The sequence below is a fragment of the Streptomyces sp. NPDC048461 genome, from assembly GCF_055587105.1.
The window spans coordinates 356,326-470,257 of sequence record NZ_JBVJGW010000002.1 but is presented as its reverse complement, the minus strand read 5'-3'; the positions used below and the strand labels follow the sequence as shown (position 1 = coordinate 470,257).

The following is a 113,932-nucleotide window of genomic DNA, read 5'->3' as shown; positions in this document are numbered from 1 at the left end:
GTTCAAGGGCCGGGGCATCCTGCGCACCATCTTCCTGGTGCCGTACGCGCTGCCCGTCTACGCCGCGGTCATCACCTGGGCCTTCATGTTCCAGCGCGACAACGGCCTGGTGAACCACGTCATCCACGACCAGCTCGGGCTCACCGACAGCCCGCCGTTCTGGCTCATCGGCGAAAACAGCTTCATCACCCTGCTGGTCGTCTCCGTCTGGAAGGGCTGGCCCTTCGCCTTCCTCATCATGATGGCCGGCCTGCAGAACATCCCGCGCGAGATCTACGAGGCCGCGGCCCTGGACGGGGCGGGCGTCTGGCAGCAGATCCGCCGCATCACGCTCCCCTCGCTGCGCCCGGTCAACCAGGTCCTGATCCTGGTGCTGTTCCTGTGGACGTTCAACGACTTCAACACGCCGTTCGTCCTGTTCGGGAAATCGGCGCCGGCTGCGGCCGACCTCATCTCCATCCACATCTACCAGTCCTCCTTCCAGACCTGGAACTTCGGTACCGGTTCCGCGATGTCCGTCCTGCTGCTGCTGTTCCTGCTCGTGGTGACGGGCGTCTACCTGCTGTTCACCTCCCGAGGAAGGAGCGCCACCGATGCCTGAGCACAGTCGGGTGGTGCAGTCCCGGTCGCCGATGGCGCCCCCCAAGTCGTTCCTCGTGAGCCGTCTGGTGTTCCTGACGCTCCTCACCGGCTTCGTCCTGCTGCCGGTGTACGTCATGATCTCCAGCTCGCTGAAGCCGCTGCAGGACGTGTCGGGGAAGTTCCAGTGGATCCCCTCGGGCCTGACCGTCCAGCCCTACTTCGACATCTGGAAGACCGTCCCCCTCGGCGACTACTTCATGAACTCGCTGATCGTGGCCGGGGCGGCGACCGTCTTCTCCGTCGTCATCGCGATCTTCGCGGCCTACGCCGTCAGCCGCTACTCCTTCCGCGGCAAGCGCCTCTTCACCGTCACGGTGCTGTCGACGCAGATGTTCCCGGGCATCCTGTTCCTGCTGCCGCTGTTCCTCATCTACGTCAACATCGGCAACGTCACCGGGATCGCGCTCTTCGGCTCACGCATCGGCCTGATCGTCACCTACCTGACGTTCTCCCTGCCGTTCTCGATCTGGATGCTGATCGGCTACTTCGACTCGGTCCCCAGGGACCTCGACGAAGCCGCCAAGGTCGACGGCTGCGGTCCGCTCGGCGCCCTCTTCCGCGTCATCGTGCCCGCCGCGATCCCCGGCATCGTCGCCGTCGGCGTCTACGCCTTCATGACGGCCTGGGGCGAAGTGCTGTTCGCCTCGGTCATGACCAACGACGCCACCCGCACCCTCGCGGTGGGCCTGCAGGGCTACTCGACCCAGAACGACGTGTACTGGAACCAGGTCATGGCCGCCTCGCTCGTCGTGAGCCTGCCCGTCGTCGGCGGCTTCCTCCTCCTCCAGCGCTACCTCGTCACCGGGCTGACCGCCGGCGCCGTCAAGTAGCACCGCCCTCCATTGCTCTTCGAAAGGTTCGCTGTGTCCGATTCCATAGACCTCGGCGCCTTCCCCCAGGACTTCGCCTGGGGCACGGCCACCTCCGCCTACCAGATCGAGGGAGCCGTCAAGGAGGACGGCCGCGGCCCCTCCATCTGGGACACGTTCTCCCACACCCCCGGCAAGGTCGACAACGGCGACACCGGTGACGAGGCCTGCGACCACTACCACCGCTGGCCGCAGGACATCTCCCTCATGAAGGAGCTCGGCACCGACGCCTACCGCATGTCGATCGCCTGGCCCCGCATCGTCCCCGACGGCTCCGGGCCGGTCAACGCCCGCGGCCTCGACTTCTACGACAAGGTGATCGACGGGCTCCTGGAAGCCGGCATCACCCCCTCGGTGACGCTCTACCACTGGGACCTCCCCCAGGCCCTGCAGGACCGCGGCGGCTGGACCGTCCGCGAGACCGCCGAACACCTCGCCGCCTACACCTCCGCCGTCGCCGAACGGCTCGGCGACCGCGTCACCCAGTGGGCCACCCTGAACGAACCGCTCTGCTCCGGGTGGATCGGCCACCTCGAAGGACGCATGGCCCCCGGTCTGACCGACCTGACCGCCGCCGTCCGCGCCTCCTACCACCTCCTGCTGGGCCACGGCCTGGCCACCCAGGCCCTCCGTGCCGCAGCACCCGGCGCGCAGATCGGCCTCGTCACCAACCACTCCACGGTGGTGCCCGCCACGGACCACCCCGAGGACGTCGCCGCCGCGGCCCGCATGGACGGACACACCAACCGCTGGTGGCTCGACCCCGTATACGGTCGCGGTTTCCCCGCCGACATGCGGGCCCTGTACGGCGTGGAGCTGCCCGAGCGCCCCGGCGACCTCGACACGATCGCCGCCCCCCTCGACTGGCACGGCCTCAACTACTACTTCCCCGCCACCGTCGCCGACGACCCCACCGGCCCGGTCCCCTTCGCCCGCGAAGTCCGCCTCCCGGACGTACCGCGCACCGGCCTGGACTGGCAGATCGACGCGGGCGGCATCGAGTCCCTGCTGCTGCGCCTCACCAACGACTACGGCGTGCGCAAGCTCTACGTCACGGAGAACGGCTCCGCGTTCCCCGACACCGTCGGCCCCGACGGGGCGGTCGACGACCCCGAGCGCACGGCCTACCTCGAACAGCACCTGGCCGCCTGCGCCCGCGCCGTCCGCCAGGGCGCACCGCTGGCCGGCTACTACGCCTGGTCCCTGCTGGACAACTTCGAGTGGGCGTACGGCTACGACAAGCGCTTCGGCCTCGTCCACGTCGACTACGCCACCCAGCAGCGCACCGTGAAGACCAGCGGCCGCCGCTACGCGGACCTCGTCCGCAGCCACCGCCGGCTCCACGCGTAACCGGCGGGCGCCCCCGGCTCCGGGACATCGGGCAGGGAGACTCCGGGCATCGGGGCCTGCCCGTGGCGCACGCCGGGCGTGCGGTACCGGGCGGGCTCCTCGCGTCGCCGGGCGAGCGGGTCAGGCCGAGTCGCGCAGCACCAGTTCGGCCTCGAAGACGATCGAGGCGGGTTCCGTGCGGGTGCCCTGGATGTGTTCCGCCAAGAGGCGCGCCATCTCCGCGGCCATCTTCTCGACGGGCTGGCGAACCGTGGTCAACGCGGGGCGGCACGTCGCGGCGACGCTGGAGTCGTCGAAGCCGATGACGGCGACGTCCTCGGGCACCCGCTTGCCCTGCTCGCGCAGCACCTGGCAAGCACCCTGGGCCATCAGGTCGTTCGCGGCGAACACTCCGTCCACGTCGGGATGCTCGATCAGCAGCCTGGTCATGGCCGCCGCGCCGCTGTCCACCGTGAAGGTTCCCTCGGCCACCGGAACCTCGCCCGTCCCCGCCGAGGCCAGAGCCGCGCGGAACCCGTCGAGCCGGTCCTTGGCCGCCGGGATCGACTGGGGCGCGGAGATCGTCGCGATCCGCCGGCAGCCGCGGGCCAGCAGGTGTTCGGCGGCCAGCCGGCTTCCGTCGGCGTGGTCGAGGTCGACGTGGCTGACCGCCTGCCCGGAATCCGGACGGGCGAAGAGCACCACGGGGATCCGTGCGGCGAGGAGCATCCCGGGCAGGGGGTCGCCTGCCTGGATCGACACCACCAGCGCGCCGTCGGCGGCGCCCTGGCCCAGGTAGTCCACCGCCTGTTCCCTGGCGACCTCGGACTCGGCGACCAGGATGACCGGGTGCATGCCGTGCGACCGCAGGTACCCGACGGCCCCGCTGACCACCCGTCCGAAGAACGGGTCGGCGAAGACGCGCGAGGCGAAGGTGTCCCCGGCGCCGGAGATGATCAACGCAACGGTTTCCGTCCGCCGGGTCACCAGCGACCGGGCTGCCCGGTTCGGCCTGTACCCCGTCTGCTCGACCGCGTGACGGACGAGCTCCTGGATGTCGGGATCCACGTTGCGGGTCCCGTTGACCACGCGCGACACCGTTGCCCGGGACACCCCCGCCGTGCGCGCCACGTCCTCCAGCGTCGGGCCCCGTCTGCTGCTCATGCCCAGAACCCTAACGTGCCGCCCCGTCGCCGCGGCCCGGCCCTTCAGGACGCCGCGGCCGAGCCGCGCCCCGCGCCGGGCCCCGCGGCCGGGTGACCGCCGTACGGGGTCACCGGGCGACCCTCCGCAGCACTTGCCCGTTCCCCGAAATCCCGCTGTGTACAGCCGAGGTGACGGGTTGTGAGAGAGGTGCGCAGGGAGAACGCTCGGGCTCCGGGCGAATCCGCCGCGTGAGCCCCGCGCGCCCACCCCCTCCCACCTCGGAACTTAATGAAAGACGAAAGAAAAGCGCGACAAGGCCCTTGACCGGTCGATCGCGTGACGGGCAAGGTCTGGAGAGCGCTCTCCCGTTTCAGGTTCGTTAAAGGAGCACCCATGCCTACTGGCATACCCGCCGATGCGTCGCCGAGCAGGCGACGTCCCGTTTCCCCCCGGAGGGGGCTCGCCGGGGCGGTCACGACCGCGCTCGTCGGCACTCTGCTCGCGCTGGCCCCGTCGGCCCCGGCCGCCTCGGCCGAGGCGCCGCTGGTTTCGCAGGGGAAGCCGGTGACGGCTTCCAGTCAGGAGCACTACGGCACTCCTGCGGCCGGCGCCGTCGACGGCGACAACGGCTCGCGCTGGTCCAGCGCCGCCTCCGACGCCCAGTGGCTCCAGGTCGACCTCGGCGCCGCGACCGAGCTGAGCAAGGTCGTCCTGCAGTGGGAGGCCGCCTACGCCAAGGCCTACCGGATCGAACTGTCGGTCAACGGCACCGACTGGTCCACGGCCCACTCCACGACCACCGGCGCCGGCGGCACCGAGACCGTGGCCGTCTCCGGGACCGCCCGCTACGTCCGCATGCAGGGCGTCACCCGGGCCACCGGCTACGGCTACTCGCTCTGGGAGTTCAAGGTGTTCGGCAGCACGGGAGGCGGCGACGGGGGCCCGACCCTGCCGGGCGGCGGTGACCTGGGTCCCAACGTGCACGTCATCGACCCGGCCACGCCCGGTATCCAGGACAAGCTGGACCAGGTGTTCCGCGAGCAGGAGTCGGCGCAGTTCGGCAGCGGCCGGCACGCCTTCCTCCTCAAGCCGGGCACCTACAACAACATCAACGCCCAGATCGGCTTCTACACCCAGATCGCCGGCCTCGGCCTGCGTCCGGGCGACACCACCATCAACGGTGACGTGACGGTCGATGCGGGCTGGTTCAACGGCAACGCGACGCAGAACTTCTGGCGCGGTGCGGAGGGTCTGACCGTGAACCCGGTCAGCGGCACCAACCGGTGGGCGGTCTCCCAGGCGTCCTCCTTCCGTCGCATGCACGTCAAGGGCGCGCTCAACCTGGCCCCGAACGGCTACGGCTGGGCCAGCGGTGGTTACATCGCCGACTCCAAGGTCGACGGCCAGGTCGGCAACTACTCGCAGCAGCAGTGGTACACCCGGGACAGCTCCATCGGCGGCTGGTCCAACAGCGTGTGGAACCAGACCTTCTCCGGCGTCGAGGGCGCTCCGGCCAACGCGTTCCCCGAGCCCCGCTACACCACGCTCGACACCACGCCCGTCTCCCGCGAGAAGCCCTACCTCTACCTCGACGGCAACGAGTACAAGGTGTTCGCCCCGGCCAAGCGCACCAACGCCCGCGGAACCAGCTGGGCCAACGGCACCCCGCAGGGCGAATCCGTCCCGCTCAGCCGGTTCTACGTGGTCAAGCCCGGCACCACCGCCGCCACGATCAACCAGGCGCTGGCCCAGGGCCTGAACCTGTTGTTCACGCCCGGTGTCTACCACGTCGACCGGACCATCGACGTGAACCGCGCGAACACCATCGTGCTCGGCCTCGGCCTCGCCACGATCATCCCGGACAACGGGGTGACCGCGATGAAGGTCGCCGACGTCGACGGCGTCCGTCTCGCCGGCTTCCTGATCGACGCCGGACCGGTCAACTCGCCGACCCTGCTGGAGCTCGGACCGCAGAACTCCTCCGCCGACCACGCCGCCAATCCCACCACCGTGCAGGACGTCTACATCCGCGTCGGTGGCGCCGGCGCGGGCAAGGCGACGACCAGCATGGTCGTGAACAGCGACGACACCATCGTCGATCACACGTGGGTGTGGCGCGCCGACCACGGGGAGGGCGTGGGCTGGGAGACCAACCGCGCCGACTACGGGGTGCGGGTGAACGGGGACGACGTCCTGGCGACGGGCCTGTTCGTCGAGCACTTCAACAAGTACGACGTGGAGTGGTTCGGCGAGCGCGGAAAGACGGTCTTCTACCAGAACGAGAAGGCGTACGACGCGCCCAACCAGGCGGCCATCCAGAACGGCAGCACCCGTGGATACGCCGCCTACCGGGTGGACGACTCCGTCAACACCCACGAAGCCTGGGGCCTGGGCTCCTACAGCAACTACAACGTCGATCCGACGATCATCCAGGACCACGGGTTCAAGGCTCCCGTGAAGCCGGGGGTCACGTTCCACAGCCTCCTGACGGTGTCGCTCGGGGGCAACGGCCACTACGCGCACGTCATCAACGAAACCGGGGCGTCCACGGTCCCGGCCGGCACCTCGACGGTTCCCTCGACGGTCGTCTCCTTCCCCTGAGCCGCCGTCCCTCCCCACCGGCTCCGGTGACCCACCGGAGCCGGGCCGCACTCCCCGGGCCCGGTTTCCGCCCTGCCGCCGCGGCCCGGGGGTACCACCGCTCGACCGGCCTCCGCTGACCCGACGGAGGCGAGCTCTCCCCCTGGGCCGGGTGAACCGGTCTCCCCGCCCCGGCCCAGGGGGCCCGAGCCCACACCGACCGGCCCTGCGTTCCCGGCCGGGGCGAGGCCCGAGCACCTGGCAGGGCCGTGCCCGATGACACACGGAGCGCCGTCGCGCGGGCGCGGCGCCCCACGGGAGAGCTGGTCAATCCCCACCGCCCTTGACACCAGGAGCCGCAATGTTCCCCCATCCCCCCTCCACCGGCACCCCACCCCGCCGCCGCACGCGCGGCGCGGCCGCCCTCGTCACCCTGGGCGCGCTCTTCGCGTCGTCGCTCACCCTGGCCACCGCCCCCACCGCGGGCGCCGCCGAAACGCTGCTCTCCCAGGGGAAGACGGCCACCGCCTCTTCGAGCGAGGGCGAGGCCTATTCCGCGGCCGCCGCGTTCGACGGGAACCTCACCGGCACCCGCTGGGCCAGCCAGTGGCGCGACGCCGAATGGATCCAGGTCGACCTCGGCGCGAGCCGCAACCTCAGCCGTGTCGTCCTCACGTGGGAGGGCGCCTTCGGCAAGAACTACGAGATCCAGGTCTCGGACGACGGGACGAACTGGCGCACCGCCAAAGCCGTCACCGGCAGCGACGGCGGCACCGACGAGATCGCCGTATCCGGCAGCGGCCGCTACGTACGGATGAACGGCCTGGTCCGCTCCGGCGGCTACGGCTACTCCCTCTGGGAGTTCCAGGTCTACGGCGCCACCTCGGTCGAACCCCCGACCGGGGGCGCGGTGCGCGTGTCGGGTTCCCAGGGCAACTGGCAGCTGACCGTCGGCGGACAGCCCTACACCGTCAAGGGCCTGACGTGGGGTCCGTCCTTCGCGGACGCCCCGAAGTACATGCCCGACGTGAAGTCCATGGGCGTCAACACCATCCGCACCTGGGGCACCGACGCGTCGAGCAAGCCCCTGCTCGACACGGCCGCGGCGAACGGCGTACGGGTGATCAACGGGTTCTGGCTGCAGCCCGGCGGCGGCCCCGGCTCCGGCGGCTGCGTCAACTACGTGACCGACACCGCGTACAAGAGCACCATGCTGACCGAGTTCGCGAAGTGGGTGGACACCTACAAGTCGCACCCGGCCACGCTCATGTGGAACGTCGGCAACGAATCCGTCCTCGGCCTGCAGAACTGCTACGGCGGCACCGAGCTGGAGGCGCAGCGCAACGCCTACACCTCGTTCGTCAACGACGTGGCCAAGAAGATCCACACCATCGACCCGGACCACCCGGTCACCTCGACCGACGCCTGGACGGGAGCGTGGCCGTACTACAAGCGCAACGCCCCGGACCTCGACCTGTATTCGATGAACTCCTACGGAGACATCTGCGGGGTCAGGCAGGACTGGGTGGACGGCGGCTACAACAAGCCCTACATCATCACCGAGACGGGCCCGGCCGGAGAGTGGGAGGTGCCGAACGACGCCAACGGCATCCCCGACCAGAAGACCGACGTCCAGACCGCCGAGGGGTACACCACCGCCTGGAACTGCATCACCGGCCACCAGGGCGTCGCCCTGGGCGCCACGATGTTCCACTACGGCACCGAGCACGACTTCGGCGGCATCTGGTTCAACCTGCTGCCCGACGGTCTCAAGCGGCTCTCGTACTACGCGGTGAAGAAGGCCTACACCGGGTCGACCGCGGGCGACAACACCCCGCCGGTCATTGCCAACATGGTCGTCGACAAGGCCTCCAACGCGCCGGCCGGCGGCGAGTTCACCGTCCGCGCCAACGTCAGCGACCCGCAGAACGACCCGCTGACCTACAAGATCTTCCTCAGCGGCAACTACGCGAACGGCGACAAGCGCCTGGTCGAGGCGCAGTGGCGCGCGACGGGCAACGGGACGTTCGCGGTCACCGCGCCGGAGAAGCTCGGCGTCTGGAAGGTGTACGTCCAGGCCGAGGACGGCCGCGGCAACGCGGGCATCGAGACCAAGTCCGTCAAGGTCGTCGCGCCGCCCGTGAGCGGCACCAACATCGCCCTGAACAGGCCCGCCACGGCTTCCTCCGCGCAGGCCTCCTACGGCGACTGCCCCTGCCCCGCCGGCAACGCCACCGACGGCAACACCGCTACCCGCTGGGCCAGCGACTGGAGCGACCCGCAGTGGATCAGCGTCGACCTCGGAGCCTCCAAGGCGATCCGCACGCTGCAGCTGGTGTGGGACCCCGCCTACGCCAGGTCCTACGAGGTGCAGCTCTCCGACGACGGCGCCAACTGGCGCACCGTCCACACCACCACGACCGGCAACGGTGACATCGACACGATCAGCCTGTCGGCGACCGCCCGCCACGTGCGGCTGAACCTGACCGCGCGCGGCACCGGCTGGGGCTACTCCCTGCACGAGCTCGGCGTCTACAGCTGACCTCGTGACGGGCGCGACCCCGACCGGTTCCGCCCGCCCTTGAGGGGCTGCCACCCCATGACTCTCCGGCCGCCCGGCGGCGGCCGGAGAACGGGTGGCGGGAAACGAGCCGCTTCCCGCCACCCGCCACCCGAACGGCTGCCCCACACCACCGCCACAAGAACGGCAGGAGACTTCCATGATCGAAAGTCCCAAACGGCTCTCCGCGCTCCTCGTCGCCGCCGCACTCGTCGCCAGCCTCCTGGGCGTCGGCGCGATCGCCAACGCTGCGGATCCCGGCAGTTCGGCCCCCTCCTCGTCCGCCGCGTCACACAGCGGGCACACCATGGCCGCCTCCCTCCAGGCGTCGGGTGACGACGCCGACGGGGACGGGTACATCCCGGCGGTCCCGCAGGTCACCGGCGTCACGCCGTCCGACCGGACGCCGCCGCCCGCCTACCACCACGAGTTCCAGGCGAGCTGCTCGGCCACGCACACCGCGCCGGACGACCCGATCGTCTACCCGGGCCAGCCCGGCAGGTCCCACGACCACACGTTCATGGGCAACACCTCCACCAACGCGAACAGCACCACCGCTTCGCTCTACGGAGGCGCGACCGCCTGCAAGGCCCCCGCCGACGCCTCCGCGTACTGGATGCCCTCGCTGTACAAGGGTGACCAGAAGATCCTGCCCGTCGGACCGCAGGTGATCTACTACAAGGCCGGCGTCACCGACTACACCAGCGTGCGCCCCTTCCCGAAGGGGCTGCGGTTCGTCGTCGGCAACCCGATGCAGACCGCTCAGCAGTTCCGCGCGCACAAGGGCTTCGTCGAGGGCTGGGAGTGCGGCGAGAGCTTCTTCAACACCGACTTCCCGGCGAGCTGCCCGAACCGACAGGACGTCCAGCTCAACCTCCGCTTCCAGGCACCCAGCTGCTGGGACGGCAAGTACCTCGACACCCCCGACCACCAGAGCCACATGTCGTACACGGTCGTCAAGCCCGGAACCAACGACAACATGTGCCCGGCTTCCCACCCGGTCGCTCTGCCGATGATCGAGTTCAAGATGGCCTGGCCGGTCAACGGCGACATGAGCCAGGTCCGCCTCGCCAGCGGACGCGGCTACTCCTTCCACTACGACTTCTTCAACGCCTGGGAGGAGCGCACCCTCAAGGCCCTCGTCGACCACTGCATCGTCGGCGGCCTGCAGTGCGACCCGCGCGGCTTCGACCTGTACCGCCCCGAACGCGGCACGGTGCTGAACTCGGAGTACCGGCTGCCCTGACCCGGCCGGCCCTCCGTACCGGCCCGGCCGCCCCGTCTGAACGACGGGGCGGCCGGGCCTTTTCTTCCGGCAAAGGATTGGACCTCAAAGGGACTTGACGCTGGATGCGACACCGACCAAAGCTTGGGAGAGCGCTCTCCCGCGCGGGTGAGGAGCGGATCAGGTGAATGGGGTGGGGATGAGCGGGGACATGCTCGAACGACTGCTGGAGAAGCTGGACCTCGTACAGAAGGTGAGGCTGCTGTCCGGAGCCACGACGTGGCGGACGGCCGGCGAACCGGCCGTCGGACTGCGCGAGATGGTGACCTCCGACGGACCCGCCGGAGTGCGGGGAGAGGCCTGGGACGAGCGGCGCACCTCGGCGCTGCTTCCCTCCGCCTCCGCGATCGGCGCACTGTGGGACGAGGGTCTGGCCGAGGAGCTGGGGGGTCTGCTCGCTTCCGAAGCGGTCCGCAGGGGCGTGGACGTGCTCCTGGCGCCCACGCTCAACCTGCACCGGACTCCCCTGGGCGGCCGGCACTTCGAGTGCTTCTCGGAGGACCCCGTGCTGACGGGCCGTACGGGCGCGGCGCTGGTCCGGGGCGTCCAGGCGGCCGGGGTAGCGGCCACGGCCAAGCACTTCGTGGCCAACGACTCCGAGACGGGGCGCATGCACGTGGACGTGCGCGCTTCCGAGCGGGTGCTGCGCGAGGTGTACCTGGCACCGTTCGAGGCCGCTGTCGAAGCGGGCGTGTGGGTGGTGATGGCGGGCTACAACGGCGTGAACGGCACCACCATGACCGCCAGTCCACTGCTCGCCGAACCGCTCAAGGGCGAATGGGGCTTCGACGGGGTGGTGGTCTCCGACTGGGGAGCCCTGCGTGCGGCCGTGGAACCGGCGCTCGCCGCACTCGACCTGGCCATGCCGGGGCCGCAGGGCCCGTGGGAGGAGTCCCTCGTCCAGGCCGTGAAGGACGGCCGGGTCCCCGAGGAGGCCATCGACGAGAAGGTGCGGCGCCTGCTCCGGCTGGCCGGACGCGTGGGGGCAATCGGATCGAACCGGGTCCCGCGGACCCCGGCGTTCGGGGCGCAGGAGACGCGGACGCTGCTGCGCCGGACCGTGGCCGCGGGATCCGTCCTGCTGAGCAACCACGGCGTGCTCCCGCTCGCGCCGTCCTCCTTGACCAAGGTCGCCGTCGTCGGCGCGCACGCCGACTCCCCCCGGGTGCAGGGCGGCGGCAGCGCGGGCGTCTTCCCCTCACGCGTGGTCACCCCCCTCGAAGGCATCCGCGCCCGGCTCGACGGCCTGGCCGAGGTGGTGCACGTACCGGGCCCGGGGCTGGGCGTTCCCCCGGCGCCGCTCGGCACCCGCTGGTGCAGCGACCCGCGGTCGGGGGAGCCGGGCGTGCTGCTGCGCCTGCTGGACGAAGCGGGCCGGGAGCTCCACGCGGAGCACCGGCTGTCGGGCACACAGCTCGAACCGCCCGTGGGTCCGTCCGCACGGACCGTGGAGATCAGCGCGCTCATCCACCCTCCGACGACGGGGGAATGGACCTTCGGCATCGCCGGCTTCGGCCTCATGAGTCTCGCTCTCGGCGGCCGGACCGTATGGGACGGCGCGTTCCCGTGCACCACCGACGACCCGGCCGTCGTCCATGTGAACCCGCCCCTCCACACGGTGCGGGCGGCCGTGGACACGACGGAGCCCGTCCTCCTGACGGCACGGCGTGAACTGGTCCCGGGAGCCGGGCGCGCCACGATCGTCGCGGCGGCTCCGCCGGAGCCGGAGGCGGCGGCCGCGCTCGCCGAAGCGGTACGGGCCGCCCGTGACGCGGACGCCGTGATCGTGGTCGTCGGCACCACCGAGCACACCGAGACCGAAGGCCACGACCGCGGCGACCTGGCCCTGGGCGGACACCAGGACGCGCTGGTCCGCGCCGTGGCTGCCGTCAACCGGCGGACGGTCGCCGTGGTCAACAGCGGCGGACCGGTCGAACTGCCCTGGCGCGACGCGGTGGGTGCGGTCCTGCTCACCTGGTTCCCCGGACAGGAGGCCGGATCCGGGCTCGCCGACGTCCTGTTCGGAGACGCCGAGCCCGGCGGCCGTCTCCCCACCACCTGGGCGGCCGCCCTGCCCGACGCTCCCGTCACCCACGCACGGCCCGTCGGCGGCCGGCTCGCCTACGACGACGGCATCCACATCGGACACCGGGGCTGGCTCCTCTCCGGCAGGAAACCCGCCTACTGGTTCGGGCACGGCCTCGGCTACACCAGCTGGGAGTACGAGACGGTCCAGGCCCCGGACGAAGCGGTGGAAGGCTCACCGTTCACGGTCCGCGTCCGGGTACGCAACACGGGCGGCCGGCCCGGCCGTGAGGTCGTGCAGGTGTACCTCGCCCGCCCGGACTCCGCCGTCGAGCGGCCCGTCCGCTGGTTCGCCGGCTACGCCGCGGCACACGCGGAACCCGGCGCTTCGGTGACCGCCGTCGTGGAGGTCCCGGCGCACGCGCTGCGGTACTGGTCCGAAGCCGAGGGGACCTGGATCACGGAACCCGGGACCTACCAGATCATGGTGGGCCGCTCGGCCGACGACCTGGTGTGGAGAGGCGTCCTGCCCCTTCGGGGAGCGAGCGGCACGAGGACGGGGAGGACGGGTGGCCGCCGCCCGACCCTGCCACTGCCGAGCTGACTCTCCCGCCCGCCCCGGGGCCGGCCTCCCGGCCGGCTCCGTGGGGCCGGGCACGAGGTCGACCTTCCCCGGGTCGGCCTTCAGATATACAAGCAGCTTGGCCCTCTTCGGGGGGACAAGACAGGCGTAGTTCAGCATCCGCCGGTAGGCCGTGTAGGTCTGGTTCGAGACCTTGGTGAGGCCCTCGCATAGCCCGAGCAGAGTGTCGTCGACCGCTGCGGCCAGCTCCGCCATGGCCCCGGCTCCTGGCGCAGCTCGCTGCGCCTTAGCGGTGCCCTGTATCCGGCTCCCGGCCAGGGAGCAGATGCCGCTGTCGCGTGCGACCACGGCATGAGCGGGCACCCCCGCTTGCGTGGATGGTCCTCGTCACGTGCTGGCCCGGGCCGTAGCTCCGCACTCCTGTTCGCGCATGCCACACGGGGATGGTCCGGTCGGCGCACCTACTACTTCGTGTGCGCGCGGAGATGGTCCCCTGTCCGCTCTGGGCAGTCCGCGGCGCGCTATCGCCCAATTGTGAACCTCCAGGTCCGAGGGCGGCTTGCTCCAGTCACGTCGCTCGACCGTGATGATCGGACATCTTGCGTGGGGCAAGCGTCATATCTTCGCCAATGCTCATGCCGGTCGCCAGCGCCCGGGCGGAACGCGGGTTCGACGGTGGCACCGTCCGGGAGCCCGCACGAACGAGTGCGAATCCGCCGATCCCTGCGGAAGCGGAGGATCTGCAAGATTCCAGACCTGACAGAAGGCCCTTGGTGAGCCCAGCGACACGCTGAGCCGGAACGGCCCTCTTGACATCTCACGCACCGAATTAACCGCACACACGTCCGTATTGCCGGGCTACGGTCACCCCTTCCGACCACAGAAGGGACCAACGCAGTGCGCCAATGCTCCAGCAGCGCAACCGTGTTACGAGTTGCAACCGCTCTCGCTGCCACACTCGCCGCCGTCGTGGGATCGATGGCAGCAACCCCTGCCCAAGCCAACGCTGCAATCCACGGCGCCTCGATCAGCAGGCCGCTGACACCCGACCGCGACACGGCCCGGACGCCGGAACCGAAGCCCGAGAGCAGCTCCGCGTCGCTGGCGGCCACTAGCCATGACACGTGCTCGACGCCCACGTCCGAGGGCCGCCACAGCTGCGTCGAGATCACGACCAAGGACGAGCCGTCCAATGGCGCGCTGCGGCGTTCGCCCAGTATCGCCGCCGGCGTCACGCCGCCGCAGTGGTGCGACGAGGCCAACAACCAGGTGTGGGGCACCCGCACCCAGGCCTGCATCTGGCAGACGGTCACCTACACCACCTACCGGGTCACCAACGGCCAGCGGACGACGACCGGGCAAGCCAACCTCATCGTGATGCAATACAACTACACCGACACCGGTCAGGGACGCTACGCGCACCAGATCGACACGTCGATGTACAGCGGCTGGGGAGACGCGACGAAAGGGACGATCGACGGGCAGGCAACGCTCTCAGGTCCCTGTACTCGCAACAGCGCCACCTTCCCGGCCAAGCCCCTCTCGCCCGTCAACAGCTGGAACACCGGCGAGTCCTTCTTCGACAGCTCGCTCGCGGGTCCCGCGACGAAGAGCAAGTGCAAGACACAGTGGTACCTCACTTTCAACAACGCCGGCTATGACCCAGCCGTCGTCGAATACTCGATGAACGAGGTCCGCTGCGACAACGCCACCGTCGGCCGGGCATCGGATGCGTCATCCCGTGGGCTGCATCCAACCTCGTCTACACCCGCACTGCCACTCCCGAGCTCGCCGACCACGTGTCCAAGGCCCAGTCCAGCGGGCTGCCGTCACGGCTGACCCGGACCGAGGACCAGAGCGTCATCGACTCCAACCGCAACAAGGCATGCGGGTCCGCGCCGAGCATCCCCGGCAAGTCCTGCGACGAGTACCCGATTGCGTCCTCGCAGCAGGGGCTGCACGCCGGAGGCGTACGGCGAACCCACCCGGGCTGCGGGTTCACCGGCGTTCCGGCGGGGACAGACCCTCTCGGCGTCAGCGTCTGCATGATCGCTGTAGCGGACAACAACTCTCAGGGCGGCACCAACACACAGTTCTTCCGCCGCGAGCGCGTCCTACAGGACGACCCCTTCAACGGGGTCGTCCAGTAGATGGCACTCTGTCGCCAGCCCACCCGGGGGTGTGGCCGTTGCGTGGCGACCGAGCCGGTGATTACCTCGCCTGGCGGCAGCTGCGCCGTACGACATGAGGAGCGGTGATGACGTACCACCAGGCCCCAGTCTTCATCAACGAGGGCATCTTCGGAATCTTCGACGGCGGAGAGGTGCCCATCGAGAGCGCGGACTGGTCCGGGAGCTTGATCGCCCCCATGTCGGCAGGGGCCATCGTGCGCACCGGGATCAATACCGGCAACGTGCAGGTAGAGGCGTCCACAGGTGGCTCGCCAGACGTGTCGGGTCAATGGGAGGAGATGGCAACGGTGCCGGTTTGGTCCCCTACCGGCAGCCTGCGGATCGAGTCGGTCATCAGCGGGCCGCATCCAGATCTTCCAATCCTGTCGACATCCGGCCCGGGATGGTACGAGCTGGAAGTCAAGGCCCGCGGCCGACAGCAGGACCCAGATGCTTCTGTCCTCGAATCCGCTGAGGCGTACAGGGTGTCCCTTCGGCCTGCTCCCGAGCGGGGGACCCCGGCGCCTGCCAGCACATCGGCTCTGCCTGACTCCGACGAAGAGGCCAGGCGGCGGCGGCTGCTTCAAGGGTGACGGGAGCCGAAAAGATGGCCTCTCTCAGAGGGGCGCGACACCACCATTCCTCATCACGGCCGTTGAGCCTACGCCCGGGCTCCGACCAGTTCCCGGGACGGGCTCACCGGTCGCTGCTCCCCGCGCCCGGGGATGGTCCCGCTCGGGCGATCGTCTGGTTTCACACCCGCCGACTCGAAGTCCGTGCGGAGGAACCTGCTCGACACTCCTCTTCGGGCGTCCGCACGGGGGCATCGGCAACCTGTTGCGGGGCCGACCTCTTGGTCGGCCCCGCGCCCCTCGCGAGAGTCAGACGAACGACGGGATGATGGCGGAGCCGTACGCGTCGATCGTCGCTTCCCGGGCGTCGTGCATGTCGTACACCGCGAACTGGTCGACGCCCAGGTCCCGCAGGGTCCGCAGCTTCTCGACGTGCGCCTCGGCCGGGCCGAGCAGGCAGAACCGGTCGACGATCTCGTCCGGGACGAAGTCGGCGGACGGGTTCCCGGCGCGGCCGTGGTGGCTGTAGTCGTACCCCTGGCGGGACTTGACGTACTCGGTCAGCTCCTCCGGGACCATAGAGGAGTGCTCCCCGTACCGGGAGACCAGGTCGGCGACGTGGTTGCCGACCATCCCGCCGAACCAGCGGCACTGGTCCCGGGCGTGCGCGAGCGCCTCCGGCGAGTCGTCCGCGGTCACGTACGCGGGCGCCGCCACGCAGATCGTGATCGCGTCCGGGTCCCGGCCGGCCTCAACGGCCGCCTCCCGGACGGACTTGATCATCCACTCGGTGAGGTAGGGGTCGGCGAGCTGGAGGATGAACCCGTCGGCCTTCTGTCCGGCGAGCGCGAGGGCCTTGGGTCCGTACGCGGCCATCCAGACGGGCAGCTTCCCGTCCTTGATCCACGGGATCCGCAGCGGCTTGCCGTCCACCTCCGCCTCGCGCCCCTCGGCGAGGTCGCGGATGACGTCGATGGCCGCGCCGAGGCGGGCCAGGGTGTTGGGGGCCCGGCCGGCCACCCGCATGGCCGAGTCGCCGCGGCCGATGCCGCAGACGGTGCGGTTGCCGTACATGTCGTTGAGGGTGGCGAAGGTGGAGGCGGTGACCTCCCAGGTGCGGGTGCCCGGGTTGGTGACCATCGGGCCGACGTGCAGCTTCTGCGTGTTGGCCAGGATCTGGCTGTAGATGACGAACGGTTCCTGCCACAGGACCGCCGAGTCGAAGGTCCAGCCGTAGCGGAAGCCGTTGCGCTCGGCGCGCTTCATGAGGCTGACGACCGCCGAGGCGGGCGGATCGGTTTGCAGGACGAGGCCGAAGTCCATGGGGCGGCTCCTTGCCGGCTTACAGGTACTGACAGGTGGAGCGGGGGATGAAGGCACCGTGCCCGGCACGCCCGGTGTACTCGCCTCGGTCGATGACGAGTTCCCCGCGGGAGAGCACGGTGTCGACGCGTCCGGTGATCCGCTTGCCCTCGTACGCCGAGTAGTCCACGTTCATGTGGTGCGTCTCGGCGGAGATGACCTGCTCGGCGTGCGGATCGTAGAGGACGATGTCGGCGTCGCTGCCCGGCGCGATCGTGCCCTTCTGCGGGTAGAGGCCGAACATCCGGGCCGGGGTCGCACACGCGATCTCGATCCAGCGGCGGCGGCTGATGTGCCCGTCCAGGACCGCCTGGTGGAGGAGGTCCATGCGGTTCTCCACCCCCGGCAGCCCGTTGGGGATCTTCGAGAAGTCCCCCCGTCCCAGCTCCTTCTGGCCCCGGAAGCAGAACGGGCAGTGGTCGGTGGAGACCACCTGGAGGTCGTTCGTCCGCAGTCCCCGCCACAGCGCCGCCTGGTGCTCGCGCGGGCGCAGTGGGGTGGAGCAGACGTACTTCGCTCCCTCGAAGTCGGGCTCCTCCAGGTTGTCCGTGGACAGGAAGAGGTACTGCGGACAGGTTTCGCCGAAGACCGGCAGGCCCTTGTCGCGGGCCGCCGCCAGTTCCGCGACCGCTTCCTCCGCCGAGACGTGCACCACGTACAGCGGTGCGCCCGCGACCCGGGCCAGCTGGATCGCCCGGTGGGTGGCCTCGGCTTCGAGGAGCACCCTGCGGACCTCGCCGTGGTGGCGGGGGTCGGTCTCGCCGCGGGCCAGGGCCTGTTCGACGAGGACGTCGATGGCGATGCCGTTCTCGGCGTGCATCATGATCAGCCCGCCGTTGGAGGCGCCGCGCTGCATGGCCCGCAGGATCTGGCCGTCGTCGCTGTAGAAGACCCCGGGATAGGCCATGAACAGCTTGAAGGAGGTGACGCCCTCGCCGACGAGGTGGTCCATCTCCTTCAGGGTGCCCTCGTTGACGTCCGAGAGGATCATGTGGAAGGCGTAGTCGATCGCGCAGTTGCCGTCCGCCTTGGCGTACCAGGTGTCGAGGCCCTCGCGCAGGGCGTGGCCCGGGGTCTGCACGGCGAAGTCCACGATGGTGGTGGTGCCGCCCCAGGCTGCGGCCCGGGTGCCGGTCTCGAAGGTGTCCGAGGCCGCGGTGCCGCCGAAGGGGAGTTCCATGTGGGTGTGGGCGTCGACGCCGCCCGGGATGACGTACTTCCCGGTCGCGTCGATCACGCGGTCGGCCGTCCAGGCCTCGGCGGCCGCCGAGGCGTGCGCGGCCAGGGCCGCCACGCGGCCGTCCTCGACGAGGACGTCCGCGTGCAGTTCGTCGGAGGCGGTGACGACCAGGCCGCCGCGGATCAGGGTGCGGATGCTCATGGGTGTCCCCCTACTGGACGCTGCGCAAGGCCTGTTCGAGGATGTCCGCGCCCTCTTCCGCCTCGGCGACGGTGAGGGAGAGCGGCGGCGCGATGCGCAGCACGCTGGTGTTGTACCCGCCGCCCTTGCCGAGCAGCAGGCCGCGTTCGCGGGCAGCCTCCAGGACCGCCGCGGCCGCTTCGGGGTCGGCCTGGTCGGTGCCGGGCTTCGTCAGCTCCAGGCCGGCCATGAGGCCCCGGCCGCGGACCTCGCGCACGGCGGGCACGGCGGCGGCGACGGCGCGCAGCCGTTCCAGGAGCAGGCCGCCGACGCGGCGGGCGTTGCCCTGGAGGTCGTGTTCCTGGAGGTACGCGAGGTTGGCGACGCCGGCCGCCATGGTGACCGGCGAGCCGCCGAAGGTGGAGATGGAGTTGGAGTCGAGGCAGTTCATCACCTCGGCGCGGGCGACGACTCCGCCGATGGACATGCCGTTGCCGATGCCCTTGGCGAAGGTGAGGATGTCCGGCGGGCCGTTCTGGGCGTGTGCCTGCCAGCCCCAGAAGTGGTCGCCCGTACGCCCCCAGCCGGTCTGCACCTCGTCGCTGATCCAGAGGATCCCGTGCCGGTCGAGGACCTCGCGGAACGCCCCGTACAGGCCGTCGGGCGGCGAGGTGAACCCGCCGACGCCCTGGATGGGCTCGGCGATGAGCGCGGCCACTCCCCCGCGCGCCTGGCCCAGTACGTCTTCCAGGTCGGCGACGGCGGCCGCGGTGAACTCGGCGTCCGGCAGGGCCGCGAACGGGCCGCGACTGCGGACGGCGCCGTGCACGTAGTACGTCTGGAGCGGCGAGAGGCTGGTCGGGGACCAGCCGCGGTTGCCGGTGATGGAGACGGTGGAGAACGACCGGCCGTGGTAGCTGTTGCGCATCGCCAGGATCTGGTTGGACCGGCGGTACGTGCTGGCGAGCAGCAGGGCGGTGTCGTTGGCCTCGGTGCCCGAGGTGGTGAAGAAGACCCGGGCATCGGGGATCCCGGAGAGGGCGGTGATGCGCTCGGCCAGCTCGATCATCGGCCGGTTGAGGTAGAGGGTGGAGGAGTGGATGATCCTCCCGGCCTGCTCGGCGACGGCCTTGGTGACCTCGGGCAGGGCGTGGGCGGTCATCGTGGTGAGGATGCCGCCGAAGAAGTCGAGGTAGCGGTTGCCGTCGGCGTCCCAGACGTGGCGGCCCTCGCCGTGGGTGAGCTCGATGGGGCGGTCGTAGTAGAGCGCGAGCCAGTCGGGCAGGACGGTGCGGTGGCGGCTGTGCAGGGGGATCGGGTTGGTCACGGCTGTACGAGCCCTCCGTAGGCGTCGGGGCGGCGGTCGCGGTAGAACGCCCACTGGGTGCGGACCTCTTCGATGAGGCCGAAGTCGAGGTCGCGGACGAGGAGTTCCTCCTCCTTGTCGCTGGCGGGCTCGCCGACGAACTGGCCGCGCGGGTCGACGAAGTAGCTGGTGCCGTAGAAGTCGTTGTCGCCGTACTCCTCCTGGCCGACGCGGTTGATCGCGGCGATGAAGTACTCGTTGGCGACGGCGGAGGCGGGCTGTTCCAGCTGCCACAGGTACGCGGAGAGGCCGCGCGAGGTGGCGGACGGGTTGAAGACGAGCTGCGCTCCGGCCAGGCCCAGCGCCCGCCATCCCTCGGGGAAGTGGCGGTCGTAGCAGATGTAGACCCCGACCCGGCCGACGGCCGTGTCGAAGACGGGCCAGCCGAGGTTGCCCGGGCGGAAGTAGTACTTCTCCCAGAAGCCCTTGACCTGGGGGATGTGGTGCTTGCGGTACTTGCCGAGGTAGCTGCCGTCGGCGTCGATGACGGCGGCGGTGTTGTAGTAGAAGCCCTCGGATTCCAGCTCGAAGACCGGGACCACGATCACCATGCCGGTTTCGCGGGCGAGGTCCTGCATGCGGCGGACGGTGGGGCCGTCGGGGACGGCCTCCGCCCAGCGGTAGTGCTCGGGCTCCTGGACCTGACAGAAGTAGGGGGCGTTGAAGACCTCCTGAAATCCGATGATCTTCGCGCCCTGGGCCGCGGCCCGGCGGGCGTGCGCCTCGTGCTTGGCGATCATCGACTCGGTGTCTCCGGTCCAGGTGGCCTGGACCAGCGCGGCGCGGACGACTTGGGCCATGAGCTGCTCCTCGCGACGGGAACTGACGTCGACTTCCACGGCTCTACGCACGTAGACGCAGTGCGTAGGGAGTAGAACGTAGGCCGCGCCACAGCGTGGGGCAAGAGCGCCGTGCGCGGTTGGAGTAGTCGATCAAGATACGTCGCGCCGCAGTCGTTTCCGGTCACCCGGCGGCCGATATGAGCCGCTCGGCCCGCACGCGCCGGCTACACCGGGGCGATGCCGGCGACCCGCAGCGCGTGCGCCAGGTCCCTGCGGCGGGTCCCGGACAGCGACGCGGCGGCCCGGAGCAGGCGCGGGGCGAACCACTGCGGGGCGCGCCGCGCGAGGGCGGCGGCCTCCTCGGCCGTACGGACCCGTACGAACGCGTCCAGCAGTGCCTCGGCCTCCCGGCCCCGCCCGGCCGCGTCGAGCGCGAGGGCGGCGTCGGCGATCTCGGCGGCGGGCCGGGCCACCCCCTGGCGCAGCAGCCGGTCGCGGTCGGCCTCGCGCCCTGCCCCGCCCAGGGCGGCGGCGAGCTCGGCGAGCCGCTCGGGCGGCAGCGAGGCGGCGGCCTCCCACAGCAGGGTGGCCCAGTCCGCCGCGAGCCCGGCGCGGCCCAGCTCCAGGGCCAGCCCGGGCAGCCGGTCGGCGGGCCACGCGGCCGCTTCGCAGAGCAGGGCGTGCGCCTCGCCGGTACGGCCCTGGGCGCGCAGCGCGAGCAGGTCCCCGACGAGGGCCCGCGTGGACCGGCCCGGGGCGGGGTCCGCGACCGACCCCCGCGCACGGCCGTCGGGGCCGTACGGCGCGGCGGTCGGCGGGGCGGCGGACGCCGTCGGGCCCGCCGGCGCGGACGGCGGTACGGGGGCGGACGCCGCCCCCCGGCGTGCGGAGGCGGGCCGGCCGAACCGGGCGCCCCGCGGGGCGGGCGGCGCCTCCGGGGCCGGACCGGCCATCGGGTCCGGAGCGCTCTGCCGGCCGGGACCGGCCACGGTGGCGGGGGCGTCGGGGTGGCCGGGCGGCGGGGTGAAGGCCGGGGCCTCGAAGGCCGCCGCACCCGCGTACCGGGCTCCCCCGGACGTGCGCGCACCCCGCAGCCAGCGCCCCTCGGCCCGCCCGACCGGCGGAGCCGCCGCAACCGGCTCCGCGGCGGCGGGCGGTGCGGCGGCGGGCGGTGCTCCGACACGGGCCGCTCCGGCGGGGGCTCCGACAGCCGCGGCTCCGGTGGCCGCTCCCCCGGCCGGCGCCGCTTCCCGCTGCCGCGGCACCCCCGCCAGGGGGTCGCCGTACGGTGCCGGGGGCGCCGGGGGCAGGGCCGCGAGCCGGTCGCGCAGATCCTCGTACCGGGAGGCCGCGCGGGCCGCGTCGTCCCGGGTCCAGGAGAGCTCCCGGCCCAGCGCGTCGGCCTCCGCCCGGTCGGCGGCGCGGCCGAGCCGGCCGGTCAGGTCGTGCAACGCCCGCTCGGCGTCGGCGCACTGACCGGACGCGGCGGCCAGCAGGGTCCGCAGTTCCTCCGCCCCGCCGGGCAGCCGGTCCCAGGCCGCGACGGCCGCCGCCCGCAGCCGGCCCGCGTATACGGTCTCGCGGGCCGCCGCCTCCTCGCCGCGGACACCGGCCAGGTCCCGCAGCAGCGACTCCACCACGTCCCACGGCGGGATCGCGGCCCCGTCCACGCAGGCCCGCACGCCTTCCGGATCGCGGCGCAGGAACTCCCCGTACCAGCCCGCCCCGGCATCCAGCCGCTGCGTCAATTCTCGTACGTACTCGGCGAGTTGCCCGATCACACGTGCAGTCGCGGTCTCCATGCCCGCATTGGATCCCACCCGTGTTACGGGCGGGCTACGGGAGTCTCAAAGCTTGACGGCGATCCCGGTGTGCGGCCGCTTCCCCCGGCGCCACACCGTGGCGGGAACGTCCACCGCCCAGAACTGCCAGGTGTACTTGCGCGACATCATCTTCCGCACCCGCCGCATTCCGGCGTCGTCCAGCAGCCGGGCCTCACCCTCCAGGACGGGGGCACCTTCGACGATGCGTCCGCGCACGTCACAGGGGGCGACCTTGACCCGGCCGTTGTTGCGGATCCGCTTGACCTTCCACGTGTCGGTGCGCGTCCACACGCACAGCTCTCCGCCGTCGACCACCGCCCACACGGGCGTGGCGACGGGGGTGCCGTCCTTGCGGAAGGTCGTGAGGCTGATGTAGCGGGCCCGGCCGAGCTCTTCGAGGTTCATACCGCGACCTTAGGCGGCCACCCCCTGCGCGCACCCCGGTGCGGAGCACTCGTCCGGCAGGAATCCGGCACGAATCCGGTACGAATCCGGTGCGAATCCAGGGGGTACGGCGACGACACCCCCTAGACCGGTACGGGCACCAGGGCGCTGCGGCGCAGGACCTCGTCGAGGGAGAGCCCGAGGACGCCCGCGAGGGCGGCCACGGTGAAGAAGGCGGGAGTGGGGGCCCGGCCGGTCTCGATCTTGCGGAGGGTCTCGGCCGAGAGGCCGGCGCCCGCCGCGATCTCGACCATGCTGCGCGTGCCGCGGGCCTCGCGCAGCAGTGCGCCGAGACGCTCGCCGCGCTCGCGCTCTTCGGGGGTGAGGGGGGTTCGGACCATGCCCCCATCCTACCCGCCGACCCAACAGTTATCCCGTTACAGTTATACCGGTATAGTTATTGGCATGGTGGAACTGAAGACAGACAAGTCGATCGACGAGATGCGCGCCGCCGGCCGCGTCGTGGCCCACGCCCTGACGGCCGTACGGGAGGCCGCGCGCGTCGGCGTCTCCCTCCTCGACCTGGACCGGGTGGCCCGCGGGGTGCTCGGGGAGGCGGGCGCGAGCTCCCCCTTCCTCGGCTACCGGCCGAGCTTCGCGCCCGTGCCCTTCCCCGCGGTGATCTGCGCCTCGGTCAACGACGCGATCGTGCACGGCATCCCCGGTGACTACCGGCTCCGTGACGGGGACCTGGTCAGCATCGACTGCGGGGCGGAGCTCGGCGGCTGGTGCGGGGACTCGGCGATCAGCTTCACCGTCGGCCGGGCCCGCCCCGACGACCTGCGGCTGATCGCGACCGCCGAGGCGGCCCTCGCGGCGGGCATCGCCGCCGCCGTGCCCGGCAACCGGATCGGGGACATCGCCCACGCCGTCGGCAGCATCTGCCGCGCCGCCGGGTACGGCATCCCGGACGGCTTCGGGGGCCACGGCATCGGCCGCACCATGCACGAGGACCCGGGCGTGCCCAACGAGGGCCCGCCGGGGCGCGGCATGAAGCTGCGCCCCGGCATGGTGCTCGCCATCGAGCCGATGCTGACCGCGGGCGGGGTCGACGACTACACGTGCGACGGCGACGGCTGGACCCTGCGGACCGTCGACGGCAGCCGCGCCGCGCACGCGGAGCACACGGTGGCGATCACCGCCGACGGCCCGAGGGTCCTCACCGCCCTCTGAGGCCGGCTCGCCCGCGCGGCGTACCCGGCGGTGCTACGGCCTCCCGTGCGGGTGGACCACCATCGCCGAGCCTCCGCCCCGCCGGCTGGTCTCCGCGGCCGCCAGCCAGCGGCCGTCCGGCAGGCGCTGGACACCGGTGGCGGCGCCGATCTCCGGGTTCTGCCGGAACGCCTGGCCGATCGCCTCCAGTTCCGCGCGGAGCGGGCTGTTCCACAGGCCCGGCTCCAGCTCGGTGGTGGTCTGGTTGCGCTGGCTGGCGCGCGGCGCGGCGATCGCGTCCACCAGCGGCAGACCCCGGTCGAGGTGGCCGGTCAGGGTCTGCAGGACGGTGGTGATGATGGTGGCCCCGCCCGGCGAGCCCACCGCGAGCACGGGACGGCCGTCCTCCAGGACGATGGTCGGCGACATGGACGAGCGCGGCCGCTTGCCGGGGCCCGGCAGGTTCGGGTCCGGGACGCCGGGGGCCGCCGGAGCGAAGGAGAAGTCGGTCAGCTCGTTGTTGAGCAGGAAACCGCGGCCCGGGACGGTGATGGCGCTGCCCCCGGTGGACTCGATGGTCAGCGTGTAGGAGACCACGTTGCCCCAGCGGTCGGCGACCGTCAGGTGGGTGGTGTTCTCCCCCTCGTAGGTGGTCGGCGCCGCCTGCCCGCCACCGCCGCAGGCCGCCGGCCTGCGCGGGTCGCCGGGGGCCAGCGGGCTGGTCAGCGTACGGTCCGGCCTGATCAGGCAGCCGCGCGAGTCGGCGAACCGCTGCGAGAGCAGTTCCCGGGTGGGTACGTCCTCGGCGGCCGGGTCGCCGACCCAGCGGCCGCGGTCGGCGAAGGAGATCCGCGAGGCCTCGATGAAGCGGTGCAGGTACTGGCTTTCCGAGAGCTTCGAGAGGTCCGTGCGCTCCAGGATGTTCAGCGCCTCGCCGACGGTGGTCCCGCCGGAGGAGGACGGCGCCATGCCGTACACGTCCAGGCCCCGGTAGCTCACCTTCGTCGGCGCCTGCCGCTTGGTCGCGTACGCCTTCAGGTCCCGGGCCGTCAGGTCGCCCGCGCGCACGTTCCGGGTGGCGGCCGGGTCCACCGGGGGCTTGCGCACGGCCCGGACGATGTCCTCGGCGATCGGGCCGCGGTAGAGCGCGCCGGTTCCCTTGCGGGCGAGTTCGGCGTACGTCGCGGCCAGGTCGGGGTTCTTGAAGGTGGAGCCGACCACGGGCAGCGCGCCGCCGGGCAGGAACAGCTTCGCGGTGGCCGGGAAGTCCTTGAACCGGTCCTGGTTGAGCTCCGTCTGGGCACGGAAGGTGGCGTCCACGGTGAAGCCGTCGCGCGCCAGCTTCTCCGCGGGCCGCAGGAGCTGGCCGAGCGGACGGCTGCCCCAGCTGTCCAGGGCGCTCTTCCACGTGGCGGGGGTGCCGGGCACGCCGATGCCGAGGCCGCTGGTCTGGCCCTCGGCGAACGGGATGGGAGCGCCGTTCTCCTGGAAGAGCGCCGCGGTGGCGCTCGCCGGGGCGGTCTCGCGGCCGTCGATCGTCTGCACCCGGCGGGACTTCGCGTCGTAGTGGACGAAGTAACCGCCTCCGCCGATGCCCGCCGAGTAGGGCTCGGTGACGCCGAGTGCGGCCGCGGTGGCGACCGCCGCGTCCACGGCGTTGCCGCCGGAGCGCAGGACGGCGATGCCCACGGCGGAGGCCTCCGCGTCGACGCTGGCGACGGCCCCGCCGTAGCCGGCGGCGACCGGGACCTTGGCCGGGGTCCCCCCGGAGGCGGCGGACGGCGGGGCCGCGGCGCCCATGGACACCAGGGCTCCGGCGAGGGCGACGAGGGCTAACTGACGAGCGGCGGGGCGGCGCATCCGTACCTCCAGTCGACGGCCTGTCAGGACGTGTCCAGGCCTGGGCTGCGCACTCTAACTTCACCGCACCCCCCGCGTCAGGAACACCCGCCCCGGGCTACCATCCGCCGCATGGACGACGACGTGCGCAACATCGTGCTCGGGGTGGTGGCCACCGCGATCAGCGGAGGGTTCGGCTGGTTCTCCCGGACCTACCTGTGGCGTCGCGCCCTGCGCCGCAAGCAGGCCTTCTTCGGACTGCCCACCGGGTCGGACTGCCTGTTCGTGGTCAACCGGCAGATGGGCGGCACCGATTCGTCGCTGCACCGGAACGACGCCTTCGCCCTGCTGGAGATATCCGCGCTGATCAAGGACTGCGGGGCGAACGTCCAGATCGTCACGCACGACGCCGCCCGCCAGGGCTTCGGCGAGCGGGCCGAGTTCTGCGTCGGCGGGCCCGTCTCCAACGCCCGTACGACGGCGCACCTCGACTCCATGCTCCCGGGGGTGCGCGTCGACACCTCCACGCAGGCCGGACCCGACCGGGGCGCCCTGCACGTCGGCGGGGAGACGTACCGCTGGGAGAAGGGCCGGTCCGAGTACGTGCTGCTGGCCCGGCTGACGACCGGGCAGGGCTCCCGGCCGGTGTTCCTGCTGTCGGGGCAGACGGCCAACAGCAACCAGGCGGCGGCCCGTTACCTGGCGAAGCACCACCGGGACCTCGCGCGCGCCCACGGCGGCAGTTCCTTCTGCCTCATGCTGAAGGTCGTCAACTCCGACGCCTACGGGCCGGACGTGACCGAACTCGTGGCGGACGTCACCGGGGCGGCCCGGACACCCGCAGCGGCAGCCGTGTGATCCCGTTGATGAAGTTGGACACCAACCGCCGCGGTGTTCCCGCCAGTTCGGGCGCCGGGAGTCCGGCGGCGCGCCATTCCTCGTGCAGGATCCGCAGCTGGAGCCGGGCGAAGTGGGCGCCCAGGCAGACGTGCGGGCCGTCGCCGAAGGAGACGTGCGGGTTGGGCGCACGGCCCGGGTCCAGCCGTCCGGGGTCCGCGAAGACGCGCTCGTCGTGGTTGGCCGAGGCGTGGAAGACCACCACCTTGTCGCCGGCGGCGATCGGCCGGCCGGCGAGTTCCGTGTCCCGGGTGGCGGTGCGGCGGAAGCTGAGCACCGGCGGGTGGACGCGCAGGAGTTCGTCCACGGCCCGGTCCACCGGGACCAGGCCGTCGGCGAGCCGCCGGTAGGCGTCGCGGTCGCCGGCCAGGGCGAGCAGTCCGCCGGGGGCGGCGCTGCGCACGGTGTCGTTGCCCGCGACGGTGAGCAGGAAGAAGAACATCTCCAGCTCGGCCGGGTCCAGTCCGGCCAGGGCCAGGCTCGTCATCACGTCGTCGCCGGGCCGGCGGCGCTTGTCCGCGGCCAGCTCGCGGGCGTACGCGAACATCTCGCCGAGCAGGGCCGGTGAGCGCGGGTCGCGCGGCCTGCCGTCGGCGCCGAGCAGGGGCGCGGGAGCGTCCTCGGGGTCCTGGTAGCCGATGACCCGCACGGTCCAGTCCAGCAGCAGGCCCCGGTCGGCGGCGGGCACGCCCAGCAGGTCGGTGAGGTTGAGCAGGGCGTACTCGTCGGTGACGGTGCGGACCAGGTCGGCGCTCCCGTCCACGGCCCCGTCGCGGGCCGCGCGCAGCAGCGTACGGGCCCGGCCGCGGACCCGTACCGCGAAGGCGTCCACCCGGGCGGGGGTGAAGGCCCGGGAGACGAGCCGGCGCAGCCGGCCGTGTTCCCCCGCGTCCTTGCCGGGGTCCTGGTTGAGCATGGTGCGGCGCAGGAACGGCAGGTCGGCGGGGTCGGGATCGCGGATCTGGGTGGCACCCAGCCAGGAGGAGTACGTCCGGTGGTCGCGCAGCACACGGACGACGTCGGCGTGCCGGGTGACGGCCCAGAAGCCGGGGCCGGCCGGCCAGCCCGCGATCTCCGGCTCCGGCTGCCAGGCCACGGGGTGGTGGTCGCGCAGCAGCCGGTAGCGGTCGTGCGGGACGCCCCCGGCGTAGATCCGGGGATCGAAGACGTCGGGGACGCCGGGGACGCCGCCGGCCTCGGGGACGTCGGGAGCCTCGTGGTCCATGGGGCCACCGTGGCGTGGGCGGCCGCCGCCCGCAAGGGGGCGGCGGCGTGTTCGGCGGCCGGGGCGTCCGGAGGCAGGCGTGTTCGGCGGTGGGTGTGGCCGGCGGTAGGCGTGTTCGGCAGCCGGCGCGCTCAGCGGTCGGCGCGCTCAGCGCCCAGCGGTCGGCGCGCCCAGCGGTCGGCGCGCCCAGCGGTCGGCGCGCTCAGCGCCCGACGTCGCAGCGCGAGGCGAAGACGACGGCGCCCGGACTCATCAGGGACACCGTCACCACGGACGTCTCGCTCCTCGCGACGGAGACCACCGTGCAGACCAGCTGGCGCATCGCGAGTTCGGGGAGGTCCGCGGCCGGGAACGGGACCCGGACCTCCACGGAGTCGCGGGAGGTGAACGCGACGCTGACGGCCCCGGCGTCCTTGCCGTCCAGGACCGGCAGCCGGGTGCCGAGACCCGCGGCCCGCTCCTGCGGGCCCGGCCCGTACAGCAGCCGCAGCACGGTACCGAGCGCGGAGGCCGGCGGGGAGTCGACCTGCGGCGACGGGACGAGCTTGTCGTCCGGCGTGACGAAGTAGACGACGCCGGCGCGCTCGGGCGAGTTGATGACCACGTTGGCGGCCGCTCCGCTCTCGATCACCCCGGTGGGCTTGATGCCGCACCCGGCCAGCACGAGCAGCGGTCCGAGCAGGGCGGCCGCGGCGCGCGCCGCGTGCGGGATCCCGGTCATGCCCCGGCCTCCAAGGGCAGGTCGAGGGTGAACACGGCGCCCCGGTCGGGGCCGTTGTCGGCGCGCAGGGTGCCGCCGTGCAGACGGGCGTTCTCCAGGGAGATGGCGAGGCCGAGGCCGCTGCCCGCGGAGCGGGTGCGGGCGGAGTCGGCCTTGAAGAACCGGTCGAAGATCCGCGGCAGCACCTCGGGGGCGATGCCGGGTCCGCTGTCGGCCACCTCGACCAGCAGCCGCGTGCCACCCGGCCGCGGCCGGGTGGTGACGGTGACCGAGACCGGCGCGCCGCCGTGCTTCAGGGCGTTGCCGACGAGGTTGGCGAGGACCACGTCGAAGCGGCGCGGGTCCAGACGCGCACGGACCCCGGCCGGCAGCGCGGTGGTGACCCGCGCGTCGTCCCAGTGGCGGCGTTCCAGGGTCTTGGTGACGGCGACCGCGATGTCCACGTCGTCGAGGTTCAGTTCGGCGGCGCGGGCGTCGAAGCGGGAGATCTCCATCAGGTCCTCGACCAGGACGGCCAGCTTGCCGGTCTCCGCGCTGACCAGCCGCAGCGCCTTCGCGGTGTCGGCGTCCAGGTGTTCGGCGCCCTCGTCGAGGACCTCGGTGACGGCGAGCATCCCGGCGAGCGGGGTGCGCAGCTCGTGCGAGACGTCGGAGGCGAAGCGGCGCGCCCTGACCTCGGCCTCCCGCAGTTCGCTCACCGACTCCTCCAGGGCGCGGGCGGTCTCGTTGAAGGTGCGGGCCAGGCCGGCGAGCTCGTCGGAGCCCCTGACCTCGATCCGGGTGTCGAGGCGGCCCCGGCCGAGGCGCTCGGCGGCCCGGCGCATGTCGCGCACCGGGCGCAGCACGCCGCGCGCGGCGAGCAGCGCGGGGACGACGGCGATGGCGAGGCCGGGGATCGCGCCCTGCTTCGCGGCGTCGACCATGGCGTCGACGGTCTCCCGCTCGGTGGTCAGCGGCATCACCGCGTAGAAGACCAGGCCGGTGGGCTCGCGCAGCCCCTTGTGGGTGAAGACGGCCGGCATGGCGATGGTGAGGTACGGCGCCCCGTTCTCCTCGATCCGCTGGAACGCGGCGTGCGGGGTGGCGCCGACCTGCCGGCGGAGCTGTGCGGTGACCACGTCGGAGGTGACCGACGTGGTGTTGGAGACGGCGTACAGGTCCCCGTACTCGGCGAAGATCCCCCACGGGTGCGGTTTGCCGCGCTTGGCGAGGTCGGTGACGACGGCCTGGAGGGTGTCCTGGTCCATGGGGACCCGGAAGGCCCGGGAGTCGATCTGGTCGCGCAGGGTGCTGACGGCCGTGTCCTGGCTCTGCGTGAGGATCGCGTTGCGCGCCTTCTGGTAGGTGAGGGCGGCCGTGCCGACCGCGCTGATCGCGGCGACCAGCAGGAAGGCCGCGATCAGCCGGGTCCGCAGGCCCAGCGGGGCTGTGCGTCGCACGCGGGCCGCCTAGAGCGGGCCGAAGCGGTAGCCGAAGCCCCGCACGGTCTGTATGTAGCGGGGCGCGGCGTCGGGGTCCTCCACCTTGTGGCGCAGGCGGCGGACGCAGGCGTCCACGAGCCGGGCGTCGGCGTGGTAGCTGTGGTCCCACACGTACTCCAGGAGCTGCTGCCGGGAGAAGACCTGCTCGGGCGAGGCCGACAGGTGCAGCAGGAGCTTGAGCTCGCTGGGGGCCAGGGGGACCCGCTCGCCGTTCTTGGCGACGGTGAGGCCGGCGCGGTCGACGGCCAGTTCGCCGTGCTGCTCGACCTCGGGCCGCACTCCGACCGGGTCGCTGAGGCGGCGGAGCACGGCCCGTACGCGGGCCTCGATGACCTCGGTGCGGGCGGGTTTGACGATGTAGTCGTCGGCGCCGGCCTCCAGGCCGATGACGATGTCGAAGTCGTCTCCGCGCGCGGTCAGCATGATGATCGGGACCTCGCTGGTCTCGCGGATCCGGCGGCAGACCTGGACGCCGTTCATCCCGGGCAGCATCAGGTCGAGCAGGACGAGCTCGGGGTGGAAGGCCCCCATCAGGGCGAGCCCCTCCTCGCCGGTCTCGGCGGCGCTCACCTCGTGGCCGCGGCGGCGCAGGCCGAGGCCCACGCCCTCCCGTACGGAGGGGTCGTCCTCGATCAGCAGTACGCGTGGCATCCGCTCAGTATCCCAAGGTGGTTCATGGCCTTCCTCCCGCTAACGGCCGGTCTTGCGCCGCAGGGAGTCCAGCAGGTCGGTGATCTCCGTCAGGCGCAGCGGCCGGGCGAGTAGGACGACGACGAGCGCCAGCACGGCGGTTCCCGCCCCCACCGCGGCGAAGTCGCCGAACCGGTCGGCGGCGCGGGCGGCCGCGTGCGCGGCGGCGGCCGCCGGGAGGCAGGCGGCCAGGAGCCGCAGGTGGGTCCGTACGGCGCTCGCGCGGCGCGCGGTACGGGTGCCGGTGCGCGGACCGAGGCGGCGGGCGAGGGTGCGCGCGGTGACGGCGGCCCCCGCCGCGAAGGCCACGGAGGAGGCGGCGGCCATGCCGGTGACCGCCCAGCGCGGGGGCAGCAGGAAGTACGCGGACGCCGACAGCGCGGCGTTCAGTCCGGCGACGACCAGGTTCAGGAAGAACGGGGTCCGGGTGTCGGAGAGGGCGTAGAACCCGCGGGACAGGACGTACTGCGCGGAGAAGGCGACCAGGCCGGGCGCGAAGGCGACGAGGATCCCCGCCATGACCTCGATGTCGGCGCCGCCGGTGCGGCCGTACTCGAAGACGCTGCCCATCACCCAGGGGGCGAGGGCCGCGAAGAGGGCGGCGGCGGGCACGACGAGGGCGGCGCTGGAACGCAGGGCGTACGACACGTCCCTGCGGACGGCGGCGAGGTCGCCGTCCGCGGCGGCGGTGCTCATCCGGGGCATCAGCGCGGTGACGAGGGAGACGGTGATGATGCCCTGGGGGACGATCCACAGCTGGTAGGCGTTGCTGTAGGCGGTGTAGCCTGCGCCCCCGGCCAGCCCGGCCTCCACGGCCCGCGCCCCGGTGGTGGTGGACAGGCGGGTGACGACCCAGTAGGCGATCTGGTTGGTGAGGACGAGCATGACCAGCCAGCCGGCGTTGCGCAGCGGCCGGCCGAGGCCGCTGCCGCGCCAGTCGAAGCGGGGACGCCAGCGGAAGCGGGCGGCGCGCAGCGACGGGACCAGGGCGAGGGCCTGGATCACGATGCCGGCGGTGGTGCCGAGGCCGAGCAGCCGGGTCTCGTCGGCGGTGAGTCCGTTCGCCGAGCCGTGGGAGACGTACAGGAAGAGCCCGAAGACGCCGATGATGACGAGGTTGTTGAGGACCGGGGTCCACATCATCGCGCCGAACCGGCCGCGGGCGTTCAGCACCTGGCCGAGCAGTGTGAAGAGCCCGTAGAAGAGGATCTGCGGCAGGCAGTACCGGGCGAGGGCCACCGTCGTGCTCGCCTGGGCGCCGTCGTAGCCGGTGTACGCGGCGACGATCTGCGGGGCGGCGAGGACGGCGGCCGCGGTGAGCAGGACGAGGGCCGCGGTGCAGGCGGTCAGCAGCCGGTCGGTGTAGGCGGCGCCGCCGTCGCGGTGCTCCTTGGCGGCGCGGACCAGTTCGGGGACGAAGACGGCGTTCAGGGCGCCGCCGACGAGGAGCATGTAGATGATGTTCGGCACCGTGTTGGCGACCGCGTATCCGTCGCCGAGCAGGCCGGTGCCGAGGGCCGCGACGACGACGGCGGAGCGGACGAACCCGGTGGCGCGGGAGACGATCGACCCGGCCGCCATGAGCGCACCGCTGCGCAGCACGGAGGCCTTGGCGGGAGCGGGGGCGGCCCCCGCCCCGGCCGCATCGGGCGCGGGCAGGACGGGCACGGCCGCGGGCACCGGCACCGACTCGGCCACGGACGCGGACGCCGCTGCGGCGGCGGGTTCGGGCTGGGCCGCGGGGGCGGCCGTGGAGCCGTTCCTCACCGGCGGGCCAGGTACGCCTGGAAGGCTTTGTGGAGCGCCGCGTTGGCGTATCCGTCCATCGGGGTCTCCCACTCTCCGAGCGTCTCGACTACCTTTCCGCCGGTGCCGAGCTTCCAGCGCAGCAGCCCGAAAGAACGTTCGTCGGGGTCAAGGGTGGAGGGTACCCCGCGCATGTCGTACTCGTCGGCGCCGAGGTCCTGGGCGTCGCACATCATCCGCCACTGGAGGGCGTTGCTGGGGCGGACCTCGCGGCGGTGGTCGGCGGAGGCGCCGGTCTGGTACCAGACCCGGCCGCCGGTCACGATCATCGTGTGGGCGGCGAGGACCTCGCCCTGGTGGACGCCGAGGTAGAGCCGCATGCGGCCGGGCTCCTCGGCGTTGAGGGCAGCGTACTGCTGCTCGTAGTAGGAGAGGGAGCGGCCGAGGCGGAAGCCGTCGCGCTCCTCGGTGATCCGCAGCAGCCGGTAGAACTCGGGCAGGTCGGCCGCGGTGCCGAGGACGGTCTGCACGCCCGCCTTCCGCGCCTTGCGCACGTTGCGCCGCCACTCCTGGTTCAGGCCCGCCCACAGGTCGTCCCGGGTGCGGCCCGCGAGCGGCACCCGGAAGACGTGGCGGGGCTGGGCGTCGCCGTCGTCCTCGCCGCCGCAGCGCTTCCAGCCGCGGGTGCGCAGCCGGTCGGCGAGCGCCGCGCCGACCGGGTCGACCTCGGTGGCGAGCAGGTCGGACAGCTGCCGGCCGGGCCCGGTACCGGACTTGACGGCGGCCGCGTCCCAGCTGCGGTAGGCGGGGGTGGGGCCGATGCGGACGGCGAAGGCGCCGGCCGCCCTGAGGTGGCGCAGGAGCGGGGCGAGCCAGCGGTCCACGCGCGGGTCCGACCAGTCGGCGACGGGACCCTCGGGAAGGTAGGCGAAGTATTTCCGGGTGCCGGGGAATTGACGGTAGAGGACCAGTGCGGCCCCCTCGACCTCACCGTTCGGGTAGTGCCATCCGACCCTTTCCGATCGCCAAAGGTCCTTCACCCGCGCCCAGGAGGGGTACTGGAGGAAACTGGCCTGCCGGTTCCGGGAGAGGAAGCCCTGGTATTCGGCGACGGACAGCGTGCACACCTCGGGTTCTCCGTCCCGGACCGCCGCTCCCTCCGGGCGCCGCCCCCGTCGCTGGTGCTGCTGGGCTGTGTTCACGAGCAGTGCGCACACGGCAGTCGTCCTTCCTGTACGTCCGGGCGTGGATGCACAGGACTCTCACAGCCGGTCGTGACCGGAGCGCGCGGCGATTGTGACCGGATGATGACCGTTCTGCTGCGGTGCACGTCACAACCGAAAAGCGGGGATTTTCCGGGGAATGCGCAACCTAGAGTCCTCGTGTTCGCTCTTTCTTTGCGAACGATGATTACTTCGGAGGGGAATTCGTTGAGCCGCACCAGCCGCACCGCCCTGTCCCGCCGCCGGGTCCGCAACGCCGCCGCCGCGGGCACCGCGCTCCTGGCCGCCACCCTGACCGCGTGCGGGGGCGGGGGCGACGCGGGCGCCGGGGGCGGCAAGGCGGAGCTGAAGCCCAAGCCGGACATGGCCGTCTCGGTGAACCTCACGGGCGATCAGGTCAAGGCCGGCGAGCCGGTCACGGTGACGCTCGCCGAGGGCAAGCTGGCCCTGGTGAAGGTCACCGACGGCAAGAACGGGGAGCTGCCCGGGAAGATATCCGACGACGGCCGCACCTGGACCTCCGAGCGCAACGCCTCGCCCGGCACGGACTACAAGGTGGAGGCGCAGAACACGGACAGCCAGAGCGCGTCCACCCAGTTCAAGACCTCCCCCGCCGACAAGGTGAACAAGGTCTCGATCAACATCCCCAAGGGCAGCACGGTCGGCGTCGCGATGCCGGTCTCGCTCGTCTTCGACAACCCGGTCGCGAACAAGGCCGAGGTGGAGAAGCAGCTGAAGGTCACCGCGTCGGACGACGCCGAGGGGTCCTGGGGCTGGTTCAAGGACTACTCGGGCAAGGACCGGGTGGACTGGCGGCCGAAGGAGTACTGGAAGTCCGGCACCGGCGTGAAGGTCGACATGAACCTGAACGGCGTGGACTCCGGCAAGGGCGGCGGGCTCTTCGCCCGTGACTACACCACCGAGTTCACGATAGGCAAGGACCGCCGGATGGAGGTCAGCCTCGACTCCCGGAAGATGAAGGTGACCGAGGAGGGCCAGGTGGTCGAGACGATCCCGGTGTCGGCCGGCACTCCGGGCGGGCAGAAGGCCTCCTGGTCCGGGAAGATGGTGCTGATGTCGAAGGAGGGCACCATCCGGATGGACTCCCAGACGGTGGGCCTGGGCGACTCCTACGACAAGATGGTCGACTACTCGATGCGGCTGACCTGGTCCGGCATGTACGCGCACGCCGCCCCGTGGAACGCCGGCAACTTCGGCCGGGCCAACACCAGTTCCGGGTGCGTGGGCATGAGCGACTCCGACGCCAAGGGCTTCTACGCGAGGGTCCAGGTCGGCGACCCCTTCGAGGTGGTCGGCAGCGGCTCCAAGGGCAACGCGGAGATCGGCAACGGCTACGGCGAGTGGAACCTGTCGTGGGACGACTGGAAGGCCAAGAGCGCACTGTCCGGCGGCGCCCGGAACGGCTGACCCCTCCGGCGGTCCCGTCACTGACTCTCGTTCAATTGTTACAACCACGTAACTTACCGACGGGTTACCTCCGGTAATCCCTCCCCGTTACCGTCGGGTCACTTTCACCACCCGGCGTACGCGAGGAGCGATTGATGGAACGCACCACCACCGCCGCGGCGGTGGCAGCCCTGCTGGCGGCAGCCGCCCTGGGCCTGGCCCCCCACCAGGCCCAGGCAGCCCCCGCACCTGTCACCGCCGTCACCTCGAACGTCTCGGACGCCTCGTCGGAACTGCGGTTCCACGACATCCCCGGCTCCGGCGGCATCACCCTGAAGGGCAACGTCTTCACCCCGGCCGGCGCCGAGCAGGGCCGGAAGTACCCGCTGATCGTGCTGCCCACCAGCTGGGGCCTGCCCCAGATCGAATACATCGCCCAGGCCAAGAAGCTCGCCGACTCCGGCTACGTCGTGGTCAGTTACACCTCGCGCGGCTTCTGGCTCTCCGGCGGCGAGATCGAGGTGGCCGGCCCGCCGGACGTCGCCGACGTGTCCGCCGTCATCGACTGGGCCCTCGCCCGCACCCCCGCCGACGCGGACCGCATCGGCCTCGGCGGGGTCTCGTACGGCGCGGGCATCAGCCTGCTGGCCTCCGCGCACGACCCCCGGATCAAGGCCGTCGTCGCGATGAGCGGCTGGGCCGACCTCGTGGCCTCCATCTACTCCGGCCGCACACAGCACCTCCAGGCCGCCGGGCTGCTCGGCGTCGCCGGCAACCTCACCGGCCGTCCCGGTCCCGAACTCCAGTCGATCCTGAGCGACTTCCTCGGCTCCCGGCTCGACCGCGAGCAGCAGATGATCGACTGGGGCAAGAAGCGCTCGGCGGCCTTCGAGGTCGACCGGATCAACGCCAACGCCCCCGCGATCATGATGGGGAACGCCTGGGGCGACACCATCTTCCCGCCCAACCAGTACGCCGACTTCTTCGAGAAGCTGACCGGCCCCAAGCGCCTGGAGTTCCGCCCCGGCGACCACGCCACCGCCGAACTCACCGGTCTGCTCGGCCTGCCCAACGACACCTGGACCAGCGCCCACCGCTGGTTCGACCGCTACCTGAAGGGCGAGCGCAACGGCGTCGACACCGAGGCCCCGGTCCAGCTCAAGTCCCGCAGCACCGGCGGCTACGAGGGCTACCCCGACTGGAAGTCGGTCGGCACGGCGGGCACCGAGCGCATCGCGCTCTCCGACAGCGAGCACGTCTTCGCGAACGTCGACTCCGGGGCCAACGGCGGCGTCGTCCTGCTCTCCAACCTCCTCGACCAGTTCCTCAAGACCCCGCCGGTCGCCTCGATCCCCCTGCTCCCCCGCTCCTTCGCCGCCGTGTGGGAGTCCCCGCGCTACGACCGGGACCGCCGCATCCGCGGCGACGTCCGCCTCCACACCACCGTCACGCCCACCAAGGGCGACGGCACCTTCGTCGCGTACCTCTACGACGTCGGCCCGCTCGGCCTCGGCAAGCTCGTCAGCAACGCGCCGTACACCTTCCACGGCAAGACCCCGGGACAGGCCTTCGGCGTGGACCTGGAGCTCTACTCGACCGCCTACGACGTGCCCGCCGGACACCGGCTCGCGCTCGTCGTCGACACCGTCGACCCCCTGTACATCGAGCACAACCCCACCGGCGCGCAGCTGACCTTCTCCTCGCCGCGCACCGATCCGTCGTACGTCTCGGTGCCGCTGCGCGAGCAGTGATCCACGGCTGCTGCCGGGCGGGGTGTGGCTCTTGGGGGTTACACCGTTCCCGGCAGCATCGCCGCGGGATCGGCCGGGGCCTCGCCGGCCCCCTGGGTCTGCGGGTTGCGGCGCTGGCGGCGCGCCACCCAGGTGGCGAACCAGGACAGCAGCATGCACATGCCGATGTAGATCGGCGAGATGATCATCACGACGGGGATGAAGGGCAGGTCGTAGTCGAGGTTGGACGCGATCAGCTTGCCCGCGTGGAGGAACTCCTCATAGGTGATCAGGTAGCCGAGGGAGGTGTCCTTCAGCGCCACGACCAGCTGGCTGATGATCGTCGGCAGCATGGCCCGCACCGCCTGGGGGGCGAGGACGTAGGACATCACCTGGGTCTTGCGCATGCCCAGCGCGTACGCCGCCTCGCGCTGCCCCCGCTCCACCGCGTTGACGCCCGTGCGGAACACCTCGGCGAGCACCGAGCCGTTGTAGAGCGTCAGTCCCGCCACCAGGGCGGGCAGCGGCTGGACCTTCAGCGCGACGAAGATGAAGAAGATCATCACCAGCACCGGCATGGCCCGGAAGAACTCCACGCACAGGGTCGCCAGCCAGCGCACCGGCCGGTGGACCGAGAGCCGCCCGGTGGCGAGCACCGCACCCAGCAGCAGCGAGAGCACCGAGGCGTAGGCGAACGCCTTGAGCGTGTTCCCCAGGCCCCTGAGCAGCAGCTCCTGGATGCCCTCGTACGTGAAGGGGCTCCACTTGGCGGCGGTGAACTGCTCGGTGTCGAAGAGCAGGTAGAGGAGCCATCCGACGAGGAGCAGGATCAGCACCGTGGAGCCGATCCCGTAGTAGAGGTGGCGGCGCCGGGTCCGGGGGCCCGGGATGTCGTAGAGGGCGGTGGACTCCAGGTCGCCGTGGAGCGCGTGCGCGGTCATCGGGCCACTCCGTAGCGCTTCTCCAGCACGTGGAAGAGCGCGCTGATGGACAGGGTGATGATCAGGTACCCCACGGCGATCCAGACGAAGGTCCAGATGATGCTGTAGCCCAGCTCGTTGAGGGTCTTGTACGTGCCCAGCAGCTCGGTGACGCTGAAGGCGCCGGCGATCGCGGAGTTCTTGGCGAGCGCGATCAGGGTGGAGCCGATGGGCGGGATGACGGAACGGAAGGCCTGCGGGAGCACCACCGTGCTCAGGGTCTGGCCGAAGGACATGCCGAGGCTGCGGGCGGCCTCGCCCTGGCCCTTGGGCACGGTGTTGATGCCGGAGCGCAGCACCTCGCAGATGAAGGCGGAGGTGTAGCAGCCCAGGGCGAGGACGGCGAACACCTGGAAGGGCAGGACCAGGCCGAAGCGCGGCAGCCCGAGCAGGACCGCGAAGAACAGCAGGGTGAGCGGGGTGTTGCGCAGGATGGTGACCCAGACCGTGCCGAAGACCCGGAAGGAGCCGACGGGCGCGACCCTGAAGGAGGCCATCAGGAAGCCGAGGACCAGGGCGAGCAGGGAGGCGTAGACGGTCAGCTCGACCGTGCCGAGGAACCCCTTTCCGTAGAGCGCGAAGTTGTCGGTGAGTACGTTCATGGCGGTGGCCCTCTCGCTCAGCTCGCCGGGTAGCGGTCGATGGCGGGAGGCTGCGGAGCGGGCTCGCCGGACAGGCCGAGCGTGGCCTCGTAGGCCTTCTTCCAGTTGCCGTTCTTCTCCTGCGCCTCCAGCGCGTCGTCCAGGGCGAAGCGCAGGGCGTTGTCGCTGCGCGGGACGCCGATGCCGTAGGGCTCCCGGGAGAAGGGCTTGCCGACCACCTTGAGCTCGTCGGGGACCTTGGCCGCGTAGCCGAGGAGGATGGAGTCGTCGGTGGAGACGGCGTCGACCTGGTAGGTCAGCAGGTTGTCCACGCAGACGGAGTAGGTGTCGTAGGCGACGAGGACCGCCTCGGGGTACTCCTTCTGGAGCCGCTGGTAGGGGGTGGAGCCGGCGGCCGAGCAGACCTTCTTGCCCGCGAGGTCCTCGGGGCCGTCGATGTCCTTCTCGTCCTTGCGGACCAGCAGGGACTGGCCGGCCATGTAGTAGGGGCCGGCGAAGCCGACCTGCTTCTTGCGGTTGTCGTTGATCGTGTAGGTGCCGACGTAGTAGTCGATCTGGCCGTTCTGCAGGGCCGTCTCGCGGTTGGCGGAGGCGATCGTCTTGAACTCGATCGTCTTGGGGTCGAAGCCGAGGGAGGCCGACATCATCTTGGCGATCTCGATGTCGAAGCCGGAGTACAGACCGCTCGCGGGGTCCTTCTCCCCCATGTACGGCTGGTCCTCCTTGGCGCCGACGACGAGGTGGCCGCGCTTCCTGGCCCGCTCCCAGGTGCGGGAGTCGGGGAGCCGGAAGCCGGTGTCGACGGTGTAGACGGGCAGGTCCTCGGGCTGCGGCCCCTTGACCGGGGGGCTGCCGGACTTGCCGCAGCCGGCCGCGGCGGCGAGGACGAGCAGGGCGACGAGGAGGGCACGGGTACGGATCATCGCGCGCCCCTCAGTGCTTCAGGATCTTGGAGAGGAAGTCCTTGGCCCGGTCGCTCTCGGGGGCGGTGAAGAACTCCTCCGGGGTCCGGTCCTCGACGATCCTGCCGTCGGCCATGAACACGACGCGGTTGGCGGCGGAGCGGGCGAAGCCCATCTCGTGGGTGACCACGACCATGGTCATGCCCTCGCTCGCCAGCTGTTGCATGACCTCCAGCACCTCGTTGATCATCTCCGGGTCGAGCGCGGAGGTGGGTTCGTCGAAGAGCAGGGCCTTGGGGCTCATGGCGAGGGCGCGGGCGATGGCGACGCGCTGCTGCTGGCCGCCGGACAGCTGGGCGGGGTACTTGGGGGCCTGGTCGGCGAGGCCGACCCGCTCCAGGAGCTCCCGGGAGCGCTTGTCCGCCTCGTCCCGCTTGCGGCCGCGCACCTTCATCTGCGCGAGGGAGACGTTGGCGAGGACGGTCTTGTGCGCGAAGAGGTTGAAGGACTGGAAGACCATCCCGACCTCGGCGCGCAGCTGCGCCAGTTCCTTGCCCTCGGCCGGCAGCGGCCTGCCGTCGAGCGTGATCGTTCCCGACTCGATCGTCTCCAGCCGGTTGATCGCCCGGCACAGGGTCGATTTGCCGGATCCGGAAGGGCCGATGACCACCACCACCTCCCCGCGGCCGACGGTGAGGTTGATGTCTTGGAGTACGTGCAACTCTCCGAAGTGCTTGTTCACGTCCCGCAGCTCGATCAACGGATCGACGGCCATGCGCTGCCCTGCCCACTTGTCGGTGTCGAGGTCAGCGCAAACTATCCAGCCCGGGAAGGGCACTTCCCCTCGACACGCCTAAAGGGGGCATAAAGCTACATCTACGTGTGATCAGCCCTCGGAAGCCTCGGCATGGGCCTGGCTCAGTTCGGGGGAACCGGTCATCGCCCAGGACACCCCGGACTCGATCACGTTCAGCTCCCGGCCCGACGCCAGCCGGATCACCGGCTGGCCGTTCGGCCACACCTGCCAGGCCGCCCCGGGGACCGAGCGGACGATCACCGTGCCGAGGTAGAAGCCCGCGTCGTTGCCGAGCCACGGCACCGCCTCGGGGTCCCGCCGCCAGCGCGGCATCAGCTGGTCGAGGGCCTCCAACGAGGCCGTGCTGCCGTCGAGTTCGAGTCCGGCCGCCCTCGCCTGGACCCGCAGCATCTCGCATTCCGAGAACAACTCGGCGATGCCGTCGGGATCGTCCGCGAGGGCGGCGGCGAGCCCCGCACCCCGTTCCGTTTCATGTCGGTTCAGCCAGTTGTCCAGGAAAGGGATGTTCATACCACCCAGACTCGCACCAGGATCCGCCCCTGGCCACAGGGCGCGCCTGGGCCGTTCCGTTCGGGCCTACCGCTCCGGGTCCAGGTCCACGACGACCGGCGCGTGGTCGGACGCCCCCTTGCCCTTGCGCTCCTCGCGGTCGACGTAGGCGTCGGTGACGGCCTTGGTGAAGGCCTCGTTCCCGTACACCAGGTCGATGCGCATGCCCCTGTTCTTCGGGAAGGCGAGCATCCGGTAGTCCCAGAAGGTGTACGGGCGGTCGTACTTGAGCGCGCGCGGGAACACGTCGGAGAGCCCGGCGTCGCGCAGCGCCTGAAGGGCGGCGCGCTCGGCGGGGGTGACGTGCGTGGCGCCCTCGAAGACGGCCGGGTCGTAGACGTCCTCGTCGGTCGGGGCCACGTTGAAGTCGCCGAGCACCGCGAAGGGGCGGGCGCCGGCCGCGTCGTCCGCGACGGCCGCGGCCAGGGAGCGGAACCAGCCGAGCTTGTAGCCGTAGTGGTCGTGCTCGACCTCGCGGCCGTTGGGCACGTACACCGACCAGACGCGGACCCCGCCGCAGGTGGCGGAGATCGCGCGGGGCTCCTGGACGCCCTCGTAGTCGGGCCCGCCGGGCAGCCCGAGGACCACGTCCTCCAGGCCGACCCGGGAGAGCAGGGCCACGCCGTTCCACCGGCCGGTGGCGTTGACGGCCGACTCGTAGCCCAGCTCGCGCAGCTCGGCGTGCGGGAACTGCTCCGCGGAGCACTTGGTCTCCTGGATGCACAGGACGTCGGTGCCCGAGCTCTCCAGCCAGGCGAGCAGGCGCGGCAGCCGGGCGGTGATGGAGTTGACGTTGAACGTGGCGATACGCATGCCCGCCAACCTATCGCCTGGCACCGACAGTCACAGTTCGGTGGTGTCTCCGGCGGTGAGTCGGCCGTGGTCGGCGCCGCCCAGGGCTGCCAGGGCGCCGTCGTAGATCGGCCGGGCGATGTCGGAGAGGTACGCGTCGTGGATGTCGACGGCCCGGCGGGGCTTGACCTCGCGGACGTAGTCGATCACCTCGGCGATCTTGTTCCACGGGGCGTGCACCGGCAGCATCAGGGTGTCCACGGGCGTCCCGGGCACGGTCAGGGCGTCGCCGGGGTGGAAGAGCGAACCGTCCACGAGGAAGCCGACGTTCGTGATCCGCGGAATGTCCGGGTGGATCACGGCGTGCAGCTCGCCGTGCACCTGGACGTCGAATCCGGCCGCGGTGAAGGCGTCCCCGTGGCCCACCGTGTGCACCCGGCCCGGGTAGGCCGGTGCCAGCCTCTCGGCGACGCTGCGCAGGGTCCACAGCCGCGCCGCCGGGTTCGTGTCGAGGACGGCCCGCAGCCGGCCCTCCTCGAAGTGGTCGGGGTGCTCGTGCGTGACCAGCAGGGCGTCGGCGCCCCGGCCCGCGTCCGGTTCGCTGAAGGCGCCGGGGTCGATGACGAGCCTGCGCCCGTCCTTCTCCAGCTCGACGCAGGAGTGCAGCCGCTTGGTGAGCTTCATGGGGCAAGGCTAGACGGCTCGGCCCGCGGCGTGCGGCGTGCGGCGTGCGGCGTGCGGGGTCAGGGGGTGGTGGCGGAGACCACGTACACCTTGGCGATGCGCGGGTCGGTGGCGTCGACGGTGATGTCCCGGGTGGGGCGCGGGTCGTCCTGTTCGAGGGTGGTGCCGAGCCACTCCGCGTGGGTCTTCCAGTTCCATCCCGCGACCTCGGTGTCGTGGGGCGAGATGGCGACGCCGGGGGTCAGTTCCGCGCGGCTGGTGCCGACGGAGGCCAGGAAGGCGTCCAGGTCGGCCGGGGTGACCGCGAACTGGGTGTACAGCCGGCTGGTGCGCCAGTTGTTCGTCTCCAGGAAGCCGACCCGCCAGGCCTTGTCCGGGATCGGCACCTCGTAGAGGCTGCGCTGCACCTTGGAGGGCCAGCCGGGGCGGACCTTCGTCGCGCCGACCTTGGCGGCCTTGTCGCGGCCGCTCTGGCGGCTCTGCTGGGCCGAGACGGCGAGGTAGCCGGCGGGGACGCCGACCAGCAGCAGGATGATGATCGCGGTGACCCAGCGGCGCCGTACGACGTGCCGGCGGTCCTCCGCGGGCGGCGGTACGGAGTCCCCGTCGGGTGCGGAGGCCTGGTGGGGCAGGGTGGGCGGCGGTGTCACTGCGGGTCCTGGTCCTCGGGGCCGGCGGCGTCGCGCCGGCCGAGCTGTGCGTAGCGCTCGTACCGCTCGACGCGGCGGCGCGTGGCGCGGCGGAAGCGCCGGGCGACGAGCCGGGAGAGGTCGGCGGCGCCGACCATGCCGGCCTCGGGGCCGAGCTGGGCCTTGGCGATGCGGGCCTCGGGCCGGTAGCCGCGCCCGGTCAGGTGGCGGCGGAAGGCGTCCCGGGCCGGGCCGATCAGCAGGTCGTCGGCGGCGCTGACGCCGCCGCCGATGACGAAGCAGGAGGGGTCGAGGGCGGCGGCGAGGTTGGCGATGCCGACGCCGAGCCACTGGCCGATGTCCTGGAGCAGTTCGACGCACATGGCATCGCCCTCGCGGGCCAGCTCGGTGATGAGCGGTCCGGTGATCTCCGCGACGTTGCCGCCGACCCGGGCGATGATGTTGTGGGCCACCGGCGAGTCGGCGGCGGCGAGCTCGCGGGCCTCGCGGACCAGGGCGTTGCCGGAGCTGTACTGCTCCCAGCAGCCCCGGTTGCCGCAGGGGCAGCGGTGTCCGCCGGGGACGACCTGCATGTGGCCGAACTCCCCCGCGACCCCGTACCGGCCGCGCTTGACCTGGCCGCCTTCGAGGATGGCCCCGCCGATGCCGGTGCCGAGGGTGATCATGACGAGGTGGTCCTCGCCGCGGCCGGCGCCGAAGCGCCATTCGGCCCAGGCGGCGGTGTTGGCATCGTTGTCCACCATGACCGGGACCGCGAGCCGGGACTGCAGCGCGTCGCGCAGCGGCTCGTCGCGCCAGGCCAGGTGGGGTGCGAACAGGACGCGGGAGCGGTCGGCGTCGACCCAGCCGGCCGCCCCGATGCCCACGGCGTGCACGTCGTGCCGGTCGGAGAGGTCCAGGACCAGTTCGACGATGGTGTCCTCGACGACCTTGGCGCTCTTGGACTTGTCGGGGGTCTCCGCGCGGATCTTCTCCAGGATGATGCCGTCGGCGTCGACGACGCCGGCCATCACCTTGGTGCCGCCGATGTCGATGCCGACGGTCGGTACGCGCGGGGCGGTCAGGTGCGACCGGCGCTCACGGGTCCCGATGGTCCGCAGGACGGTGCCCCGCGCCGAGCCCCGGTGGGCGAGCGTGAAGTCCCGGTACGTGCTCATCGAGTCGTGCCGTCCCTCATGGTGCGGTGGTGCCGGACGGGGTGTCCGGGCCTGGTGGAGTGCCGGGTGGCGTGCTGTCCGAGCCTGATTCTGCCACCCGCTCCAGCTCGTGGCTCAGTTCGTCGAGCTCGGAACCGCCCGCCATCTGCCGGGTCAGCTCGTCCAGGGTGATCGAGTCGCGGGTGTGGCTGCCCGCCATGGTGCCGCGCTTGAGGAGGACGAAACGGTCCCCGACCAGGTACGCGTGGTGCGGGTTGTGGGTGATCAGGACCACGCCGAGGCCCGCGTCGCGGGCGGCGGCGACGTATTTGAGGACGACGCCGGACTGCTTGACGCCGAGCGCGGCGGTGGGCTCGTCCAGGACGAGGACCTTGGCGCCGAAGTACACGGCGCGGGCGATGGCCACGCACTGCCGCTCGCCGCCGGACAGGGTGCCGATGGGCTGGTCCACGTCGCGCAGGTCGATGCCCATGCGCAGCAGCTCGGTGCGGGTGGTGCGGCGCATGAGGTCCACGTCGAGGCGGCGCAGCGGGCCGCGGCCCCGGGTCGGCTCGGAGCCGAGGAAGAAGTTGCGCCAGACGGGCATGAGCGGGACGACGGCCAGGTCCTGGTAGACGGTGGCGATGCCGTGGTCGAGGGCCGCGCGCGGGTTGGCCAGGACGGTCTCCTCGCCCTCGATCTCGAAGGAGCCGGCGTCGTGCCGGTGCAGTCCCGCGATGATCTTGATGAGGGTGGACTTGCCGGCGCCGTTGTCGCCCAGGACGCAGGTGATCTCGCCGGCGGAGACCTCCAGGGAGACGCCCTGGAGGGCGCGGATGTTGCCGTAGTACTTGCTGACGTCGGTCAGCTTCACCAGCGCGGGTGCGGGGCCGGTCGCCTCGGTCATGGTCACTTCGCCTCCGCCCGCTTGCGGACCCATGCGTTGAGCAGCGTCGCGAGCAGCAGCATCGCGCCGAGGAAGAACTTGAACCAGTCCGGGTTCCACTGGGCGTAGACGATGCCGTTGCTGGTCATGCCGAAGATGAAGGCGCCGACGGCCGAGCCGATGGCGGAGCCGTAGCCGCCGGTCATCAGGCAGCCGCCGATCACCGCCGCGATGATGTAGAGGAACTCGTTGCCGACGCCTTCGCCCGACTGGACCACGTCGAACGAGAAGAGGATGTGCTGGCCGGAGATCCAGGCGCAGAGGCCGACCCCCATGTAGAGGCCGATGCGGGTCTTGACCACCGGCACGCCGGTCGCGCGGGCCGCGTCGGCCCCGCCGCCCACGGCGAAGATCCAGTTCCCGGCGCGGGTCCGCAGCAGGATCCAGGTGGCCACCGCGACCAGGGCGAACCACCACAGGATGGTGACCTTGAGGGTGACCGAGCCGATGGTCCACTGCGAGGCGAAGAGCGCGCGGGCGGAGGCGAAGCCCTCCATGTCGGCGATGGACTTCGTGGAGACCGAGCCGCTGATCAGCTTGGTGAAGCCGAGGTTCAGCCCGGTCAGCATCAGGAAGGTGCCGAGCGTGATGATGAAGCTCGGCAGCTTGGTGCGGGTCAGCATGAAGCCGTTGAAGAAGCCGATGGCGAGGGTGACGGCGAGGGACACCAGGACGCCGACCCAGACGTTGGCCGTCATCTGGTAGCTGAACATCGAGCTGAACAGCGCCGAGGTGGTGACCATGACACCGGCGGACAGGTCGAACTCCCCGCCGATCATCAGCATCGCCACCGGGACGGCCATGATCCCGATCGTGGAGGCCGAGTACAGGACCGTGCTCAGGCTGGAGGCCCGCAGGAAGCTGTCGGCGGCGAAGGAGAAGAACACGAAGACCGCGGCTGCGCCGACCACCGCGCCCAGCTCCGGGCGGCCGAGCAGCCTGCGCAGCAGGGAGCTCGGCGCGAGCCGTTCGTCCGCGGGGGGTGCGGCGGCGCTCATCGGCTGCCCCGCTTGATGTACTCCTCCAGCGCGGACGCCTCGGCGCCGGTGACGATCTGCGGTCCGGTGAGGACCGGGCGGCCGCCGCCGAGCACGTTCGCGTTGTAGCGGTAGAGCCAGAGCAGGTCGATCGCCTCGTAGCCCTGGAGGTAGGGCTGCTGGTCGACGGCGAAGCCGAGCGCCCCGGACTTCAGGTCGCGGGCGACGGAGGCGTTGAGGTCGAAGGTGTCCACCTCGGCCTCGCTGCCCGCCGCCTCCTTCGCCTTGACGGCGGTGGGCGCGAAGGGGGCGCCGAGGGTGACGATCGCGTCGACGGACGGGTCGGCCTGGAGCTTGGCCTGGAGGGCCGCCTGGACGGAGGGCATGTTGGTGCCCTCGACGTACAGGTTCTCCATCGTGCCGCCGAAGGTCTTCTTCGCTCCGGCGCAGCGCTGCTCGTGGCCCACGTTGCCCTGCTCGTGCAGGACGCAGACGGCCTTCTTGCGGCCGCGCTTGGTCAGCTCGGCGCCGACCGCCTCGCCGGCGATCTCCTCGTCCTGGCCGATGTGGGTGAGCGCCCCGTACGCGGCGGACTGGGCGGAGCCGGAGTTCACGGTGATCACCGGGATGCCGGCCTTGACGGCCTTGGCGATGACGTCCTTGAGGGCCTCGGGCTTCGCGAGGCTGACGACGATGCCGTCCACCTTCTGGTCGATCGCGTTCTGCACGAATTGCGCCTGCTGCTGGGCCTGGTCGTCGTGGGCGTAGACGAAGTTGATGTTGTCCTTCGCCGCGGCTTCCTTGGCACCCTTCTGGACGATGTCCCAGAAGGTGTCGCCGTCGCCGGCGTGGGTCACCATCGCGAAGGTCCAGCGCGGGGTGGAGACGGCGGGACGGCCCGCCTCGGCGGCCCTGGCCCGCTCCTCGGCGCGCTTGCCGCCCGTACTGCTGCATCCCGCGAGGGAGGCTCCCAGCACCGCCGCGAGCACGGCGCCCACGACGCGCACCCCTGTCCGAACCCTAGCCACGTCGCCGTGCCCTTCCCTCGTCCGGGTCGTCCGTCATCATTCGGTCATTCCGGTTCCAGCCGCCCAGTATCCGCCACAGTGGACCATGCGGGGTCATCGGGGCATGCGCGGGCAGATTGACAGGTCCCCCGTACGGGGTCAGGTTGAGTGCATGCGCATCGGGCTCATCGGGACGGGCCGGATCGGCTCGTTCCACGCGGCGGCACTGGCCCGCCGCCCGGACGCGGGCTCGCTCCTGCTCGCCGACGCCGATCCCGCGCGGGCGGCGCGCCTCGCCGACCGGCTCGGGGCCACCGCCGCGCCCTCGGTCGAGCAGGTCTTCACCTGGGGCGTCGACGCGGTGGTGGTGGCCTGCGCCACCGAGGGCCACGCGGAGCTGGTCGTACGGGCCGTACGGGGCGGCCTGCCGGTGTTCTGCGAGAAGCCGGTCGCCCCCGACCTGGCCCGCAGCCTGGCGGTGGTGCGCGAGGTGACCGCGCTCGGCGGGGTGCTCCAGACGGGTTTCATGCGCCGCTTCGACGCGGGCTACCGCACGGCCCGGGACCTGGTCCGCTCGGGCGCCCTGGGGCGGCTGCACACCGTACGGACGACCACGGCCGACGCGGAGCCGCCGGAGGCCGCGTACCTGGCGACCTCCGGCGGGCTGTACCGGGACTGCCTGGTGCACGACTTCGACATGGTCCGCTGGGTGACCGGGCGGGAGGTGACCGAGGTGTACGCGGCGGGCTCCGACGCCGGCCCGGCCCGGTTCCGCGAGACGGGTGACGTCGACACGGCGGCGGCGGTGCTCACGCTGGACGACGGGACGCTCGTGGCGGCGACCGGCACCCGGTGCAACGGCGCCGGGTACGACGTGCGGATGGAGCTGGCCGGGGAGCGGGACCAGGTCTCCGTCGGGCTGGACGACCGGACGCCGATCGCGTCGACCGAACCGCACGGGCCGCCCGCGGCGAGCAAGCCGTGGACCGGGTTCCTGGAGCGGTTCGGCCCGGCGTACGAGGAGGAGCTGGCCGCCTTCGTCCGGCTGGACCGCGGCGAGGGGCCCAATCCGTGCGACGGCCGCGAGGCGCTGGCCGCGCTGCGGGTGGCGGAGGCGTGCGAGGTGTCGCGCCGCGAGCGGCGCCGGGTCCGGCTGGAGGAGCTCCCGGACCTGTGATCGGGTGGCTCCCGGCGGCGGCATGCCCGCCAGCGTACGGGCGCCGCACGCCGGCGGCGGGTCATGATCCGGCCAACGTTCACCCGGCCGCGCGACGCCCCCAGGCGGTCCCGGCCAGGACGAGGGCGACGCCGGCGAACCCGAGCGGGCCGAGGTGCTCGCCCCCGATGGCGATGCCGGCCGCGGCCGCCCACAGGGGCTCGGTGCCGAGCAGCAGGCTGACGCGGGACGGGGAGGTGCGGCGTACGGCCCACATCTGCACGAAGAACGCGAAGAGGGTGCAGAAGACGGAGAGGAACACCAGGCCCGCCCACTCGGCGGCCCCGAAGTCGGCGGCGGCCGCCCAGGGGGTGGCCCCGGTGCCGGGGAGCGCGGCGAGCAGGGCGAAGACGAGGACCGCGCCGCCCAGCTGGACGGTGGTCAGGGAGAGCGAGTCGGCGTCCTGGACGGCCTTGATCCGGGCCATCAGCAGCACGTGCAGGGTCCGGGCGAGGGCGGCGCCCAGGATCAGCAGGTCGCCGAGGCCCGGCCCGGTGAAGCCGGCGCCCTGGGTCAGCAGCACGACGCCGGTCACGGAGACGGCGGCGGCGCCGAGGAAGGCGGCCGACGGGCGGACGCGGCGCACGGCGGCCTCCGCGAGCGGGGTGAAGATCATGGTGAGGCTGATGATCAGCCCGGCGTTGGTGGCGGAGGTGTGGACGACCCCGTACGTCTCCAGCAGGAAGATCCCGCCCAGCACGAGGCCCAGCAGCCCGGCCCCTCGCCACTGGGCGGGGGTCAGCGCCCGCAGCCGCCGCCGGCCGGCGAGGACCAGGACGGGCAGCACGAGCGCGAAGCGGAGCACCAGTACGGCGATCACGGTGTGCGCGGTGGTGATCCCCTTGGCGGCGAGGTAGCTGCCGCCCCACACGACGGCCACGGCCAGGACGGGCAGGTCCGCGGTCCAGCGCGTGCGGTGCGGGGCGTCCGGTGCGACGGCGGCGGGTGCCGGGGTGGGGGCGGGCGGGGCCACGGTCACGGGCTGTCTCCAACGGCAAGGGGCGGGTGGAGACTTCGGCGGCTCGCACGGGTGCGCGGCCACGCTACCGGAGCCGGTGGTGGCGGGCGACCGGTTTGCGGGCCGGCCGCGGGGGCGGGGGGTGTGGCCGGGGGCGGTGCGGCCCGGGAGGGCGGCCGCGGGGCGCGGCGGGCGGGGCGCGGCGGGCGGGGCGCGGCCGCCCCCGGCCGCCTCAGGTCACTCCCCCATCGTGCCGAAGGCCGCGCGGCCCGTGGGGCGGTACGTGTGGATGGCCGTACCGCCGGGGGTGACGCGGGAGTGGGTGACCTCGCAGGCCGTGGGGAGGCCGCCCGTCGGGAACAGCCGGCGGCCGGAGCCGAGGAACACCGGGAAGACGAGCAGGTTCAGCTCCTCGACGAGGTCGCGGGCCAGCAGCCACTGGGCCAGCGCGCCGCTGCCGTGCACCTGGAGTTCCCCCTCGGTCGCGTCCTTCGCCCGAACGACCTCGCTCTGCAGGTGTTCCCCGTCGATGACCGTGGTCCCGGCCCAGGCCGGTTCCTTCAGGGTGGTGGAGGCCACGTATTTCGGCAGGCCGTTGAGGGGGCCGGCGATCGGGTCCGCGGGGTCGGTCTGCTGCGGCCAGTAGCCCGCGAAGATCTCGTACGTCCGGCGCCCGAGCAGGAAGGCGCCGGCCCGGTCGAAGACCTCGGCCATGAACTCCCCCAGGCCCTCGTCGGCGAACGGCACGACCCAGCCGCCGTAGTCGAAGCCGCCGCTGCGGTCCTCGTCCGGCCCGCCCGGGGCCTGCATCACCCCGTCGAGGGTCAGGAAGGTGGTGAGGGTCAGCTTGCCCATGGCTCTGCGCTCCCGGCTCGGTGGTGCTGGTGGCTTCTCGGTGGCCGACCGCCTATCGGCGGCCCCCGCTCCGTTCAGCCTTCCCGCGATCCCGGATCCGATCGCTACGGCGCGCGTGAACGCGACGTCCGATTCCCGCCAGCGCCCGCACCCCGGCTGCCATTTCATTGAAGACGCAACCACTTGAGGGCGACCGAGGGAGAACACCGTGAACGGCAAAGTGGCACTGGTGACGGGCGGCAGCCGGGGCATAGGCGCCGCGACGGCGCTGCGGCTCGCCGAGGACGGCGCGGACGTCGCCTTCACCTACCGGGCGGACGAGGAGCACGCGGCCGCGGTGCTGAAGGGGATCGAGGCGACCGGCCGCCGCGGGCTGGCGGTCCGGTCCGACGCGGGCGACCCGCAGGCGCCCGCCGCGGCGGTGGAGCGGACCGTACGGGAGCTCGGCCGGCTCGACGTGCTCGTCAACAACGCGGGGGTCGGCGTGCTCGGCCCCCTGGAGCAGCTGACGGAGGCCGACGTGGACCAGGTCCTGGCGGTCAACGTCCGGGGCGTCTACCTGACCACGCGGGCCGCGGCCCCGAGGCTCGGCGAGGGCGGCCGGATCCTCACCATCGGCAGCTGCATGGCCCAGCGGGTGCCCGGACCGGGCGGCACCCTCTACACGATGAGCAAGTCGGCGCTGACCGGGCTGACCAAGGCGCTGGCCCGGGAGCTGGGCGGGCGCGGGATCACCGCGAACATCGTCCACCCGGGTCCGGTGGACACGGACATGAACCCGGCGGACGGGCCGTACGCCGCTTCGCAGGCCGCGCTGACGGCCCTCGGCCGCTTCGGCACCCCCCGGGAGGTGGCGGCCGTGGTGTCGTTCCTGGCGGGACCGGACGCCGCGTACGTCACGGGCGCCGAGTTCTCGGTCGACGGCGGGCACGCGGCGTAGCCCGGCCCGCGGCTCGCCGGCCCGCGCCCCTCCGACGCGCCGACGCGCCGACGCGCCGACGCGCCGGAGGGGCGCACCGCCGGGCGGTGCGCCCCTCCGGGCCGTGTGCGCCCCGGGGGTGTCGGCCCCCGGGGCGGTCGCGGGGCGGGAGGCGTCAGCCCCCCAGCTCCTGGTGGCGCGCGGCGTGCGCGGCGGCGCCACCCTCCGTCAGCGAGCCGTACAGGCGCAGCCGGGAGAAGCCGCCGTCCGGGAAGATGTCGATCCGGACGTGCGTGCCGACCGCCGGGGCGTCCAGCACGAAGCGGTGGTTGGTGTCGGGCTGCAGGCGGGTGCGCGGCAGGAACTCGGCCCACTCGCCGTCCTCGCCGGTCTTGACGGACAGCGAGGCCCAGCCGGCCGAGTTGCCCTTGAGGTACGCGGTGTCGATCTCGACGGCGCGGATCTCGGACTCGGCGGCGAGCTGGTAGCGGATCCAGTCGTTGCCGTTGTCGCGGCGGCGGGCGGTCTCCCAGCCGTCGTCCATCTTGCGGGAGCGGCCCGGGTTGATGGTGTTGGTGGGCGGCGAGTAGAAGCGGTTGGACGCGTCCTCGACGGAGCCGCCGTTCTCCAGCGCGACGACGTCGAACGTGCCCAGCGCGGCGAGCCACTTCGGGTCGGTGCGGACCTCGCCGTGGACGCGCAGGCGGGCGATGCCGCCGTCGGGGTGCTGGTTGACGCGCAGGTGCGTGAAGCGCTGCTCGACGTTCACCTCGAAGCCGTTGGCCGCGTGGCCGCCGACCGGGGTGCGCTCGACGAGGGTCGTCCACTTCACGTCGTCGGAGAGGAGCTCCTGTGCGGTCGGGGAGCCCGCGACCGAGGCGCCCTGGACCGATACGGCCTGCGGCATGTTGCCGCGGAAGTGGGCGGTGTCGACGATGATGCCGCGGATGACGCCGGGGGCGCCGAGGCGGACGAGCGCCCAGTCGTGGTCCTCGGCGGTGGGCCAGGGCTGGGTGGCGGAGACGCCGCGGCGGCGGCGGGTCTCCCAGCCGTCCATGACCTTGCCCTTGTGGCCGAAGTCCTCGGGGTCGAAGTGCGCGGCCTCGGAGATCAGCAGGTTCTCGCGCTGGGCGAAGAACTCGTCGTTGGCCTCGATGACACCGGCGCCCAGCTCACGGGCGGCGAGGTTCGCGTACTGGGTGAACGGGAAGTCCGCGGTGCGGTAGTCCGCGTACGGGTCGCCGCCTCCGTACGGGTTCGCGTTGCCGGTGAAAGTAGGAATCGCCACTGTCAGTTCTGCCTTTCGAGGAGGAGGCCCGTGGGCTCGGTCGGGGTGCCGTGGTCCGCGATCCGCGTGCCGCGCAGCCAGGTCGACTTCACGACGCCGTGCAGGGTCTTGCCCGCGTACGCCGTGATCCGGTTGCGGTGGTGCAGTTCCGCGGGATCCACGGTGAAGGTCTCTTCGGGTGCCAGGACGGCGAAGTCGGCGTCGCGGCCGGCTTCGATCGCGCCCTTCTGTGCCAGGCCGGCGAGGGCGGCCGGGGCGGCGGACATCCAGCGCACGACGTCCTCCAGGGAGCGGCCGCGGCCGCGCGCCTCGGTCCAGATCGCCGGGAGGCCCAGCTGGAGGGAGGAGATGCCGCCCCACGCGGTGGCGAAGTCGCCGGTCTTCAGGTCCGCGGTGGAGGGCGAGTGGTCGGAGACGATGCAGTCGATGGTGCCGTCGGCGAGCGCGTCCCACAGGAGGTCCTGGTTGGCGGCCTCGCGGATGGGCGGGCAGCACTTGAACTCGGTTGCGCCGTCGGGGACTTCCTCGGCCGTCAGGGTGAGGAAGTGCGGGCAGGACTCGACGGTGATCCGGACGCCCTCGGCCTTGGCCGCGGCGATCAGCGGCAGCGCGTCGCTGGACGACAGGTGCAGCACGTGGACGCGGGCGTTCAGCCGCTTGGCCTGGTCGATCAGGTTCTGGATCGCGGTGTTCTCGGCGTCCCGGGGGCGGGAGGCGAGGAAGTCCGCGTACTTCGGGCCCGGGTTCTGCGGGGCCGACTCCAGGTGGTGCGGGTCCTCGGCGTGCACGATCAGCAGGCCGCCGAAGCCGGTGATCTCGGCGAGGGAGGTGGCCAGCTGCTCCTGGTCGAGCTCGGGGAACTCCTCGACGCCGGAGGGCGACAGGAAGCACTTGAAGCCGTAGACCCCCGCGTCGTGCAGCGGGCGCAGGTCCTTGACGTTCGACGGCAGGGCGCCGCCCCAGAAGCCGACGTCCACGTGCGCCTTGGCGCGGGCCACCTCCTGCTTGACGCGGAGGTTGTCCACCGTGGTGGTGGGCGGCAGGGAGTTGAGCGGCATGTCGAGGATCGTGGTGATGCCGCCGGCAGCGGCGGCGCGGGTGGCCGTCCAGAAGCCCTCCCACTCGGTGCGGCCGGGGTCGTTCACGTGGACGTGGGTGTCGACCAGGCCGGGAAGCAGGACGTCGTCGCCGAAGTCCTCCAGCCGGGCTCCGGCCGGTACCTCGGCGTCGTGTGCGAGCACCGCCGTGATCTTCCCGCCGGCGACGGCCACCGAGGCGGCGCGCGTCCCCTCGGGGGTGATGACGCGCGTCGAGCGCAGTACCAGTTCCACAGCCACGTCGGACACCGGAACCTCCCCATCTACTTCCACAGAGCGAAATTCAACGTTCTGTTGACGGAGTCTTCACGGCGATCCCTGACCAGTCAAGAGCGCCCGGACGGACCACTGACCCACCAGGACCGCAATTGGATGTTTCCACAGGATGGAATTAAGATTTCGCGATACAGAATGTAGCTACCACCACCGGGAGCGGGCCGGTAACGTCCCGAGGACGTCCGCCACCAGGACAAACCGCCTCTGACCGGCGGGGAAGGCGGCTCCCCTGGCCTAGGGCCGACGCCGACCGACCGGTAGGCTGCTTGCTTGCCTGCCAGCACCGAAAGGACCGCGCCCGTGCCGACGTCCAGCGCCAGCACCACCGACGCTTCCGCGAAGCCCGCCGCCGCCAGCGGTGGCGTCCAGTCCCTTGAGCGCGCCTTCGATCTGCTCGAACGCATGGCCGACGCCGGGGGCGAGGTCGGCCTCAGCGAGCTCTCCGCCGCCAGCGGTCTGCCCCTGCCCACCATCCACCGGCTGATGCGCACCCTGGTGGCGTGCGGTTACGTCCGCCAGCAGCCCAACCGGCGGTACTCGCTCGGCCCCCGCCTGATCCGCCTCGGCGAGTCCGCGTCGCGGCTGCTGGGGACCTGGGCGCGGCCCTACCTCGCCCGCCTGGTCGAGGAGACCGGCGAGACCGCGAACATGGCGCTGCTCGACGGCGACGAGATCGTCTACGTCGCCCAGGTGCCGTCCAAGCACTCCATGCGCATGTTCACCGAGGTGGGCCGCCGCGTGCTGCCGCACTCCACCGGCGTGGGCAAGGCCCTCCTCGCCTACACCCCCGCCGACGAGGTCCGCGCCCTGCTGGCCCGCACCGGGATGCCGGCCGCGACCGAGAAGACCATCACCACGCCCGAGGGCTTCCTGGAGGCGCTGGAGCAGGTCCGCAAGGTGGGCTACGCGGTCGACGACAACGAGCAGGAGATAGGAGTCCGCTGCCTGGCGGTCTCGGTGCCGAACTCGCCGACCGCCGCCGCGATCTCCATCTCCGGCCCGGCCGGCCGGGTGACCGAGGCGCTGACCGAGTCGATCGTGCCGATCCTGCAGGGCATCGCCGCCGAGCTGTCGGTGGCCCTGTCCACGCAGAACCCGCCCGCCTGACCTCCGTACGGCGTACGGAAAGGCCCCGGCCCCCTCCGATGGGGGCCGGGGCCTTTCCGTGCGCCCGGCGTCGGCAGGTCCGGCGCCCGTACGGCCCTGCGCCCGTACGCCCCGTGCGCCGGCGCGCCCGTACGCCGGTTCAGCGGGCCGCGGTCGGGGCCGGGCTCTGCGCGAGGCGGCCGTCGGCCATCGTGGCCGTACGGTCCATCCGGTCCAGGTGGGCGTGGTCGTGGGTGACCAGCACGGTCGCGGTGGAGCGCTCCCGGGTGAGGTTCACGAGCAGGTCGAGCACGGCCGCACCGCGCTCGTGGTCCAGGGCGCTGGTCGGCTCGTCGACCAGCAGCACCGAGGGCTCGTTCATCAGGGCCCGGGCGATGTTGACGCGCTGGCGCTGGCCTCCGGACAGCTGGTGGGGCCGCTTGCCGGCCTTGTCGGCCAGGCCCACCGCGTCGAGCAGCTCCAGGGCCCGGCGGCGCGTCCGGGCGGCGGGCCGGCCCGACAGGTGGGTCATCACCTGGAGCTGTTCGGCGGCGGTGAGCGAGGCCAGCAGGTTGGGCTGCTGGAAGACGATGCCGATCTCCTCGCGGCGCAGCGCGGACTTCTCGGCGGCGCTCAGCCGCGCGGTGTCACGGCCCGCGACGACCACCCGGCCCGCCTCCGGGGTGACCAGCGTGGCGGCAACCGCCAGCAGGCTGGACTTGCCAGAGCCCGAGGGGCCTATGACGGCCGTCAGCGTGCCGGCCGGCACGTCCAGGGTGACCGCGTCCAGGGCGGTGAGCCGCCCGTCGCCGTCGGGGTAGGTGAGCGTGACGTCGTGCACGAGCAGGGTCATCGGACGCTCCCGAGGGCGGTCAGCGGGTCTACGGCGGTGATCCGCCGGATGGACAGGGCGGCGCCCAGGGCGCCGAGCGCGATCATGATCGCGGCGGGGACCAGCACGGTGGCCGCGTCGAGCACGAAGGGCACGTCACCGCCGCTGATCAGCGCACCGAGGCCGGCGGCGAGGGCCGTGCCGAGCCCCGTGCCGGCCACGAGCATGACCACGGCCTGACCGAGGGCGTCCTTGAGGAGGTAGGGCGTCGAGGCACCGAGTGCCTTCAGCACGGCGATGTCACCGCTGCGCTGGATCGTCCACACGGTGAAGAAGGCGCCTATGACGAGGGCGGAGATGGCGAAGAGGAAGCCGCGCATCAGCTGGAGCGAGCCGTTCTCCGAGCTGTACGAGCCGATGGCGCCCAGCGCGTCGTCGACGCCCTGCGTCCGGGTCCCGGCCGCCGCGTCGGCGGCGGCGGTGACGGCGCCGGGCGCGTCCAGGGCGATGACGGTGGCGAGCGTGTCGAGGGAGGTGCCCGGGTTGCCGACGCGCTGCCAGTCGTTCAGGTCCATCCAGACGACCGGGGTGTGGCTGAAGGCCGCGGTGCCGGAGACGGCCGCGACGGTCAGTTCGAGCTGGCCGATCCTGAGCCTCCCCCCGGCGGCGAGGCCGCCGAGCTCCTTCGCGGCCTTCTGCGTCAGCACCACCTGCCCCTGGGTGAGGCCGGAGCCCCGGGGGGCGAGCCGGCCGCCCGGCTCGACGCCGAACACGGAGACGGCGGCGGTGCGCTCACCCGAGACGGCGTTGGTGGTGCGGATGCCGACCGGTTCGGCCGACTTCACCCCGGGGCGCGCACGCCAGGCCAGCCAGGCCTTCTCCGGTATCTGGGAGTTGGTGAACGAGACCTTCTGGCCGCCGGGGGGCGCGGCGAAGGACAGGTGGGAGGCGGGCAGCCCCGTGACGGCCGAGATGTTCTCCCGGGCCAGGCCGGAGGTGAGCCCGGACAGCAGGCCGACCAGCAGCGTGATCAGCAGGACCACCGAGCCCATGAGGGCGAACCGGCCCTTGGCGAACCGTAGATCTCTCCATGCGACGAACATGTCCCCCACCTTGGTGTTCCGCGTGGACACAAGGCATCGCGCCACAGTAGTGATCCTCGTATCGAAGGGACCGCCGAGACATCAATCTTTCGGTTGACCGGGGCACCCGGTCGCCCGCTTACGCTGGTCGGGCCATGCCTGCTCCTCAATCCCGCCCCCTGACCCCCGTCTCCCGCGTCCTGCGGCTGTGCCTGCACGCGCTGCTCCTCGGGCTGCTCGCGCTGGCCGCCGGCCGCGCCCTCGCCGACTCCGCGCCCCGGGCCGGCTGGGTGCTCGCCGGGTGCGCGCTGCTCGCCGCCGTGTACGCGGCCGGCGTGCGGGCGCCCGTGGTGCACCGCTCCCCCCGGGCCGGGGCCCTCTGGCTGGCCGGGCTGGGCGCGGCCTGGGCGGCGCTGCTCGCGGTCTCGCCCGACGGGCTGTGGATCGCCTTCCCGCTGTACTTCCTGGAACTGCACCTGCTGCGGCTGCGCTGGGGCGTGGCGGCGGTCGCGGCGACCGCCTGCGCCGCGATCGGCGGGTTCCTGGCGCACAGCAGCGCCGCCACCCCCGGGGCGTTCCTCGGACCGCTGCTGGGCGGGGCCGTGGCGGTGGCGACCGTACTGGGCTACCAGGCGCTGTACCGCGAGAGCGAGCGGCGCCGCGAGCTGATCGAGGAGCTCATCACGACCCGGGCCGAGCTCGCCGCGGCCGAGCGGGGCGCCGGGATCCTGGCCGAGCGGGAGCGCCTGGCGCGGGAGATCCACGACACCCTCGCGCAGGGGCTCTCCTCGATCCAGCTGCTGCTGCGGGCGGCCGAGCGGGCCCTCGCGGAGGGGCGCACCGGGACGGCGGCCGCGAGCGGCACGGCCGGGCCGGCGGCGACCGCCTCGGCGGGCGCCCCCGGAACCGCGCCGGCCCTGCCGCAGGCCCGCGGCGCGGCGGACCGCGCGGACGCCGCCGAACCCGCGTGCGCCGCCGACGCGGCGCACGCCGCGGCGCTGGCGCACATCGCCCGGGCCCGCGAGGCGGCCCAGGAGAACCTGGCGGAGGCGCGCAGTTTCGTACGGGCCCTCACCCCGCCGGACCTGGAGCACGGGTCCCTCGCGGCCGCCCTGGAGCGGCTGTGCGCGGGGGCTCCGGGGCCCCGGGTGCGGTTCTCCCTGAGCGGCGCCCCGCGCGTGCTGCCGACCCCGTACGAGGTGGCCCTGCTGCGGATCGCCCAGTCGGCGCTGGCCAACGTCGTCCGGCACGCCCGCGCCGGCCGCGCCGAGATCACCCTGACCTTCATGGACACCTCGGTCACGCTGGACGTGGTGGACGACGGGCGGGGCTTCGACCCCTCGTCGGCCGCGGCCTGCGGCGACGGCGGCTTCGGGCTGCCGGCGATGCGCTCGCGGGCGCAGACGCTGGGCGGGCTGTTCACCGTGGAGTCCGGTCCGGGCCAGGGCACCGCCGTGGCCGTCACCCTGCCCCTGCCCGCGGAGGTCCTGCGATGACGATCCGGCTGCTGCTGGCCGACGACCACCCGGTGGTGCGGGCCGGGCTGCGCGCGGTGCTGGACACCGAGCCGGGCTTCGCCGTCGTCGCCGAGGCGGCCACCGCCGAGCGGGCGGTGGAACTGGCGGCGGACACCCCGGTCGACGTGGTCCTGATGGACCTCCAGTTCGGCCCCGGCATGCACGGCTCCGCCGCCACCGCCCTGATCACGGCCCGCCCGGGGGCGCCCCGGGTACTGGTGCTGACCACGTACGACACGGACGCCGACATCCTGGCGGCGGTGGAGGCGGGGGCTTCGGGCTACCTGCTCAAGGACGCCCCGCCGGAGGAGCTGGCGGCGGCGGTGCGCACGGCCGCCGCGGGCCAGTCCGCGCTGGCGCCGGCGGTGGCGCTGCGCCTGATGGACCGGATGCGGACGCCGGCGGAGGCGCTGACGAAGCGGGAGCTGGAGGTGCTGCAGCTGGTCGCGGACGGCCTGTCGAACCAGCAGATCTCCAAGAAGCTCTTCCTCAGCCAGGCCACCGTCAAGTCCCACCTGGTCCACATCTACGCCAAGCTCGGCGTGGACTCCCGCACCTCGGCGGTGGCGGCGGCGGGCAGCCGCCGGCTGATCCGCACCCCGTAGACCGGCGCGCCCGGACCCGGCGGATCCGCGGGAGGGGGGCCAGCACCAGGGCGCGGACACCGGGCCGCAGGCGGGTGCGGGACGCCGCGCGGCGGGAGCATCGGGGGCGGAAGTCCCCTACGGAGAGCGAGCCCGCGATGTACGCCGTGCACAGATCCGCCCCCCGCGCCGCCGTGACGGGCGCGCCGCCGCCGCCCGCCGAGGTCCGTACGGCCTGGGCCCTGTGGCTCACGGCGGTCGCGGCCGGCGCCTTCGAGACCGCGCTCATGATCGCCCGCGATCCGGGGGACGGGGCGGGCGTCGGGCTGGCCGTACGCCTGACGGTCTTCACCCTGGCGGTCCTGACCGCCTTCCGGATGCGCTCGGGCGCCCGCTGGGCCCGGATCGCCCTGGCCGTCGGCCTCGGGGTCCTCGGCACCGCCTCGCTGGTCGTGGAGCCGCTCGGGTACCTCCTCGACGGCGGATCGCTCCGGGCAGCCCTGTCGGGGGCGGACGCGCTGGACCTGGTGTTCGGTGCCAGCCGGACGGTCCACCTGGCCGCCGTCCTGACGGCGGTGGCGCTGATGTTCCGTCCGGCGGCGAACGCGTACTTCCGCGGACGGCCGTAGGACCGGGGCGGCGGCCGGGGCGGGCGGGCCCGGGCGGGGTCGTCCGGGGGCCGCTGAGCCGCCTGGGGCGGTCATGCCACCCAGTGCGGGCGGTCCACCGCCGGGGGGAGCGGGACCCCGTCGTGGAACGCGCTCGCGAGGCGGCGCACGCCCTCGTCCAGACGGTCGGCCGGGAGCGTGTACGGGATGCGCAGCCGGTGCTCGAAGGTGCCCGGGTCCACGCCGAAGCGGGCGCCCCGGCCGATGTGGACCCCGGCCGCCGCGGCCCGCTCGGCGAGGGCCGAACTGACCGGTTCGCCGAGGTCGACCCAGAGCGAGAGGCCTCCGGGCGGCAGCTGCCAGGACCACTCCGGGGTGTGCCGCTGGAGCGACTGCACCAGCGCCTCGCGCTGGATCCGCAGCTGCGCCAGGCGGGCCGGCAGGGACCGGTCGAGGCCGGCGATCAGCGGGAGCGCGACGAGCTGGTCGAGGACGGAACCGGTCATGTCGGCCGCGACCTTGAGGGCGGTCAGCTCGGTGACCATCCGGGCGGTGGCCCGGATCCAGCCCGCCCGGAGACCGCCCCAGTGGGTCTTGCTGAGCGAGCCGATGGTGATCACGTGGTCGGCGCCGCCCCGCGGGGCGAGCGAGGCGAACGGTGCGGGGGCGGGAACGTCCAGCGCGATGTCGGCGATGGTCTCGTCCACCACCAGCCACGTCCCGGTGGCCCGGGTGGCCGCGAGCAGCCGCAGCCGCTGCTCCGGGGGCATCAGGGCGCCCGTCGGGTTCTGGAAGTCGGGGATCGTGTAGGCCAGCCGCGGCACGGTCTGGCGCAGGGTGGACTCGGCGATCTCCATGTCCCAGCCCGCGTCCGAGACGGCGATGGACCCGGTCCGCAGCCGCGCGTGGCGCAGGGCGTCGAGGGCGTTGGCGTACGTCGGGCTCTCGGTCAGGACCCGGTCCCCCGGCCCGCAGAGCAGGCCGACGACCAGCGAGAAGGCCTGTTGCGCCCCGGCGGTGACCAGGATCTGTTCGGGCCGGGTGGGCAGGCCGCGCCGGGTGAACCGCTCGGCGACCGCCGTCCGCAGGTCGGGCAGGCCGAACGGGTGGTAGCCGGGGGTGCGGGCCACGGCCGGGAGCCGGGGACCGGCCCAGGCCAGCGCGTCGGTGAGGGCGCCCTCCGGGGCTCCCATGGCGGCGATGGCCAGGTCGATCCCGGGGTCGTCGTCGCCGCCGTGGCCGCCCGGTCCGAGGAGGGCGTGGGCGCCGACCGGGGCGTGCCCCTCGGGGAGCTCGGTCCAGGTTCCGGATCCGCGCCGGCTGCGGACGTAGCCGCTCTCGCGCAGGAGGTCGTAGGCGCCGGTGACGGTGGCCCGGCTGGCGCCGACCGCCTCGGCGAGCTCGCGCTCGGCGGGCAGCCGTACGTGCAGGGCGACGCGGCCGTCGAGGACGAGGGTGCGCAGGGCGTCGGCCAGGGAGCGGTAGCCGGGGCGCGCGCGGACCTCGGCCGGCAGCAGCGCCGCCAGCTGGCGGCTGCCGATCGTTCTGTCCGCGGTGTGGACCACTCGGTCATATCCCATGCCAACCTCCCCCGATTGGCTCTGCCGACCAGGCCAATAGAGGACCAGACTCGCCTTATTGGCCCCCGATTGGCAAGGAGAAGCCGAAATGCTGACCGACCGTGACGAGCGCGCCCTGCTGACCGCCGATGAGAACCGGATCTCCGAGCCGCTGCGCATCGGGGCCGCGCTGGCGGCCGTACGCCGCGCCCTGGCCCGGCCCGTGGCGCGGACGCGGACCGGGCCCGACGGCTCCCCGGCCCGGCGGATCGCCCCGGCGCAGGAGCGAGAATCGGTGCCATGTCATCCCACGCCTCGCCCCGCATCCCGCCCCGCGCCCCGTCCGGACCCGGCTCGCCCGTGATCGCGGGGCTGTTGCTCGCGGCCGGGGGCGGGCGCCGGCTCGGCGGCCGGCCCAAGGCCCTGCTCCCCTACCGCGGCCGCCCACTGGTCGAGAACGCCGTGCGGGTGCTGCGCGAGGCGGGCTGCGGCCCGGTGCACGTGGTCCTCGGCGCCTCGGCGGCCGAGGTCCGCGAGCGCGCGGACCTGACCGGCTGCGTACTCGTGGACAACCCGGACTGGGAGCGGGGCATGGGCTCCTCGCTCCGCGTCGGGCTCGCCTCCCTGGCCGGCACCGGGGCCGCCGCGGCCCTGGTGTCCCTGGTGGACCAGCCGGGCATCGGGGCGGGGGCCGTGGCGCGGGTCCTGGCGGCCTACCGCTCCCCCGAGAGCCTGGCGGCGGCGGCGTACGAGGGCGAGCGCGGCCATCCCGTGCTGTTCGGCGCGGACCGGTGGGCGGACATCGCGGCGACGGCGACGGGTGACCAGGGCGCGCGGGTGCATCTGGCGGAACACGCGGACGATCTCGTTCTGGTGGAGTGCGCGGACATCGCGGAGGCCTTCGACATCGACACGCCCCCCGACCTGGCACGTCTCCTCTGAGCAGGGTGTGACGGCGATGGCACTGAGGGCCACGGGGAAGCGGAATCTGTCGACTCAGAGAATCTCGACGTCAACAAACCATTGAACTTCCACCATGAGGAAATTACTATCCACTGGTCAGAAGCGCCCTGAACCCACATACGGCGCCCGCGACCGTACTCCGGAACTCTCCACACCCGACGGCACTGCGTGCCGTCTCGCGCGAGCATTCCCCCGCGGCCGCCAGGCACCGCCGCTGAAGGAGTGACAGTTATGTCCGCACCAGCGCCGTCTCCGCTGGCCATCGTCGACGCCGAGCCCCTGCCCCGGCAGGACGAGGTCCTCACCGAAGCGGCCCTCGCCTTCGTGGCCGAGCTCCACCGGCGGTTCGCCCCCCGCCGCGCCGAGCTCCTCGCCCTGCGCGGCGAGCGCCGCGCCGAGATCGCCCGGACCTCCACCCTCGACTTCCTCGCCGACACCGCACAGGTCCGCGAGGGTGACTGGAAGGTGGCCCCGGCCGCGGCCGCGCTGAACGACCGCCGTGTGGAGATCACCGGCCCGACGGACCGCAAGATGACCATCAACGCCCTGAACTCGGGCGCCAAGGTCTGGCTCGCCGACTTCGAGGACGCCTCCGCCCCCACCTGGGAGAACGTCGTCCTCGGCCAGCTCAACCTGATCGACGCCTACGAGCGCCGCATCGACTTCACGGACCCGCGCACCGGCAAGGCGTACGCCCTGAAGTCCGCCGACCAGCTCGCGACCGTCGTGATGCGTCCGCGCGGCTGGCACCTCCAGGAGCGCCACCTGCAGTTCGAGGGCGCCGCCGCGTCGGGCTCGCTCGTCGACTTCGGCCTGTACTTCTTCCACAACGCGCAGCGCCTGATCGACCTCGGCAAGGGCCCGTACTTCTACCTGCCGAAGACGGAGTCGCACCTGGAGGCGCGCCTCTGGAACGAGATCTTCGTCTTCGCGCAGGACTACGTGGGCATCCCGCAGGGCACCGTCCGCGCCACCGTCCTCATCGAGACGATCACCGCCGCGTACGAGATGGAGGAGATCCTCTACGAGCTGCGCGACCACGCGGCCGGCCTGAACGCGGGCCGCTGGGACTACCTCTTCTCCATCGTGAAGAACTTCCGTGACGGCGGCGAGAAGTTCGTCCTGCCGGACCGCAACGCGGTGACGATGACGGCACCGTTCATGCGGGCGTACACCGAACTGCTCGTGCGCACCTGCCACAAGCGCGGCGCCCACGCCATCGGCGGCATGGCGGCCTTCATCCCGTCCCGCAAGGACGCCGAGGCCAACAAGCTCGCGTTCGACAAGGTCAAGGCAGACAAGGACCGCGAGGCGGGAGACGGCTTCGACGGCTCCTGGGTCGCCCACCCCGACCTGGTCCCGATCGCCATGGCCTCCTTCGACGCGGTGCTCGGCGACAAGCCGAACCAGAAGGACCGCCTGCGCGAGGACGTCTCGGTGGCCCCGGGCGAGCTGATCGCGATCGACTCCCTGGACGCCCGGCCCACGTACGACGGCCTGCGCAACGCCGTCCAGGTCGGCATCCGCTACATCGAGGCCTGGCTGCGCGGCCTGGGCGCCGTCGGCATCTTCGGCCTGATGGAGGACGCCGCCACCGCGGAGATCTCGCGCTCGCAGATCTGGCAGTGGATCAACGCCGGCGTCGTCTTCGAGAACGGCAAGACCGCCACCGCGGAGCTGACCCGCGAGATCGCGACCGCCGAACTGGCCGCCATCCGCGCCGAGGTCGGCGAGGAGGCCTTCACCACGGGCAAGTGGCAGCAGGCCCACGACCTGCTCCTGCAGGTCTCGCTGGACGCGGACTACGCGGACTTCCTCACCCTCCCCGCTTACGACCAGCTGGTCGGCTGAGCCACCGGTTTCGGCTGAACGCACAGCGGCCGAACCCGGTCGGCTCCGCCCCCGTCGCCTCCCGGCACGGGGGCGGAGCCGTGTCCGCGGCGGCTGCGCCGGGTCACACGGCGTACTCCGACAGCGAGTTGGCGAGGAAGCCGCGCAGGGCGTCGGCGGTGTGGAACACGCGCAGGCCGTGGGCCTCCAGCCCGGCCTGCACCGCGAGGGTCGGGTCCACGACGAGCGCGACCGGAGTGCCGACCTCGCCGTGCAACCCCAGCGGCCAGTAGGCGGCGGCCACGGTGATCGGCGCGCCGGTGCGCGGGTCGGTGACCTCGGCGTCGAGCTCGGGCTCCGCCAGGCCCGCCGTCCTGACGGCCGCCAGCAGGCGGGAGAGACCGGGCACCTCGTCGACGTCGGGGCCGGGGCCGGGGCCGGGGTCGAACGCGGCCGGAGGGGACGCCGCGACGCCGTGCTTCCACGGTCCCAGGCCCATGGGCGAGGGACCGTCGTGGAGGGCGTCGAGGAACCGGTTGGCGGCGTCGGCCAGCAGCACCCGCCGCGCGTCGAGGAAGGCGGGGTAGTTCTCGGTCCGCCACAGCTCGCGGTCCGTCGGGATCCACTGCGAGGCCAGCGCTCCGGGCATCCGGTCCTCGATCTCGCCCAGGTACTCCGCGGCGTCCTTCGCCCCGATCCGCAGGTTGCTCCCCTGGGTCAGGAAGCAGAAGTTCGCCACCGCGTTGACCTGGTCGCGCGAGTAGCCGTACTTGTACAGGCGCGCCTTGGGGAAGATGTGGTGCACCTGGAGCGAGCTCAGACGGCCCAGCATGTTGTCCCGGAGCGGCACCCCGCTCAGGAAGTCCTGGGCGCCGTGGACCCGGGTCAGCATGTACAGCAGCGGGTAGAACCGCGCGCCCATGCTCGACCCCGTGACGTCGTCGGGGCGGATGTGGAGGCTTCCGCGGCTGCGCCGCAGAACCGAGACGAGGTGGTCCACGCCGCCGGCGTCCAGGGCCTTCAGGTCCTGGTTGAGGGCGGTTTCGGTGGCGCCGGTGTGGCGGCCCCACAGGAAGCCGTGCACGTACCAGTAGAAGAGGCGGTCGCGGGTCATGGCGTCCGGGAAGGCCCCGGCGTTGCCGTCGAGCAGCCTGGCCATGACGGGGAAGGCGAAGCGACCGCTGAGGACGCGCCCGTGGTCGAGGCCGAGCCGGCCACCGAGGGCGTCGAGCAGGTGGGAGACGGCGTCGATGGTGCTCACGAGCCCGGTCCTGAACTCGTCCACCGTCACGTCGGCCAGCTTGGAGAACTGCGCCTCGCCGAGGACGACGGCGTTGACGTTGCGCAACAGCCAGTCCAGCTTGAAGTCGAACCCCGCCGCGGACCAGTCGGCCAGGGCGCCGTTCATCGTGGGGCGGGCGTCGGGCCAGGCCGCGCAGATCGCGGCGAGGGCCAGGTCGCCCTTGGAGAGCTTGGTGCCGCCCGAGTTGACCCGGTTGAAGATCTCGACGACGACGTCCACCGTCTTGTCCGCGCCGGTGACCTCGTCGATGTGCACGACGCGGTCCTTGATCTGGAGGATCCGGCTGAGGCGGGCGAAGTGCAGCTCCTGGGCGCCGTGGTCCGCGCCCGTCGCCTGGACGATCCCGAACAGCCGGCCGGGCCCCTCCCTGAAGAGCCGGGTCACGTCCACCCAGAGCGGGTTGTCCTTCATCTTGCTCGGCGCGTAGAACTCGAAGGCCTCGGTGTCCAGGTGGAAGTGGAGACCGGCCAGGGTGTCCGCCTTCCCCTCGAAGAACCTCGGGGGCGCGCCGCGCGTCACGGCGTACAGGGTGGTGATCCGCTGCTGGCCGTCGAGGAGGAGCTGGATCGTGCCGTCCTTGCCCGGCGAACCGCCCCGGGTGTCGGCCGTCTCGGCCTTCGTGTGCCAGGTCAGCAGGCCTCCGATGGGATAGTCGCGGTAGAGCGACTGGAAGAACCCCCGCACCTGGTCCCGGGTCCACACGTAACCGCGCTGGAATTCGGGAAGGGCGATGTCGCCCGATTCCACTTTGTCCAGCACCTGGGAAATCTGCACAGCCCCGCCTCCCGCACCTGGCGGAACCCACCACCAGTCAGTCCATGATCGAACGAACCCGGCAAAGCACGCAGGGACGGCAACCGGTGCCCCCTTGGCCGGGATCCACCACGACGGGCTGCGGCGGAGCCATGATCCGTCCCGAACGAACGGTCGGGCGTTACGTCATCGTAATCTGCGGCTACCTAGCGGTAACAAGGCGCGGCGTGTCACCTTTCCGGTTGCCACCGGCCGGCGGTTTCCCCCACTTACCCAGCCATGCACCGGAGTTGTTCCCGGCTTCGCCATGGCCGACCGCAGGAGTTCCGCAGTGATCGGATTCCGCAACGTCAGCAAGAACCGGTCCGGCAGCCGTGTGCGACGGCTCGCCGGGGCCGGGTTGGTCCTGCCGCTCGCCGCGGCCGCCCTGATGGCCGGCGGGGCCGGAGCCTCGGCGGCCGGTCCCGGCAACGGGCCCACCGCCGTGGTGTCCCTGGGCGACAGCTACATCTCCGGCGAGGCGGGCCGCTGGAAGGGCAACAGCCTCACCAACAGCGGCAACAGGACCGGAACGGACCGGGCCTGGGTCAGCGGCAGCACGTACGACCCCGGCAAGGTGTACGGAACCACGGCGGGCGGGTGTCACCGGTCCGACTCGGCCGAGGTGCGCAGCGCGGGCCCGATCGCCGACGTCGCCGTCAACCTCGCCTGTTCGGGGGCCACTTCGGAGAACGTGTTCCGCGCCTCCCACGGCGGTGTCGCCTTCAAGGGCGAGGCTCCGCAGGCCGACCGGCTCGCCGCCGTGGCCGCGGCCAACGACGTGAAGATCATCGCACTGTCCATCGGCGGCAACGACCTGGGCTTCGCCGACATCATCAAGAACTGCGCGTACGACTTCATCATCTGGAACTCCTACTGCCACGACGACCAGCAGTACGCCGTGGACCAGAAGATCGACCAGGTCATGGCGAACGTCGGCAAGTCCGTCGACGAGGTGCGGGCCGTGATGCGCGCGGCCGGGTACGCCGACGCCTCGTACCGCATCGTCCTGCAGTCCTACCCGTCGCCGATCCCGCGCGGGGCGGAGAACCGCTACCCGCAGAGCGACTGGAGCCGGCTGAACACCGGCGGCTGCCCGTTCTGGAACCGGGACTCCGACTGGGCGCGGGACTCGCTCGTGCCGCAGATCGCCCAGCGCATCAAGGGGGTGGCCGCGGCGAAGGGAGTGCAGTTCCTCGACCTGCGGGACATGCTGCAGGGGCGCGAGGTGTGCGCCAAGGCCAGCAGGCTCGTGACCACGGCCGCCCCGGCCTCGGCGAAGACCAGCGAGTGGGCCCGGTGGATCGACAGCAGCGAGACGCAGGGGCCGATCCAGGAGTCGATGCACCCGAACCACTTCGGACAACTGGCCGCGGGGCGCTGCCTGGCCCTCGTCGTCGCCCAGCCGGCCACCGGCGGGTTCGGCTGCCGGAACACCGCCGGAGCGGACCAGACGGGCATGTACCTGACCCCGGCCCCATAGGGCCGCGGCGGCGGAAATCCGGGTGAGCACGGGCGGGCGGGCTGGCATGCTCACGGGCATGGCAGCCCGCACCCCCCGCCCCAGCCTGTACGTCTCCGTCGACGTCGAGGCCGACGGCCCCATCCCGGGGCCGTACTCGATGATCAGCTTCGGAGCCGCCGTCGCCGGGCGGCAGGACGGCGCGACGTACACCGCGTTCGACCCCCAACAGCACACGTTCTACCGGGAGTTGCGGCCGATCAGTGACGCGTTCGTGCCGGAGGCGCTCGCCGTGAGCGGCCTGGACCGCGACCGGCTGGTGCGGGAGGGGGCCGACCCGGAGTCGGCCATGGCCGACTTCCGCGCGTGGGTGCGGGAGGTGTCCGCCGGAGCGCAGCCCGTCATGTGCGGCTATCCCGCCTCCTTCGACTGGACCTTCCTGTACTGGTACCTGATCCGGTTCGGCGGGGTCAGCCCCTTCGGCCACTCCGGATGTCTGGACATGAAGACCCTGTACGCGACGAAGGCGGGAGTGCCGCTGCGCGCGGCGGTCAAGCGGCACATGCCGCCCGAACTCCTGTCCCGGCGGCCCCATACGCACCATGCGCTGGACGACGCGCTGGAGCAGGCCGACCTGATGAGCAACCTGATGCTGTGGACTCCCCCGGCTCCCGGCACGGCTCCCGATACGGCTCCCCCTGCGCCTTCCCCCGCCGGGTGAGCCCTGGCCGGCCCCGGACACGGCGGGGGGGGGGGGGGCCCCGGCCGGGGGGGGGCGGGGCCGGGCCGGCCGCCCGCCCGCCCCCCCCCCGCGCGCCCCCCCCCGCCCCCGCGGGGGGGGGCGCCCCCCCCCCCCCCGCGCGCGCGGGGCCCCCCCCCCCCCCGGGGGGCCCCCCCCCCCCCCACCGCCGTACGGTCCGGCCGGCGCCCCTCGGGCCGGCCCGGGCCGGGCTCGGGGTCCCTTCCGGTCAGTGCACCGGCACCGGTTCCGGAGCGACGGCCTGGGCCGCGTCCTTCTTGGTGCCGAGGTGGTTGAAGGCCAGGTTCAGCAGGATGGCCACCACGCAGCCGGTGCTGATGCCCGAGTCGAGGACGACCAGGAGGTCCTTCGGGAAGGCGTGGTAGAACTCCGGCGCGGCGATCGGGATCAGGCCGATGCCCACCGAGGCGGCGACGATCAGGGCGTTCTCGCCCTTCTCCATGGCCGCGCCCGCCAGGGTCTGGATGCCGCTGGCCGCCACGGACCCGAAGAGGACGATGCCCGCGCCGCCGAGGACCGGCAGCGGTACCAGCGCGATGACCGAGGCCGCCATCGGACACAGTCCCAGCAGGATCAGGATGCCGCCGCCTGCGGCGACGACGAACCGGCTGCGCACCTTCGTCATGGCGACGAGCCCGATGTTCTGGGCGAAGGCGCTGCACATGAAGCCGTTGAACAGCGGGCTGATCGCGCTGCCGAGGGTGTCGGCACGCAGACCGCCCTCGATGGTCTTCGCGTCCGCAGGCCGGCCGACGATCTTGCCCAGGGCCAGGATGTCGGCGGTGGACTCGGTCATGCAGACGAGCATGACGATGCACATCGAGATGATCGCGGCGACCTGGAACTGCGGGGCGCCGAAGTGGAACGGCGTCGGGAAGCCGACGATCGACGCGTTCTTGATCGCGTCGAAGCTCGTCATGCCGAGCGGAATGGCGATCAGCGTTCCCGCGACCAGGCCGAGCAGGATGGCGATCTGCTGGAGGAAGCCGCGGAGGAACTTGCGCATCAGCAGGACGATCACGAGGGTCGCCGCGGCCATGCCGATGTTCTTCATCGAGCCGTAGTCGGCGGCGGTGCTGTTCCCGCCCTGCGACCAGTTGAAGGCCACCGGCAGGAGCGAGACGCCGATCAGGGTGATGACCGTTCCCGTCACGACCGGCGGGAAGAAGCGGACGAGTTTGCCGAAGTAGGGGGCGGCGAAGAAGCCGAGGACCCCGGCGACGATGATCGCGCCGAAGATGATGGGGATCGCGTTGTCCCCTTCCCCCTTGCCTATCGCGATCATCGGGGTGACTCCGGCGAAGGAGACGCCGTTGACGAAGGGGAGCTTGGCGCCGATCTTCCAGAACCCGAGGGTCTGGAGGAGGGTGGCGAGGCCTGCGGTGAAGAGCGAGGCGCCCATCAGGAAGGCGGTCTCGGTGGCGGAGAGACCGACGGCGGGGCCGACGATCATGGGCGGGGCGACGACACCTGCGTACATGGCGGCCACGTGCTGGAGACCGCTCGTGAACATTTTCAGCGGAGGCAAGGTCTCGTCGACCGGGTGCTTCTCCTCCGGTACTGCGACTGCGTCTTTGCGAAACCTGGGCGTTGCGGCCACGGCTTCCTCCGGTCGGGTAACACGTCGGCAGGGACGTGGGTGTCATGGAGGTGGTGCGAAAGCGGTGCGAGTCGAGCTGATTCAGTTGTGGGTGCTGTTCTTCGGGAACTCGATGTGCCTGGTGTGCCTGGTGTGCCTGGTGTGCGGGGTGTGCTGGGTGTGTTTGTCCCAAGGGGTGCGGAAACGATTCGCCCAAACCGGTTCCACGGGTGGTTCCGTGCGGTGGTGCGGTGCGGAAGAGCTGGCTGTGCCGTGGCAGTGGCGCGGTGCGGGTGTCCGTGCGGTGCGTGCGGCACGAGTCACCGCCCCCGGGGGCGCCCTCGGATCACCTCGGGCGCTTCCCGGGAACGGCTGCCGCGGACCCCGCTCGGGTCCGCGGCCGGGGGGGGGGGGGGGGCCCCCCCCGGCGGGGGGGGGGGGGGGGGGCTGGGGGGGGGTGGGCGGGGGGGGGGGGGGGGGGAACAGCCGGGGGGCGGGGCGGGGGGCGCCCAGGGACCCCCGGGGGCGGTGCCGGGGAAGGGCTGCCGGGCCCCCCGCCGGGGCCGGCCGCCGCCGGCCGGGGGCCGTCCCCCCCGGCCGGATTCCGGGGATCAGGCCTGCGCGGAGATGCGCGCGAGGCGCTGGGCCTCTTCCCGCGTGGACGCGGCGATGGCGTCCTCGTCGGCGAAGAGGAGTCGGTTGTTCTCGACGATCTGCTTGCCGTTGACCAGCGAGAGGGTGACCGGGGCGGCCGCGCCGAAGACGAGCGCGGTGACCGGGTCGGCGATCGAGGAGTGGGCCAGGGTGCTGAGGTTCCACATCACCAGGTCGGCGCACTTGCCGACCTCCAGCGAGCCGATGTTGCCGGCGCGGCCGAGCACCTGGGCGCCGCCGTACGTACCGAGGCGCAGAGCCTGGCGGGCGTTGAGCGCCCGCTCGCGGTGCACCGGGTTGAGGCGGTTGATGAGGAGCGCGTTGCGCAGCTCGGTGTGCAGCTCGCCGGACTCGTTGGAGGCGGTGCCGTCCACGCCGAGGCCGACCGGGACACCGGCGGCGAGCATGTCCGGTACGCGGGCGATACCGGCGGCCAGACGGGCGTTGGAGGACGGGCAGTGCGCGACACCGGTCTTGGTGCGGGCGAACGCGGCGATGTCGGAGTCGTTCATGTGGACGCTGTGCGCCATCCACACGTCCTCGCCGAGCCAGCCGGTCGACTCGAAGTAGTCGGTCGGGCCCATGCCGAACAGTTCCTTGCAGAACTGCTCCTCCTCGACGGTCTCGCTGCCGTGGGTGTGCATGCGCACACCGAGGCGGCGGGCCAGCTCGGCACCCTGCTTCAGCAGCTCGGTGGAGACCGAGAACGGCGAGCACGGGGCGACGGCGACCTGGGTCATCGCGTCGAAGGAGTAGTCGTGGTGCCTCTTGACGGTCGCCTCGGTGTCGGCGAGCGCGCCTTCGAGGGTCTCGACCGCGTGGTCCGGCGGCAGGCCGCCGTCCTTCTCGCTGCGGTCCATGGAACCGCGGGCGAGGGTGAAGCGGACGCCCATCTCGGACGCGGCGCGGATGATCGAGCCGGAGAGGTCGCCGGAGCCCTTGGGGAAGACGTAGTGGTGGTCCATGGCGGTGGTGACGCCGCCCTTGGCCATCATCGCCAGCGATCCCTGCGCGGCCGTGTACGTCATCTGCTCGTCGATGCGCGCCCACGTGGGGTACAGCGCGACGAGCCAGTTGAAGAGGTTGTGGTCGGTGGCCAGACCGCGCGTGATCCACTGGTAGAAGTGGTGGTGGGTGTTGACCAGACCCGGGGTGACGAGGTGACCCGTGCCGTCGATGCGGCGGACCACGTTGTCGAGCTTCTCGGGGGCCCTGCCCGCACCGATCGACTCGATCTTGTTGCCGGCGACGACCACGTAGCCCGAGGCGTACTCGGTGTCGTTCGCGTCGACGGTCGCAATCGCACAGTTCTCGATGACGATGCGCTCTACGGCGCTGTCAAGGGCTGCCGATGCTGCCATGGGACTTCCTCGTGCTTTCAGTGGCGGTGCGGGCACGGCAAAACCCTGGGGATTTGAGTGCCGGAGCCGGGGGCCTTGACAGCTGACAGTACTGCCGCCCCGTGTGTTGCGTCCGGGTGCCGATTCAGGAAGTGCGAGGTGTCGCGCCCCGGGGCCACTGCGGGGCCCCGGGACACGCGTACCGCATCAGAGGTTGGTCATGTCCACGGGAATGCGGGCATCGACGCCGTCCCGGAGGACGGTGGCCTCGATCAGACCGTACGGGCGGTCCGCCGCGAAGTAGACCTCGTTGTCGTTCTTGAGGCCGAAGGGCTCCAGGTCGACGAGGAAGTGGTGCTTGTTCGGGAGCGAGAAGCGGACCTCGTCGATCTCCGAACGGTGGTTGATGATGCGCGAACCCATCTGGTACAGGGTCTGCTGCAGCGACAGGGAGTAGGTCTCCGCGAAGGCCTGCAGCATGTGCTTGCGGGTCTCGGTGTAGGACTTCTCCCAGTTGGGCATCCGCTGCTCGTCATCGGACCAGGCGAAGCGCCAGCGGGCCGAAACCTGGGTCGCCAGGATGCGGTCGTAGGCCTCCTTCAGCGTCGTGTACTTGTCCTTCACGTAACCCCAGAACTCGGAGTTCGTGGAGTTCATGACGGTCAGGTCCTTGAGGCCGGATATGACCTCCCAGTTCTTGCCGTCGTACGTGATCTGGGTGACGCGGGTCTCCATGCCCTCGCGGACGAAGGAGTGGTTCACCTCGTCGGCACCGATGAACTTGGAGTTCGCGTCCGAGGTGGCGATCCGGGACCAGGAGTACTCCTCGATCCGGATGCGCGCCTTCTGGATCGGCTCCTGGCTGCCCACGAACCAGCGCGCCAGGTGGATGCCGAACTGCTCGGCGGACTCGATGCCGTGCTCCTTGGCGAACGCGTACACCGTGTTCTTGGTGGTGTCCGTCGGAAGGACGTTCGCGTTCGAGCCGGAGTAGTGGACGTCGTCCATGTCGCCGGAGAGGGCGACCGAGACGTTCAGGTCCTTGATGTGGTGGGTGTCGCCGTCCCGCGTGATCTTGACGACGCGGTTCTCTGCTTTGCCGTACTGGTTCTGGCCGAGAATCGTGGCCATGACTAGCTCCCTCGGTAAACAGAGTAGCCGAACGGGTTGAGCAGCAGCGGTACGTGGTAGTGCTCGCCCGGGTTCACCGCGAAGGTGATCGTTACCTCGGGGAAGAACGCACCGCTGTCCCTTACGCGGGGGGCGTCCTGCTGCGCCTCGGCTTGCTTCTTTGCACTGTGCTGATGGAAGAAGTACGTCTCTGTCTCGAAGTCGAGACGTACGTGGGTGGTGCCCTCCGGCAGGGCCGGCAGGTCCTTGCAGCGCCCGTCCGCATCGGTGGCGGAACCGCCCAGGGCGGCCCACGCGCCGTCCAGCCCGGTACGGGCCGACAGCGAGATGGCGACGCCCTCGGCGGGCTTGCCGATGCTGGTGTCCAGGATGTGCGTGGACACCGACGCGGTGGTCTCGGTGCTCATCGTCAGGTCACTCTCCTTCTGCGAGGCGGGTCAGGCGGATCTTGTTGATCTTGACGAGCTCGCCGCGGGCGGTTTCCCGCTCCTGCTCCGGCGAGTTGTCGATCCGGACCCTGACCGCGTCCCGCATGAACTCACCGGTCGCACCGGTGGCGCAGATGAGGAAGACGTGGCCGAACTTCTCCTGGTACGCCAGGTTCAGTTCGAGGAGCTCGTTCTTCAGCTCCTCCGAGGCACCGGCCATGCCGCGCTGCTCGCGGGCGGAGGTCGGGTCTCCCGGCTTCGGCCGGCCGATCGGCGCGTGGCCACCCATGGCCTCGCCCAGGTCCTCGGCGGTGAGCTCCGCCATGGCGGACTCGTTGGCCGAAAACAGGGACTCGACGGTGGTGAAGGGGCGCTGGGCGAGGAGCTTGCCGCCCCAAGCCGAACTGGCGCAGACCTCGTGCAGTTCGGCCGCGGCCGCGCTGTCGTCCAAGGCGTTGAACCGGGTGAGACCCGGGGTCGGACTCGAAGTCACGGTAGGCCTCCGTGGCCTGTTGTTGCTTTGACGGGCTGCGCATAGCTAACGCTCTCGACAACACGGCGTCAACACTTTGTTGAAACTTCCCGTACACAAAAGCCGCCGCCCGGATGAATAGGGCGGCGGCTCGTCACCGTGGGTCAGGGGCCGTTACTCCTGGCTGCTCGCGTCGGGCCCCTTCTGAAGAGCGGCATCCCTGTTCAGGTAGTTGTAGACCGTGAAACGGCTGACGCCCAGGGCGCCCGCGACCGTCTCCACGCCGTGCCGCACGGAGAAGGCGCCCCGCGCCTCCAGTATCCGTACGACGTCCTGCTTGGCCTTCCGGTCCAGCTGTGACAACGGTACGCCGTGCCGGCGCTCCAGGGCGGCGAGGATGCGGTCCAGCGAGTCCGAGAGCTGCGGCAGGCGCACGGCCAGGACGTCCTGACCCTCCCAGGCGAGGACGACGTCGTCGGGCTGGGCCAGGGACGGGTCCAGCAGCTCGCCGCCCATCGCGTCCACCAGCGGCTTGACCGCGGCGACGAACGGGTGGTCGCGGGGCTCGGTCACTGCGCGTCCTCCCCGATCACGTTCACCTGGAGCGACACGCGGGTGGCGCCGGCCCCCAGCGAACCGCGCAGCAGGGCGGCCACCGCATCGAGGACCTCGGCGGCCTCCCCTTCCGCGGTGTTGCCGAAGGGGCCGACGTCCACCGCGTCCAGCTGGGCCTTCTGGATGACCTCGCGAGCGGCCACGGCATGGGCGGGGGCCTCTTCGAGATCGAAGGGCTCGGTCGTGAACTCCACTCTCAATCGCACGCGGTCAAGCTACCCCGCGGTCATGATTTTTCGGGAGTCCGCACTTGACATCCGCGCAGAAGCCCATGCAGTCTTCCATCAAGCAGAAACTAACTTCCGCAATACGGAAGGAGCGCACACCCCTCATGGGATACACGGACCAGCGCTTCGATGTAAACCTTTCGATCCTCTACACGGAACTCCCGCTCCTGGAGCGTCCCGCGGCTGCCGCCGCGGCCGGCTTCACGGCGGTCGAGCTGTGGTGGCCCTGGATCGAGACACCCACTCCCGCCCAGGCGGAGCTCGACGCCCTCAAGAAGGCTCTTGAGGACGCCGGCACCCAGCTGGTGGGCCTGAACTTCTACGCCGGCCGGCTGCCGGGTCCGGACCGCGGCGCGGTCTCGGTACCCGGTGCGGAGTCGGAGCGCTTCAACGCCAACATCAACGTGGCCGCGGACTTCGCCGCCTCGGTCGGCTGCAAGGCGCTCAACGCCCTGTACGGCAACCGCGTCGAAGGCGTGGACCCCGCCGTCCAGGACGAGCTCGCTCTCGAGAACCTGGTCGTGGCCGCTCGGGCCGCGGACCGCGTCGGCGCGATCCTCCTGATCGAGACCCTCAACAAGCCCGAGTCGCCGCTCTACCCCCTGGTGAGCGCCCCGGCCGGCATCGAGGTCGTCGACAAGGTGAACGAGGCCACCGGCCTCGGGAACGCCAAGTTCCTGCTCGACCTGTACCACCTGGCGATGAACGATGAGGACCTCTCCGAGGTCATCGAAAAGTACGCCGCCAAGACCGGGCACGTCCAGATCGCGGACAAGCCCGGACGCGGTGCCCCCGGCACCGGCGAGCTGCCCCTCGAGGAACTGCTCGACCAGCTGAAGAAGGCCGGATACGAGGGCTACGTAGGCCTGGAGTACAAGGCCGCCGACGCCGCAGCCTCCTTCGCGTGGCTGCCGGCCGGGGCCCGCGCCGCGAAGTAGCGGACAAAGTCCGGGCGATCAGCCAGGCACGTCACGAACTTTTCGTACAAAGCATTAAGAGAAGGACCCTCATCATGAGCACCCTCCCCAAGATTGCCTGGATCGGTCTCGGAATCATGGGCTCTCCCATGGCCGAGAACCTCCTGAAGGCCGGCTACCCGGTCACCGGCTTCACGCTGGAGCAGGACAAGCTGGACCGCCTGGCCGCCGCCGGCGGCAGCGCCGCGGGCTCGATCGCCGAGGCCGTCAAGGACGCCGACGTCGTCATCACGATGGTGCCCGCCTCCCCGCAGGTCGAGGCCATCGCCTACGGCGAGAACGGCATCCTGGAGAACGCGAAGTCCGGCGCGCTGATCATCGACATGTCGTCGATCACCCCGCAGACCTCGGTCGACCTCGCCAAGAACGCCGCCGAGAAGGGCATCCGCGTCATCGACGCCCCGGTGTCCGGCGGCGAGGCCGGCGCCATCGAGGCCGTACTGTCGATCATGGTGGGCGGCGAGCAGGCCGACTTCGACGAGGCCCTGCCCGTCCTGGAGGCCCTCGGCAAGACCATCGTGCTCTGCGGCCCGCACGGCTCCGGCCAGACGGTGAAGGCCGCCAACCAGCTCATCGTCGCGGTGAACATCCAGGCGTGCGCCGAGGCCGTCGTCTTCCTCGAGAAGTCCGGCGTGAACCTCCAGGCCGCCCTGGACGTCCTCAACGGCGGTCTGGCCGGCTCCACGGTCCTAACCCGCAAGAAGGACAACTTCCTGAACCGCGACTTCAAGCCGGGTTTCCGGATCGACCTGCACCACAAGGACATGGGCATCGTCACCGACGCCGCCCGCAACGTCGGTGCCGCCCTTCCCGTCGGCGCGGTCGTCGCCCAGCTGGTCGCCTCGCTGCGCGCCCAGGGCGACGGCGGCCTGGACCACTCGGCCCTGCTGCGCGCCGTCGAGCGCCTCTCCGGCTCGCAGGTCTGACGGCCGGCCCGCGTCTGCGGGCCGCCACCCCTTCCCCTCACGGGGACCTGAGTTTCCGGATGGTGCCGGTGCTGACACCTGTCCTGTCGCGCCCAAGTGCCGGCACCGTCCGGATTTCCTCTCCCTCAACTTTGTTCAACAAACTGTTGACGTTTAGTTCGTGCCGAAATTAGGCTGTTCCGCATGACGGAAGACACTTTCCGTCGGCAGTTACCCGTACGGAAGGTCACCATGTCGAAGCGCACGCTGACGACCGAGTCCGGCGCCCCGGTCGCCGACAACCAGAACTCCGCCACCGCCGGCGTCGGTGGCCCGCTCCTGGTCCAGGACCAGCAGCTCCTTGAGAAGCTCGCCCGCTTCAACCGCGAGCGCATCCCGGAGCGCGTGGTCCACGCCCGCGGCTCGGCCGCGTACGGTCACTTCGAGGTGACGGACGACGTCACCGCGTACACCAGCGCCGCGTTCCTGAACACGGTCGGCAAGAAGACCGAGACCTTCCTGCGGTTCTCCACCGTCGCCGACTCGCTGGGTGGCGCGGACGCGGTCCGCGACCCGCGCGGCTTCGCGCTGAAGTTCTACACCGAAGAGGGCAACTACGACCTCGTCGGCAACAACACCCCGGTGTTCTTCATCAAGGACCCGATCAAGTTCCCCGACTTCATCCACTCCCAGAAGCGCGACCCCTTCACGGGCAAGCAGGAGCCGGACAACGTCTGGGACTTCTGGGCGCACGCCCCCGAGGCGACGCACCAGATCACCTGGCTGATGGGTGACCGCGGCATCCCCGCGTCCTACCGCCACATGAACGGCTACGGCTCCCACACGTACCAGTGGACCAACGCCCAGGGCGAGGCCTTCTTCGTCAAGTACCACTTCAAGACGAACCAGGGCATCCGCAGCCTGTCCTCGGACCAGGCCGCCGAGCTCGTCGGCTCGGACGCGAACTCGCACCAGACCGACCTGCTCCAGGCGATCGAGCGCGGCGTGAACCCGAGCTGGACCCTCTACGTCCAGATCATGCCCGCCGCCGAGGCCGCGGACTACCGCTTCAACCCGTTCGACCTCACCAAGGTGTGGCCGCACAGCGACTACCCGCTGCAGCGCGTGGGCCGGCTGGTCCTCGACCGCAACCCGGACAACGTCTTCGCCGAGGTCGAGCAGTCCGCCTTCTCCCCGAACAACTTCGTCCCGGGCATCACCGCCTCGCCGGACAAGATGCTCCAGGGCCGCCTCTTCGCGTACGCCGACGCCCAGCGCTACCGCCTCGGTGTGAACCACACCCTGCTGCCGGTCAACGCCCCGAAGGCGGCGAAGGCCGAGAACTACGGCCGCGACGGCGTCATGGCGCTGCGCAACGGCTCGCGCCACGACAAGAACTACGAGCCCAACTCGTACCAGGGTCCGGCCGAGACCGGCCTGGCACTGGGCGCCCCGCAGGCCGTCTCCGGCTACACGGGCACCCATGAGGCTCCGGCGCACACCAAGGACGACGACTTCTTCCAGGCCGGTGAGCTCTACCGCCTGATGTCCGAGGACGCCAAGCAGCGTCTGGTGGCGAACATCGCGGGCGGCCTCTCGCAGGTCACCCTGGAGCACGTCATCGAAAAGAACCTGGCTCACTTCCACGCCGCGGACGCCGACTACGGCAAGCGCGTCGAGGAGGCCGTCCGCGCCCTGCGCGACGCCTGAGCCGATCAGCTGTACCGGGGGCCTGACGGGAGGTCAGGCCCCGGGTACCGAGCCCGACCCGCGGACCCGGATGAGGGGTGGTACGCGGTGAGGGCAGGACGAGGACCGTGGCGGGCGTGCGAGCCAGTGCGGTGGTAATGGGTTCCGAGGCCCGTCTCTTGACCTGAGGGAGACGACGCCGGAGTTCTCGTCGCCGCCCGCCACGGTCCCAGCCAAACACCCTCCTCCCCGTTCCCCGCGCACGGGGGCCACGCACAGGGGCCCCGCGCTCCGGGGACCACGAACTCCGCCCGGCGGTGCGAACGTCCTGTCGCGCCAGCCTCGCCCCGTCGGGCGGTCACCATCCAGAGCGCCGAGTCACGGACGGTCCCGTGACCCGGCGCTTTGTCGTTCCCGGGGCGGGTGCCGGACGGAGGGCGGTATCGTGAGGGAGCTGACTGAAAGGTCAGTCAACGGGCATCCGGTCGGAAGGTGCGGACACGCGTGGCAGACCGTCAGACGTCGATCCTGGAAGCAGCCGTGCGCGTCATCGCGCGCAACGGTGTCCGAGGGCTGCGCGTGGAGGAGCTGGCGGCCGAGGCCGGGGTCTCCACCGCCCTCGTCTACTACCACTTCAAGGACCGCGCCGGCCTGGTCCGGCGCACCCTCGCCTTCATCGGCGACCGCGCCACCGGGTACACGGACGAGGCCCTGGAGGACACCGAGGACGCCCGCACCGTCCTGCTCCAGCTGCTGCTGGGCGAGCTCCAGGACATCCCCCGGGTACGCGAGAACAGCACCGCGTGGGGCGAGTTGCGGGCCAGCGCCATCTTCGACGCCGACCTGCGGGCCGCCCTGGCCGAGTCCACGCGCTCCTGGTCCCGGGACACCGCGGAGGCCGTCGCCGACGCCCAGGCGGCCGGCCTCGCCGACCCGCGCGTCGCACCGCTGGACGCCGCGGAGCGGCTGACCGCCCTGGTCGAGGGGCTCAGCGAGCGCTGGCTGAGCGGCTCCCTCACCCTGGAACGGGCGCGCGCCCTGCTGACCGGCGCGGTGGACGCCGAGCTCGGCCCCCGCCCCGCCACGGAGCCCCTGGCCCCGCGGCCCGCGTAGGACGGCGTACGGCACGCAGCGGCGCGTCGCATCCCGCATCCCGCATCCCGCGGACGGACGCGGAACGACCCCCGCCCCCTCCTGCTGGAGGGGGCGGGGGTCGTCGCACGTGCGGCGGCCGGCCGGCGGGGGGCCGGGCGGCGGACGATCAGACCTTGAGGGCCTTGATCGCGGTCGGGGCGTGGCCCGGCTCGGTCGCGAGCTCTTCGAACTCGGTGACGTCGCTCATGTCGACCGTCTTGCTCATCGAGATGTTGGTGATGCGCTCCAGGATGGCCTCGACGACGACCGGGACCTGGAACTCCTGGGCCAGCTTCTTGGCCTGCTCGAAGGCCTCGCCCAGCTTCTCCGGGTCGGTGACGCGGATGGCCTTGACGCCCAGGCCCTCGGCGACCTTGACGTGGTCGACGCCGTAGACGCCCAGCTCGGGGGTGTTGATGTTCTCGAATTCGAGGTTGACCTCGAAGTTGATGCCCAGGCCGCCCTGCGCCTGGCGGATCAGGCCCAGGTAGGCGTTGTTCACCAGGACGTGGACGTACGGGACCTTGTGCTGCGCGGCGACCGCGAGCTCCTCGATCATGAACTGGAAGTCGTAGTCGCCCGAGAGCGCGACGATCGGGGTCTCCGGGTCGGCGGTGGCGGCGCCGATCGCGGCCGGGATGGTCCAGCCGAGCGGGCCGGCCTGGCCGCAGTTGATCCAGTTGCGCGGCTTGTAGACGTGCAGCATCTGCGCGCCGGCGATCTGGGAGAGGCCGATGGTGGTGACGTAGCGCGTCTCCGGGCCGAAGGCCTTGTTCATCTCCTCGTACACGCGCTGCGGCTTCATCGGGATGTTCTCGAAGTGCGTGCGGCGCTGCAGGGTGGCCTTGCGCTCCTGGGCGGAGTCGGCCCAGGCGCTGAAGTCGGGCAGCTTGCCCTCGGCCTTGAGGTCCTTGGCGACCTCGATGAAGAGCTCCAGGGCGGCCTTGGCGTCGGAGGCGATGCCGAAGTCCGGGGCGAAGATCTTGCCGATCTGGGTGGGCTCGATGTCGACGTGGACGAACTTGCGGCCCTTGGTGTAGGCGTCCAGGTTGTAACCGGTGTGACGGTTGGCCCAGCGGTTGCCGATGCCGAGGACGAAGTCCGACTCCAGGAACGTCGCGTTGCCGTAGCGGTGCGAGGTCTGCACGCCGACCATGCCCGCGCTCAGCTCGTGGTCGTCCGGGATGGTGCCCCAGCCCATGAGGGTGGAGATGACCGGGACGCCGGTCAGCTCGGCGAACTCGACCAGCAGGTCGGAGGCGTCGGCGTTGATGATGCCGCCGCCGGAGACGATGAGCGGGCGCTCGGACTCCAGCAGGAAGCGCAGGGCCTTCTCCGCCTGGGCGCGGGTGGCGCGCGGCTTGTAGACCGGCAGCGGCGCGTAGGTCTCCGGGTCGAACTCGATCTCGGTCAGCTGGACGTCGATCGGGAGGTCGATCAGGACCGGGCCCGGACGGCCGGAGCGCATCAGGTGGAAGGCCTCCTGGAACACGCCCGGAACCTGGGCGGCCTCCAGGACGGTGGTGGCCTTCTTGGTGACCGGCTTGGCGATCGAGGCGATGTCGACGGCCTGGAAGTCCTCCTTGTGGAGCTTCGCGACCGGGGCCTGACCGGTGATGCACAGGATCGGGATCGAGTCCGCGATCGCGGAGTACAGGCCGGTGATCATGTCGGTGCCGGCCGGGCCCGAGGTGCCGATGCAGACACCGATGTTGCCCGCCTTGGCCCGCGTGTAGCCCTCGGCCATGTGCGAGGCGCCCTCGACGTGGCGGGCCAGCGTGTGCTTGACGCCGCCCACGTTCTTGAGCTCGCGGTAGAACGGGTTGATCGCAGCACCGGGCACGCCGAACGCTTGTTCGACACCCTCGAGCTTGAGGATCTCCACTGCAGCGGCGGCGGCTGTCATACGAGGCATCAGGTTCTCCTGCGGGTCTGGCGGTCAGGCTTTTCCGTAATCCGGAAGTTTTGTTCTGCTATACGGAACAAGCTAAGCGGCGGCTCCGCACACGTCAAGGCGGTACGGGACCCCGGAAGCCACCAAAAGCCGCCTCCGGCTCGGTGTGTTGCACAAAAACCGGCATCTTCGGAGGGATTCGGCGGGCACTCTCGCCCGTACGGTCGCCGGTGGTGGAGCATGGACGCACGCACAGCGACGGAGGGGGTCGAGGTCCATGGCGGACGCGGTACCGGTGCGCTGCCCGGCGTGCCTGCGGGAGAACGGCTACACCGCCCCGGTCTTCCCCTGCGCGTGCGGGAGCCCGGTCGTCCCGCCCCTGGATCTGACCGCGCCTCCCGAGCCGCTGACCCGCCGCACCTGGTCGGACAGCTGGGTGACGGTGCGGTGCGGCGCCTGCGGGCGGGAGGACGCGTGGCCCCGGCCCGAGGTCGGCTGCGGTGCCTGCGGCACGGTCGTACGGATCCCCGTCCGCCCGCCGGACGCCCCGGACACCGGCCCCGGTGGTCACCCGCGGCCCGGCGCCCGGCGCGATCCGCGCCACGGCGGGCGCCACGGCACGCACCCGGCGCACATACCGCTGCCGCCGACCGCCCCGGCGCCGCGGCCGGCGTTCCGCCCGGTGACCATCCGTACGGCCCGTGACGCGGTGGCCACGGCCGCGCTGTACCTGCGCTGGCTCGGCTTCCAGGACGTACGGCAGCCCGACGGGCGGCCCGTTCCGGCCGTGGCGGTGGACCTGCGGGCCCCGGGGCTGGTCGCGCAGGTGGACCCGACCACCTCGCCGGCCGGGCTGCGGGCGGTGGAGTGCGTCTGGCTGACCGGCCTCACGGCCTCCGCGACCAGCGTCTACTTCTCGCTCGCCGGATACACCGAGGACGCCCGCACCCGCGCGGACGACCTCGGGATCCCGCTGTTCGTGATGGACCTGACCGGCGTCCCGCAGCCGGTCAACGACCCGGCGGACGAGCTGATCGGGACGGGGGCCTAGGCTCGCAGGTGCGCACCATTGCGTACCCGCCTTCCCGCCGAGGAGTGCCCGATGAGCCTGTACGACATCCCGCTGACGACCCTGTCCGACGAGCCCACCAGCCTCGCGGCCCACAAGGGCAAGGCGATCCTGCTGGTGAACACCGCCTCCCAGTGCGGGCTCACCCCCCAGTACTCGGGACTGGCCCGCCTGCAGTTCGCGTACGAGGCGAAGGGCTTCACCGTGATCGGCGTGCCCTGCAACCAGTTCGGCGGGCAGGAGCCCGGCAACGCCGAGGACATCCAGACGTTCTGCGCGGCCGGCTTCGGCGTCACCTTCCCCATGCTGGAGAAGTCCGACGTCAACGGCGAGAACCGGCACCCCCTCTACCAGGAGCTGGTGAAGACCCCGGACGCCGAGGGCGAGGCCGGCGACGTCCAGTGGAACTTCGAGAAGTTCCTGATCTCCCCCGCGGGCGAGGTCGTGGCCCGCTTCCGCCCGCGCACCGAGCCCGAGGCCGCCGAGGTCGTCGCCGCGATCGAGGCGCACCTGCCGGCGTAGCGGCGGCCGTGCCCGTACGGCGTCCCGTACGGGCTCGCGGGGCTCGGGTACGGCGTCCGTACGGGCCCGCGGGGCTCTCGGGTACGGCGTCCCGTACGGGCCCGTGCCGCTCAGGTCAGGTCGGCCTCGTCGTACTCCGCCGCCGAGCCGGCCGCCGTCAGCTCCCGCAGTTCCACCCGGCGGATCTTGCCGGAGACCGTCTTCGGGAGCTCCCCGAACTCGATCCGGCGGATCCTCTTGTACGGGGACAGCACCGTGCGGGAGTGCTCGAACAGGGCCCGGGCCGTCTCCGGCCCGGCCTCCCAGCCGGCCGCGAGGGTGACGTACGCCTTCGGTACGGCGAGGCGCAGCGCGTCCGGGGCCGGTACGACGGCCGCCTCGGCGACGGCCTCGTGCTCCAGCAGGGCGCTCTCCAGCTCGAACGGGCTGATCTTGTAGTCGGAGGCCTTGAAGACGTCGTCGGAGCGTCCGATGTAGGTGAGGTACCCGTCGGCGTCGCGCGCGGCGATGTCCCCGGTGCGGTAGAGCCCGTCCGCCATCGCCTCGGCGGTGCGGTCCGGGTCGTCGCGGTAGCCGGTCGTCACCCCGGCGGGCCGGGTCCGCAGGTCGACGCAGAGCTCGCCCTCGTCGGGGGACTCCTTGCCGGTGACCGGGTCGAGCAGCACGATCGTGTAGCCGGGTGCCGGGCGGCCCATGGAGCCGGGCTTGACCGGGACGCCTGGGAAGTTGCCGACCTGGAGGGTGGTCTCGGTCTGGCCGAACCCGTCGCGGATGGTGATCCCCCAGGCCTCGCGGACCTTCTCGATGACCTCCGGGTTGAGCGGCTCGCCGGCGGCGACGGCCTCGCGCGGGGGCCGGGCCAGCGCGGTCAGATCGGACTGGATCAGCATCCGCCACACGGTGGGCGGGGCGCAGAAGGTGGTCACGCCGTGCCGGTCCATCTCGCGCATCAGCCGCTCGGCGTCGAAGCGGGCGTAGTTGTGGACGAAGACGGTCGCGCCCGCGTTCCAGGGGGCGAAGAGGTTGGACCAGGCGTGCTTGGCCCAGCCGGGCGAGGCGATGTTGAGGTGCACGTCGCCGGGGCGCAGGCCGAGCCAGTACATGGTGGAGAGGTGCCCGATGGGGTACGAGGCGTGCGTGTGCTCGACGAGCTTGGGGCGGGCGGTGGTGCCCGAGGTGAAGTACAGCATCAGCGGGTCGGTGGCGAGGGTCTCGCCGTCGGGGGTGAAGGGGTCCCGGGCGGCGTACATGTCCGCGAGCCGGCGCCAGCCGGCCGGGACGTCCGGACCGGCGGCGATGCGGGTGTAGGGGCCGGGTACCGCGTCGAACTTGGCCGTGTCCTCGGCGCGCGTGACGACGTGCCGTACGCTGCCCCGCTCGATCCGGTCGCGCAGGTCGGCCGCGCCGAGCAGCGGCGTGGCGGGGATGACGACGGCGCGCAGCTTCATGGCGCCGAGCATGACCTCCCACAGCTCGCGCTGGTTGCCGAGCATGACCAGCAGCCGGTCGCCCGGGGCGACGCCCTGCTCGCGGAGCCAGTTGGCGGCCGCGTCGGACCGTACGGCCAGCTCCGCGAAGGAGAGGCTCTCGACGGTGCCGTCCTCCTCGACGATGCGCAGGGCGTCGGCGTCGTTGCCCGCGGCGATGTGGTCGAACCAGTCCAGGGCCCAGTTGAAGCGGTGGGGGCGGGGCCAGGTGAAGCCGCTGCGCGCGGCCTCGTAGTCCCCCCGGCGTTCGAGGAGGAAGTCCCGGGCGGCGAGGAACTGGCCGGTGGCGCCGTTCTGCGTACGGTCCGTGCTGTCGGTCGTCATGCCAGGCATCGTGCCGCGTTCGCCGTACGGGGCACCAGAGCGGCGTCAGCCGTGGATTGACCCGAAGCGCACGGAGGCGGTGGCCCCGTCCGCGACTTCGCCCAGGTCGGCGACGAGCAGCTCCACCTCGGCGGTGATCGCCTTCTTCTCCGCGGCCGTGACCGTGCGGAAGAGCTCGACGGTCACGGCGTGACCGTGCATGGTCCACAGTCCGGCGAGGAAACCGTCGACGAGCAGGGTGCGGTGGGCCTGGTTGCCGGTCCACGTACGCCCCTTGGCCTCGGGGGTGACGACGCGGGAGCGGTCGGCGTGCGAGAGGAGGAGGTTGTCGAACTCGGGGAGGAAGCGGGGCGGCGCCGGGGTGGCGGGGTCGGGGCGGGGGGCGCCGGGCAGGTCGAACAGCTCCACGCCGTTCTCGTCCTGGAAGACGGCCAGTTCCGGCCGCAGCCGTTCGAAGGCCGGCTTCAGGCGGGTCAGGCCGGCCCAGAGCTGCATGTCCTTGACGGAGGCGGGCCCGAAGGCGGCGAGGTAGCGCCGCACGGCCTCGTCCACGGGCTGCGCCGGGGCGGCGGGCTTCCCGAGCCAGCTCTCGACGGTGGTGAGCCGGACCTGGCCGCTGCGCCCCCACACCCCGCGGGGGGTGACCTGGACCAGCGGCAGGAGGCAGCGGGCGGCGACGGCCAGTGACTGCGGGTCGGCGTCCGGCCAGTGCGTGAGCAGTTCCCCGCGGATCTCCCCCATGGTGCGGGGTTCGGCCTCGACGAACTCCCGGGAGCGCGCGGCGAGGGAGTCGAGGTCGACGCCGACGAGGCCGGTGCGGAAGTAGGCCACCTCCCGGTCCCGGGCGGGCTGGACGAGGGGCCGCAGCGTGAGCGCGTCGAGCGCGGTGTGCGTGTGGATGGTGGAGCGCATGGTGACGATCCGGACCGCTTCCCGGGACTCCATCAGCCCGGCGAGCTCGGCGGGGCGGAAGCCGGCGAGGCGGGCGTGGAGCTGGAAGTAGGGGGGCTTGACGTTCTGCGCCTGGAGCCCGAGGAGGTGGCCGATCGCGTCCGCGGCAGACATCTCGGCGCGGGTCAGCAGCAGCTGGCGGGCCAGCGTGGCACGGTTCAGTGCGCGAGTGTCGAGTACGGGGTGCGTCGTCCTGGAGGCCATGCCCTCACGCTAGTGCGCGTTGCGGACAGGTGGTGTCCGCAACTCTGGATGCGGGACGGAGGGCGGGAACCCGGAGACGGAGGAGGACGGAGGAGGACTGAGAAGGAGAAGAACGCACCGTGAAGACCCGAATGGCGACCTCTGCCGGATATCCTGCACATTGCCCGTAAACACACGTTCGACCGGAAGTCGACCTGCGATGCCGGAGCGCCCAGACCACCGCCCGACGCCCTCCGAAGCCAAGCGCACGGGCTGGCGCCGCCCCGCCTCACCGCCCGCCACACCCCCGGCAGACCCGCCGGCGGATCCCCGGCCGGCGCCGCCGGGCGCCCAGTCGGCGGACCACAGGAGCGTGGTCGACTCGGCCGTCTACCGCGACGGCCGCCGGATCGCCTCCCCCGCCACCCTGGCCGACACCTTCCGCCGGCTACGCGAGGAGCCCGAGGGGATGGCCTGGATCGGCCTGCACCGCCCGACCGAACCCGAACTCCACTCTCTGGCCGCCGAGTTCAACCTCCACGAGCTCGCCGTCGAGGACGCGCTGGAGGCCCACCAGCGCCCCAAGCTGGAGCGCTACGGCAGCACCCTCTTCGTCGTCCTGCGGGCCGCCCGCTACCTCGACGCCCAGGAGGAGGTCGAGTTCGGCGAACTGCACGTCTTCGTCGGCCCGGACTTCCTGATCACCGTCCGCCACGGCGCCGCCCCCGACCTCTCCCGCGTCCGCCGCCGCATGGAGGAGACCCCGGAACTCCTCTCCCTGGGCCCGGAGGCCGCCCTGTACGCCATCCTCGACGCGGTGGTGGACGGCTACGCCCCGGTCGTCGAGGGGGTCCAGACGGACATCGACGAGATCGAGACGGAGGTCTTCCGCGGCGACCCGGCGGTGTCCCGCCGCATCTACGAACTCTCCCGCGAAACGGTCGAGTTCCAGCGCGCGACCCGCCCCCTGGTCGGCATGCTCCACAGCCTGATGGCGGGCTTCGCGAAGTACGGCACGGACGAGGAACTCCAGCGCTACCTCCGCGACGTGGCGGACCACGTCACGCACACCAGCGAACGCGTCGACGGCTTCCGCCAGGCCCTGACGGAGATCCTCACGGTGAACGCGACCCTGGTCTCCCAACAACAGAACGCCGAAATGCGCGCCCTGGCCGAAGCCGGCTTCGAACAGAACGAGGAGATCAAGAAGATCTCCTCGTGGGCCGCCATCCTCTTCGCCCCCACCCTGGTGGGAACCATCTACGGCATGAACTTCGAGATCATGCCGGAGTTGAAGTGGGCGGGCGGCTACCCCTTCGCGATCCTGCTGATGGCGGTCGTCTGCGTCAGCCTGTACCTCATCTTCAAGAAGCGCGACTGGCTGTAGGCATCGAGCTGACAACATCGACCGGCTCCCCACAGCGCACACGTTCACAGCTACGCCGGCCCTCAGGGGCCCGGCTTGACGGGGCCGAGGATGGGAATGTGGCGCGCGGCCGAACAACGCCATCACGATCAGGATCACTCAAGCAGTCCCTGCCGAAACCGTTGCCACTTCTGGCAAACCGAGGAAGGCCAGAGACGATCCGCTCCAGGCAACCAGCGAGCCCTGTTGGCAACCCCTCCTGAAGCCACCTTGACGTTGTGGCACAGCCCGAACCGCAACGGCCCCACCCCGCCGGCGGATCCAACATCCGCTGCCCCCGGTTCCTCCCGCCAGGCCACTACCACTCCCGCCTTTCTGCTGGCAGCGAGAGCCAGTCGCTCGCAGCGATTCACGCAAGAAGGCCCTTGCGAGGATCAGCCGACAAGGTGATTACGCTGACAACGCACGGAGGAAGGTAAATCCCTCTCTGCCCCGGATGTGATGGTGTTTTCAGAGCTGGGTTCGAGCTGGCGTGCGATACGTGAGCGGGTCCCCTCATCGGGTCAACCCTTCACAGCCGCCCAGAACGCTTGGATCTGCAAGACGTCGGAATTCTCATCAAGGATGTTGGCGGCACCGAACTGCAACCTCAATTTGATCTTCCTGGAGCCCTTCGCGGAGAACTTCTCGGGTCGGGCAAGGTTGGCCTTGGTCAGCCTGTCAACGAAAGGCTTCCACTCATCCGGGTACTCCTGGGTCCACTTCAGCCGACTGTCGTCTGGTTGGTGGTTGTCCTTGAGGATCAGTGTCGAGGACGAGTACTCCACTAGGTTCTTCAGGTAGTGGCGAGCTGCTTCCATGCGTGCTGGTACGACGGCACTGGATGTCTGCGGTGCATCGATGACCCCTACGCCCCGCGTATTCAGTGCCTCGAGAATGTCCGGGCGGCGATAGAAGAAAAGACTTGGCCGAAAGAGGAGTTCCACGAGGTCCGCATGACGCACCCCCCGCAGCCCTGACAGGTCCGTTTGATCCGCGCCCGCCGTGATCTTCTTGACTCTCGTGTGGTCAAGCTGGAGCTTCCAGCCGGTACCCGCGGGCAGGGTAAGTGATTCCAGCTGGCAGTTGACCAGAGAGGCATTGCCCACCAAGGTGTGACTGAGATCGAGCGGGCCAGCGAACGCGGCATCGACAATCGGCCGGTCAGGCATCTCGGCAGTCTTGCGGACAATTTCGGCCCACATGGCACCCAAATTGGTGGCAACGGTGTCACGGGAAGCCGCACTGGACTGAAGGGCGGGCAGCCGGACGCCTGCCAGGGCGTCGATGAGCAGGCTAGCGTCCACTGCTGCCACCACGCCGCTCACCGTGCCCGTGCGCCATTCTGACCTGCTTAACAGCCTCTGGAAGGCGGAGACACGACCCGCCCGAAGATGACGCACGACAATACCGGCCAGGAAGTTGTCGAAGAAGACCTCGTGCTGGAATCTGAACCTAGTCGGCCCACGCGTCGCCGAGTCTGTGGCCAGGCCGCACAGCACCTGGAGTCTTTCACGAAGGCCCTCACGATCGTCCAGGTCATCGATATCCAGGGCGGTGGCAGCGGCGAACTCCAGGTCGCTGGAGTCAATCTCCCGTTCCCGACCGTCCACCATGATCTCGACTACGTGCTCGAAGGTGCGTCGCAGTTCGTCTCGGTTCAGGAGTGCTGACGCGCTGTCCACCTGGTAGGAGAGTTTTCGCTCCTCCCGCGCCAGATAGTGGTTCAGGAGCCTTTCCGTGAATGTAGGGCCCTCCGTGTTCGACTCTTCGTAGTCGCCCGCCCTGCACATTTCGGCGAAGGCCCGGGTGAAGAAGGGGAGCCCCAGGAGCTCCCGGTCTCCGGTTGGCAGGCGCTCGAAGCGGGCGGCAGGTACACCGTAGTCCCCAAGGAACGACACGATCTCCGCCGGAGTCCACCGCAGCACCTGGGCGATACTGTGCCGGACCGACGCACTTATAGCCTTGCTTGCCCGTTGCACGCTCGACCGGTACTGGGTCAGGTAGTAGGAAGAACGCGCCGAGACAACGAGCACTCCCCGCCCACCCAAAGCGTTGAGCCAGTCCTGTAGCGAGTCAATCGCGTCGCTATACGCCGCTCCGCCCAGGAGTTCATCGAAACCATCGATAAGAAGTGCGATGAGCCCTTTCCCACAGAGGACCTTGACACGTTCCGCGGTGAGGTTCTGAGTGAGCGCGACTGCGTGGTTGACGGCCGCGTCCAAGTCGTCAAGAACACGCCCCGTTGACTTGACGTAGAGAAACAGCGGCTTGTCTTCCTCGTGCCGCTCCACTTCCCGAGACCGGTTCAGGGCAGCCTTGACCATTGCCCGGGTCTTGCCGATGCCCGCCTCGCCATTGACGAAGAAGACCTGGGTCTGGCCGGTCTCGACCCCGAGATCCGCATCGACGTCGTCGATGAGTTGAGAGAACGTCTTCTTCCGCGGGTTGCCCCCGTCGTACTCTGTCACCTCGACATGAGCCTCCCGGTGGCTTCCGACATCCGCTTGCCAGCCGAGCTGATCGCTTTCCTCCCGGGCGAGCTGCCGCTCCGCCTCCTCCATTTTGTGACGCAGACGACTAGCCACGATGGGCCAGTTGGCCAGTTTGCGCAGGTACGCCCTATACGGCACCCAGCCCTGCTCGGACCGCCACTCATGGCCATCGGGACCGACGCGGAAATAGTCCCTGCGCAGCTGGGTGCCCTCACTGACGGACTTGCCCCACTCGTAGCCGAAACCCTGGGGGTGATCGAAGTGCTGGGGTGGCGTACCGACGACGTCGGCGAAGGCCTTGAGATCGACCTCCACCTCAGCGCGGAAGACCTCACGGAGATCTTCCGGTTGTCTCTTCGGTTTGACCAGCAGACTCAAAGTGTCGATAATTTCCGTACTGCTAGGATGAGATCGGTAATTCGCCGCGCCAAAGGCGAGATAGTCGGGCTGGTTTCCAGTGAATCGGGCGTACACGTACCAGCTGTCATCCGGCCTCGTATAAATGAACGGCCACAGAGATACGCCAGCGCTGCCCCAGGCCACCACGGGGCGCAGCTCCTGGCTTCCGTCGTCCGTGAGCGTGACCACGGCGTCAGACAAGCACTTGGCGATGACGTCCGAGATCGCTCGCACGAGGGCGTCCACGACGGGAGACAGACCGTCCGGAATAGCACCTCCATGGCTGACGTGGTCACGGAGGTTCTTTGTCGCCCTGAGCTCCTGAGGAGCCTTGGGGATTCCCTCGTCGTACAGGTCCAGCGCCTCGGTAATGGCCTGGGTGATGCGCTGTCCCGGAGAGCCGGGATCGGTGCCACGCAGACGGGCCCGCAAGTCGCGAAGTAACGAGATCCACTCTCCGAGCCCAGGCGACCTGCCGATGTTGACGTGGGGGAGGCCGGACGCCCGCACGGTTGAAACGGCCAAGAGGGCCAGGAAGCGCATCTCGAAGTCCAGAGCAGAGAGGCTCTCCTGCACGCTCCGGGAAACCTCTGGCGGTCTCCGTGCGTATAAGCCTTCCATCCGACGGAAAGGTTCGACGGCCGCGCGATTCACCGATCACCTCGAGACTGGGAAGAAGTAGAGTCGTAGTCCCACTGGGGCTGCGTAGGCAAACTAGCACCAACTGGGCTCCCGCAGATGGGCCTTGACCTCCATAGCATCCGAGTCAACGCACTCGACCAGCGTCGTCGCTCTCGACGTGCCGCCGAAGGCGACCTCGTGCAAGTCCGTCGGCTACTCGATCACGGAGTGACCCAGGGGTGGTGGGACATGGGAGAGAGCTACATCACCGACGCCTGGCGAGCAGCCCGGCCGGGGATGAACGGCACGTGCACCAGTTACCCACACAGGGCTTCAATCCCGGCCCTGACCGGGCCGAGGCAGTGACGTATGCGTTGCACCCGCCGGCCGTCTCTTCGGGTGCATGCCGCCCGTTCCTGTGCTCGTCGGGAGGCGTCCAGGCCGCAAGGTCGGGACGGAGTCACGCGCCAAGGATGGATGTTCATCGGATCGCCACGGGCAAACCACAGCACATATGACTCGTCCAGGTCCCCTTTCGGCTGCTATCCGAGGAGGCGCAGTTCGCCAAGTAGCTTGACGCCCGGACGCATCCGGGCGCCTGGCGCCCGGATGCGTCCGAACCTCGACACCCCCAGGGTGCTCGATCGAATACCGTCCTGCGACGGCTAGCGCCAGCGATACGCACACGCGGAGCCGCTGGTCGCCCCCCTCACTGTGCGCCATCAAACGCGACTATGAGAGGCCAACCGCACCTCACTCGGCGTCTTCCGTCCGGCTGAGATCACGGGCTTCCGGCTCGCCGCCGTCGGCCCTTGGCCCGCTTCCAAAGCCGCCATGACCGATCAGACGGACCTTTTGGACCAGGACCTCCACCGCCTGGAGTGGGTACCGTACCTCTGGAATTCCGCTATACCTTCCGCTGCGCGGACAACGGACAACGCCTGCCCCGGCCACGACATGGCCCTCCGGTACTGGGAAGCCAGCGAGACCTACCGGAAGTGCCTGCGCAAGTACGGTGAAGCCGACATCCGCGAGAGACTGCGCGAGCGCTGGTACGAGCGCCAGGTCGCCCCGAACCGGGCCGTCCGCCTCTTCGTCGGCAACATCGCTGACCACCCAAGGACCTTCATGTTGCTTGGCCTGTCCTACCCTGAACGACGGTAGTCGCGGGCGGCATCCCGGAGGGACTGTTCTTCCTGTGAAGGGGCCGCCGCGCCCAACCTCATGCACCGCCAGGTCGTCCTAATCCTGCCTCCAGACCACTAAGCCACGTAGCCTGGCATGACACGCAGAGCGGTCCCGACCAGCGGCACTCATCCTTCAAGGACAACCCCGCTGGGGAGAATCTGGGGAGAATGGAGCCCCACCGGGGAACGGTTGGGGAGGATCGGCCGCATAGATGGATAGCGCGGCGTAAGGGCCGGAAAGGAAGATCACCGCAGGTCAGGGTACCCCTTCTGGCGCTTTCCGCAGGTCCGCGGCGTGAGGGTGGCGGCTTTAAGAAGATCTCCTCGTGAGCCACCATCCTCTTCGCACCCACACCCCTAGCAACCATCTACGGCATGGGCTTCGAGATCATGCCGGAACTCGATTGGGCGATCCTGCTGATGGCAGTCGTCTGCGTCAGCCTGTACATCATCTTCAAGAAGCGCGACTGACTGCAGCCGGCTCCTTGGAGCAACCGAGGCGGTTCCTTCGGAGAGTGAAGGCGGTCAGGCGTGGCGGTACTTGGGGACCGTGGGGTCCTGGGCGGTGGCGTCGGCGGCTCGTTGGATCCGGGTGAGGGTCTCCGCCGGAGCGAGGCGGCCTGCCATCATCTCGCCGATCAGTCCCGCGATCACCTCGCGGTTGAGGGTCTGGTACCAGTCGGTGCGCGGCGCGACGGTGTGGGCGCCGGCCGCCGCGGCCATGGCGCTCGCCGACGCGAGGCCGGGCGGGAGGTCCACGCCCTCGGCCGCGCCGCGGACCGTGGTCAGGGAGGACGAGGTGCGGGAGAAGTCGCGGGCGGACTCCTTGGTCAGCATCAGGCGCAGGAGTTCCATGCCGCCCGCGGGGTTGGCCGAGTTCCGCGGGACGACGTAGGCCTCGCCGACCTGGGCCCAGATGGTCTCGAACGGCATCGCGTCACCGGAGTCGAGGCCGGGGGGCGGGGTCACCGCCATGCGGAAGCCCGGCGGGGTCGTTGCCGCCGCCTCCTTCTCCACCCAGGTGCCGTTGGGGATGAACAGTGCCTTGCCCTCCGTCCACGCGGTCTGCGACGCGGTGTGGTCGAGCTCGGGCGTGCCGGGCAGGACGTAGCCCTTCGCGGTGAGCTCGTGGTAGGCCTCGAAGGCCTGCCGGACGGCCGGCTGACGCCAGGCCTGCGGCTCCAGGTTCTCTATCGCCTTCAGTACGTCGGGGCCGCCGATCTTCGCGATGAAGGGGTACAGGGTCCACTGCAGGTAGAAGGGGTACCGGCCCGGGTAGGTCCAGCCGGCGATGCCCTCCTTCGCGGCGGCCGCGCACAGCGCCAGCATCTCGTCCCAGGTTCTCGGCACGCTCCAGCCGTGCCGTTCCAGAAGGTCTTCCGAGTACCAGAGGCCGAAGGCGGAGTAGGCGTAGTTCAGGGCCCACACCTCCTCGCCGCCGAACCGGCCCTTCTGCGCGACGCCGTCGATCAGCGTCTCCCCGACCGTGAGGGCCGGGTCGTCGGCGGAGGGCGCGGCGAGCAGGGGCCGCAGGTCCGTCAGGGCCCCGGACGCGGCGAGCGCGGCCGTCGGCAGGGACTCCGGACCCGTGTTGTCGAGGAGGTCGGGCGGCGTGCCCGCGTCGAAGCGGGGCTGGAGCGCGGCCCGGATGTCGGGGACGGCGGTGTGCGTGACCTTCGCCCCGGGGAAGGCCGCGCGGTAGCGGGCCTCGGCCTCGACGACGTACCGGTCACCGAGGCCGCCGTCGAAGACGACGACGTCCAGGCCGGCGCGGGCGTCGACTCCGAAGGGACTGCCGGATTGCGTTTCCAATTCGTTCACCCTCAGCAAATCGATGCGTGTGCCGACCAATGCGGGCAGCGCGATTGTCACAGCGTGCACAATTCGACGGGCGGCAATTTACGAGGAATTCTAGTCCGGGCGGGTATGGGGTCGGCCATAGCGGGGCTACAGCGGCGAGGCTCCCTTGGCCGACCAAGATACCCCTGCTGACCTGCCCTTATGGTGTAGCCGGCGCGCCGGGTCTTCGGTAGGGGAAGTTTTGCGGACACCGACGCGGAAGAATCGGACTGAATGACTCCGGAGCCCCATCGCTTTCATTGACAGGGCAGGTCGGGAGCGGGATGCTGAGGCCTGAAATTTCGCCCCACCATTCGAGGCAGGTGTGTGTGACCACAGTTCTGCAGTCCCACGTATTCAAAGTCGACGACACCGGGAACAGCCTCCCGTACCTGCTGCACCTGCCGTCCGGCTACCGCGAGGACGAGGCCGCGAAGTGGCCGTTGCTGCTGTTCCTGCACGGCGCCTCCGAGCGCGGCGACGACCCCATGGACCTCGTCGCGCACGGACCGGTCAAGCAGCTGGCGCAGGGCGCCGAGCTGCCGTTCGTCGTGGTGGCGCCGCAGTGCCCGGCCTACAGCACCTGGGCCCCGGAGATCAGCGGCGTACGCGCGCTCCTCGAAGAGGTCTCCGTGCGGTACCGCACGGACCCGGACCGCACCTACGTCACCGGGCTGAGCATGGGCGGAGCCGGGACCTGGGCGATCACCGCCCGCTACCCCGAGCGCTTCGCGGCGGCGGTCCCGATCTGCGGGTCGTGGATGCCCGAGGCAGCCGACCGGATCGGCGCCCTGCCCGTGTGGGCCTTCCACGGCGAGGACGACCTCAACATCCCGGTCGCCCACACCGACAAGGTCGTTGCCGCGCTGCGCGAGCGCGGCAACGACGTCCGCTACACCCGCTATCCGGGGGTGGGCCACGACTCGTGGACGCGGACCTACGACAACCCCGAGGTCTACGACTGGCTCCTGGCGCAGCGCCGGACGCCCTGAGCGCAGCCCTAGTCCGGCCACAGCCACAGACACAGCCACAGCAGTCGCACGCGTGCGGGGGCCCGCCGGGAAGACTCCCGGCGGGCCCCCGCACGCGCTCACTCTCCGCGCAGCGCGGCGAGTTCGGCCCTCAGGGCCGTGTTCTCCTGCTCCAGATCCGCGAGCCGGGCCCGGATCGGGGAGAGTGCCGCGGCCAGCTCCGGCTCGCTGAAGCGCGGGGTGATGTGGCGCGGGCAGTTCCAGTCCCACCCCTCGACCTCCACGGTGACGAGCCGCTCCACCCGGCCTTCCGTACGGGTCGAGGAGACCTGCCGGACGAGGTTCTCGGGGGCCTGGTCCACGGGGATCGCGGACGCGTGGCCGTAGAGCTTGAGCCGGGTGCGGCGCGCGTGGTCGATGAAGAACAGCGCCGCCTTGGCGCTGCCGCGCAGGTTGCCGGTGGTGATGTACTGGCGGTTGCCGCCGACGTCGGCGAAGCCGATCGTCGTCGCGTCCAGGACGTGGACGAAACCGGGCGGGCCCCCGCGGAACTGGACGTAGGGCCAGCCCGTTTCGCCCGCGGTGGCGATGAGGAAGCCGTCCAGGCCGGTGATGAAGGCGGCCTCGTCCCCGGTCAGCGGGTCGGGTCCGTCCGCCGGGACGGCGAGCCGGCGTCCCGCCGCGTGGCCGCTGCCCATCTCGTGCTGGACCGCGCGGACCCGGGGCGTGTAGGCGAGCTGGGCGTAGCGGCTCATGCGGGCTTCTCCATCGTGAACAGGGAGTGCGGACGCGGTTCCTGCCGCTCCCGCCGCCCCTGGGCGGAGCCCACCAGTCCGGCCTGGGCGGCCCTGACCCCCGCCTGGAACCGGCTGTCCGCGGCCAGGTCCTGCATGATGGCGGCGACGTGGCGGCGGAAGGAGCGGTCGGACATGCCGATCCGGCGGGCGACGACCTCGTCCTTGATGCCGGAGGCCAACAGCTCCAGGATGGTGGACCGCAGGTCGTCGAGGGTCTCGGCGTAGCCGACGGTGCCGGGCTCCAGACGGAACGCCGACTGCCACACCAGGTCGTGGATGCTGCCCAGGAACGTGGCGACGCTGGGCTCGTAGACGATCGCGACCCCCGCCTCGCTGTCGGCGGGCACGAACGCCACCTTGCGGTCGAAGGCGAGGAAGCGTCCGTGGATCTCCCGTGAGGTGCGCACCTCGCCGCCCGCCTCGGTCAGGGCTCCCACCCGGGCCCGGGTGGCGGCGTCCCCGCGCGCCGTGTGGGGGTAGAGCGCCCGGGCGCGCACTCCGCGGCGCAGTGCCTCCATGATCACGGGGTGGGCGTGCCGCAGCTCGGTGGGCTCCTGGGCCGCGCAGGGCTGCATCAGCAGGATCTCGCCGGTGCACTGGCGTGCGGCGTCGATCAGCCGCAGCCGGATCTCCTCCGGATCGTCGGTGACCACCACGCTCTCGCCCCGTGGCCGGTCACGGCGGTTGCTGTTGAACGCCTCCATGAAGGAGTGCAGTTGGCCCTTGACCCCCGCCAGCTGGCGACGGTTGTCGTGGATGGCCTGCTCCAGCGGGACCAACAGCTCGACCTGGGCGGCCTCGGTGTCGACCGCGACGAGCTCACCCCGCGTGCCAGCGGCGTCCTTGACCAGCCGGAGCCCGCGCAGCACGCCGACGGCCTCGTCCACGCGGCGCCGGGACGCGTCCAGTTCGCGGACCAGGGCCTCGGGGGTGACGGCCCCGCGGCCGAGCGCGTGCTCGTAGACCTGGACGGCGAACTCGTCCACGCGGCCGTCCGGCCCGGGCTCGACGAGCAGGCTCCGAGCGGCGGTGGTGTCCATGATCATCAACTCCTCGTGCTGTCCTCGGCGGCCGGCGTGCCGGTCGGTACGGCACGCAGCCGCCGGATGGCGGGTACGGCGAGCAGCAGTGCGCTGCAGAGCAGGCCGAGCAGGGTGGCGAACACCATCAGCGGCCGCTGGCCGGTGAGGGAGGAGAGCGGACCGGCCAGGGAGCGGCCGAGGGCCATCGAGACGAGGGACCCGGCCACGTCGTAGGCGTAGACGCGGTTCAGGAGTTCGGCGGGGATCTGGGTCTGCACCGTGGTGGCCCAGATGACGGACCACAGGGCGAGGCCGGCTCCGGCCACCCCCCAGACGACGCAGAGCAGGACGATGCCCGGGCGCATCGCCGTGACGACGGGGAACAGGGCGAACAGGGCCCAGCCGACGGAGCCGACGGCCAGGGGCCGGGAGGGGCGGATCTTGATCGCCAGCAGCCCGCCGATCACACCGCCCGCGCCGAGGGCCGCCATGCCGATGCCGAGCCCGGTGGAGCCGAGTTCACCGACGACCAGGTCCGCGCCGACCGGCAGGGAGAGCCCGGCCACGAAGCATCCGTAGAGGAGGAAGGTGGTGATGACCCCCCACAGCCAGGTACGGGCGCGGAACTCGTTCCAGCCGGTGGCGAGCTGGCGCAGGAAGGAGTCGCCCCCGGCCGGTTCGGCGGTGGCGAGGCGGAGCCCGAAGAGGCAGCCCGCGCTGACGGCGTAGGTGGCGGCGTAGATGACGAAGACCACGCCGGCGCCGGAGAAGCCGACGAGTACGCCGGCCAGGGCCGGGCCGAGGACGCCGGCGCTCGATTCGGCGATGCGCAGCACCCCGTTGGCGCGCTGGACGTCGGTCGAGACCTGGGGGACCATGCTGGCCACGCCGGGCTGGAAGAGGGCGGTCGCGGCGCCGCTGAGGGCCTGCAGCAGGACGATCGCCCAGAGCGAGGTGTGTCCGGTCAGGAACATGAGGGCCATGGCGGACTGGAACGCCAGCCGGGCCAGGTCCGCGAGGACCATCATCCGGCGCGGCGTGAACCGGTCGGCCAGGACCCCGCCGAAGAGCATGCACAGGGCGAGGGCGCCCATCCAGGCGCCGAGGGCGTAGCCCACGCCGGCGGTGCCGTATCCGGCGTCGAGCAGTCCGACGGAGAGGGCGACGGGAAGCATCGCGTCGCCGAGCAGGGAGCTGGTACGGGCTCCGAAGTAGAGGCGGAAGTTGACGGTCCACAGCGGTGCCGCGGTCTTCGGGCCGGCCGCCGGCCCGGTGGGCGGGACGCCGGGGGTGTCGTCGGCGCGGAAGTCTGTCTCGGTGCTCACGCGTGGTCACGTCCTTGGGGGCGGCCGGAGGATGCGGCGGTGACGGGCAGGGCGGCCCAGGCGGCGGGATCGTCCGGGCCGGACTCGGGGGCGGCCGGGTGGACGACGTAGTGGTGCGGCGCCAGAGCGGTGACCCGGCCGGGCAGGGCGAGCAGGGTGCGCTCGTGGACGGCTTCGGGGCTGGCCGGGACGGTGAGGTGGCACACCAGGCGGTGGCCCCTGTCCTCGTCGGGTTCGGCGACGACCAGGTGGGGGGCGTCGCCCATCACCTCCGCCATCAGGGCCCGTACGGCGGCGGTCTCGATCCAGGAGTGGTCGCTGAGCAGCCAGCCCTCGCCGCGGGGGACGGGAGCGGGGCCGCCGAGGCCGGGCACGTCGGTCAGCGGCACGTCCCGCTCGGCGGCGGACCGCAGCAGCCGCAGCAGGCCGCGTCCGAACTCCTCGGCTTCGTCCTTGTCTAGGGTCTGCGGGTCGACCCAGAGGGTGAGCTCGAACTCCTCGTCCATCCGGTAGAGGCAGGCGAAGAACCGGCAGGGGATGTCCTCGGCGGGCAGCCAGGTGAGCGAGCCGCCCAGTTCGGGATCCTCCTCCGGCGGGGGCTGGTGGCCGGGGATCCACACGGCGGGGAGCCGGCCGAGGGCGGACTGGTCGGGGGAGCCCGCCGCGGTGGCCAGGGCGCTCATGTCGTTGAAGACGAGGTCACGGGCGAAGGAGATGCCCCGCTCGCCGCTGACGCCGTTGATCACCTGCCAGACGGCGGTGGGGTCGAACCAACTGCTGCGGTAGGCGGGGAGGGCGGCGGAACGGACCCGGCGCACCACGGCGTCGAAGCTCTCCAGCGCGTCGGAGCCCGCTGCGGCGGCGCCGGAGCCCGTGCCGTCGCCGGCGTCCGCGTCCGTGTCCGTACCGGTGACCGTGCCTGCGGTCCCGTCCCGGGTCCCGGCGAAGGCGACGGGCAGCAGTGCGTCCTGCGCCAGCGAGCCGAAGAAGCCCCGCAGGGCGCGCACCACCCGGTTGCCCGACAGGGACGTGGTGACCACGGTGCGGTGGCCCGTGCGGTGCGCGATCAGGGTGACGAGCGCCGCCAGCGCGACGGCGGAGGGGCTGGACCCGGTCCGCTCGGCGACGGCCCGCAGGTGGTCGGGAACGGTGCTGGAGCGGATCGCGAGCCCGGCGTGCAGCCAGGAGGTCTTGGCCGGTGCGTCGTGCGGCGTGGTGAACATCGCCTGCGGTACGCGCTCCAGCTGGGCGCGCCAGTAGCGCACGGCACCCGCACCGAGGCGGGAGATGGTGGCGCTCTGCTCCAGGGCGACCACGTCGATGGGCTGCATGCCCTCCGGAGGCAGCGCCCGGCCCGCCGAGAGCGCGGTCCACTCGGCGTGCAGGGTCTCGCAGGCGGCGACGTCCATGGCCGCGTGGGTGACCACCCAGACCAGGTGGCGGGGTACGCCGCCGGCGGTGACGACCGCGGCACGGAAGGGCAGTTCGGCCGCCAGGGCGAACGGCCGGGAGCGCAGTCGCCGGGCCGTGCGCTCGGCCGTCTCCAGCGGGTCCCCGGCGGTCTCGACGAGCTCGATGCCGAGTTCCCCCTCCCCCGCGACCTGCTGGACGGGAGGCGTCGCCGGCGGATAGGTGGTGCGCAGCGCCTCGTGCCGCTCCACGAGGGTGCGCACCTGGGCGGCGACCCGGTCGAGCCCGCTGTCGGCGTCCGACGCGACCGGCGCGTCGAACACCATCGCCAGATTGAGCCGGGTCGGGTCCTCGTCGACGGTGATGGCGCGGACGATGTTGGCGTGGCCGAAGGAGAGGGGGCCGCTGCGGGCGGCCAGACCGGAGAAGGACACGGTGAGCTGGGACAACGTGGTCACCTCGGTGAAGGGAGCGGGCAGGGGCAAAGGGCGGGGGTGGCGGGCGCAGGGCTGAGGGCAAGGGCGCAGGGCGCAGGGCCGAGGGCCAGGGCGAGGGGCTCAGGGAAGGCGCGGTGCGCGTGCACCGCCCGTGCGGTACGTGGATCACCGCGGATGCGGGGCCGTCGGCCACGGCGGGGGCGCGGGTCGGCGGAAGCCGGCGGCGCGTCAGCGGCGAGGTGGAGGAGGTCCGCCCCGGTCGGTGGTGGGGGGAGCGGCGCTTCGGCGGCCGGCCCGGCGGATCAGCCGCGGGCCGGGCCCGGGGTGCACAGGGCCACCGTGGCCGAGGCGTACGGGGTCCCCGCGACCAGGGCGCCGGGGCCCGCCTCGGCCAGCCGGTCCAGGAGGCGGGGCCAGCCCGCGGCCGACCGGGCGGCCAGCTGGTGCGCGGCGCCCGTCAGGAGGCAGGCCCGGCGCACGTCGCGCGAGGCCAGGCTGCCCCCGACGGTCCGACCGGCCGCCTGCGGACGGGCCAGGGGCGTCCGGGGGCCTCCTCTCACGACGTTGACGGTGCGGTCGGGGAACTGGAGCACCACGGCCGCGTCCCCCAGCACCAGCAGGTCCAGGAAGTCGCCCCGCTCGCGGAGGATGGCGACCGCCGTGGCGGGAGGCTCGCCGGGGGGACCCGGCGGCGGGGAGGGCACCAGGACCCGCGCGGGGGTCCGGCGCTCCACGGGCAGGTCCCGGAGGGCCTCGCGCAGCAGGAGGGACAGCGGGGCCTGCTCATGCCGGAGCAGACCGTCGGCGAGCCGGCCACCGAGTGCGCGGGCCGCGCCGCCGGCGTCGATGTCGTGTTCGCCGCCGCAGCGGCCGACGCGGCCGGGCACCCGGTGCGCGGGGCCGGACGGCCCCTCTCCCCCTCCCTCACCCTCGTACGGCGCCGCACCGCCCACGTCCAGGAGAACGGCGAAGTGCCCGCCTGTGAGAACGAGTTCCGCGGAACGGTCGTGACCGCGTCCGGGCCGTGTGGCGCTGGTGATCTCCACGCTTCTCCCCTCCCCGCTGGTCTGTACCTTTGGAGAGAGCCTAAGGAGGCCCGGTCGCCGCCCGGCTCCAGTGCGGCCATAGCGCCGCGAGCCCCTCGGAGCACCGGCTCTGCCGCCCCTTCACCGGCCCTGACCTGCGCGGAGCATCCCCGCGCTGGAGCGGGACGACGCGCGGCGGCAGAACCCGCAACGGCTCCCCCCGGCAGGTCAGTACCGGTCGGCCGAACCGCCTCCCGCACCGCGTCCCGAACCGCTCCCCGCACCGCCTCCCGAACCGCCTCCCGCACCGCGCACCGGCTCCCGGAAGCCGGGGATGCGCATCTCCCGGAAGAGCAGCAGCGCCCTGCGACGGTGCCCGAAGGCCCGGACGCCGTCGCCCAGGGCCGCGTACGCCTCGCCGAGCGCCATGTGGCTGCGTGCCTCGCCGGGCCGGTGGCCGGTCTTCCGGTGCAGCTCCAGGGCCTGCCCGCCCACGGCGAGCGCGACCCCCGGGTCGCCCAGGCGGGTCCGTACCAGGGCCAGGACGCCCAGCGCGGAGGCTTCGAGGAGCTGGAACCCCGATTCCAGTGCGAGGTCGAGAGCCTTGCCGGCGGCCGCGAGGGCCTCCTCGGGAGCGCCCGCGCGCAGGGTGGTGGTGGCCAGCCCGATGAGCGCGTAGGCCTGCGGATAGCGGTCGTTGACCGTGTCGGCCAGTCGCAGCGCCCGCCGGTAGCAGTCGGCGGCGGCCGGGTCACCGGCGCGTTCCAGCGCGGCTCCCATCGAGAACCACGCGCTGGCCTCCAGCCGCGTGTTGTCCAGCTCCTGCGCCAGGGCGACGGCCCGGCGGGCCAGGACCGCCCCGCGGACGTGGTCGCCCAGGTCGGAGTGGGCGGTGGACAGGCAGCTCAGCGCCACGGTCTCGCTCGCCCTGTTGCCCTCCTCCGCGAACACCGGGAGGGCCCGGCTCATCACCTCGATCGCGTCCAGGGGACGGCCCAGGGCCCGGTAGACGATGCCCAGGTTGGTGTGCGCGATCGCCGCCCCGCCCGCCGAGCCCAGCCCTTCGAAGATCCGGGCCGCGCGGGTGTAGTGGTCGACGGCCTGGTGGAGCGATCCCAGCTTCCAGCACATCAGGCCCTGGCTGATCAGGTCGTCCGCCGCCCCGATGCCCTCCGCGATCCCCGTGGACGCGCCCGCCTCGGTCAGGCCGCGGGCCCGGGACAGGAAGTGGACGGCTTCCCGCATGGCCCCGTTCTCCTGGTGCGCGGCCCCGATCCGGCGCAGCAGTGCGGCCTGTCCCTCGATCCAGGCGGCCTGCTCGGCCAGTTCGAGCGCGCGCGAGTACTGCTGCTCGGCCTCCACGTTCCGGCCGGCGGCCCAGTCGCAGTCGCCGAGCCTCAGCAGGGCGGCCGACTGGGCCCGCAGGTCGCCGTCCGCGAGGGCGGCCGCGAGGCCGGCGCGGGCCACCGCGAGCCGGTCGGCGGTGTGCATGCCGAGCGAGAGGTGGCCGTTGAGTGCCTCCGCGAGCCGCCACGCGAGCCGGTGCGCCCCGCTCTGTCCGGTGTACAGGACGGCGCTGACGAGGTTCTCGCGTTCCGCGGCCAGCCACTCCGCGCCCTCGCGGTCGGGCAGCTCGGCGGCCGCCTCCGCCCGGGTCAGGTACCAGTCCAGCAGTCGCCGCAGGGACTCCTCCGCCTCCTGCTCGCCGGCCAGTTCGCGGGCGTAGGAGCGCAGCAGGTCGTGCATCCCGTACCTGCCCGGGGTGGGCTCCAGGACGAGGTGGGAGTGGGCCAGGCCGCGCAGCAGCCGTCCGGTGTCGGCGGCGCTCTGCCCGGTGAGGGCGGCCGCCGCGAGCGGGGTGATGTCGGTGCCGGGGATCAGGCTCAGCAGTCGGAACACGCGCTGCGCCGCCTCGGGCAGCGCCAGGTAGGAGAGGTCGAAGGCGGCCCGGACCGTGGAGCGTTCGTCCCCCTCGACCTGGAGACCGCCGATCAGGCTGCCGCCGGCCAGCTCGGCGCAGTACTGGCTCACGGTGAGGGACGGGTTGGCGAGCAGGTTGGCCCCGGCGATGCGGATGGCGAGCGGCAGCCAGCCGCACAGTCGGGCCAGGTTGACGACGGCGTCGGGTTCGGCGGCGACCCGCTCCTCGCCGAGGATGCGGCCCAGCAGGGTGTGGGCCTCGGAGAGGTTCAGCACGTCGAGGCCCAGCCGGCGGGCTCCCTCCGCGGCGACGAGTCCCGCGAGCTGGCTGCGGCTGGTGATGACCACCCGGCAGCGGCCGCTGCCGGGCAGCAGGGGGCGGACCTGGTCGGCACTGCGGGCGTTGTCGAGGACGATCAGCATGCGCCGGTCCGCGAGGAGGGTGCGGTAGAGCGCGGCGGCCTCCTCCTCGCCCGCGGGGATGCCGTCCGGCGGTGCGCCGAGGGCGCGCAGGAAGCGGGCGAGGACGTCGGCGGGGCTCAGCGCGGGGAGTGGCGAGTGTCCGCGCAGGTCCGCGAAGAGCTGCCCGTCGCCGAACTCCTCCTCGTGGACGTGCGCCCAGTGCAGGACCAGCGCGGTCTTGCCGACGCCGGGCGGACCGACCACCGTCATGACCTCGGCGTGGGCGGTGGGCTCCGCCGACAGAAGGGAGTCCAGCTGCTGGAGCTGGTGGGAGCGTCCTACGTACGAGGATGCTGCGGCGGGCAGTTGGGAGGGCCTGACCGGGATCGGTGCGGCGGGTGCCGCGGACCGGGTCCCGGGAGGGACCGGCGGGGCTGCGGCGCCGGCCGGGGCCACGCCGGCCGGCGCGCCCGTTCCGGCCGGGGCCGCCCGGGCCGCGGCGTCGGCCGCGACGTCCGTGGTCCTGGCGGCGGGTGCGGGCAGGTTCCGCTCCGGTTGCGGAATCTGCTGGCGCAGCACGCGCAGGTGGATCTCCCGCAGCTCCGGCCCGGGCTCGATGCCGAGCTGTTCGTCGAGGCGCTCGCGCAGGCCGGAGTAGACGCCGAGGGCGGCGGCCTGCTCGCCGCAGCCCGCGAGGGCGAGGATCAGCCGGGCGTGCACGCCCTCGTGGAGGGGTTCGGTGCCCGCCATCTCCCACAGCACGGGCAGGGCCTGGCCGGGCCGGTGCAGGGCGAGGCAGAGGTCGGCGTGCAACAGGGCCGCCTCGGCGCGGCGTTCGGCGGCCTGGACGGCCTGCGGGTGCTGGTCGAAGAGGGCGTCGACGTCGCTGAGCACCGGACCCCGCCAGCACGCCAGGGCCTGGGCCAGTGCCTCCCGGGCCATTTCCGGTTCGCCGGCGGCGTGGGTGCGCCGGGCCCGCGTGAGCAGCTCCTGGAAGCGGCCGAGGTCGGTCTGGACGCTCTCGGGCCGCAACCGGTAACCGCTGGGCAGGAGTTCGACGACGGGAGCCGGATCACCGGGGGGCCGCTCGGGTTCGAGCGCGTGCCGGGCCTGGCTGATGTAGGTGTGGATGAGGCTGCGCCAGGACTGCGGGGGGCCGCTCGGCCAGAGGGTGTCGATGATCTCCTGGAGGGTCGCGGCGTGGGGGTGGCGCAGGGCGAGCAGGCCGACCAGCCGACGGATCATGGGACGGGTGAGCGGGACCTGACTGTCGCCGCGCCGGACCACGAGCGTGCCGAGGACCGCGAAGCGCAGCCGGCCCGGTTCGCGAGCCGGCTTCTCACGGGCCGCCGCGTGCAGTTCGCCCGCCTCGAAGTCGGGGAGTTCCAGGGCGACGGCGAGGCGCTGCACGGTGCGCAGCTGCGGCCGCTGCACCCGGCCGCGTTCGATGTCGCGCAGCGCCCTCGTGCTCATCCCGGCCTTGTCCGCGAGCTCGCGCTGGCTCAGCTGGGCCCGTCGGCGGAACATCCGGATCCGGCGTCCCATGGCTGCCGAACCGCCGTCCACACCGCTCTCCGGGGCGGGCCCGTTCCGGGGCTCGGAGGCCTTGTCCGGCGTGCCGGACGAAGCGGGACCCTTCACGGCGGAATGCGGCGACACGGGCGTGACCCCCTCAGGTGCGAACGGCAACGGGAAATTGGTCGGAGCGATCCGCTCGAATCCTTCATCAGCCGTGCAAATCGCCCACCTGTCGCTGTTCCGTCGAACAGCCCGGCACCGTGACGGTATCCGAGAATGCCCCCCGCTGGATATGACACCCGGCCCCACGGCGCGATTTCGGCCCTGCGGCCGAGTGGTGTCCGAACCCGGCCAGGCCACTTCCGGGCATTGAACGGCCGCACGGTGCGCGCATAGTTTCGAACCCGGAACGAGCCAGCAACTCCCATCCGAACGGAGGCCACTGACTCCATGGTCAGCGAGGTACTAGAGCGCAGCGAGCGGTTCCAGGGGATCCTGGGCCGCCTCACCGCGAAGTCGATCGACGACTACTACAACCCCTACCGGCTCTTCGAATGGCCCGAGGAATTGCCGCAGGACATGTGGTGGATGAGTCCGGAACTCACCACCACACACGACACCGAGCTGGCCGGGCAACTCGACACAGGGCAGCTTTATTCCCTCTCCCGCTACGAGAGCATCAATTTCTACAGCCTGAACGTGCACGGGATACGCGAACTGCTCATCGAAGTGGTCAGTCGGATCCACACCAAGGGATTCGAGATCCCGTCGGAGTTCTTCCACCACTTCATCGGTGAGGAGAACGAGCACATGTGGTTCTTCGCCGAGTTCTGCCTGCGCTACGGCAACGGCAGGATCTACCGGCAGCCCGCCGGCGCCGGGGGCGGTTCCGGGACGCACTCCGCGAAGATCGAGAGCCTGCTGGTCTTCGCGCGGATCATGATCTTCGAAGAGCTGGTCGACCACTACAACTCCGCGATGGCGGTCGACAAGCGGCTCCACGAGACGATCCGGGGGATCAACCGCCTCCACCACCAGGACGAGTCCCGCCACATCGCCTTCGGCCGCGAGCTCGTCCAGCTCCTCTTCCAGGACGTGCGCGCCACCGCGAGCGAGGAGGAACTGGAGCAGATCTCGGCGTACTTGCGGCGCTACATGACCCACAGCTTCGAGTCGCTCTACCACCCGCAGGTCTACCGCGACGCGGGCTTGGAGAACCCGCACGAGGTGCGCCGCGCCCTCCTCGCCTCGCCGGCCCGGGCCCGGGCCGAGGAACGGACCTTCCGCAAGACCGCCAAGTTCCTGGAGAAGACGGGAATCATCCGATGAACCGGCTGACGGGAAGCGCGCAATCCCCCGCGCTGGCCATATTGGGACCGGCGTCCACACGATTGCTGCGCGAGCTCGACGGGATCTTCGCCGGATGGGGTCTCGCCGAAGGCGCGGAGGAGATCAGCCCCCCGCCGCTCTTCCCGGTCACCGACCTGGAGAAGTTCGACGTCTACACGAACTTCCCGCATCTCGCGTGGGTCGCGGGCTCCCTCGACCTCGGGCAGGGAGAGGCCAAGCCGGTGGACGGGCGGTTCGCGCCGGAGCAACTGCGGGAATCCCGTTACGGGCTGCCGCACGCCACCTGCTACGGCGCGTACCTCTACCACGAGGGCGGGACCGTCGCGGACGACACCCTGCTCACCCTCGTCAACCGCTGCTTCCGCAACGAGGACCACTACAACGGCCTGCGCCGCCTGGCCAGTTTCCAGATGCGCGAGATCGTCGCGCTGGGCGACTTCGAGCACACCCAGCAGGTCATCGCCCGCTTCACCGAGCGCATCGAGTCCTTCTCCGCCGCGCTGGGCATCGGACTCGACCGTCAGGCGGCCACCGACCCCTTCTTCCAGAACGACGGCGCACGGGCACTCCTCGCCAAGCTCAGCCCGGTCAAGTACGAGTTCCAGTACGGCGACCTGGCCATCGCGTCCGTGAACACGCACCGCAACTTCTTCGGCGAGCGCTGCGACATCCGCCTCCCCTCCGGAGGGCACGCCTTCACCTCGTGCGTGGCCTTCGGGCTGGAGCGCTGGCTGCACGTCCTGTCCGAGCGCCACGAGGGCGACCTGGACTCCGCGCTGGACGCCGTCCGCACCGCGGCCACCGCGGTGGAGGCCGCGGCCACGGGCGCGGGCGGCGGACGCTGACCCCCGCCGGCCGGCCCCCCGCCGCACCCCGGATCGGCGTGGACCTCGTACCGCTCTCCCGCGTCGCGGCGCTGCTGGCCCCGGGGTCCGGACCGGCGATCGAGCGGATGCTCACCGCCGAGGAGCGCGAGCTCTGCGCCGGGGACGCCCCGGGCACCGCCGGCCGTCTGGCCGCCAAGGAAGCCGTTTTCAAACTGTTCGGCTCCAGCGGGGCGCCGCTCCCCTGGCACTCCATCGAGATCCTGCGGGAACCGGGCGGCCGCCCGCTCCTGCGGCTGACCGGCAGGGCCGCGCACCTCGCCGGACAGGCGGGCCTCGGTCCGATCGACGTCAGCATCAGCCACGACGGCGGCTGGGCCGTGGCCGTCGCCGTCGCGCTGGCCGCACCACCGGACACCCCGCCAACGCCACCGACCTCACTCACGCCGACCCCACCGAGCACACCACCCACAGACGGAGGAGAAACCCCATGAGCGTCGCCACCGAGACCGCCGGCAGCACCCACGCGGGCATCGACCAGGTCAGGAACTGGATCCTCGGGCGTCACGAGGAGCCCGTCGAGCTGACCCACGACACCAACATCATCGAGAACCGGCTGGTGGACTCCCTGTCCTTCGTCGAACTGGTCTACGCGATCGAGGGCGCCAGCGGCACCGAGATCGACTTCGACGCGATCGACATCGAGGACTTCCAGTCCCTGGCGACCATCGAGAAGGCCTTCTTCGTCTGAGGCCCCGCAGCGCCCCGCCGACCGCGCCCCGATCCCACCCCCCGAAAGAAGGCCGAACCATGCACGCAGTCTCCTACACGGCCCAGTGGATGGCCGCCGCCCGCGCCCTGGAGTCCGACCGGGACGACGCCCTCTACACCGACCCGCTGGCCCGCGCCCTCGCCGCCCCCAAGGGCTTCGAGCTGATCGAGCGCTACGAGGGCGGCGGCCTGCTGCCCTTCATCTCCATCCGCACCGCCTTCCTCGACGAGAGCATCCGCTCCGTCCTCGCCGAGGGCACGATCACCCAGGTCGTCCTGATCGCCGCCGGCATGGACACCCGCGCCTTCCGCCTCGACTGGGCCGACGGCACCACCGTCTACGAAGTCGACCACGGCCCCCTCATCGAGGAGAAGCGCCACCGCCTCGACGCGCTGGGCGCGGTCCCGCGCACCGACCGGCGCGAGGTGTCCGCCGACCTCACCGGCGAGTGGCTCCCCGAGCTGGAGAAGGCCGGCTTCGATCCCGGTCTCCCCACCCTGTGGATCGCCGAGGCCCTCACCTTCTTCCTCACCGAGGAGCAGGCCGCCGGGCTGCTCCGGCTGCTGGCGTCCTCCTCCGCCCCCGGCAGCCGGCTCTCGTTCGACATCCTGGGACGCACCCTGCTCCGCAGCCCGTTCTCCAAGCCCTTCCTCGACACCCTCGCCGCCGACGGCACCCCGTGGATCTTCGGCAGCGACGAGCCCGAGGAGTTCGTCGCGGCCAACGGATGGAAGGTCAGCGACCTCAAGGAGCCCGGCGAGGAGGGGGCGGGCGCGGGCCGCTGGCCGTACGCGGTGCAGCCGCGCACCCGGCGCGGCGCCAACCGCCTGTGGCTCATCCGCGCCGAGATCGCGGCCGGCTGATGGCCCGCACCACGCTCGAACGGGTCGAGTCGTACCTGCCCGAACGCAGCGTCCGCATCGAGGAGCTGAGCGAGCACCTGGGCCTGCGGCGCGCCGAACTCGGCGTCTTCCGCAAGTTCTACGGCCTCGAAACCCTGCGCTTCGACCCCGACCTGGACCTGTTCGACCTGCTGCGGCCGGCCGCCCGGCGCGTGCTGGACGCGCTGCCGGACGGCGGCCGGGTGGCCTGGCTGGTGTACGCCCACACCACCCAGGCCGTCGCTCCCGCCGACGTGGAGCCCGCCCAGGTGCTCCGCGAGGAGCTGGGCCTCGACGGGGCGGAGGCCTTCGGCCTCAGCCACCAGGCCTGTGTCTCCAGCCTGGGCGCGCTGGACGTGATCGGCGAACTGCTCCGGGCCGAGGGCGACGAGAACGCGTACGCCCTGATGATCACGGGTGAGCGCGCGTTCTCCCCGATCGTCCAGCACATCCCGAACACGGCGATCATGGCCGACGCGGCGGCGGCCTGCCTGGTCACCCTGGACGGCCGCGGGGACACGGTCCTGTCCTTCGTCACCCGCACCCTCGGCGAGTACGCGGACTGGCTGGACCTGACCCCGGAGCAGAACAACGATTTCGGCCAGCAGTACGGCCCGCGGATCGCCGAGGTCATCCGGCTGGCGGTGGCGGAGGCGGGACTGGCCTTCGAGGACATCGAGTTGATCATCCCGCACAACGTCAACATGCTCGCGTGGCGCCAGGCGGTCAAGTCGCTGGAGGTTCCCCTGGAGAAGGTCTTCCTCGACAACGTGCCGCGCTACAGCCACACCTTCGCCTCGGACGTGTTCGTCAACTACACGACCCTGCGCGACGAGGGCAGGCTCGTGGAGGGCGCCCACTACGTGATGGTCTCGGTGGGGCTCGGTGCCACCTTCGGAGCGATGGTGATCACCCACCACGAGGGGGAGACGCCGGCATGACCGAACGACACGTCGTGCTCCGCGCCATCGAGAAGGCACTCGCGGAGGTGCTGGAACGGGAGGTGTCCGAACTGCCCGAGGACACCCGGCTCTTCGACGACCTGCGGCTCGACTCCTCCTCCGTCCTGGAGCTCCTGCTCCTGGTCGAGGAGAGCACGGGGGCCGTCGTCGACCCCGAGGACCTCGACATCGACCACCTGCGCACGGTCCGCTCCTTCGCCGACTACGTCGCGGGGCTGCTGGACGAAGGGAAGGCAGTCACATGACCGGTCTCGTACTCGAAGCGGCAGCCGCCGTGCGCTCGCCCGCGGGTCCCGGGCCCGCACCGGCCGATTCTCCCCGGGCGGCCACCGTGCGGGCCTTCCACGACGACCTGCTCGGTCCGTTCGGGGCCAAGGCCGACGAGGACCTGCTGGCCCGCGGCGCACACGTCTCGCACCGGCACCTCGCCGACCTGCTCGCCGGCTCCGACGCGGTGCGGGGGGCCCGGCCCCAGCTGGTCGTCGTCGCGCACGCCCTCCCGGACGTGGTGCCGTTCACCGCGGTCGCCCCGCACCTGACGAGCCGGCTGGGCGGCTCGGCGACCAACTTCGCCATCGCGCAGCAGGGGCTGGCCGCGCCGTTCACGGCGCTGCGGATCGCCGCCGCCTACCAGCGGTCCGGACGGGCCGCCGAAGTCGTCGTCGCCGTGCTGGAGCAGACCACCCTCCCGACGCCCTTCCCCCTCGTCCGGGACACCCCTCTCATCGACTCTGCGGCGGCGCTGGTCCTGCGGGTGGGGGCCGGCGACGCCGCGGGGCTGCGGCTCGCCGGTGTGGGCTCCGGCGCACCGGACCCCACGGGGTGGGACGCCGGGACGCTGCTGGTGCTGGGACCGGGGGCGCGGCCGGACACGGAGGCGGGCCGCGCCGACGTCCACCGCGCGCCCGGCGACTCGTACTGCACGGGCGTCTGGCTCGAACTCGCCCTCCACCACGAGCGCTGGCGGCGCTCGTACCGCAGGATCGTCCTGACCGACACCGATCCCCTGACCGGCCGCAGCCATCACGCGGTCTTCACCGCGACGGCCGCGACAGCCGCGACGGCCGCCACGAGCGCCACGGCTTCCGCAGCCACGGACGGGCGCTGACCGCCGATGGCGATCGGTGCCGATCTGCTCCGGCTCCACGAGCTCGACCGGCTGCTCGGCCGCCCCTGGTTCCGGCGCTTCGCGTACGCGGAGGCCGAGCTGGCGGTCGCGGCCGGGTACGGGCCCGACAGGGCCCGGGAGTTCCTGGCCGGCCGCTTCGCCGCCAAGGAGGCCGTCCTCAAGGCGATCGGCACCGGCATGACGGGCGGGGTGCGTCCCTGCCAGGTGGCCGTCCTGAAGGGGGACGACGGGGCGCCCGTCGTCCTGCTGTCCGGGGCGGCCGCCGACCGGGCCGCCGAGGCGGGCCTGAGCGCGGTCGACGTCTCGATCACCCACAAGGGCGATCTGGTCCTGGCCGTCGCCCTCGCCGCACCCGGCGGCCGGGACGGCACCCTGCTCGCGTCCCTGGCGACTGCCGTGAACGGGCTGTTCCCGAACTGAACCGGCCCCTTCGGCGCCCGGGGCACTCCCCTCCGCTCCGGTCCGCTCCGGCGGCGGCGGGGGCCCCGGGCCGTGGGCTGGGCACCCCCGTGCCCCAGCCCACGGCCGAGGCCGTTCGGCTCCGGCGTGCGGGAAAGCGGATTCCCCGGACGCCGGCTCCACCGCGGGGGTCCGACGCCGTCGCGGCATCACCACTCTCCCCCGCGCCTTCGTCGCCCGCCAGCTTCGGTGCTCAGTACACTAGATGCGATTCGTTCCGCAGATGAGCACCGGAGCATCTAGCGCGCTAGATGACTGGATGAACATACGTCGCCCGGCATACGGCCTGTCAAGCACCTGCGCGGCGATCATCCGGCGTTGTGGCGTGGGTCACTTTCGGCGAGGTCCGCTAGCCGGGTAGACGAGCTTCGCTGCACTGTGTGAGGCGAGCCGTCTAGGCCAGTAGATAATGCGAGTGGTGGTTCAGCATTCGACGACGAGATGCCGGCAGCGGACGGGAGCAGTGAGGTGATGGGCGAGGAGACCCCCACCGGGCGGCGGGACACCATGGGTGACCGCCTCGGCTACCTGATCGGGACGATCCACCCGGTGAGCCGCGGCCCGTACACGTACCAGGAGATCGCCGAGGGGACCCGGCAGCTGCCCGGCCCGTCCGTCTCGCACGGCACGGTCCAGACCATCCGGCTGAACAACAACCCGAACCCCGGCATCGACTCGATCCGCGCGATCGCCAACTTCTTCGGCGTCACCGTCGGATACCTCGCCGACGGCGAGAACGCCGAAGCGATCGAGCAGCGGATCGAGGAGAGGATCGCGCGGCTCCGCGAGGAGATGGGCAAGGCCGCGGCGGCCGACGAGTTCGCCCAGGTGCTGGAGGACGAGCAGGTCAAGGCAGCGGCCTTCCGCCTCAGCGGACTGTCCGCCGGATCCATGAGGTCCGTCACCGGTCTGATCAAGCAGCTCCGGAAGGCCGAGGGGCTTCCGGACGTGAATCCGCGCCGCCGGCGGCGCAAGGACGCGTAGCAACGCGCAAGGACGCGCAAGGACACGCAGGGACGCGCAAGGACACGCAGGGACGCGCAGGGACGCGAACCAGTCACGCTACCCGCGTGGACCACGTGTTTCAGCCTGTCCGGTCGACCCTTTCGGCCGCCCCCCGCACTTCCGGTTACGCTCGGGCGATCAGGTGTGCGAAGTGGGCCACGGCACGCAGCGGTTGAGCCCCACGCCGGGGAGGGCCTCAGGGCGGGGAGGGCGATCATGCGGTGGTGGAAGCGCACCGATGCGGAGTGCGCCGCCGTCGCGGACCGGCTCGTCATCCCCCAGCCGTTCGACCTCGACGCCTTCTGCGAGGGCATCGCCGAGCAGCGTGGCCGGCCCTTGATCCTGCTGCCCCTCGACGGTCCTCCCGATCCGGCCCTGCCGTGCGGGATCTGGATCGGACTGGAGGTCGCCGACCTCGTGTTCTACGACGCCGCCGCCGCCGAGATCCTCAAGGTGCAGATCGTCCTGCACGAGATCTCCCACATGCTGCTCGGGCACGTCGCCCCCGAGCTGGAGATATCGGAGCGGTCGTCGGAGCACGAACTCGCCCGCGCCTCCGAGCACTTCCAGCGACTCCTGACGCGCACGCACACGCCCGTCTCCGGGCTGGACCGCCCCGAACTGCCCGTGGCCTCGATCATCCGCGCCGAGGCGGACCGGATCAGGAGCACGGCGCGCGCGAGCGAGTCGATCGACGAGGAACTCGGCCTCGACGTCGACCGTCTCGCCCACCTCATGGGGCGGAGCAAGTTCGCGAGCCCGCAGGAGCGGCAGGCCGAGACCCTGGCCACGCTCATCCACGAGCGGGCCGGCCGCTACACCACGCAGTCCACCTCCAGCGAGGCCGAGGGCCGTCTCGCGCGCTTGCACGACGCGCTCGGGCATCCCGTTCGGAACACCTGGTCGTGAGTGGCGGGCGTGCGGAGAAGGCCGTGAGGAGAAAACCGTGAACCGAGAGTCGTGACCGTGGAAGTCGTCAAGTGAAGCGCATCGAGATCGCCGTCCTGATCATGCTCTGGGCGGTGACGGTCTGGCGGCTCCCGTCCGCCGTCCGCACCGCCAGGCAGCGGGCCCTGTGGACCGCATTCGCCGCCCTGACCCTCTCCATGACGCTCCGCCTCCCCGGCGTGATGCACGCCCTGGACGAGCGGGCCGGCGTCAACAACCTGTCCACGCTCGTCAAGCACTGCCTGGGCATGATCGCGGCCGGCGCGGTGGTCGACTTCGTCGTCGCCGTCGCCAGGCCGGAGACCGGGCGCCGGCTGCGGGTCCGCCACTACGTCGCCCTCACGGCGATGGCCGTGATGGCGGTCCTGTTCGTCTTCTTCGTCCCGCGGCCCCGTGAAGTGACCGACTTCTCCATGGAGAACACGGGCAACGGCTGGGCAACGGCCTACTACCTCGTCTTCGTCGTCTACCTCGGCATCGCCATGGCCACCGCCACCCGGCTCTTCTGGGGCAGCGCGCGGCACGCCAGCGCCCGGTGGCTCCGTACCGGCGTACGCCTCATGGGCATCGGGACCGCCGTCGGCGTCCTCTACACCCTGCTGCGGTTCGGGTACATGACGAGCCGCCTCGCGGGACTCACGGACAGCACCGGCGACGTCCCGGTCGACAACGCCACCGACGCCCTGAAGTACATGGCGATCGGCTTCATCCTCGTCGGAAGCAGCATCCCCGCGTTCGGCGTGGCCTGGCGCACCGTCCAGGACGGCCGGAACCACCGGCAACTCCAGCCGCTGTGGCAGGACCTGACCGCGGTGACCCCGGACATCGTCCTCGGGGCCGGGCTCCTGCGCAGTCCGCGCCTGCGGCTGTACCGCAGGGTGATCGAGATCCGCGACGCCTCCCTGACCCTCGACGCGTACGCCGGCGAAGACATCCGCGAGCGCGCACAGAGCGCCGCGCGGCGGGCGGGATTCGACCCGGCGACGAGCCCGGCGGCCGAAGCGCTCCTGCTGCGGGCGGCGCGCGCGGCGAAGGCCCGCGGTGCCCTGCCCGTCGGCGGCACGCAGGAGCCGGCCGGCGAGGGGATCGACGACCTCGACTTCGCCGCCGAAGTCGGCAAGCTCATCCAACTCGCCCGGATCTACCACTCCCCCGTGGCCGACGAGTTCCTCACCGCGACCAGCCAGGAGGCCACGGCGTGACGACCAC

The 113,932-nt window shown here is 71.6% G+C and carries 100 protein-coding genes and 1 pseudogene (2 of these 101 running past the window's edge); 48 read left to right on the top strand and 53 right to left on the bottom strand.

From position 1 onward, the window contains the following. The 3 genes in view from ACZ6S8_RS04960 to ACZ6S8_RS04950 are tightly spaced (at most 33 nt apart) and all read left to right on the top strand, a layout consistent with a single transcriptional unit that may run on beyond the window. Positions 1-601: the 3' portion of a carbohydrate ABC transporter permease gene (locus ACZ6S8_RS04960; RefSeq protein ID WP_469452527.1), read on the top strand. It extends 395 nt beyond the left edge of the window; only the last 601 of its 996 coding nucleotides appear in the window; its start codon lies beyond the left edge, outside the window; its stop codon occupies positions 599-601. A gap of 31 nt (positions 602-632) precedes the next feature. After that, entirely contained in the window at positions 633-1,472 is an 840-nt protein-coding gene (locus tag ACZ6S8_RS04955; protein WP_469452788.1) for a carbohydrate ABC transporter permease, read from the top strand. A gap of 33 nt (positions 1,473-1,505) precedes the next feature. Next, positions 1,506-2,861, top strand: a complete 1,356-nt coding sequence (locus ACZ6S8_RS04950; protein WP_469452525.1) for a GH1 family beta-glucosidase — start codon at positions 1,506-1,508, stop codon at positions 2,859-2,861. A 120-nt stretch (positions 2,862-2,981) separates the two neighbouring features. Here ACZ6S8_RS04950 and ACZ6S8_RS04945 read toward each other — a convergent pair whose 3' ends face one another. Then, positions 2,982-4,004, bottom strand: a complete 1,023-nt coding sequence (locus ACZ6S8_RS04945) for a LacI family DNA-binding transcriptional regulator (protein ID WP_469452523.1) — start codon at positions 4,002-4,004, stop codon at positions 2,982-2,984. A 375-nt stretch (positions 4,005-4,379) separates the two neighbouring features. Here ACZ6S8_RS04945 and ACZ6S8_RS04940 point away from each other — a divergent pair, with 375 nt between their 5' ends. From ACZ6S8_RS04940 to ACZ6S8_RS04910, 7 genes are all read left to right on the top strand, one after another. Further along, positions 4,380-6,587: a discoidin domain-containing protein gene (locus tag ACZ6S8_RS04940; RefSeq protein ID WP_469452522.1), complete on the top strand. Its 2,208-nt coding sequence runs from the start codon at positions 4,380-4,382 to the stop codon at positions 6,585-6,587. 340 nt (positions 6,588-6,927) lie between these two features. Beyond that, a complete protein-coding gene (locus tag ACZ6S8_RS04935) occupies positions 6,928-9,108 on the top strand; it encodes a discoidin domain-containing protein (protein ID WP_469452520.1) in 2,181 nt (726 codons plus the stop codon). 178 nt (positions 9,109-9,286) lie between these two features. Continuing rightward, on the top strand, positions 9,287-10,372 hold the full coding sequence (locus ACZ6S8_RS04930; protein WP_469452518.1) for a DUF1996 domain-containing protein: 1,086 nt from the start codon (positions 9,287-9,289) through the stop codon (positions 10,370-10,372). A gap of 178 nt (positions 10,373-10,550) precedes the next feature. Further along, positions 10,551-13,040, top strand: a complete 2,490-nt coding sequence (locus ACZ6S8_RS04925) for a glycoside hydrolase family 3 C-terminal domain-containing protein (RefSeq protein ID WP_469452516.1) — start codon at positions 10,551-10,553, stop codon at positions 13,038-13,040. A 948-nt stretch (positions 13,041-13,988) separates the two neighbouring features. Further along, positions 13,989-14,858: a hypothetical protein gene (locus ACZ6S8_RS04920; protein ID WP_469452515.1), complete on the top strand. Its 870-nt coding sequence runs from the start codon at positions 13,989-13,991 to the stop codon at positions 14,856-14,858. Further along, positions 14,819-15,169: a NucA/NucB deoxyribonuclease domain-containing protein gene (locus ACZ6S8_RS04915; protein ID WP_469452513.1), complete on the top strand. Its 351-nt coding sequence runs from the start codon at positions 14,819-14,821 to the stop codon at positions 15,167-15,169. Before ACZ6S8_RS04920 ends, ACZ6S8_RS04915 begins: the two co-directional genes overlap by 40 nt. A 107-nt stretch (positions 15,170-15,276) precedes the next feature. Continuing rightward, positions 15,277-15,783: a hypothetical protein gene (locus tag ACZ6S8_RS04910; RefSeq protein WP_469452512.1), complete on the top strand. Its 507-nt coding sequence runs from the start codon at positions 15,277-15,279 to the stop codon at positions 15,781-15,783. A gap of 288 nt (positions 15,784-16,071) precedes the next feature. On the opposite strand, the gene ACZ6S8_RS04905 is transcribed toward ACZ6S8_RS04910, so the two are convergent. From ACZ6S8_RS04905 to ACZ6S8_RS04875, 7 genes are all read right to left on the bottom strand, one after another. Beyond that, complete coding sequence (locus ACZ6S8_RS04905) at positions 16,072-17,085, bottom strand: TIGR03842 family LLM class F420-dependent oxidoreductase (RefSeq protein ID WP_469452511.1); 1,014 nt, start codon at positions 17,083-17,085, stop codon at positions 16,072-16,074. Positions 17,086-17,104: 19 nt separating this feature from the next. Continuing rightward, positions 17,105-18,505 carry a dihydropyrimidinase gene (gene hydA, locus ACZ6S8_RS04900; RefSeq protein WP_469452509.1) on the bottom strand — a complete coding sequence of 467 codons (1,401 nt, stop codon included), beginning with the start codon at positions 18,503-18,505 and terminating at the stop codon, positions 17,105-17,107. Between the two features lie 10 nt (positions 18,506-18,515). Next, on the bottom strand, positions 18,516-19,811 hold the full coding sequence (locus ACZ6S8_RS04895; protein ID WP_469452508.1) for an aspartate aminotransferase family protein: 1,296 nt from the start codon (positions 19,809-19,811) through the stop codon (positions 18,516-18,518). Then, positions 19,808-20,650, bottom strand: coding sequence for a nitrilase-related carbon-nitrogen hydrolase (locus ACZ6S8_RS04890; RefSeq protein WP_267720720.1), 843 nt, complete (start codon positions 20,648-20,650; stop codon positions 19,808-19,810). Before ACZ6S8_RS04890 ends, ACZ6S8_RS04895 begins: the two co-directional genes overlap by 4 nt. A gap of 206 nt (positions 20,651-20,856) precedes the next feature. Continuing rightward, on the bottom strand, positions 20,857-22,434 hold the full coding sequence (locus ACZ6S8_RS04885; protein WP_469452506.1) for a hypothetical protein: 1,578 nt from the start codon (positions 22,432-22,434) through the stop codon (positions 20,857-20,859). Positions 22,435-22,479: 45 nt separating this feature from the next. Beyond that, entirely contained in the window at positions 22,480-22,860 is a 381-nt protein-coding gene (locus ACZ6S8_RS04880; protein WP_469452505.1) for a PPOX class F420-dependent oxidoreductase, read from the bottom strand. 122 nt (positions 22,861-22,982) lie between these two features. Beyond that, positions 22,983-23,240: a helix-turn-helix domain-containing protein gene (locus ACZ6S8_RS04875; protein ID WP_469452504.1), complete on the bottom strand. Its 258-nt coding sequence runs from the start codon at positions 23,238-23,240 to the stop codon at positions 22,983-22,985. A gap of 64 nt (positions 23,241-23,304) precedes the next feature. On the opposite strand from ACZ6S8_RS04875, the gene map reads away from it, so the two are divergent. Further along, positions 23,305-24,072 (top strand): type I methionyl aminopeptidase, encoded by a 768-nt coding sequence (map, locus tag ACZ6S8_RS04870; protein ID WP_469452502.1) that lies wholly within the window; start codon positions 23,305-23,307, stop codon positions 24,070-24,072. 33 nt (positions 24,073-24,105) lie between these two features. Here the strand turns inward: map and ggt are convergent, their stop codons facing one another. After that, positions 24,106-25,911 carry a gamma-glutamyltransferase gene (ggt, locus tag ACZ6S8_RS04865; RefSeq protein ID WP_469452501.1) on the bottom strand — a complete coding sequence of 602 codons (1,806 nt, stop codon included), beginning with the start codon at positions 25,909-25,911 and terminating at the stop codon, positions 24,106-24,108. A gap of 111 nt (positions 25,912-26,022) precedes the next feature. On the opposite strand from ggt, the gene ACZ6S8_RS04860 reads away from it, so the two are divergent. Beyond that, a complete protein-coding gene (locus ACZ6S8_RS04860; protein WP_469452499.1) occupies positions 26,023-26,748 on the top strand; it encodes a hypothetical protein in 726 nt (241 codons plus the stop codon). Here ACZ6S8_RS04860 and ACZ6S8_RS04855 read toward each other — a convergent pair. The 6 genes from ACZ6S8_RS04855 to ACZ6S8_RS04830 form a co-directional block, all read right to left on the bottom strand. Beyond that, a complete protein-coding gene (locus ACZ6S8_RS04855; RefSeq protein WP_469452498.1) occupies positions 26,708-28,012 on the bottom strand; it encodes a cytochrome P450 in 1,305 nt (434 codons plus the stop codon). The two genes, ACZ6S8_RS04860 and ACZ6S8_RS04855, sit on opposite strands and share 41 nt — an antisense overlap. Positions 28,013-28,214: 202 nt before the next feature. Then, positions 28,215-28,733 (bottom strand): hypothetical protein, encoded by a 519-nt coding sequence (locus tag ACZ6S8_RS04850; protein ID WP_469452497.1) that lies wholly within the window; start codon positions 28,731-28,733, stop codon positions 28,215-28,217. Then, a complete protein-coding gene (locus ACZ6S8_RS04845; protein WP_469452495.1) occupies positions 28,730-30,172 on the bottom strand; it encodes an ATP-binding protein in 1,443 nt (480 codons plus the stop codon). Before ACZ6S8_RS04845 ends, ACZ6S8_RS04850 begins: the two co-directional genes overlap by 4 nt. Positions 30,173-30,181: 9 nt before the next feature. Then, positions 30,182-30,865 (bottom strand): response regulator, encoded by a 684-nt coding sequence (locus ACZ6S8_RS04840; protein WP_469452494.1) that lies wholly within the window; start codon positions 30,863-30,865, stop codon positions 30,182-30,184. Positions 30,866-30,904: 39 nt separating this feature from the next. Then, complete coding sequence (murJ, locus tag ACZ6S8_RS04835) at positions 30,905-32,563, bottom strand: murein biosynthesis integral membrane protein MurJ (protein ID WP_469452786.1); 1,659 nt, start codon at positions 32,561-32,563, stop codon at positions 30,905-30,907. A gap of 104 nt (positions 32,564-32,667) precedes the next feature. Next, on the bottom strand, positions 32,668-33,777 hold the full coding sequence (locus ACZ6S8_RS04830; protein WP_469452785.1) for a lipid II:glycine glycyltransferase FemX: 1,110 nt from the start codon (positions 33,775-33,777) through the stop codon (positions 32,668-32,670). Between the two features lie 279 nt (positions 33,778-34,056). On the opposite strand from ACZ6S8_RS04830, the gene ACZ6S8_RS04825 reads away from it, so the two are divergent. Together ACZ6S8_RS04825 and ACZ6S8_RS04820 are read left to right on the top strand one after the other, a co-directional pair. After that, positions 34,057-35,301: a L,D-transpeptidase gene (locus ACZ6S8_RS04825; protein WP_469452493.1), complete on the top strand. Its 1,245-nt coding sequence runs from the start codon at positions 34,057-34,059 to the stop codon at positions 35,299-35,301. 134 nt (positions 35,302-35,435) lie between these two features. After that, positions 35,436-37,031 carry a CocE/NonD family hydrolase gene (locus ACZ6S8_RS04820; RefSeq protein WP_469452492.1) on the top strand — a complete coding sequence of 532 codons (1,596 nt, stop codon included), beginning with the start codon at positions 35,436-35,438 and terminating at the stop codon, positions 37,029-37,031. A gap of 38 nt (positions 37,032-37,069) precedes the next feature. On the opposite strand, the gene ACZ6S8_RS04815 is transcribed toward ACZ6S8_RS04820, so the two are convergent. From ACZ6S8_RS04815 to ACZ6S8_RS04760, 12 genes are all read right to left on the bottom strand, one after another. Continuing rightward, positions 37,070-37,951, bottom strand: a complete 882-nt coding sequence (locus tag ACZ6S8_RS04815) for an amino acid ABC transporter permease (protein ID WP_469452490.1) — start codon at positions 37,949-37,951, stop codon at positions 37,070-37,072. Then, complete coding sequence (locus ACZ6S8_RS04810; RefSeq protein ID WP_469452489.1) at positions 37,948-38,592, bottom strand: amino acid ABC transporter permease; 645 nt, start codon at positions 38,590-38,592, stop codon at positions 37,948-37,950. Before ACZ6S8_RS04810 ends, ACZ6S8_RS04815 begins: the two co-directional genes overlap by 4 nt. Positions 38,593-38,609: 17 nt before the next feature. Then, complete coding sequence (locus ACZ6S8_RS04805; protein WP_469452488.1) at positions 38,610-39,515, bottom strand: glutamate ABC transporter substrate-binding protein; 906 nt, start codon at positions 39,513-39,515, stop codon at positions 38,610-38,612. 10 nt (positions 39,516-39,525) lie between these two features. After that, positions 39,526-40,269, bottom strand: a complete 744-nt coding sequence (locus ACZ6S8_RS04800; RefSeq protein ID WP_469452486.1) for an amino acid ABC transporter ATP-binding protein — start codon at positions 40,267-40,269, stop codon at positions 39,526-39,528. Between the two features lie 111 nt (positions 40,270-40,380). Next, the gene (locus tag ACZ6S8_RS04795) at positions 40,381-40,821 is read right to left on the bottom strand and encodes a DUF6278 family protein (protein ID WP_469452485.1); all 441 of its coding nucleotides are present in this window, start codon (positions 40,819-40,821) and stop codon (positions 40,381-40,383) included. Between the two features lie 66 nt (positions 40,822-40,887). Further along, positions 40,888-41,673 (bottom strand): exodeoxyribonuclease III, encoded by a 786-nt coding sequence (locus ACZ6S8_RS04790; RefSeq protein WP_469452484.1) that lies wholly within the window; start codon positions 41,671-41,673, stop codon positions 40,888-40,890. 30 nt (positions 41,674-41,703) lie between these two features. Next, a complete protein-coding gene (locus ACZ6S8_RS04785; RefSeq protein ID WP_469452483.1) occupies positions 41,704-42,336 on the bottom strand; it encodes an MBL fold metallo-hydrolase in 633 nt (210 codons plus the stop codon). A 59-nt stretch (positions 42,337-42,395) separates the two neighbouring features. After that, positions 42,396-42,986 (bottom strand): hypothetical protein, encoded by a 591-nt coding sequence (locus ACZ6S8_RS04780; protein ID WP_469452481.1) that lies wholly within the window; start codon positions 42,984-42,986, stop codon positions 42,396-42,398. Beyond that, positions 42,983-44,143, bottom strand: a complete 1,161-nt coding sequence (locus ACZ6S8_RS04775; protein ID WP_469452480.1) for an ROK family glucokinase — start codon at positions 44,141-44,143, stop codon at positions 42,983-42,985. Before ACZ6S8_RS04775 ends, ACZ6S8_RS04780 begins: the two co-directional genes overlap by 4 nt. Before the next feature lie 16 nt (positions 44,144-44,159). Beyond that, the gene (locus ACZ6S8_RS04770) at positions 44,160-45,062 is read right to left on the bottom strand and encodes an ATP-binding cassette domain-containing protein (RefSeq protein WP_469452478.1); all 903 of its coding nucleotides are present in this window, start codon (positions 45,060-45,062) and stop codon (positions 44,160-44,162) included. Next, entirely contained in the window at positions 45,032-46,066 is a 1,035-nt protein-coding gene (locus ACZ6S8_RS04765; RefSeq protein ID WP_469452476.1) for an ABC transporter permease, read from the bottom strand. Before ACZ6S8_RS04765 ends, ACZ6S8_RS04770 begins: the two co-directional genes overlap by 31 nt. Next, positions 46,063-47,073 carry a sugar ABC transporter substrate-binding protein gene (locus ACZ6S8_RS04760; RefSeq protein ID WP_469452475.1) on the bottom strand — a complete coding sequence of 337 codons (1,011 nt, stop codon included), beginning with the start codon at positions 47,071-47,073 and terminating at the stop codon, positions 46,063-46,065. Before ACZ6S8_RS04760 ends, ACZ6S8_RS04765 begins: the two co-directional genes overlap by 4 nt. A gap of 151 nt (positions 47,074-47,224) precedes the next feature. Here ACZ6S8_RS04760 and ACZ6S8_RS04755 point away from each other — a divergent pair, with 151 nt between their 5' ends. Further along, positions 47,225-48,229 carry a Gfo/Idh/MocA family protein gene (locus ACZ6S8_RS04755; RefSeq protein WP_469452474.1) on the top strand — a complete coding sequence of 335 codons (1,005 nt, stop codon included), beginning with the start codon at positions 47,225-47,227 and terminating at the stop codon, positions 48,227-48,229. A 79-nt stretch (positions 48,230-48,308) separates the two neighbouring features. Here the strand turns inward: ACZ6S8_RS04755 and ACZ6S8_RS04750 are convergent, their stop codons facing one another. Together ACZ6S8_RS04750 and ACZ6S8_RS04745 are read right to left on the bottom strand one after the other, a co-directional pair. Continuing rightward, entirely contained in the window at positions 48,309-49,247 is a 939-nt protein-coding gene (locus ACZ6S8_RS04750; protein WP_469452472.1) for a DMT family transporter, read from the bottom strand. Between the two features lie 216 nt (positions 49,248-49,463). After that, the gene (locus ACZ6S8_RS04745; RefSeq protein ID WP_469452471.1) at positions 49,464-50,081 is read right to left on the bottom strand and encodes a dihydrofolate reductase family protein; all 618 of its coding nucleotides are present in this window, start codon (positions 50,079-50,081) and stop codon (positions 49,464-49,466) included. A gap of 208 nt (positions 50,082-50,289) precedes the next feature. Between ACZ6S8_RS04745 and ACZ6S8_RS04740 the strand changes: the two genes are divergently transcribed. Next, the gene (locus tag ACZ6S8_RS04740) at positions 50,290-51,021 is read left to right on the top strand and encodes an SDR family NAD(P)-dependent oxidoreductase (protein ID WP_469452469.1); all 732 of its coding nucleotides are present in this window, start codon (positions 50,290-50,292) and stop codon (positions 51,019-51,021) included. A gap of 154 nt (positions 51,022-51,175) precedes the next feature. Here the strand turns inward: ACZ6S8_RS04740 and alc are convergent, their stop codons facing one another. Together alc and allB are read right to left on the bottom strand one after the other, a co-directional pair. Further along, on the bottom strand, positions 51,176-52,288 hold the full coding sequence (gene alc, locus ACZ6S8_RS04735; RefSeq protein ID WP_469452467.1) for an allantoicase: 1,113 nt from the start codon (positions 52,286-52,288) through the stop codon (positions 51,176-51,178). A gap of 2 nt (positions 52,289-52,290) precedes the next feature. Beyond that, entirely contained in the window at positions 52,291-53,625 is a 1,335-nt protein-coding gene (allB, locus tag ACZ6S8_RS04730) for an allantoinase AllB (RefSeq protein WP_469452783.1), read from the bottom strand. Positions 53,626-53,961: 336 nt separating this feature from the next. On the opposite strand from allB, the gene ACZ6S8_RS04725 reads away from it, so the two are divergent. Beyond that, positions 53,962-54,768 carry an IclR family transcriptional regulator gene (locus ACZ6S8_RS04725; protein ID WP_469452465.1) on the top strand — a complete coding sequence of 269 codons (807 nt, stop codon included), beginning with the start codon at positions 53,962-53,964 and terminating at the stop codon, positions 54,766-54,768. Positions 54,769-54,907: 139 nt separating this feature from the next. On the opposite strand, the gene ACZ6S8_RS04720 is transcribed toward ACZ6S8_RS04725, so the two are convergent. Both ACZ6S8_RS04720 and ACZ6S8_RS04715 read right to left on the bottom strand, forming a co-directional pair. Beyond that, positions 54,908-55,600 carry an ABC transporter ATP-binding protein gene (locus ACZ6S8_RS04720; RefSeq protein WP_469452462.1) on the bottom strand — a complete coding sequence of 231 codons (693 nt, stop codon included), beginning with the start codon at positions 55,598-55,600 and terminating at the stop codon, positions 54,908-54,910. Then, a complete protein-coding gene (locus ACZ6S8_RS04715; protein WP_469452460.1) occupies positions 55,597-56,682 on the bottom strand; it encodes an ABC transporter permease in 1,086 nt (361 codons plus the stop codon). The genes ACZ6S8_RS04720 and ACZ6S8_RS04715 overlap by 4 nt, the downstream gene beginning before the upstream one ends. A gap of 134 nt (positions 56,683-56,816) precedes the next feature. Here ACZ6S8_RS04715 and ACZ6S8_RS04710 point away from each other — a divergent pair, with 134 nt between their 5' ends. The 3 genes from ACZ6S8_RS04710 (at position 56,817) to ACZ6S8_RS04700 (ending at position 59,391) form a co-directional block, all read left to right on the top strand. Then, the gene (locus tag ACZ6S8_RS04710) at positions 56,817-58,157 is read left to right on the top strand and encodes a sensor histidine kinase (RefSeq protein ID WP_469452458.1); all 1,341 of its coding nucleotides are present in this window, start codon (positions 56,817-56,819) and stop codon (positions 58,155-58,157) included. Continuing rightward, the gene (locus ACZ6S8_RS04705; RefSeq protein ID WP_469452456.1) at positions 58,154-58,783 is read left to right on the top strand and encodes a response regulator; all 630 of its coding nucleotides are present in this window, start codon (positions 58,154-58,156) and stop codon (positions 58,781-58,783) included. The genes ACZ6S8_RS04710 and ACZ6S8_RS04705 overlap by 4 nt, the downstream gene beginning before the upstream one ends. 146 nt (positions 58,784-58,929) lie before the next feature. Continuing rightward, complete coding sequence (locus tag ACZ6S8_RS04700; RefSeq protein WP_469452455.1) at positions 58,930-59,391, top strand: hypothetical protein; 462 nt, start codon at positions 58,930-58,932, stop codon at positions 59,389-59,391. 71 nt (positions 59,392-59,462) lie between these two features. Here ACZ6S8_RS04700 and yczR read toward each other — a convergent pair whose 3' ends face one another. Continuing rightward, positions 59,463-60,950, bottom strand: coding sequence for a MocR-like transcription factor YczR (yczR, locus tag ACZ6S8_RS04695; protein WP_469452453.1), 1,488 nt, complete (start codon positions 60,948-60,950; stop codon positions 59,463-59,465). Positions 60,951-61,038: 88 nt separating this feature from the next. Between yczR and ACZ6S8_RS04690 the strand changes: the two genes are divergently transcribed. The 3 genes from ACZ6S8_RS04690 (at position 61,039) to aceB (ending at position 63,743) form a co-directional block, all read left to right on the top strand. Then, on the top strand, positions 61,039-61,293 hold the full coding sequence (locus ACZ6S8_RS04690) for a hypothetical protein (RefSeq protein WP_469452451.1): 255 nt from the start codon (positions 61,039-61,041) through the stop codon (positions 61,291-61,293). Next, the gene (locus tag ACZ6S8_RS04685) at positions 61,230-61,871 is read left to right on the top strand and encodes a nucleotidyltransferase family protein (RefSeq protein ID WP_469452449.1); all 642 of its coding nucleotides are present in this window, start codon (positions 61,230-61,232) and stop codon (positions 61,869-61,871) included. The genes ACZ6S8_RS04690 and ACZ6S8_RS04685 overlap by 64 nt, the downstream gene beginning before the upstream one ends. Before the next feature lie 252 nt (positions 61,872-62,123). Beyond that, a complete protein-coding gene (aceB, locus tag ACZ6S8_RS04680; RefSeq protein ID WP_469452447.1) occupies positions 62,124-63,743 on the top strand; it encodes a malate synthase A in 1,620 nt (539 codons plus the stop codon). Between the two features lie 103 nt (positions 63,744-63,846). Here aceB and ACZ6S8_RS04675 read toward each other — a convergent pair whose 3' ends face one another. Further along, on the bottom strand, positions 63,847-65,799 hold the full coding sequence (locus ACZ6S8_RS04675) for a GmrSD restriction endonuclease domain-containing protein (protein ID WP_469452445.1): 1,953 nt from the start codon (positions 65,797-65,799) through the stop codon (positions 63,847-63,849). A gap of 310 nt (positions 65,800-66,109) precedes the next feature. On the opposite strand from ACZ6S8_RS04675, the gene ACZ6S8_RS04670 reads away from it, so the two are divergent. After that, a complete protein-coding gene (locus ACZ6S8_RS04670) occupies positions 66,110-67,300 on the top strand; it encodes a GDSL-type esterase/lipase family protein (protein WP_469452443.1) in 1,191 nt (396 codons plus the stop codon). A 58-nt stretch (positions 67,301-67,358) separates the two neighbouring features. Further along, positions 67,359-68,000 carry a 3'-5' exonuclease gene (locus ACZ6S8_RS04665; RefSeq protein WP_469452441.1) on the top strand — a complete coding sequence of 214 codons (642 nt, stop codon included), beginning with the start codon at positions 67,359-67,361 and terminating at the stop codon, positions 67,998-68,000. Positions 68,001-68,247: 247 nt separating this feature from the next. On the opposite strand, the gene ACZ6S8_RS04660 is transcribed toward ACZ6S8_RS04665, so the two are convergent. The 7 genes from ACZ6S8_RS04660 to ACZ6S8_RS04630 all read right to left on the bottom strand — a co-directional run bounded on the left by ACZ6S8_RS04660 (position 68,248) and on the right by ACZ6S8_RS04630 (position 74,464). Next, positions 68,248-69,639: a nucleobase:cation symporter-2 family protein gene (locus tag ACZ6S8_RS04660; RefSeq protein WP_469452440.1), complete on the bottom strand. Its 1,392-nt coding sequence runs from the start codon at positions 69,637-69,639 to the stop codon at positions 68,248-68,250. A gap of 590 nt (positions 69,640-70,229) precedes the next feature. Next, positions 70,230-71,633: an 8-oxoguanine deaminase gene (locus ACZ6S8_RS04655; RefSeq protein ID WP_469452437.1), complete on the bottom strand. Its 1,404-nt coding sequence runs from the start codon at positions 71,631-71,633 to the stop codon at positions 70,230-70,232. Positions 71,634-71,819: 186 nt separating this feature from the next. Further along, a complete protein-coding gene (gene pucL, locus ACZ6S8_RS04650; RefSeq protein ID WP_469452436.1) occupies positions 71,820-72,743 on the bottom strand; it encodes a factor-independent urate hydroxylase in 924 nt (307 codons plus the stop codon). A gap of 2 nt (positions 72,744-72,745) precedes the next feature. Next, on the bottom strand, positions 72,746-73,150 hold the full coding sequence (gene uraH / locus ACZ6S8_RS04645) for a hydroxyisourate hydrolase (RefSeq protein WP_469452433.1): 405 nt from the start codon (positions 73,148-73,150) through the stop codon (positions 72,746-72,748). Between the two features lie 7 nt (positions 73,151-73,157). Next, the gene (gene uraD, locus ACZ6S8_RS04640) at positions 73,158-73,664 is read right to left on the bottom strand and encodes a 2-oxo-4-hydroxy-4-carboxy-5-ureidoimidazoline decarboxylase (protein WP_267720233.1); all 507 of its coding nucleotides are present in this window, start codon (positions 73,662-73,664) and stop codon (positions 73,158-73,160) included. 153 nt (positions 73,665-73,817) lie between these two features. Continuing rightward, positions 73,818-74,216 carry a helix-turn-helix domain-containing protein gene (locus ACZ6S8_RS04635; RefSeq protein WP_469452431.1) on the bottom strand — a complete coding sequence of 133 codons (399 nt, stop codon included), beginning with the start codon at positions 74,214-74,216 and terminating at the stop codon, positions 73,818-73,820. Further along, positions 74,213-74,464 carry a hypothetical protein gene (locus ACZ6S8_RS04630; protein ID WP_469452429.1) on the bottom strand — a complete coding sequence of 84 codons (252 nt, stop codon included), beginning with the start codon at positions 74,462-74,464 and terminating at the stop codon, positions 74,213-74,215. The genes ACZ6S8_RS04635 and ACZ6S8_RS04630 overlap by 4 nt, the downstream gene beginning before the upstream one ends. Positions 74,465-74,589: 125 nt before the next feature. Between ACZ6S8_RS04630 and ACZ6S8_RS04625 the strand changes: the two genes are divergently transcribed. The 4 genes from ACZ6S8_RS04625 (at position 74,590) to ACZ6S8_RS04610 (ending at position 79,169) form a co-directional block, all read left to right on the top strand. Continuing rightward, positions 74,590-75,423, top strand: coding sequence for a TIM barrel protein (locus ACZ6S8_RS04625; protein WP_469452427.1), 834 nt, complete (start codon positions 74,590-74,592; stop codon positions 75,421-75,423). A 74-nt stretch (positions 75,424-75,497) separates the two neighbouring features. Further along, the gene (locus ACZ6S8_RS04620; protein ID WP_469452426.1) at positions 75,498-76,388 is read left to right on the top strand and encodes a 2-hydroxy-3-oxopropionate reductase; all 891 of its coding nucleotides are present in this window, start codon (positions 75,498-75,500) and stop codon (positions 76,386-76,388) included. 231 nt (positions 76,389-76,619) lie between these two features. After that, a complete protein-coding gene (locus tag ACZ6S8_RS04615) occupies positions 76,620-78,077 on the top strand; it encodes a catalase (RefSeq protein WP_383915876.1) in 1,458 nt (485 codons plus the stop codon). Positions 78,078-78,560: 483 nt separating this feature from the next. Next, complete coding sequence (locus ACZ6S8_RS04610) at positions 78,561-79,169, top strand: TetR/AcrR family transcriptional regulator (protein WP_469452424.1); 609 nt, start codon at positions 78,561-78,563, stop codon at positions 79,167-79,169. A 148-nt stretch (positions 79,170-79,317) separates the two neighbouring features. On the opposite strand, the gene gcl is transcribed toward ACZ6S8_RS04610, so the two are convergent. Further along, positions 79,318-81,105, bottom strand: coding sequence for a glyoxylate carboligase (gene gcl, locus ACZ6S8_RS04605; protein WP_386535564.1), 1,788 nt, complete (start codon positions 81,103-81,105; stop codon positions 79,318-79,320). A gap of 256 nt (positions 81,106-81,361) precedes the next feature. Between gcl and ACZ6S8_RS04600 the strand changes: the two genes are divergently transcribed. Beyond that, positions 81,362-82,135, top strand: coding sequence for a hypothetical protein (locus ACZ6S8_RS04600; RefSeq protein ID WP_469452421.1), 774 nt, complete (start codon positions 81,362-81,364; stop codon positions 82,133-82,135). Positions 82,136-82,186: 51 nt separating this feature from the next. Then, on the top strand, positions 82,187-82,675 hold the full coding sequence (locus ACZ6S8_RS04595) for a glutathione peroxidase (RefSeq protein WP_469452420.1): 489 nt from the start codon (positions 82,187-82,189) through the stop codon (positions 82,673-82,675). Between the two features lie 110 nt (positions 82,676-82,785). Here ACZ6S8_RS04595 and ACZ6S8_RS04590 read toward each other — a convergent pair whose 3' ends face one another. Both ACZ6S8_RS04590 and ACZ6S8_RS04585 read right to left on the bottom strand, forming a co-directional pair. Next, positions 82,786-84,486, bottom strand: coding sequence for an AMP-binding protein (locus ACZ6S8_RS04590; protein WP_469452419.1), 1,701 nt, complete (start codon positions 84,484-84,486; stop codon positions 82,786-82,788). 45 nt (positions 84,487-84,531) lie between these two features. Further along, positions 84,532-85,641 (bottom strand): winged helix DNA-binding domain-containing protein, encoded by a 1,110-nt coding sequence (locus tag ACZ6S8_RS04585; protein ID WP_469452417.1) that lies wholly within the window; start codon positions 85,639-85,641, stop codon positions 84,532-84,534. A gap of 199 nt (positions 85,642-85,840) precedes the next feature. Between ACZ6S8_RS04585 and ACZ6S8_RS04580 the strand changes: the two genes are divergently transcribed. Further along, on the top strand, positions 85,841-87,007 hold the full coding sequence (locus tag ACZ6S8_RS04580) for a magnesium and cobalt transport protein CorA (RefSeq protein WP_469452415.1): 1,167 nt from the start codon (positions 85,841-85,843) through the stop codon (positions 87,005-87,007). Between the two features lie 542 nt (positions 87,008-87,549). On the opposite strand, the gene ACZ6S8_RS04575 is transcribed toward ACZ6S8_RS04580, so the two are convergent. Further along, positions 87,550-90,495 (bottom strand): NACHT domain-containing protein, encoded by a 2,946-nt coding sequence (locus ACZ6S8_RS04575; RefSeq protein ID WP_469452413.1) that lies wholly within the window; start codon positions 90,493-90,495, stop codon positions 87,550-87,552. An 879-nt stretch (positions 90,496-91,374) separates the two neighbouring features. Between ACZ6S8_RS04575 and ACZ6S8_RS04570 the strand changes: the two genes are divergently transcribed. Then, positions 91,375-91,704, top strand: coding sequence for a hypothetical protein (locus ACZ6S8_RS04570; protein ID WP_469452412.1), 330 nt, complete (start codon positions 91,375-91,377; stop codon positions 91,702-91,704). Between the two features lie 332 nt (positions 91,705-92,036). Further along, a pseudogene (locus ACZ6S8_RS04565) lies at positions 92,037-92,198 on the top strand (CorA family divalent cation transporter); the annotation flags it as partial. Positions 92,199-92,252: 54 nt separating this feature from the next. Here the strand turns inward: ACZ6S8_RS04565 and ngcE are convergent. After that, positions 92,253-93,548 carry an N-acetylglucosamine/diacetylchitobiose ABC transporter substrate-binding protein gene (ngcE, locus tag ACZ6S8_RS04560; RefSeq protein WP_469452411.1) on the bottom strand — a complete coding sequence of 432 codons (1,296 nt, stop codon included), beginning with the start codon at positions 93,546-93,548 and terminating at the stop codon, positions 92,253-92,255. A 347-nt stretch (positions 93,549-93,895) separates the two neighbouring features. Between ngcE and ACZ6S8_RS04555 the strand changes: the two genes are divergently transcribed. After that, positions 93,896-94,558: a carboxylesterase family protein gene (locus ACZ6S8_RS04555; protein ID WP_469452410.1), complete on the top strand. Its 663-nt coding sequence runs from the start codon at positions 93,896-93,898 to the stop codon at positions 94,556-94,558. 98 nt (positions 94,559-94,656) lie between these two features. Here the strand turns inward: ACZ6S8_RS04555 and ACZ6S8_RS04550 are convergent, their stop codons facing one another. The 6 genes from ACZ6S8_RS04550 to ACZ6S8_RS04525 all read right to left on the bottom strand — a co-directional run bounded on the left by ACZ6S8_RS04550 (position 94,657) and on the right by ACZ6S8_RS04525 (position 104,534). Beyond that, positions 94,657-95,292 carry a pyridoxamine 5'-phosphate oxidase family protein gene (locus ACZ6S8_RS04550; protein ID WP_469452409.1) on the bottom strand — a complete coding sequence of 212 codons (636 nt, stop codon included), beginning with the start codon at positions 95,290-95,292 and terminating at the stop codon, positions 94,657-94,659. Then, the gene (locus ACZ6S8_RS04545) at positions 95,289-96,374 is read right to left on the bottom strand and encodes a LuxR family transcriptional regulator (protein WP_469452408.1); all 1,086 of its coding nucleotides are present in this window, start codon (positions 96,372-96,374) and stop codon (positions 95,289-95,291) included. The genes ACZ6S8_RS04550 and ACZ6S8_RS04545 overlap by 4 nt, the downstream gene beginning before the upstream one ends. A gap of 5 nt (positions 96,375-96,379) precedes the next feature. Then, positions 96,380-97,681 (bottom strand): MFS transporter, encoded by a 1,302-nt coding sequence (locus ACZ6S8_RS04540; RefSeq protein ID WP_469452406.1) that lies wholly within the window; start codon positions 97,679-97,681, stop codon positions 96,380-96,382. Next, positions 97,678-99,549, bottom strand: a complete 1,872-nt coding sequence (locus tag ACZ6S8_RS04535; protein WP_469452404.1) for a condensation domain-containing protein — start codon at positions 99,547-99,549, stop codon at positions 97,678-97,680. The genes ACZ6S8_RS04540 and ACZ6S8_RS04535 overlap by 4 nt, the downstream gene beginning before the upstream one ends. 281 nt (positions 99,550-99,830) lie before the next feature. Beyond that, positions 99,831-100,574, bottom strand: coding sequence for a hypothetical protein (locus ACZ6S8_RS04530; RefSeq protein ID WP_469452402.1), 744 nt, complete (start codon positions 100,572-100,574; stop codon positions 99,831-99,833). A gap of 207 nt (positions 100,575-100,781) precedes the next feature. Continuing rightward, positions 100,782-104,534 carry a BTAD domain-containing putative transcriptional regulator gene (locus tag ACZ6S8_RS04525; protein WP_469452400.1) on the bottom strand — a complete coding sequence of 1,251 codons (3,753 nt, stop codon included), beginning with the start codon at positions 104,532-104,534 and terminating at the stop codon, positions 100,782-100,784. 309 nt (positions 104,535-104,843) lie between these two features. On the opposite strand from ACZ6S8_RS04525, the gene ACZ6S8_RS04520 reads away from it, so the two are divergent. The 13 genes from ACZ6S8_RS04520 to ACZ6S8_RS04460 all read left to right on the top strand — a co-directional run. Further along, entirely contained in the window at positions 104,844-105,722 is an 879-nt protein-coding gene (locus ACZ6S8_RS04520; RefSeq protein ID WP_469452398.1) for a diiron oxygenase, read from the top strand. Further along, a complete protein-coding gene (locus tag ACZ6S8_RS04515) occupies positions 105,719-106,588 on the top strand; it encodes a class-II aminoacyl-tRNA synthetase family protein (protein WP_469452396.1) in 870 nt (289 codons plus the stop codon). Before ACZ6S8_RS04520 ends, ACZ6S8_RS04515 begins: the two co-directional genes overlap by 4 nt. Before the next feature lie 38 nt (positions 106,589-106,626). Further along, the gene (locus ACZ6S8_RS04510) at positions 106,627-107,061 is read left to right on the top strand and encodes a holo-ACP synthase (RefSeq protein ID WP_469452394.1); all 435 of its coding nucleotides are present in this window, start codon (positions 106,627-106,629) and stop codon (positions 107,059-107,061) included. Then, the gene (locus ACZ6S8_RS04505; RefSeq protein ID WP_469452393.1) at positions 107,058-107,318 is read left to right on the top strand and encodes an acyl carrier protein; all 261 of its coding nucleotides are present in this window, start codon (positions 107,058-107,060) and stop codon (positions 107,316-107,318) included. Before ACZ6S8_RS04510 ends, ACZ6S8_RS04505 begins: the two co-directional genes overlap by 4 nt. Before the next feature lie 59 nt (positions 107,319-107,377). After that, positions 107,378-108,202, top strand: a complete 825-nt coding sequence (locus ACZ6S8_RS04500; protein WP_469452391.1) for a class I SAM-dependent methyltransferase — start codon at positions 107,378-107,380, stop codon at positions 108,200-108,202. Continuing rightward, positions 108,202-109,161 (top strand): 3-oxoacyl-[acyl-carrier-protein] synthase III C-terminal domain-containing protein, encoded by a 960-nt coding sequence (locus ACZ6S8_RS04495; protein WP_469452389.1) that lies wholly within the window; start codon positions 108,202-108,204, stop codon positions 109,159-109,161. The genes ACZ6S8_RS04500 and ACZ6S8_RS04495 overlap by 1 nt, the downstream gene beginning before the upstream one ends. Then, on the top strand, positions 109,158-109,427 hold the full coding sequence (locus tag ACZ6S8_RS04490; protein WP_469452387.1) for a phosphopantetheine-binding protein: 270 nt from the start codon (positions 109,158-109,160) through the stop codon (positions 109,425-109,427). The genes ACZ6S8_RS04495 and ACZ6S8_RS04490 overlap by 4 nt, the downstream gene beginning before the upstream one ends. Next, entirely contained in the window at positions 109,424-110,290 is an 867-nt protein-coding gene (locus ACZ6S8_RS04485; RefSeq protein WP_469452385.1) for a hypothetical protein, read from the top strand. Before ACZ6S8_RS04490 ends, ACZ6S8_RS04485 begins: the two co-directional genes overlap by 4 nt. A gap of 6 nt (positions 110,291-110,296) precedes the next feature. Then, positions 110,297-110,731, top strand: a complete 435-nt coding sequence (locus tag ACZ6S8_RS04480) for a holo-ACP synthase (RefSeq protein ID WP_469452383.1) — start codon at positions 110,297-110,299, stop codon at positions 110,729-110,731. Positions 110,732-111,211: 480 nt separating this feature from the next. Further along, positions 111,212-111,754, top strand: a complete 543-nt coding sequence (locus ACZ6S8_RS04475; RefSeq protein WP_469452381.1) for an uS11 family ribosomal protein — start codon at positions 111,212-111,214, stop codon at positions 111,752-111,754. 237 nt (positions 111,755-111,991) lie between these two features. Then, on the top strand, positions 111,992-112,684 hold the full coding sequence (locus ACZ6S8_RS04470; RefSeq protein WP_469452379.1) for a hypothetical protein: 693 nt from the start codon (positions 111,992-111,994) through the stop codon (positions 112,682-112,684). A 71-nt stretch (positions 112,685-112,755) separates the two neighbouring features. Continuing rightward, positions 112,756-113,925, top strand: a complete 1,170-nt coding sequence (locus ACZ6S8_RS04465; protein WP_469452377.1) for an MAB_1171c family putative transporter — start codon at positions 112,756-112,758, stop codon at positions 113,923-113,925. Further along, positions 113,922-113,932: the start of a phosphatase PAP2 family protein gene (locus ACZ6S8_RS04460; RefSeq protein WP_469452375.1), read on the top strand. The gene runs 586 nt beyond the window's last position; only the first 11 of its 597 coding nucleotides appear in the window; it begins with the start codon at positions 113,922-113,924; its stop codon lies beyond the right edge, outside the window. Before ACZ6S8_RS04465 ends, ACZ6S8_RS04460 begins: the two co-directional genes overlap by 4 nt.

Coding starts and splice junctions, on each gene's coding strand:
- ACZ6S8_RS04955 (WP_469452788.1), top strand. CDS start 633: ATGGCGCCCCCCAAGTCGTTCCTCGTGAGCCGTCTGGTGTTCCTGACG.
- ACZ6S8_RS04945 (WP_469452523.1), bottom strand. CDS start 4,004: ATGAGCAGCAGACGGGGCCCGACGCTGGAGGACGTGGCGCGCACGGCG.
- ACZ6S8_RS04940 (WP_469452522.1), top strand. CDS start 4,380: ATGCCTACTGGCATACCCGCCGATGCGTCGCCGAGCAGGCGACGTCCC.
- ACZ6S8_RS04935 (WP_469452520.1), top strand. CDS start 6,928: ATGTTCCCCCATCCCCCCTCCACCGGCACCCCACCCCGCCGCCGCACG.
- ACZ6S8_RS04930 (WP_469452518.1), top strand. CDS start 9,287: ATGATCGAAAGTCCCAAACGGCTCTCCGCGCTCCTCGTCGCCGCCGCA.
- ACZ6S8_RS04925 (WP_469452516.1), top strand. CDS start 10,551: ATGAGCGGGGACATGCTCGAACGACTGCTGGAGAAGCTGGACCTCGTA.
- ACZ6S8_RS04910 (WP_469452512.1), top strand. CDS start 15,277: ATGACGTACCACCAGGCCCCAGTCTTCATCAACGAGGGCATCTTCGGA.
- ACZ6S8_RS04905 (WP_469452511.1), bottom strand. CDS start 17,085: ATGGACTTCGGCCTCGTCCTGCAAACCGATCCGCCCGCCTCGGCGGTC.
- hydA (WP_469452509.1), bottom strand. CDS start 18,505: ATGAGCATCCGCACCCTGATCCGCGGCGGCCTGGTCGTCACCGCCTCC.
- ACZ6S8_RS04890 (WP_267720720.1), bottom strand. CDS start 20,650: ATGGCCCAAGTCGTCCGCGCCGCGCTGGTCCAGGCCACCTGGACCGGA.
- ACZ6S8_RS04885 (WP_469452506.1), bottom strand. CDS start 22,434: ATGGAGACCGCGACTGCACGTGTGATCGGGCAACTCGCCGAGTACGTA.
- ACZ6S8_RS04880 (WP_469452505.1), bottom strand. CDS start 22,860: ATGAACCTCGAAGAGCTCGGCCGGGCCCGCTACATCAGCCTCACGACC.
- ACZ6S8_RS04875 (WP_469452504.1), bottom strand. CDS start 23,240: ATGGTCCGAACCCCCCTCACCCCCGAAGAGCGCGAGCGCGGCGAGCGT.
- map (WP_469452502.1), top strand. CDS start 23,305: ATGGTGGAACTGAAGACAGACAAGTCGATCGACGAGATGCGCGCCGCC.
- ggt (WP_469452501.1), bottom strand. CDS start 25,911: ATGCGCCGCCCCGCCGCTCGTCAGTTAGCCCTCGTCGCCCTCGCCGGA.
- ACZ6S8_RS04860 (WP_469452499.1), top strand. CDS start 26,023: ATGGACGACGACGTGCGCAACATCGTGCTCGGGGTGGTGGCCACCGCG.
- ACZ6S8_RS04855 (WP_469452498.1), bottom strand. CDS start 28,012: ATGGACCACGAGGCTCCCGACGTCCCCGAGGCCGGCGGCGTCCCCGGC.
- ACZ6S8_RS04850 (WP_469452497.1), bottom strand. CDS start 28,733: ATGACCGGGATCCCGCACGCGGCGCGCGCCGCGGCCGCCCTGCTCGGA.
- ACZ6S8_RS04840 (WP_469452494.1), bottom strand. CDS start 30,865: ATGCCACGCGTACTGCTGATCGAGGACGACCCCTCCGTACGGGAGGGC.
- ACZ6S8_RS04825 (WP_469452493.1), top strand. CDS start 34,057: ATGATTACTTCGGAGGGGAATTCGTTGAGCCGCACCAGCCGCACCGCC.
- ACZ6S8_RS04820 (WP_469452492.1), top strand. CDS start 35,436: ATGGAACGCACCACCACCGCCGCGGCGGTGGCAGCCCTGCTGGCGGCA.
- ACZ6S8_RS04815 (WP_469452490.1), bottom strand. CDS start 37,951: ATGACCGCGCACGCGCTCCACGGCGACCTGGAGTCCACCGCCCTCTAC.
- ACZ6S8_RS04810 (WP_469452489.1), bottom strand. CDS start 38,592: ATGAACGTACTCACCGACAACTTCGCGCTCTACGGAAAGGGGTTCCTC.
- ACZ6S8_RS04805 (WP_469452488.1), bottom strand. CDS start 39,515: ATGATCCGTACCCGTGCCCTCCTCGTCGCCCTGCTCGTCCTCGCCGCC.
- ACZ6S8_RS04800 (WP_469452486.1), bottom strand. CDS start 40,269: ATGGCCGTCGATCCGTTGATCGAGCTGCGGGACGTGAACAAGCACTTC.
- ACZ6S8_RS04795 (WP_469452485.1), bottom strand. CDS start 40,821: ATGAACATCCCTTTCCTGGACAACTGGCTGAACCGACATGAAACGGAA.
- ACZ6S8_RS04790 (WP_469452484.1), bottom strand. CDS start 41,673: ATGCGTATCGCCACGTTCAACGTCAACTCCATCACCGCCCGGCTGCCG.
- ACZ6S8_RS04785 (WP_469452483.1), bottom strand. CDS start 42,336: ATGAAGCTCACCAAGCGGCTGCACTCCTGCGTCGAGCTGGAGAAGGAC.
- ACZ6S8_RS04775 (WP_469452480.1), bottom strand. CDS start 44,143: ATGAGCACGTACCGGGACTTCACGCTCGCCCACCGGGGCTCGGCGCGG.
- ACZ6S8_RS04770 (WP_469452478.1), bottom strand. CDS start 45,062: ATGGGTCCGCAAGCGGGCGGAGGCGAAGTGACCATGACCGAGGCGACC.
- ACZ6S8_RS04765 (WP_469452476.1), bottom strand. CDS start 46,066: ATGAGCGCCGCCGCACCCCCCGCGGACGAACGGCTCGCGCCGAGCTCC.
- ACZ6S8_RS04755 (WP_469452474.1), top strand. CDS start 47,225: ATGCGCATCGGGCTCATCGGGACGGGCCGGATCGGCTCGTTCCACGCG.
- ACZ6S8_RS04745 (WP_469452471.1), bottom strand. CDS start 50,081: ATGGGCAAGCTGACCCTCACCACCTTCCTGACCCTCGACGGGGTGATG.
- ACZ6S8_RS04720 (WP_469452462.1), bottom strand. CDS start 55,600: ATGACCCTGCTCGTGCACGACGTCACGCTCACCTACCCCGACGGCGAC.
- ACZ6S8_RS04715 (WP_469452460.1), bottom strand. CDS start 56,682: ATGTTCGTCGCATGGAGAGATCTACGGTTCGCCAAGGGCCGGTTCGCC.
- ACZ6S8_RS04710 (WP_469452458.1), top strand. CDS start 56,817: ATGCCTGCTCCTCAATCCCGCCCCCTGACCCCCGTCTCCCGCGTCCTG.
- ACZ6S8_RS04705 (WP_469452456.1), top strand. CDS start 58,154: ATGACGATCCGGCTGCTGCTGGCCGACGACCACCCGGTGGTGCGGGCC.
- yczR (WP_469452453.1), bottom strand. CDS start 60,950: ATGGGATATGACCGAGTGGTCCACACCGCGGACAGAACGATCGGCAGC.
- ACZ6S8_RS04690 (WP_469452451.1), top strand. CDS start 61,039: ATGCTGACCGACCGTGACGAGCGCGCCCTGCTGACCGCCGATGAGAAC.
- ACZ6S8_RS04685 (WP_469452449.1), top strand. CDS start 61,230: ATGTCATCCCACGCCTCGCCCCGCATCCCGCCCCGCGCCCCGTCCGGA.
- aceB (WP_469452447.1), top strand. CDS start 62,124: ATGTCCGCACCAGCGCCGTCTCCGCTGGCCATCGTCGACGCCGAGCCC.
- ACZ6S8_RS04665 (WP_469452441.1), top strand. CDS start 67,359: ATGGCAGCCCGCACCCCCCGCCCCAGCCTGTACGTCTCCGTCGACGTC.
- ACZ6S8_RS04655 (WP_469452437.1), bottom strand. CDS start 71,633: ATGGCAGCATCGGCAGCCCTTGACAGCGCCGTAGAGCGCATCGTCATC.
- pucL (WP_469452436.1), bottom strand. CDS start 72,743: ATGGCCACGATTCTCGGCCAGAACCAGTACGGCAAAGCAGAGAACCGC.
- uraH (WP_469452433.1), bottom strand. CDS start 73,150: ATGAGCACCGAGACCACCGCGTCGGTGTCCACGCACATCCTGGACACC.
- ACZ6S8_RS04625 (WP_469452427.1), top strand. CDS start 74,590: ATGGGATACACGGACCAGCGCTTCGATGTAAACCTTTCGATCCTCTAC.
- ACZ6S8_RS04620 (WP_469452426.1), top strand. CDS start 75,498: ATGAGCACCCTCCCCAAGATTGCCTGGATCGGTCTCGGAATCATGGGC.
- ACZ6S8_RS04615 (WP_383915876.1), top strand. CDS start 76,620: ATGTCGAAGCGCACGCTGACGACCGAGTCCGGCGCCCCGGTCGCCGAC.
- gcl (WP_386535564.1), bottom strand. CDS start 81,105: ATGCCTCGTATGACAGCCGCCGCCGCTGCAGTGGAGATCCTCAAGCTC.
- ACZ6S8_RS04600 (WP_469452421.1), top strand. CDS start 81,362: ATGGCGGACGCGGTACCGGTGCGCTGCCCGGCGTGCCTGCGGGAGAAC.
- ACZ6S8_RS04595 (WP_469452420.1), top strand. CDS start 82,187: ATGAGCCTGTACGACATCCCGCTGACGACCCTGTCCGACGAGCCCACC.
- ACZ6S8_RS04590 (WP_469452419.1), bottom strand. CDS start 84,486: ATGACGACCGACAGCACGGACCGTACGCAGAACGGCGCCACCGGCCAG.
- ACZ6S8_RS04585 (WP_469452417.1), bottom strand. CDS start 85,641: ATGGCCTCCAGGACGACGCACCCCGTACTCGACACTCGCGCACTGAAC.
- ACZ6S8_RS04580 (WP_469452415.1), top strand. CDS start 85,841: ATGCCGGAGCGCCCAGACCACCGCCCGACGCCCTCCGAAGCCAAGCGC.
- ACZ6S8_RS04570 (WP_469452412.1), top strand. CDS start 91,375: ATGACCGATCAGACGGACCTTTTGGACCAGGACCTCCACCGCCTGGAG.
- ACZ6S8_RS04550 (WP_469452409.1), bottom strand. CDS start 95,292: ATGAGCCGCTACGCCCAGCTCGCCTACACGCCCCGGGTCCGCGCGGTC.
- ACZ6S8_RS04545 (WP_469452408.1), bottom strand. CDS start 96,374: ATGGACACCACCGCCGCTCGGAGCCTGCTCGTCGAGCCCGGGCCGGAC.
- ACZ6S8_RS04520 (WP_469452398.1), top strand. CDS start 104,844: ATGGTCAGCGAGGTACTAGAGCGCAGCGAGCGGTTCCAGGGGATCCTG.
- ACZ6S8_RS04515 (WP_469452396.1), top strand. CDS start 105,719: ATGAACCGGCTGACGGGAAGCGCGCAATCCCCCGCGCTGGCCATATTG.
- ACZ6S8_RS04505 (WP_469452393.1), top strand. CDS start 107,058: ATGAGCGTCGCCACCGAGACCGCCGGCAGCACCCACGCGGGCATCGAC.
- ACZ6S8_RS04500 (WP_469452391.1), top strand. CDS start 107,378: ATGCACGCAGTCTCCTACACGGCCCAGTGGATGGCCGCCGCCCGCGCC.
- ACZ6S8_RS04495 (WP_469452389.1), top strand. CDS start 108,202: ATGGCCCGCACCACGCTCGAACGGGTCGAGTCGTACCTGCCCGAACGC.
- ACZ6S8_RS04490 (WP_469452387.1), top strand. CDS start 109,158: ATGACCGAACGACACGTCGTGCTCCGCGCCATCGAGAAGGCACTCGCG.
- ACZ6S8_RS04485 (WP_469452385.1), top strand. CDS start 109,424: ATGACCGGTCTCGTACTCGAAGCGGCAGCCGCCGTGCGCTCGCCCGCG.
- ACZ6S8_RS04480 (WP_469452383.1), top strand. CDS start 110,297: ATGGCGATCGGTGCCGATCTGCTCCGGCTCCACGAGCTCGACCGGCTG.
- ACZ6S8_RS04475 (WP_469452381.1), top strand. CDS start 111,212: ATGCCGGCAGCGGACGGGAGCAGTGAGGTGATGGGCGAGGAGACCCCC.
- ACZ6S8_RS04470 (WP_469452379.1), top strand. CDS start 111,992: ATGCGGTGGTGGAAGCGCACCGATGCGGAGTGCGCCGCCGTCGCGGAC.